We start from the raw sequence: 103,487 nt of genomic DNA, 5'->3' as shown, positions 1-103,487 counted from the left end.
GGAAGCCCCGCGGCACAGGCACGCCAAACTGGCGCAGGATCTCTTTGCCTTGGTATTCGTGGATCTTCATCGGGGGGCTCGCAAGGTGGTGGAGGCCGGACCGGGCGGCCCTGGGCAAACCCGGGCAATTTAGCATGCTGCGCCGCATCAACCGCCTAAGGCGAACGGCGGACTCGCCGTGTGACGCGCCGAAAAGTGGATCGCGCCAGGCGGGCGGGAGCCTCAGTCGTCGCCGGGCCCGGCGTCCTCGTCCGCCGAGGGGTCGCGTCTCAGCACCGCGCGCACGACCTCGGCAGAGAAGCCCCGGCCGGCAAGAAAGCGCACCTGCTTCGCGCGCGCGGAGGCGTCGGCCGGGCGCTCGGGGAACTTGCGTCGGCACACGTCGGTGGCCCGGGCGATTTCTGAGGCGTCGAGCGCGCGCCTGGTGTCGTCGTCGAGGCTCAGGCCATGCTGCTGCAGTTCTTGCCGGATGCGCAGGTTGCCGTAGCGCCGCTGGCGCGCGTGGACGCGGCTTTCGACAAAGCGCGCCTCCGACAGGTGCCCCTGGGCGCTGAGCCAGTCGAGCAAGGCATCGACACGCTGCTCAGCGTCGTCGTCGGGCAAGGCCTCGTCAGGCGGCTCGGCCGCGGCAGCCGCGGCCTGGCGACGGACCAAGTTCAGCAACTTGGTGCGCAATTCGCTGCGGCTGTGCTCACGCTGCGCCAGCCATTGCACCGCGCGGCCCTTCAACGAGGTGGGAGGTCGCTGCATCGAAGAGGTTCAGCCTGGCCGGGACGCTGCGGCGTGGGTCGCACCCGTCGGGGCCGACAGGACCGGCCGCCCATCAGGGGGCCCGCCCTCGGCCAGCGCCCACGGGACCGGCATTCAGCAGGCCTGCCCGCCAGCCTGGGGCCCGGCCCTTGCCGCCGATCAGTCGGCCGACTTGCCCGACTCGCCCAGTGGCGGCAGCAGCGGCACGCCGACGGACTCGCGCACCTTGTTCTCGATCTCGAACGCGAGGTCGGGGTTCTCGCGCAAGAACTCGCGCGCGTTGTCCTTGCCCTGGCCGATCTTCTCGCCGTTGTAGGCGTACCAGGCGCCTGACTTGTCGAGGACCTTGGCGGTGACGCCCATGTCGATGATCTCGCCGTGGCGGCTGGTGCCCTCACCGTAAAGGATGTCGAACTCGGCGGTCTTGAACGGGGGCGCGACCTTGTTCTTGACGACCTTGACCTTGGTTTCGTTGCCGATGACCTCTTCGCCGCGCTTGATGCTGCCGGTGCGGCGGATGTCCAGCCGCACCGAGGCGTAGAACTTGAGCGCATTGCCGCCGGTGGTGGTTTCGGGGTTGCCGAACATCACGCCGATCTTCATGCGGATCTGGTTGATGAAGACGACCATGGTGTTGGTCTTCTTGATGGTGCCGGTGAGCTTGCGCAGGGCCTGGCTCATCAGGCGGGCCTGAAGGCCGGGCAGCGAATCGCCCATTTCGCCTTCGATCTCGGCCTTGGGGGTGAGCGCCGCCACAGAGTCGATGACGACCAGGTCGACCGAGCCCGAGCGCACCAGCGCGTCAACGATCTCGAGCGCCTGTTCGCCGGTGTCGGGCTGGCTGATCAGCAGTTCTTGAAGGTTGACGCCCAGCTTCTGCGCATAGCCGGTGTCGAGTGCGTGCTCGGCGTCGATGAAGGCGCAGGTGCCGCCGAGCTTCTGCATCTCGGCCACCACCTGCAGCGTGAGGGTGGTCTTGCCGGAGGATTCAGGGCCATAGATCTCGACCACGCGGCCACGGGGCAGGCCGCCCACGCCGAGCGCGATGTCCAGGCCCAGCGAGCCGGTGGACACGACCTCGATGGCCTCCACCACTTCGCCGTCGCCCAGGCGCATGATCGAGCCCTTGCCGAACTGCTTCTCGATCTGGGCCAGCGCGGCCTGCAGGGCCTTGGCTTTTTCGGTGTTCAGTGCTTTCACGGGTGCGTCCATGGCGATCTCCTTCGATGGGCGCGATTATGTCAGAGACTGGATGTTTGTACAGTGGATTTGCGGCCATTCAGCGCTTGACTTCTGTCAAGGGCGGTAGGGCCTGGGGCATGCCTAAAATCAATCCACGGTGACGGCCCCGGCGCGAGGCCGCGCACCGCGAGGAGACAACGATGCGGATACTGATCGCAGAAGACGACCAGGTGCTTGCCGACGGCTTGCTGCGTTCACTGCGGGCGTCGGGTTATGCCGTCGACCAGGTGGGCAGCGGCACCGAGGCCGACGCGGCACTCGCCTCGCACGAGTTCGACCTGCTCATCCTCGACCTGGGGCTGCCCAAGATGCATGGCTTCGACGTGCTGCGCAAGATGCGGGCGCGCGGGTCGTCGGTGCCGGTGCTCATCCTCACGGCGGCCGACAGCGTGGAGCAGCGTGTCAAGGGCCTCGACCTGGGCGCCGACGACTACATGGCCAAGCCCTTTTCGCTGCAAGAGCTGGAGGCGCGGGTGCGTGCCCTCACCCGCCGAGGCCTGGGCACCGCGTCCAGTGTCATCAAGCATGGGCCGCTCACTTTCGATGCCACGGGCCGCGTGGCCTACATCAGCGACCAGATGATCGAGCTGTCGGCGCGCGAGCTGAGCCTGCTCGAGGTGCTTCTGCAGCGCGCCGGGCGCCTGGTCAGCAAGGACCAGCTGGTCGAGCGACTGTGCGAGTGGGGCGAAGAAGTGAGCAACAACGCGATCGAGGTGTACATCCACCGCCTGCGCAAGAAGATCGAGCAGGGCCCCATCCGCATCGCCACCGTGCGAGGCCTGGGCTATTGCCTGGAGAAGATCCCGAACTGATGCCGCGTCGCCACAGTGGCGGCCGGTGCCGCCGCGCGCGCGTCCCCAATGCAACCGGAAACCACGCGCGAGCAACGCTCCCTGTTCGGCGAGATCCTCGATTGGATGCTCGCCCCGCTGCTGCTGCTGTGGCCGATGAGCGTGGCGCTGACGTGGCTGGTGGCGCAGGGCATCGCCAACCGGCCGTACGACCGGGATCTGGCCGAGATGGCCCGCACGATCGCTCGGCAGGTGGTGGTGGAGCCGGGTGTCGGCAAGACGGCCACCCGCGTCGGGCTGCGCCTGCCAGAGGTGGCGGCCGAAGTGCTGCGCTCCGACGACACCGACCGGGTGTTCTTCCAGGTGCTCGGTGCGCGCGGCGAGTACGTGGCCGGCGACCGCGAGATCCCGGTGCCCGAGGAGGCGCCGTCGCTGCCGCAGGAGCTGCACTACCGCGACGACAGCGTCGTGGCCGAGGCCGTGCGCGTGGCCTACCTGTGGCTGCCGGGCACCGGCGTGCCGGGCGAGATGCCGCCATTGATCCAGGTGGCCGAGACGCTGGACAAGCGCTCGCGCCTGGCCACCGAGATCATCAAGGGCGTGATCGTGCCGCAGTTCGTGGTGCTGCCGCTGGCCGTGCTGCTGGTGTGGCTGGCGCTGGCGCGTGGCATCCGCCCGCTCAACGAACTGCAGCAGCGCATCCGCCGCCGCGAAAGCCATGACCTGAGCCCGCTGGCCGAGCGCGACGTGCCCGAGGAGGTGGCGCCGCTGGTGGGCGCGATCAACGACCTGCTGTACCGGCTGGACAGCACGATGCGCACGCAGAAGCAGTTCCTGGCCGATGCGGCGCACCAGCTCAAGACGCCGCTGGCCGGCCTGCGCATGCAGGCCGAGCTGGCTCAACGCGAGATCGACGCCGGCCAGCAGGATGCCAAGTCGCTGAAGAGTTCGCTGCAGCACATCGCCCACAGCAGCCAACGCGCGGCGCACATGGTCAATCAGCTGCTGTCGATGGCCCGAGCCGAAGACCAGGAAAGCGCGCGCCGCCAGCAGGAGGTGAACCTGGCCCGGCTGGCCCGCGAGACGGTGCGCGACTTCGTGCCCAAGGCCATGGACAAGCGCATCGACCTGGGTTACGAAGGCCCCGAGGAGGGCCAGGCCTTGCATGGCCGCCTGCTCGGGCAGCCGTTGCTGCTGCGCGAGTTGATCCGCAACCTCACCGACAACGCGCTGCAGTACACCCCGGCGGGTGGCTCGGTGACGGTGCGGCTGATGGACGACCCGTTCGGCCAGGTCGTGGTGCTGCAGGTGGAGGACACCGGCCCGGGCATCGCCGAGGCCGAGCGCGAACTGGTGTTCCAGGCCTTCTACCGTTCGCTCGGCACCGATGTCGATGGCAGCGGCCTGGGCCTGGCCATCGTGCACCAGATCGTGCAGCAGCACGGCGCCGAGATCACCATCGCCGATGCCCGGCCGCGCACCAGCGCAGCGGCGGCCGACCAGGGCCCCGGCGCGCTGTTCACGGTGCGCTTTCCGTTGCAGCCGATCACGCCACCGGTGCCGACCCCGCCCGACGAATCAGCCTGATCAGGTGTGAATCGTCGGCGTCGGCCAGGCCGTCGTCGCACGCGGCCGCGAACAGCGCCGCGGCCTGTGCCCCCAGGGCCGGGCGAGCACCCTGCGCGTCGGCCATCGCCAGCGCCAGCGCCGAATCCTTGGCCAGCAGGCCCATGCGGGCCAGCACGCGCTCGTCGCCGGCGAGCAGGCGCGGCAGCCGATCGCCGCCGATCCAGCTCTGGCCGCTGGACTGTTCGATGACCGCCAGCGTGGCCGCCCCGTCCAGGCCGATGCGCTCAGCCAGCGCCAGGGCCTCGCAGGCCGCGGCCAGGATCGTCGCCGCCAGCAGGTTGTTGACGAGCTTGGTGCGGGCGCCATCGCCGCAGCGCGGCCCGATTCGGAACAGCCGCGACGAGAGGTGCTGTAACAGCGGCCGATGGCGCTCGAACAGCGCGTCCTCGCCGGCCACCATCAGGCTCATCGTGCCGTCGCGGGCCCGGGCCGGGCCGCCGGACATCGGCGCGTCGAGGCAGCCCAGGCTCAGGCCGGCCAGGCGCGAAGCGATGCGTTCGACATCGGCGGGCCCGATCGTCGGGCACAGCAGCACGCAGGCCCCGGGCCTCAGCGTCGCGGCGGCACCGCCGGTGCCGAACAGCACGTCCTCGGTCTGGGCGGCATCAACGACGCAGACGATGAGCACGTCGCCGGCGGCGCCCACGGCGGCCGGGTCGGGCACCACGACCGCGCCCGCCGCCGCGGCCAGCGCCTCGCGCGTGGGGTCGATGTCGCACACGACGACCCGGCGGCCGCCGTCGCGCAGCCGCAGGGCCATGCCCAGCCCCATCTGCCCGATGCCGACGACACCGACCGTGTCGAGGGTGCTGTTCATCGCTGCATCATTCCGCGGCTGCGCGCGATCGACATCAGCATGCCCAGCGCAAAGCCCAGGGTGACCATCGCGGTGCCGCCATAGCTGATGAAGGGCAGCGGGATGCCGACCACCGGCAGGATGCCGCTGACCATGCCCATGTTGACGAAGGCGTAGGTGAAGAAGCTCAGCGTGATGGCGCCGGCCAGCAGGCGCGAGAACACCGTGGGCGCCTGCGCGGCGATGACCAGGCCGCGGCCGATCAACCCGGTGAAGGCCAGCAGCAGGGCCACGGCGCCGAACAGCCCGAACTCCTCGGCGAAGGCGGCGAAGATGAAGTCGGTGGTGCGCTCGGGGATGAACTCCAGGTGCGTCTGGGTGCCGCTCATGAAGCCCTTGCCGCCGAGGCCGCCGGAGCCGATGGCGATCATGCCCTGGATGATGTGGAAGCCCTTGCCCAACGGATCGGTCGTGGGATCGAGCAGCGTGCACACGCGCTGCTTCTGGTAGTCGCGCAGCACCGGCCAGGCCTTGCCGGGCTCGCAGATGGTGTCGGCGCTGACCACGATGGCGGTGATGCCGACGGCCGCCAGCAGCAGCACCGGCGCGATCAGGCGCCAGGACAGCCCGGCAAAGAACATCACGTAGAGCCCGCCCGACAGGATGAGGATCGACGTGCCCAGGTCGGGCTGCTTGGCCACCAGCCCCACCGGCACCAGCAGCAGCAGCCCCGCCACCGCAAAGTCGAGCGCGCGCAACTGGCCTTCGCGGCGCTGGAACCACCAGGCCAGCATCAGCGGCATCGCCAGCTTGAGCACCTCGCTGGGCTGGATCACGACGCCCACGTTGAGCCAGCGCGTGGCGCCCTTCTTGGTGATGCCGAAGATGGCGGTGGCCACCAGCAAGGCCACGCCCACCGCGTACAGCGGCACGGCCAGGGCCATCAGCCGCTGCGGCGGGACCTGGCCCACCACCAGCATCAGCGCCGCGGCGATGAGCATGTTGCGGCCGTGGTCGACGAAGCGGGTGCCGTGGTCGAAGCCAGCCGAGTACATCGTGAGCAGGCCCATCCCCGACAAGACCAGCACCATCACCAGCAGCATGGTGTCGTAGCCGCTGACCAGCGGCCGCACCCGTTGCCACCACGAGGGTTGATCGTAGACGCTGCGGGTCACTGGACCACCCTGCGCGCTGCGCGCTTCGGGATTCGGGGTTGCGAGCGGCCCGGCGCGATCACTGGCGCAGCATGCGGCCTTCGGCCGATCCCGCCGGGCGGGAACGAGCCCTCGGCAAGGCCTGTGGGCCGTCTCATGGCGCGGCCTTGATCTCGGCCGGGGGCGCGCTGGCCGCCAGGCCGGCGATCGGCACCTCCGCCGCACGCAGCGGCGTGCCCATCGGCGCCACGCTCTGGCCCTGCCGGGTGGCGGCCATGTCCTGCTCATTGGGCCATTGCCCCAGCAGCAGGTAGTCGAACACGCGGCGGGCGATCGGCGCGGCGGCGGTCGCGCCGAAGCCCGCGTTCTCGACCACCACGGCCAGCGCGATGCTGGGCGCCTCCACGGGCGCGAAGGCGATGTACAGCGAGTGGTCGCGCTGACGCTCCTCCATCCGCGCGGCGTTGTAGCGCTCGCCCTTGCCGATGGACACCGCCTGGGCCGTGCCGGTCTTGCCGCCGGTGGCATAAGGCGCCCCCATGAAGATGCGCGTCGAGGTGCCCTCGCGCGTGACGCCGTGCATGGCCTGGTTGATCAGCGCCACGTGCGAGGCTTGCAGCGGCAGCGGGTCGAGCGCCTTGCGTGGCACCACCGGCTGCTCGTTCGTGACCACGTCACGGATCTCGCGCACCAGCCGCGGCTCGAAGCGCAAGCCGCCCGACACCAGCGTGGACGTGGCGGTCGCCAGCTGGAGCATCGTGAAGTTGTTGTAGCCCTGGCCGATGCCCAGCGAGATGGTCTCGCCGGCATACCAGCGCTGCTGTTCGGGCTTCTTGTAGGCACGGCGCTTCCATTCGGTGGAGGGCAGCACGCCGGTGAGCTCGCCATCGAGGTCGATGCCGGTGCGCCGGCCGAAGCCGAAGGGCTCGAGCTGCGCGTGCATCAGGTCGACGCCCATCTCGTTGGCCAGCGAGTAGTAGTAGACGTTGCTCGACTTGACGATCGAGCGCGTCATGTCCACCGGCCCCAGGCCATGGTCGCCGTGGCTGCGGAAGACATGGTTGCCGAAGGCGTAGGAGCCGGCGTCGTTGACGATGGTGCCGGCCGAGCGCTTGCCGGTGGTCAGCGCGGCGATGGCCATGAAGGGCTTGAACGTGGAGCCTGGCGGGTAGGTGCCGCGCAGCGCCCGGTTGAGCAGCGGCTTGTCGACCGATTCGTTCAACTCGCGCCAGTTCTCGACGTCGATGCCATCGACGAACAGGTTGGGGTCGAAGGTGGGCTTGCTGACGAAGGCCAGCACCTCGCCATTGCGCGGGTCGATGGCCACCAGCGCGCCGCGCCGGTCACCGAACATCTGCTCCACCAGCGCCTGCAGCCGGATGTCGATCGACAGCACCAGGGTGTTGCCGGGCGTGGCCGGGTGGCTGCCGAGCCGGCGCACGGCGCGGCCGCCTGCGCTGGTTTCGAGCTCTTCGAAGCCGGTGGCGCCATGCAGTTCGCGCTCGTAGCGCTGTTCGAGGCCCAGCTTTCCGATGTGTTCGGTGCCGCGGTAGTTGGCCTGCAGCTCGTCGTCCCAGTCTTCCATGGCCTTCTTCTCGGCCTGGTTGATGCGGCCGATGTAGCCGATCAGGTGGCTGCCCACCTCGCCCATCGGGTACTGGCGGAACAACCGCGCCCGCACCTCGACGCCGGGGAAGCGGAAGCGCTGCGCGGTGAAGCGGGCCACCTCCTCGTCGGTGAGCTTGGTGCGGATCGGCACCGACTCGAAGCGCTTGCCTTCGTCGGCCAGGCGCTTGAAGCGGCGCCGGTCGCGCGTCTGGATGTCGACCACCTGCGCCAGATCGTCGATCACCGACTCGATCTCGCCGGACACCCGCGCGGGCGTGATCTCGAGTGTGTAGGCCGAGTAATTGGTGGCCAGCACGACGCCGTTGCGGTCGAGGATGAGGCCGCGGTTGGGCACGATGGGCACCACCGCGATGCGGTTGTCCTCGGCCTGCTGGGCCAGGTCTTCGTGGCGCACCACCTGCAGCCACACCAGCCGTGCGGCCAGCAGGCCGAAGCACAGCAGCACGAACAAGGCCGCAGCCACCAAGCGGCCGCGGAAGCGGTCGAGCTCGTGTTCGAGGTTCTTCAGCTCGGTCATGCCTGGCCCCTGCGGCGACCTACAGCGGCCGATTCTCGTCGGGATCGGGCGCGCGGCGCTGCGGCGCGAGCAGCAGCAGCGCCACCAGCGGCCACAGCAGCGCCTCGCCCACCGGCGCCAGCAGCAGCGACCAGCCGGGGAACATACCCCCCACCAGCAAACGGGCGGCCAGGGCGACGAGGTGCCCCACCAGGAACAGCGGCAGGATCTGCAGCGCCTGGTTGGGCAACGAGAACCACAGCAGGCGGCGGTGCGCCGCGATGCCCAGGAAGCTCATCAGCGTGTAGGCCAGCGCATGCTGGCCGAGCACCGCGCCCTGGTGGACGTCGATCACCAGCCCCAGCGCGAAGCCCAGGCCCACGCTCACCCGCAGCGGCTGGTGCACGTTCCAGAAGACCAGCACCAGCGCCAGCAGGTCGGGCGATGCCGCATGCCGGCCGACGGGCAGCATCTCGAGTCCCAGCGCCACCAGCAGCGAGAAGGCGATGAACAGGGGATTGACCGGCAGCAGCAGCTGGTCGGTCCCGCGCGGCATGATCATGGCGCGCTCCTCGGGGTCTGCGGCCGGCTCATCGCTTCGGCGCCTTGGTCTTGGCCGGCTTGTCAGGCGGCAGATCGGGCTCGGGCCGCGGCGGCAACTGGGCGCCAAGTGGCTCGAGCACCAGCAGGTATCGCACGTCGTCGATCACCGCCGACGGCGCGACCAGGATGCGCGCGAAGCCGGAGTCGGCGCGCCGGTCCACCCTCGTGATGCGCCCGACCGTCAGGCCCGGCGGGTAGATGCCGTCGACGCCGCTGGTGGTCAGCGTGTCGCCCACCTGCACGTCGGCATTGCCGGCGATGAAGCGCAGTTCCATGCCGCCCTCGATGCCGCCGAAGGCGGCGCTGCGCTGCTGAGTGCGGGTGTTGAGCACGGGGATCGCGGCGTCGCGGTCGGTCAGCAGTGTCACCACCGCCGACAACGGATACAGGCGCGTCACCTGGCCCAGCACGCCCGCCTCGTTGATCACCGGCGACCCGAGCACCAGGCCGTTGGCCGCGCCGCGGTCGATGAACAGCTTGCGCGAGAACGGGTCGGCGGCCTCGTACATGACCTGGGCCGAGATCGACTTGACCTGCAGCGCCGGTCGCAGGTCGAGCAGTGCACGCAGGCGGTTGTTCTCTTCGGTGAGGCGTTCGACCTGCGCCGCACGCAGGGCCTGGCGGGCCAGTTCGGCGCGGGCGGCGTTCTCGGCGGCCAGCGCCGCGCGCAAGCCTTGCAGGTAATCGCCGCCATTGGCGGCCAGGTCCACCGGCACCTGCAGCGCCCGCTGCACCGGCAGCAGTGCCGTGGCCAGCGCCGCGCGCAGGGGTTGCGTCACCGCGAAGCGCGTGTCGGCCGCCATCAGGAACACCGCCAGCGCAGAGAACAGCGCGAGCTTGGTCAGCGCCGAGGGACCTTGGCGAAAGAAGGGCGGCGGGGTGCGATCCAGGGTGCCGAGGGGCATGGCAGGTCACCACCACAGCGTTGCCGGGCCACCGGGCCCGGCTTCGCGGGCCTTATTCCGACGTGAAGATCGAACCCAGGCGCTCCATGCGCTCGAGGGCCATGCCACAGCCCCGCACGACGCAGGTCAGCGGGTCTTCGGCCACCAGCACCGGCAGGCCGGTTTCCTCGGCCAGCAGGCGGTCGAGGTCGCGCAGCAGCGCGCCGCCGCCGGTGAGCATCATGCCGCGCTCGGCGATGTCGGCGCCCAGTTCGGGCGGTGTCTGCTCGAGCGCGTTCTTGACCGCCGAGACGATCTGGTTGAGCGGGTCGGTCAGCGCTTCGAGGATCTCGTTGGACGAGATGGTGAAGCTGCGCGGCACGCCTTCGGACAGGTTGCGGCCCTTGACCTCGATCTCCTTGACCTCGGAGCCGGGGAAGGCCGAGCCGATGTTCTTCTTGATCATCTCGGCCGTGGGCTCGCCGATCAGCATGCCGTAGTTGCGCCGGATGTAGCTGATGATGGCCTCGTCGAACTTGTCGCCGCCGACGCGCACCGAGCCCTTGTAGACCATGCCGCCGAGGGAGATCACGCCCACCTCGGTGGTGCCGCCGCCGATGTCGACGACCATCGAGCCCGAGGCCTCGGACACCGGCAGGCCGGCGCCGATGGCCGCGGCCATCGGTTCCTCGATCAGGTAGACCTCGCTGGCGCCGGCGCCCAGCGCCGACTCGCGGATGGCGCGGCGTTCGACCTGGGTGCTGCCGCAGGGCACGCAGATGATGATCCGCGGGCTGGGGCGCAGCACCGACCGCGGATGGACCATCTTGATGAACTGCTTGAGCATCTGCTCGGTGACGGTGAAGTCGGCGATGACGCCGTCCTTCATCGGCCGGATGGCCTCGATGTTGCCGGGCACCTTGCCCAGCATGGCCTTGGCCTCGGCGCCCACGGCCTGGATGGTCTTCTTGCCGTTGGGGCCGCCTTCATGGCGGATGGACACGACCGAAGGCTCGTCGAGCACGATGCCCTTGCCACGCACATAGATCAGCGTGTTGGCGGTGCCGAGGTCGATGGCCAGGTCGGTGGAGAAGTAGCGGCGCAGGGATCCGAACATGGGATGGGTCGCAGTGGGGGGGCTGTCAGGGCACCGCGCGGAAGGTGCCCGGCGGGGCCATCTTGGTGGCCATCGAGGCGGGCGCGAATCGCATGGTGGACAGCTGGGTAGGGGCTCGCTGAGGTGTGCGCACGGCTGGATTAGGGGCCGCCGCAGGCCTCTGGGAGAGTGTGTCGGTGCCAGCCCATTTGCCGCCTGTCGAGCCCGTAGACGCTGCCGTGGTGCAACCAAGGCAAGAACGGGCCGTTTTGTCCTCGACGAAGCCTGCAAATGGGTGATGGATAACCGGCGATAATAACCCATCACCCTGCTGTTTCTGCCCGAGCCACCTCGCTGCAGGACGTAACTCCCGATGGCCCTGACACCCCAGGACGTGAGCCGGATCGCCCATCTGGCCCGTCTCGAACTTTCCCCTGCCGAAGAGCCCGTGATGCTGGCCCAGCTCAACGGCTTCTTCTCGATCGTCGAGCAGATGAGTGCGGTCGACACCACCGGCGTCGAACCTCTGTACACACCGCTTTCGGCGGTGCAACAGGTGCCGCTGCGCCTGCGCGAGGACCTCGTCACCGAGACCGACCGTCGCGAGGCCAACCAGCGCAGCGCCCCGGCCGTCGAGGACGGGCTGTTCCTGGTGCCGAAGGTGATCGAATGAGCGGGGACCTTCACGACCTCGGCGTGGCCGAACTGGGCCGCGCGCTGGCGGCGCGCCAGTGTTCCAGCGAAGAACTCGTCGGCCACCTGCTGTCGCGGGTCGACCGCCTGGGCTCGCTCGGCGCGTTCCTGCATGTCGACGGCGACGGCGCGCGCGCGGCCGCCCGTGCGGCCGACGCCCGACGCGCCGCGGGCGTCGCCTCGCCGCTGCTGGGCGTGCCGATCGCGCACAAGGACATCTTCGTCACCGCCGACGCGCCCACCACCGCCGGCTCCAAGATCCTGGCCGGCTACCGCAGCCCCTTCGATGCCACCGTGGTCGCGCGGCTGGCGTCGGCCGGCACCGTGAGCCTGGGCAAGCTCAATTGCGACGAGTTCGCGATGGGTTCGGCCAACGAGAATTCGGCCTTCGGCCCGGTGCGCAACCCCTGGGACACGTCGCGCGTGCCCGGCGGCTCGTCGGGCGGTTCGGCCGCGGCCGTGGCGGCGCGCCTGCTGCCCGCGGCCACCGGCACCGACACCGGCGGCTCGATCCGCCAGCCGGCCGCGTTCTCGGGCGTCACCGGCATCAAGCCCACCTATGGCGTGTGCTCGCGCTACGGCATGATCGCCTTCGCGTCCAGCCTCGACCAGGCCGGCCCGCTGGCCCGTTCGGCCGAAGACTGCGCGCTGCTGTTGTCGGCGATGAGCGGCTTCGACGAGCGCGATGCCACCAGCGCGCAGCGCCCGCCGCAGGACTTCCACGCGCAGATGCTGGCGCCACGCGACGGGGCCACGGCGGCCACCAAGCCGCTGGCCGGCCTGCGCATCGGCCTGCCGAAGGAGTTCTTCCCCGCGGGCCTGTCGGCCGACGTGGCCGCCGTGGTGCGCGCCGCGCTGGCCGAGCTGCAGGCGCTGGGCGCCACGCTGGTGGACGTGAGCCTGCCGCGCACCGAGTTGTCGATCCCGGTGTACTACATCATCGCGCCGGCCGAGGCCAGTTCGAACCTGTCGCGCTTCGACGGCGTCAAGTTCGGCCACCGCGCCGAGCAGTACACCGACCTGCTCGACATGTACAAGAAGACGCGCGCCGAGGGCTTCGGGCCCGAGGTCAAGCGCCGCATCATGATCGGCGCCTACGTGCTGTCGCACGGCTACTACGACGCCTACTACCTGCAGGCGCAGAAGCTGCGCCGCATGATCGCCGACGACTTCCAGCGCTGCTTTGCCGAATGCGACGTGATCGCCGGGCCGGTGGCGCCCAGCGTGGCCTGGAAGCTGGGCGAGCAGGGCGACGACCCGGTCAAGGCCTACCTGGCCGACATCTTCACCCTGCCTGCCAGCCTGGCCGGCCTGCCCGGCATGAGCGTGCCTGCGGGCTTTGCTCCATCCGACAACCCGCACGGCATGCCGGTCGGCCTGCAGCTGATCGGCAACTACTTCGCCGAGGGCCGGTTGCTGCACACCGCCCATGCCCTGCAGCAGGCCACCGACTGGCACCGTCGCGCGCCGGCGGGTCTCTGAATCGCGATCACACCATGAGCAGCCCAGCCCTCATCCGTGGCCACGAGGTCGTCATCGGCCTCGAAACCCACGCCCAGCTGTCCACGCAAAGCAAGATCTTCTCCGGTGCCTCCACCGCCTTCGGCGCAGCGCCCAACACGCAGGCCTGCGCGGTGGACCTGGCGCTGCCCGGCACGCTGCCGGTGATGAACCGCGCCGCCGTCGACCGGGCCATCCGCCTGGGCCTGGCGGTGGGCGCCAGGATCGCGCCGCAGTCGATCTTCGCGCGCAAGAACTATTTCTACCCCGACCTGCCCAAGGGCTACCAGATCAGCCAGTACGAGATCCCGGTGGTGCAGGGCGGCAGCGTCTCGTTCGTGCTGGCCGGCGAGCGCAAGACCGTGCGCCTGACGCGGGCGCACCTCGAAGAGGATGCCGGCAAGAGCCTGCACGAGGACTACCACGGCCAGACCGGCATCGACCTCAACCGTGCCGGCACGCCGTTGCTCGAGATCGTCACCGAGCCCGACATGCGTTCGGCGGCCGAGGCGGTGGAGTACGCCAAGGCCCTGCACGCGCTGGTGATGTGGCTGGGCATCTGCGACGGCAACATGCAGGAAGGCAGCTTCCGCTGCGACGCCAACGTGTCGGTGCGCCGGCCCGGCGCGCCCTTCGGCACGCGGCGCGAGATCAAGAACCTCAACTCCTTCCGCTTCATGCAGCAGGCGATCGAGTTCGAGGTGAACTGGCAGATCGACCGCCTCGAAGACGGCCTGGCCATCGAGCAGGCCACCGTGCTGTTCGACCCCGACACCGGCGAGACGCGGGCCATGCGCAGCAAGGAAGACGCGCACGATTACCGTTACTTTCCAGACCCAGACCTGCCTCCGCTGGTGATCGGCCCCGAATGGGTGGAGGCCGTGCGCGCCACCCTGCCCGAGCTGCCGGCGGCGATGGCCACGCGCTTCGTGCAGCACGACGGCCTGCCCGCCGACGACGCGGCGATGATGACGCAGAGCCTGGCCTTCGCCCGCTTCTACGAGGCGGCGCGCGAGGCGTGCGGCCAGCCCAAGCTGGTGGCCAACTGGCTGATGGGCGAGGTCTCGCGCCGGCTCAATGCCGAGGGCCGCTCGATCGAGGCCAGCCCGGTGTCGGCGGCCACGCTGGCCGCGCTGATCGGCCGCATCGTCGACAACACCGTCTCCAACAACGCCGCGCGCCAGGTGTTCGACGCCCTGTGGGCCGGCGACGGCACCGACGTGGATGCGGTCATCGAGGCCCGCGGCCTGCGCCAGATGAACGACACCGGCGCGCTCGACAAGATCGTCGACGAGGTGCTGGCGGCGAACCCGAAGTCGGTGGAAGAGTACCGCGCCGGCAAGGACAAGGCCTTCAATGCACTGGTCGGCCAGGTCATGAAGGCCAGCCGCGGCAAGGCCAACCCGGCGCAGGTCAACGAGGTGCTGAAGCGGCGGCTGGCTTGAGCGCCGTGCTGGCGGTGGCCGGGCCGATGGTGCCCGGCTGCGCGCCGGCCCACAGGCGGCGCAGGCGCTCGAGTTCGGCGTCGTAGAGCCGGTTGATGCGCGCCAGTTCCTGCGTCTGGTTCTGGGCCAACGACTTCTGCGCGTCCACCGCGGCGTCGTTCGCGTCGATCTGCTGCTTCAGCCGCAGCGGCAGCGTGCGGCCCTTGTAGAACTCGGCTTCGAGTTCCAGCGGTTGGCGCTCGGCGGTCAGCTCGGCCTGGCGCACCTCGGTGGTCTTGATCGCCGCCCGCACCGTGTCCAGTGCCGACTCGCGGGCCTTGCGGTGGTCGGCCTCGTTGCCGAAGCGGGCCAGCAGGTTGCGGTCGCGGCGCACCGCATCGGCCTGCGCGGCCTTCTGGACGGCCGCCTGCCGTTCGGCGGCTTCCTTCTCGGCGCGCTCGTCGGCAGTCAGCGGAGGCGGCTTCACGGCGCGCAGCGACCCATCCTTGTTCAGCACGCGCTGCTCGCGCGCGTTGCAGTCGGGGATGGGCCGGTCGGACGTGAGCCGGCGGCCTTGGGCGTCGACGCAGGTGTAGATACCCTGGGTGGTGTCCGGCGGTGCCGCAAGGCTGGACCCACCGGCCACCGTCAGCCCGGCGCCCAGGCCGAACACCAGCCTGCAGGCCAGGCCGAGGCGGTTGACGGTGGAGCGGGCACTCTCGGGCATTCAGACTCCGTAGCGGTCCCGGTAGGCTGACACGGCGGGGCGGTGCTCGGCCAGCGAAGGATCGCTCTGCGACGAAAGAAACTGCAACAAGTCGCGCAGGGTGGCGATGGCCACGACCTCCAGTTGAAGCTGGTCGCGCACGTACTGAACGGCCGACCAGGGCTTCTCCTGCCCACCTTCGGCCGCCTTCTCCTGCCGGTCGAGGGCGATGGCGACGCCACAGGGCGTGGCGCCGGCGTCCCGGATCATGGCAATCGATTCGCGCACGGAGGTGCCTGCAGACATCACATCATCGACGATGAGAACGCGCCCGGCCACCGGTGCGCCGACCAGCGAACCGCCCTCGCCGTGATCTTTCGCCTCTTTGCGGTTGTAGGCGAACGGCACGTTGCGGCCCAGCCGGGCCAGCTCGATGGCCACCGCGGCGGCCAGCGTGATGCCCTTGTAGGCGGGGCCGAAGAGCATGTCGAAGGGCAGGCCCGAATCGATCAGGCGGCGTGCATAGAATCCGGCCAGTCGGCCCAGCTTGGCGCCGTCGTCGAACAGGCCGGCGTTGAAGAAGTAGGGCGACAGCCGCCCGGCCTTGGTCTTGAATTCTCCGAAGCGCAGCACGCCGGACTCGACCGAGAAGCGGACGAAATCCTGCGCCAGCGCGTCGGAGCGGTCGCTTTCGGCATTCATGGGGTCACCTTGGCTTTCAGGCTCGTCACACTCAACTTGAACGGCATCCGCTCGGCGGCCAGCAAGGGCTTCGTCGAATGGGCGGACAAGGTGGGCGCCGATTGTATGGGGGTGCAGGAGATCAAGGCCCAGGCGGCCGACGTGGCCGGCCGCTTCGACACCGTGGCCGGCATGGGCGGGCATTTCCACTTCGCCGACAAGAAGGGCTACTCGGGCGTGGGCCTGTACACCCGCAAGACGCCCAGCGACGTGATCGTCGGCCTGGGCGACGCCGATTTCGACGCCGAGGGCCGCTATGTCGAGGCGCGCTTCGACAACGCCCGGCGCAAGCTCAGCATCATCAGCTGCTACTTTCCCAGCGGGTCGTCCAGTGAGGACCGCCAGCAGGCCAAGTTCGTCTTCCTCGACACGATCTACCCGCGCCTGCTGCGCCTGAAGGAAGAGCGCGAGTTCATCCTGGTGGGCGACGTCAACATCGCGCACAAGGAGATCGACCTCAAGAACTGGAAGAGCAACCAGAAGAACTCGGGCTTCCTGCCCGAGGAACGCAACTGGATGACCCGCCTGCTCGACGAGGCCGGCCTGGTGGACGTGTTCCGCAGGCTCAACCCCCACGCCGAGCAATACACCTGGTGGAGCAACCGGGGCCAGGCCTGGGCCAAGAACGTGGGCTGGCGGCTCGACTACCACCTGGCCACGCCGGCGCTGGCGGCCCAGGCCAAGGCCGAACACATCTACCTGGCGCAGCGCTTCAGCGACCATGCACCGCTGACGATCGACTACGACTTCACCCTGTGATGGCCGGACGCGCCGCCGCGGCCGTCAGCCCCGCACCGCGTCGACCACCGCGCGGAACAGCGCATTCGACGCGCGGCCGCTGGCCGGCTGGTTGTAGCGGCCGGCGGTGATGGCCACCACCAGGTCCAGCGACGGCACCACGAACAGGCGCTGACCCCCGTTGCCGAAGCCGGCGATCCAGTCGATGCCCGACCCGGAGCCGTGCTGGAAGCGTCCGTGCCACCACTGGCGGCCGTAGAAGAAGCCGTCGGCGGCGGGCATGCGCGGTATCAGCGCATCGGCCACCCAGTCGGCCGGCACCAGCGGCTGGCCCTTCCAGCGTCCGCCGTCGAGCATCAGGCGGCCGACGCTGGCCAGGGCGCGAGGGGTCAGGCGCAGGCCCGAGAAGGCCAGGTGCTTGTCGCGCCAGCCGGTGCGCCAGGTGACGTTGCCGATGCCCATCGGTTCGAACATGGTCTGCTGGGCCAGGGCCAGCAGGGTCTGGCCGGTCACCCGCTCGACGATCTCGCCCAGCAGCGCCGTGGCGCCGCCACAGTAGGTCCAGGTGCTGCCGGGCGGGTGGGCCAGCGGCAGGTCCAGCAGGTGGCGGTCGCGGTTCAGCGCCAGCGCCATGCGGGTCTCGCTGTTGGCCAGTTGGCCATAGGGCACGTTCCACTCGTCCCATGCCCACCCGGTGGTCATGTCCAGAAGGTGCGCCAGCGTGATGGCGCGGCGCTCGGGCGTGGCCAGGTCGGCGTGCTCGGGGAAGAAGTCGAACACCGGCTTGTCCAGCCCGCCGAGCAGGCCGCGGCCGTGCGCGATGCCCGCCAGCAGGCCCGTGATGCTCTTGCTGATTGAGCGCAGATCGTGCGGTGTGTCGGGCCCGAAACTCACCTCGCGTTCGAACCAGGCGCCACCGGGCCTGTCGCGACCGGTGAAGTAGGCCTCGGCCAGCGTGCGGCCGGCGCGTTCCACCACCACACCATGGGTGTTGCTGCCGTCGCTGCCGGCCGCGGCGAGCAGGCGGCACAGGGCGTCGTGGCCGCAGCCATCCTGCCCCGCCGAGGGCGCCGACACGGCCCATGCCGCCACGCCTGCGGCCAGGCATGTGCGGCGCCGAAGCCCCGGGGTACTGCGCATGGTGGGCGATCCTATACTGGGCCATCGGTCCCTCGGGCAGCCCTCGTTCTCGACATCGCCACCATGCAACCCGTGCTGCACAGCCTGCTGGAGACTGACCTCTACAAGTTCACGATGTGGCAGGCCATGCTGCATCGGCACCCGCAGACGCAGGCAGAGTACGTCTTCATCTGCCGCAACGCGCGCGACTACCCGCTGACGCACCTGATCGCCGAGGTCAACGAGCAACTCGACCACCTCTGCAGCCTGCGCTTCACGCACGACGAACTGGCCTATCTGGGCGGCCTTCGCTTCATCAAGAGCGACTTCGTCGACTTCCTGCGCATCTTCCAGTTCCAGCGCGATTTCATCACCGTGCGCGACAACGCCGGCACGCTCGAGATCGTCGCCCGCGGACCGCAGGTGCACGTGATGGCCTTCGAGATCCACGTGCTGGCCATCGTCAACGAGCTGTACTTCCGCCGCTTCGACCAGGCCACGGCGCTGGCGGAAGGGCGCAGGCGCCTGGCCGCGAAGGTAGAGATGTTGCGCGAGTTCGGCCGCGGGCCGGCGCGCCGCCATCCCTTCGAGCTGTTTGACTTCGGCGTGCGCCGGCGCTTCTCGGCCGAATGGCACCGCGAGGTGGTGGCCACGCTGGCGCGCGAGGTGCCCGAGTACTTCAAGGGCACGTCGTGCGTGCTGCTGGCGCGCGACCTCAACCTGGTGCCCATCGGCACCATGGCGCACGAGTTCATGCAGACCTACCAGGCGCTGGGCGTGCGGCTGCGCGATTTCCAGAAGGCCGCGCTCGAGGCCTGGGTGCAGGAGTACCGCGGCGACCTGGGCGTGGCGCTCACCGACGTGGTGGGCATGGACGCCTTCCTGGCCGACTTCGACCTGTACTTCGCCAAGCTCTTCGATGGCCTGCGCCACGATTCGGGCGACCCTTTCGTGTGGGGCGAGAAGGCCCTGGCGCACTATGCCAAGCTGCGCATCGACGCCAACACCAAGCGCCTGGTGTTCAGCGACGGGCTCGACCTGCACAAGGCCTTCGCGCTGTACAACCACTTTGCCGACCGCACCCAGATGGGCTTCGGCATCGGCACCCACCTGACCAACGACGTCGGCCTGCACACGCTGCACATCGTGATGAAGCTCACTCAGTGTAACGGCCAGCCGGTGGCCAAGCTGTCCGACAGCCCGGGCAAGATCCTTTGCGACGACCAGACCTTCCTGGCCTACCTGCGCCAGGTGTTCAACGTGCCGACGCCGGCGCCATGACGATCCTCGGCACCGACGCCCGCCCGGTGGGCGCCAGCGGCCTGAAGGCCTCGCCGCTGTGGCTGGGCGCGATGATGTTCGGCGACCAGACCGACGAGGCCGAGTCGGCGCGCATCGTGGCCGCCACCCGCGAGGCCGGCCTCAACGCCATCGACACGGCCGACGCCTATGCCAACGGCGAGTCTGAGCGCATCGTCGGCCGCCTGATCGCCGCCGACCGCTCGCGCTGGGTGCTGGCCAGCAAGGTGGCCAACCCGATGGGCAGCGAGCCCAACGACCGCGGCCTGTCGCGCCGGTGGCTCGGCCACGCGCTGGACGCCAGCCTGCAGCGCCTGGGCACCGACTGGATCGACCTCTGGTACCTGCACCGCGACGACGAGACCACGCCGGTGGAAGAAACCGTGCAGGCGATCGGCCGCTTCATCGCCCAGGGCAAGATCCTGTACTGGGGCGTGTCCAACTTCCGCGCCTGGCGCGTGGCGCGCATCGTCGACTGCGCGCGGCGCCTGGGCGTGCCGCCGCCGATCGCCTGCCAGCCGCCCTACAACGCGATGACCCGCGGCATCGAGACCGAGTTGCTGCCGGCCTGCGCCCACTATGGCCTGGGCGCCATCTGCTACAGCCCGCTGGCCCGCGGCGTGCTGTCCGGCAAATACGCGCCCGATGCAGCGCCCGAGGCCGGCACGCGCGCTGCCCGCGCCGACAAGCGCCTGATGCAGACCGAATGGCGGCCCGAATCGCTGGCGCTGGCGCAGACGTTCAAGGCCCACGCGCAGTCGCGCGGCCTCACGCCGGGGCAACTGGCCACCGCGTGGGTGTTGAACAACCGGCTGGTCACGGGCGCCATCGGTGGCCCGCGCACGCTGGCGCAGTGGCAGGATTACCTCGGCGCACTGGCGGTCGATTTCACCGCCGAGGACGAACGCATCGTCAGCGCTCTGGTGCCTGCTGGCCACGCGTCGACCTACGCCTTCACCGACCCGATCTACCCGGTGACGGGGCGGCAGCCGCGCTGAATCGGCCGGCCGGTTGGTTGGCGCTCTCGGCGCCGCACGGCGGCCAGGCCCAGCAGGGCCATGCCGGCCAGCGCCATCGACGTCGGCTCGGGCGCGTGGAATCTGCGCATGGCGAAGTCGATCGGCTGCGTGCTCGCATCAACGGTCACGACCACCTGGATCGCTCCGAGATGGTCATTGTCGAAAATCGAAGGGTCGTACGGCTGTCCGAGGCGGTAATACGGGAGGAATGCCGCGGCATATCCGTCGGCGACATATCCACTGCCATCGAAGGTCGAGAAATCGACCTGCTCGATCCTGCCGTTGATGTCTTTCAACGTCAACGAGACCATCGGGTTTCCCAACTGGCCGCTGTTCGAGTAGAAGTAGGACCAGTATTGCATCCACGGCGAGCCCCCGATGTGTTGGTCCCCGTCGGGGCTTACAGAACCGAAGTTGCCGCTTTCGGTGTCGCCGTCCCAGGTGAGGATGAATCGGACGATGTCGCCAGCGGCAACATGGGCCGTGAACTCATAGTTCGGGCCGATGATCGGCGTGTGCGGGTTGTAGACGACCGAGGCCGTTGTGACGTGACTCGCCCCCGAGTTGTCGATCACGATGTCGCGATAGCACGCCGTGATGTACCAACACGAGGTTGTGCCATTGCCGACCGTCTGGCCGCCCACGGCACCGGCCTCGACGGAGACGTGCTGCAGCACGTTGAAATCGTCGATCACGATGTTGGCTTGGGCGGCCGACACGCCCAAAGCCGCGAAGGCTGCCAAGACGAGTTTGGTGAACCTGACCATGACTTTTCCTTTCGAGAGCTGGCCCTGACGCCGTCCAGAGCAATAGAACCTCAACCCGTGCGAGCGCCGTGCCACTGCGCCGCGTCAACGCCGGTCGATCGCTCAAGCGCTGCCGCGGTGCCTGCGGCGGCGCACGGCGGCCATTCCCAGCAATGCCAGACCGGTCAGCGCCATCGAGGATGGTTCGGGTGCCTTCAGTCGGCGCATCGCGAAGTCGACCGGCTGGGTGGTCGCATCGATGGTCACGACCGCCTGGATGGCGAGCGCTTTGCCGAGCGGCAATTCCCAGTTGTCGTAGTCGATGGTCGTCCAGGGAATGTGCAATGAAGGGGCCGCGTATCCGTCGGGACGATAGCCGCCGGCAGTGAAGTCCGAGAACTCAGCCGACAGCAGATTGCCGTCCATGTCCTTCATCGTCAGCGTGACCTTGGTGTGTCCCGTCTGGCCGCTGTTCGAATAGATGTAGGGCTGGAAGCTTGGGAAATACGTGACGGGGATGCCGCCTTCCACAGCGCCGAAGTTGCCGCTGACGGTGTCGCCATCCCAGGTGATGATGAAGGTCACCGAGTCGCCCGCAGCCACATGGGCCGTGAACTCGTAGTTGGGGCCGATGGTCGGCGTGGTCGCGTTGTACTGCACCGAGGCGGTGGTGGCGTGACCGGCCGCCGAGTTGTCGATCACGATGTCGCGGTAGCAGCCGACCATGTACCAGCACGAGGTCGTGCCATCGCCGACTGTGTTGCCGCCGATGGCACCGGCACCGACCGTGACCGACTGCAGCACGTTGAACTGTTCGATGACGAAGGTGGCGTGGGCGGCCGACACCGTCAATGCTGCGACGGCTGCCGCGGCGAGCTTTGAGAACCTGACCATGATGCGTCCCTTCGAGAGCTGGCTCGGGCGGAACCCTGAGCACTTTGACCTTAGTCCTTGCGAATGCAAGGCCCACTGAGCCGCGTCAACGCCAGGTCGATGTGTGGCGTGAAGCCGGGTTGCGGTCGGCCCGAGACCCTGTGCCCTCGCCGGTGAGGAGGAGGTCGGCTGTCGGCCTCGAACGTCGGCGACGCGTCGACGTGGGACGCCACCGGCCCCAATCGACTTGACTCCCCGCCGCGCCGACAAACCTCGTGTTCGTGCAAAGCGGCAACGCAGGCTGCCATTGCGACAGCCAATGCAGCACTGTGCGGCAACCTGCTGGCTTCGTTCTGCCGTGAGCCCTGGGGACACTGGGCTCCATCGCCGCCACGCAGTTGATTCGGAGACCCCTTGCCCACCGCCCAAGACCTGTCTACCCTGTACCTGAGCGCGGCCGACGTCGCCCGCCTCGTCGACCGCCTCGGCCTGCCGGCCTGCCTGCACGGTGTCGCGCAACGCCTGGAGCACGACTTCGGCCGCTGGACCGATTTCGACAAGACGGCCCGCGTGGCGAGCCACTCGCCCGACGGCGTGATCGAACTGATGCCGGTGTCGGACGAGTCGCTCTACGCCTTCAAGTACGTCAACGGCCACCCGAAGAACACGCAGTCGGGCCTGGCCACCGTGATGGCCTTCGGCGTGCTGGCCGACGTGGCCACCGGCGCGCCGCGGCTGCTGGCCTCGCTGACGCTGGCCACCGCCATCCGCACCGCGGCGATGTCGGCGCTGGCCGCCCGCGTGCTGGCGCGCCCGGGCAGCCGCACGATGGCGCTGATCGGCAACGGCGCGCAGAGCGAGTTCCAGGCCCTGGCCTTCCGCGAGTTGCTGGGCATCGACACGCTGCGCGTCTTCGACACCGATCCGCGCGCCACCGCCAAGCTGTTGCGCAACCTGCATGGCCAGGGCCTGCGCCTCGTGGTCTGCGGCAGCACGGCCGAGGCCGTGCGCGGCGCCGACATCGTCACCACCGTCACCGCCGACAAGGCGCTGGTCACCATCGTCACGGCCGACATGGTCGAGCCCGGCATGCACCTCAACGCCGTCGGCGGCGATTGCCCGGGCAAGACCGAGTTGTCTGCCGACGTGCTGCAGGCCGCCTCGGTGTTCGTCGAGTACGAGCCGCAGACCCGCATCGAGGGCGACATCCAGCAGATGCCGACCGATTTTGCGGTGACCGAGTTCTGGCAGGTGCTGGCCGGCCGGCGGCCCGGGCGCACCAGCGACACGCAGGTGACGGTGTTCGACTCGGTCGGCTTCGCGCTTGAGGACCACTCGGCGCTGTGCTTCCTGGAAGAGGCCGCGCGACACCTGGGCCTCGGCGATCGGCTCTCGCTGGTGCCCGATGCGGCCGACCCGAAGGACCTGTTCGGCTCGCTGGCGCGGCCGGCGGCCACCCATGCCGTCCGGCCCGAGGCGCTCGCGGCCTGACGTCCCAGGCCAGGGCTCAGTGCCCCTCGAAATCCACCAGCGTGAACAGCGGCAGCCCCGACTCGCGCAGCCGGGCCGAGCCGCCCAGCTCGGGCAGGTCGACGATGGCCGCGCCCTCGATCACGGTGGCGCCCAGCTTCTCGAGCAGGCGCTTGCCCGCCATCATCGTGCCGCCGGTGGCGATGAGGTCGTCAATCAGCACCACGCGGTCGCCGGCCTTCACCGCGTCGGTGTGCATCTCCACCGTGGCCGAACCGTACTCGAGCTCGTAGCTTTCCTCCACCGTGGTGTAGGGCAGCTTGCCCTTCTTGCGGATGGGCACGAAGCCGACGTTGAGCTCGTAGGCCACCACCGCGCCGATGATGAAGCCGCGCGCGTCCAGGCCCGCGATGCAGTCGGGCCGCACGTCGAAGTAGCGGTGCACGAACTCGTCGATCAGCACGCGGAACACACGCGGGTTGGACAGCAGTGGCGTGATGTCGCGGAACTGCACGCCCGGCGCCGGCCAGTCGGGCACGGTGCGGATGTGGCGCTTGATGTAGTCGGCGTGCAGCGCGTGCGCCGGCATCTCGATGGGGTGGTCGCTCATTTTGCAGTTTGGGTGTCGGTGGCCACTCGGCCGAGGGTGATGACGCGTGGGCGGCCGTCGACGTCGCGTTCGCCGCGCAGCAGCACGGCCTCGCCCAGGCCCAGCGATTCGCCGCTGAGCGCGGCGATGTTGACCATGTGCGTCACCCACACCGCCACCTCGCCGGCGGGCTGCGCCACCAGCGCCTGGCGAAGCTCGGCCGACTGGGCCGGCTCGCGCTCGCGGGCGTCGAAGAACGAGTCGAGCGCCTGCCAAGGCGTGGCTTGGCCGAAGGCCAGCGTGGCGGTGTCCAGGCAGCGGCACCAGCGGCTGGACCGCACCTGCGTGGGCACCAGGCCCTGGGCGGCCAGCGCCGGGCCGATGCGCTGCGACTGCGCGCGCCCGTCGGCGCTGAGCTGGCGCTGGCTGCGGCAGTCGGCCAGCGAATAGCCGGGTGGATCGCCGACGCCCGGCTCGGTGCGGGCGTGGCGCAGCATCACCACCACGCCGTGGCGCGACAGGTCGACGCCCAGGCGTTTCAGTGCGGGGTGCGTGGGCCGCGTACCGGTGGGCGCCGCGCGTGGCACGCACCATGGGCCGGCCGCGGCGGTGGCGGCCAGGGCCACCAGCCAGCAGCGGCGGACCCGTGTGGTGGTGTCGATCGTCATGTCGTCGTCATCCCCTCAGCAGCTTGGCCTCGGCCAGCGACAACGCCTCGGGCAGGCCCGACAGCACCAGCGTGTCGCCACCGGACAGGATCAGCGAATCGTTGGCTTCGACCACACGCCCGCCGGCCTGACGCACCGACACCACCTGCACGCCGATGGCGTGCAGCGCCTGGTCGATCAGTGGCCGTCCGATGCAGGCCGCGGCCGTGGGCAGCGACACGCTGGCCAGCCGCGCATGCTGCAGTTCCTCGACCGTGTCGTCGTCGGCGCCGTGGAAGTAGCCACGCAGCAGGCTGTAGCGGGCATCGCGCGCATCGCGGGTGATGCGCACCACGCGGCGCATCGGCACGCCCACCAGCACCAGGGCCTGGGCGGCCAGCATCAGCGAGCCCTCGATGGCCTCGGGCACCACCTCGGTGGCACCGGCGTCGCGCAGCCTCTCGAGGTCGCTGTCGTCGATGGTGCGCACGATCACCGGCACGGCCGGCGCGTGCTCGCGCACCAGGTGCAGGATCTTCAGGGCCGACGGCGTGTCGGGGTAGCTCACCACCACGGCGCTGGCGCGCGCCAGGCCGGCGGCCATCAGGCTGGGCAGCCGCGCCGCGTCGCCGAAGACCACGCTCTGGCCGGCCGCGGCGGCGCGGCGAACACGATCGGGGTCCAGGTCGAGCGCCATGTAGGGGATGCCTTCCTGCGACAGCAGCCGGGCCAGGTTCTGGCCGCTTCGGCCGTAGCCGGCGATGATGACGTGCGCTTCGGTCTTGATCGACTTCTTGGCGATGGTGGTCAGCTGCAGCGATTGCAGCATCCACTCGCTCGACGACAGCCGCATCACGACCTGGCTGCTGGCCATCACGATGAAGGGCGTGGCCAGCATCGACAACACCATGCTGGCCAGCACCGGGCTCATCCACTGCTGCGCCACCAGGCCTTGCTCGGCGCCCAGCGTCAACAGCACGAAGCCGAACTCGCCGGCCTGCGCCAGGTACAGACCGGTGCGGATGGCCACGCCCGGCGTGGCATGGAACAGCCGCGCCAGCAGGGCCACCAGCACCGCCTTGGCCAGCACCGGGCCGCAGGTCAGCAACAGCACCAGACCCCACTGGTCGATCACCGGCCGCCAGTCGAGCTTCATGCCGATGGTGATGAAGAACAGGCCCAGCAGCACGTCGTGGAAAGGTCGGATGTCGGTCTCGACCTGGTGCTTGAACTCGGTCTCGGCGATCAACATGCCGGCGACGAAGGCGCCCAGGGCCAGCGACAGCCCGGCGTGCTCGGTCAGCCAGGCCAGGCCCAGCGTGACGAGCAGCAGGTTCAGCACGAACAACTCCTCGCTCTTGCGCCGCGCCACCAGCGTGAGCCACCAGCGCATCACGCGCTGGCCGCCCACCAGCAGCACGGTCAGCAGCACCACCGCCTTCAGCAGGGCGAAGGCCAGCGTGCGCGCCATGGTCTCGCCGCTGTCGCCCAGCGCCGGGATCAGCACCAGCAGCGGCACCACGGCCAGATCCTGGAACAGCAGGACGCCCATCACGCGCTTGCCGTGCTCGGACTCCAGTTCCAGCCGCTCGGCCATCAGCTTGACGACGATGGCGGTGGACGACATGGCCATGGCCGCGCCCAGCGTGATCGCGCCCTGCCAGTTGAGCTGCCACTGCACGCCCACCCAGGCAAAGGCCATGGCCAGCAGCACGTTGCCCATGGCGGCGCCCAGCGTGGTCAGCACCACCTGCGACATGCCCAGACCGAAGACCAGCGTGCGCATACTGCGCAGCTTGGGCAGGTTGAACTCCAGCCCGATGACGAACATCAGGAACACGACGCCGAACTCGGCCAGGTACTTGACGCCCGCCGAGTCGCGGGCCAGCGCCAGCGCGTTCGGGCCGATGAGCACGCCGACGACCAGGTAGCCCAGCATCGGCGGCAGCTTCAACATGCGGCAGGCCACGACGCCCAGCACGGCGGCGATGAGGTACAGCAGCGCGAGTTCGAGGGTGGTGGCCATGCGTGCGGCGGGGTCAGGTGGCGGCAGAACAGGCGAAGGGCCCGCACCTAGAATGAGTGATCGTAAGCGACCCTCGGCAGCGAGCCTGGGTCGCACATCAAGCATCCCTCATGCCCAGACCTTTCGATCCGCAACGCGCGCTGCGCCTGGCCGCAGAGACCTTCGAGATCGAGGCCCGGGCGCTGCTGGGTCTGGCCGCCAGGCAGGGCGAGGGCTTTCCCCGCGCGGTGTCGGCCATGCTGGCCTGCCGCGGCCGCGTGGTCGTGATGGGCATGGGCAAGAGCGGCCACGTCGGCCGCAAGATCGCCGCCACGCTGGCCTCCACCGGCACGCCGGCGTTCTTCGTGCACCCGGCCGAGGCCAGCCACGGCGACCTGGGCATGGTCACCGCCGCCGACGTGGTGCTGGCCATCTCCAACAGCGGCGAAAGCGACGAGCTCGCGGCCATCCTGCCGCCGATGCGGCGCCTGGGCGTCACCCTGGTGGCCATGACCGGCCGCGCCGATTCCACGCTGGCCGCGCATGCCGACATGGTGCTGTCGTCGGCCGTCGACCAGGAGGCCTGCCCGCTCAACCTGGCGCCCACCGCCAGCACCACCGCGCAGATGGCGCTGGGCGATGCGCTGGCCGTGGCGCTGCTCGATGCGCGTGGCTTCCGCGAAGAGGATTTCGCCCGGTCGCACCCCGGTGGCTCGCTGGGCCGCAAGCTGCTGGTGCACGTGGGCGACCTGATGGTGTCCGGCGACGCGCTGCCCTGCGTGGCGCCCGGCACCAGTTGCATCGACATGATGCGCGAGATGTCGGCCAAGGGCCTGGGCGCGGCCGTGGTCGTCGACGCCGAGCGCCGCGTGCTGGGCATCTTCACCGACGGCGACCTGCGCCGCCAGGTCGAGCGCGGCGCCGACCTGCGCGCGCTCATCGCCGGCGATGTGATGCACGCCGGCCCGCGCACCATCCGCGACGACGCGCTGGCGGTGGCCGCGGCCGAGTTGATGGAGGCGCACCGCATCACCTCGGTGCTGGTGGTCGACGCGCAGCAAGTGCTGGTGGGCATGCTCACCATCGGCCACCTGCTGCGCGCCAAGGTGGTCTGAGTGCCCGACACCCCGGCGCTGAGCTTTCCGCCCGAACTGTTGCTGCGCGCACAGGGTCGCGGCCTGGGCATGAAGCTGGCGCTGTTCGACGTCGACGGCGTGCTCACCGACGGGCGGCTGTTCATCGGCGAGCAGGGCGAGGTGTTCAAGGCCTTCCACGCGCTCGACGGGCATGGCCTGAAGCTGCTGGCGCGCGCCGGCATCGAACCGGTGATCATCACGGGGCGCGATTCCGCTGCCGTGCGGCGCCGCGTGGCCGACCTGGGCCTGGACCGGCAGGCCCACTTCGGCGTCGCCGACAAGCTCGCGCTGGCCGAGCAGGTGCTGGCCGCTGCGGGCGTCGACTGGGCCGACGTGGCCGCCATCGGCGACGACTGGCCCGACCTGCCGCTGCTCACCCGCGCCGGCTTCGCCTGCGCACCGCCCAATGCCCACGCCGAGGTGCGCGCCGTGGCCGACCACGTCACGGCCGCACCGGGCGGCGCCGGCGCCGCGCGCGAGTTCTGCGACTTGCTGTTGATGGCCTGCGGTCGTTATGCCGATCTGCTGGCCGCCGACGGCCTGCAGTCGGGCCGCACGCTCGATGCGCACTGACGCCCGATGGCACGCCTCAGCCGCGACGCATGACCGCCAGCGCCTCGCCACCGCCCGAACTGCACCTGCCCGACCTGCCCGAGGTGCCCGTCACGCTGGGCCCGGTCGTGCATGGCGGAGACTCCGCCCCGGTGCGGGTGCCCCTGGGTCTGCGGGTGCGCGATGCGGTGTCGACCTACCTGCCGCTGCTGCTGATGGCGCTGCTGGCCAGCGGCACCTGGTGGCTGGTCAAGCACACGCCCATGCTCGACGCGCCCGCCGCGGCCCGGGCGGTGCGCCACGACCCCGACTACACCATGAAGGGCTTCAACGTCGTTCGCTTCGCGCCCGATGGCCGCTTCGCGATGCGGCTCCAGGGCGACGAACTGCGCCACTACCCCGACACCGATCGGCTCGAAATCGACGGTGTGCGCATCGAGGCCGTCGCCCCGGACGGCCGCACCACCCGCGCCAGCGCACGTCGGGCGCTGGCCAACGGCGATGTCAGCGAGGTGCAGCTGATCGGCGGCGCCCGGGTGGTGGCCGATCTCGGTGGCGGCGACGCCCTCGAGATCGACGGCGAGTTCCTGCATGCCTTCTTGCGCTTCGAGCGCCTGCGCTCGCACCAGCCGGTGGAGGTGCGCCGCGGCGGCGGTGTCACGCGGGCGGGTGGGCTCGACTACGACCACCTGGCGCGTGAACTGCGCCTGGAGGGCCCGGTGCGCAGCCGACTGCCGCCGACGGCGGCGCGACCGCCGACATCGGCATCGGCCGCTGCCGGTGTCGACCCGGCGCCGGCTGCTCCCGCAACCCCCACACCCGCGGCAACACCCGCCTCGAAGGCTGCGCCATGAACCAGGCCCCTCTCGCCTTCATCACCGGGGCCTCCAGCGGCATCGGCCAGGCCCTGGCGCTGCGCTACCACCGTGCCGGCTGGCGGCTGGCACTGGTGGCGCGGCGAGGCCACGAGATCGAGCAGTGGGCGCGCGAGCAGGGGCTGGACGCCGAACGTGTGGTGGTGTTCTCGGCGGACGTGCGCGACACCGAGGCCATCACCGCCGCCGGTCGCGACTGTCTGCAGCGGCTGGGTGTGCCGGACGCGGTCATCGCCAATGCCGGCATCAGCGTGGGCGTGGACACCGCCGACGCGGCCGACCTCGAGGTCATCCGCGCCACCTACGAGACCAACAACATCGGCCTGGCGGCCACCTTCCAGCCCTTCGTCGCCCCGATGTGCCAGCGCCGCAGTGGCCGGCTCGTGGGCATCGCCAGCGTGGCCGGCATCCGCGGCCTGCCGGGGCACGGCGCCTACTGCGCCAGCAAGGCCGCGGTCATCAGCTACTGCGAAAGCCTGCGCGGCGAATGCCGTCCGCATGGCGTGGCGGTGGTGACCATCTCGCCCGGCTACATCGATACGCCGCTGACCCGTGGCAACCGCTACGGCATGCCCTTCCTGATGTCGGCCGACGACTTCGCGGACCGGGCCTTCCGCACCGTCGAGGCCGGCACCAGTTATCGGGTGATCCCATGGCAGATGGGCGTGGTGGCCAAGCTGCTGCGCGCATTGCCCAATCCCTTGTTCGATCGGCTGCTGGCCGGCCGCGCCCGCAAGCGACGCCGCAGCGAATGACCGGTGGACCCGCCGCGGGCCTTCGCGGCGGCAGGCGCTGACGCGCCGCCCGGCAGCGCGGCCCGGCGCACCATGACAAAGGGCGCCCGAGGGCGCCCTTGCATGGGTCTGGCCAGAATTCGAGCAGGGCGTGGCAATCGCTGCAGCCCGCCTGCCCGTCGGTCCGGCACCCTGACCGGCGCGTGCGCCGGTCATGCCATTCGATCAGTAGCCTTGGCTGCCGCCGCCGTAGCCGCCGCCGCCACCGCCGCGGGGACCGCGACCGGTGCCGTAGGGGCTGCGACCACCGCCGCCGCCGCCGAAGCCGCCCGGGCGCTCTTCACGCGGGCGAGCTTCGTTGACGACGATCGCGCGCCCTTCGAGGGGCTGACCGTTCATGCCATTCATGGCCGCTTGGGCCTCGGCCGACGACGACATCTCGACAAAGCCGAAACCCTTGGAACGACCGGTTTCGCGGTCCATCATCACCTTGGCAGAGGTGACGGCGCCGAATTGAGAGAACGCGGCCTGAAGGGATTCATCCCGCACCGAGTAGGCGAGGTTGCCGACGTAAAGCTTGTTTCCCATGAGGGGAAGCTCCTTGCTATGAAAAGAAAACCATGTGGAGCTTCTACCCAGCGTGAACCACTCAAGCTAAAGGCACCGTCTCCAGACACGGGCCGGGGGACCATGGCACCCCTCCTTGGCATTATGGGCGGAAATTTGCGAATGGGGCCACTGTGCAGCGGCAAGGACTAACCCGCACGTATGATGATGTTGTGACACGGGAACAACACAAGGCCCGCCGGAGCCCTGTGTCGCCTCGCTCCGCCGCGTGATCGACACGCCCCCCATGGACCTGCTCAAGCCCTTGATCGCCTTGCTGGCCATCGTCAACCCGGTGGGTGCGGTGCCGTTCTTCCTGGCCTTCACGCAGGGCCTCTCGCGTGAGCAGCGGCTGCGCACCTTGCGGGTGAGTTCGTTCTCGGCGTTCTGCGTCATCGCCATCAGCGGGGTCGCGGGCCCGCAGATCATTGCCTTCTTCGGCATCTCGATCGCGTCGTTCCAGGCCGGCGGCGGCATGCTGCTGCTGATGTCGTCGCTGCACATGCTCAATGCCAAGCCGGCCGAGAGCGGCAAGGACGATGTCGACGAAGGCCAGGCCAAGGCCGACGCCGGCGACAGCGTGGCGGTGGTGCCCTTGACCATCCCGCTGCTCACCGGCCCGGCCACCATCTCCACGATGGTGATCTATGCCGAGCGCACGCGCACCTTCATGGAGCACGCGGTGCTGGTGGGTTACGGCGTGGTCATCGGCCTGGCCACCTACGCCGCGTTCGCCGCCAGCGGCCGCATCGCCAAGGTGCTGGGCCGCACCGGCATCAACGTGATGACGCGGCTGATGGGGCTGATCCTCGCGGCCATGGCCGTCGAGCTGCTGGCCGACGGATTGACCAAGCTGTTCCCGGCCCTGGCCGGCGGCGCACACCGGTGACTTCATGGACGCCACCTTCGACATCGTCATCGTCGGCGCCGGCACGGCCGGTTGCCTGCTCGCCAACCGCCTGAGCGCCGACCCGGCCTGCCGCGTGCTGCTGCTCGAAGCGGGCGGCAGCGATGACTACGTGTGGGTCCACATCCCGGTGGGCTACCTCTACTGCATCGGCAACCCGCGCACCGACTGGCTGTACTTCACCGAGCCCGACCCGGGCCTGAACGGCCGCAAGCTGCGCTACCCGCGCGGCAAGGTGCTGGGTGGCTGCTCCAGCATCAACGGCATGATCTACATGCGCGGCCAGCGGCGCGATTACGACGGCTGGGCCGAGGCCTGCGGCGATGCACGGTGGCGCTGGGACGACTGCCTGCCCTTCTTCCGCCAGCACGAGGACCACTGGCGCGGCACCGCCGACGCGGCGCACGCCGCCGCGCACGGCGCCGGTGGTGAATGGCGCGTCGAGCGGCAGCGCCTGTCGTGGGAGGTGCTCGACGCCTTTGCGGCGGCCGCGCAGCAGGCCGGCATCCCGGCCACCGACGACTTCAACCGCGGCGACAACGAGGGCGTCGGCTACTTCGAGGTCAACCAGCGGCGCGGCGTGCGCTGGAATGCCACCAAGGCCTTCCTGCGCCCGGTGGAGCGGCGCCCCAACCTCACCGTGTGGACCGGCGCACAGGTGACCCGCGTGCTGGTCGAGCGCGGCCCGGCCGGCCCCCGCGTCGGCGGCGTCGAACTGCGCCGGCAGGGGCAGTTGGTGCGCGTCGAGGCCACCGCCGAGGTGGTGATGGCCGCGGGCGCCATCGGCACGCCGCAGATCCTGCAGTTGTCGGGCATCGGCCCGGCACCGCTGCTGCAGCAGCACGGCATCGCCGTGCAGCACGAGCTGCCCGGCGTCGGCGAGAACCTGCAGGACCACCTGCAGATCCGCGCGGTGTTCGAGGTCGAGGGCGTGAAGACGCTCAACACCCAGGCCAACTCGCTGTGGGGTAAGGCCGCCATCGGCCTGGAGTACCTGCTGAGGCGCAGCGGGCCGATGAGCATGTCGCCGTCGCAGCTGGGCTGCTTCACGCGCTCGTCGGCCGAGCACCGCTGGGCCAACGTCGAATACCACGTGCAGCCGCTGTCGCTCGACGCCTTCGGCGAGCCGCTGCACCGCTTCAACGCCTTCACCGCCAGCGTGTGCAATCTCAACCCGGGCTCGCGCGGCCATGTGCGCATCCGCTCGCCGCGGCCCGAGGACGCGCCGGCCATCATGGCCAACTACCTGTCCACCGATGACGACCGGCGTGTGGCCGCCGATTCCTTGCGGCTGACGCGACGCATCGCCGCGCAAGCCGCGCTGGCAAAGTACCGGCCGCGCGAGGTGAAGCCGGGTGTGCAGTTCCAGAGCGACGACGACCTGGCGCGCCTGGCCGGCGACATCGGCACGACCATCTTCCACCCGGTGGGCACCTGCCGCATGGGCCGTGCCGACGATCCGCTGGCGGTGGTCGACCCTGAGTTGCGGCTGCGCGGCGTGGCCGGCCTGCGCATCGCCGATGCCAGCATCATGCCCACCATCACCAGCGGCAACACCAATTCGCCGACCCTGATGATCGCCGAGCGCGCCGCCCAATGGATCTCCGGGTCGAGGCGTGGCGGGGGTGCCGAATTCCGGGTTAACCCGGGCTGACGGCGCGGGCGCCGGTGCCTACATTCCGCGCACTCGACGCGATTGGTGTGGCTTTGGTCACATCCGAAAGCGTCCGGGGGACTGAGGAGACGACAACGCGGCACCAGGCAGTCGATGCCCAGCGTGCCCCACAGTGCCACTCGCTTGGCGCAGGAAACGACGGCAAATCGGCCAGGCGCCGGACCCACCAGGTCCGGCGCTTTTTTCTTTCCCGATCCCCGATGACGCAGCGCCACCCTTCCCGCCCATGCTCGAACTGATCGCCGTGCTGGCGGCCTCGGCCCTGGCCGGTTTCGTCGATGCGGTGGTGGGCGGCGGTGGCCTGGTGCTGGTGCCGGCGCTGTTCAGTGCCTATCCGGGTGCCGCACCGGCCACGCTGTTCGGCACCAACAAGGCCGCCGCCGTCTGGGGCACCGCCTGGTCGTGCGCCCAGTACTTCAAGCGCATCCAGCTGAGCGTGCGGTCCCTGCTGCCGGCGGTGGCGATGGCCGGGGCCGGCTCCTGGGTGGGCGCCGGCCTGGTGTCGCGGGTGGACGCCACCGACCTGCGCCGCGCGTTGCCGCTGGTGCTGGTCGGCCTGCTGGCCTACACGCTGACGCGTAAGGACCTCGGGTCCCAGCACGCGCCGCGCTGGCGCGGCGGCCGCCAGGCGATGGCGGCGGCGGCGATCGGGCTGGTCATCGGCGTCTACGACGGCTTCTTCGGGCCCGGCACCGGCAGCTTCTTGGTCTTCCTGTTCGTGCGCGTGCTGGGCTACGACTTCCTGCACGCGTCGGCGGCGGCCAAGCTGCTGAACACCGCCACCAACAGTGCTGCACTGGTGCGCTTCTCGATCGCCGGCCAGGTGTGGTGGGAGATCGGCCTGATGCTGGCGGTGGCCAACGTGGCCGGCAGCCTGATCGGCACCCGCCTGGCGCTGCGACACGGCTCGGGTTTCGTGCGCGGCATGTTCGTCGTGGTGGTCAGCGCGCTGATCCTGAAGACCGGCTACGACGGCTACCTTCGCTGAGAGGGTGTCGACGCGTGGCGGCCGGAACAGCCCGCCGATGTCGGCGCTGTTCGCGGCACCGGCCCGGGCCCGTCCGGCTAATCTGCCGCCATGCCCGTCGATCCCGAACTCCGCTCCCTCGACATCGACATCCCGGCCAAGCCGGATGCCCTGGTGCGTCTGTCGCTGCTGCTGGCCGACGACGAGGTGAACCTCGACGCGGTGGGCGAGCTGATCGAGTCCGACATGGCGCTGGCCTCGGCGGTGATGAAGGCGGTGAACTCGTCGCTGTACGGTCTGTCCGGCCGGGTGCAGAGCGTGCACCAGGCCGTCACCTACCTGGGCACGCGCGAGGTGGCTGGCATCACCTTCGAGATGGGCCTGCGCGCCGCCTTCCCGCCGGCGGCGGACCTGGAGCCCATCTGGGACCGTGCCGGCCAGCGCGGCTTCCTGATGGGGCGGCTGGGCCAGACGCTGGGCGTGGACGCCTGGGCCGCCCACTCGGCCGGCTTGTTCGAGGAGTGCGGCAAGGCCGTGCTCTACCGCCACGCGCCCGAGCACTACCCGGCCATGCTGCGTGCGTCCGACAGCGACGCCGAGCTGTGCCAGATCGAGGCCACCGGCTTCGGCGTCAGCCACGACAAGCTGGGCGCGGCGCTGTGCGAAAGCTGGGGGCTGGGGCCGGCGGCGGTGGCCAGCGTGCGCCACCATGTCGACGCGCAGGCCACGCTGCAGCTGGTGGGCCCACCCGCCCGCCGCGCGGTGCTGGCCTTGTCGGTCATCGTGCAGGCGATGCTGTCGGACTCCGATTCGCTCGACGACGTCGTGGCCGAGGTCGCGCCGCAGGCGGCGCTGGACACCACGCTGGTGCTGCGCGCCGCCCGCAAGCTTGAAGAACAGCTGGCCGAGGCCGCGTCGCACGGGCGCTGACAGCGTCGACGGCCTGCCACCCGCGCGGGCCGACCCGGCCAGGCCGCGCCTGTGGCCGCAGGGATTGGGGTGGGCACCCCACACCAACCCGAGGGCAGGAAAGCCCGATGGGCTGGCCGCGCCGTCGCGGCTACCCTTGCGCACGGCCGATCCCCCGGCCGCCCGAAAGGCCCGCACCATGCCCCAGAAGACCCCCATTGCCCCCGAGAAGCTGGCGCTGCAGCGCTTGTACCACTTCGAGAAGTCGGCCCCCGACCGGGTGATCTTCACCCAGCCCATGGGCGGCGGAGCGGTGAAGACCTTCACCTGGGCGCAGGCCATGGACCAGACGCGGCGCATGGCCGCGCACCTGAAGGGCCTGGGCCTGCAGCCCGGTGACCGCGTCGCGCTGATGTCGAAGAACACCGCCTGGTGGATGATGGCCGACTGGGCCATCTGGATGGCCGGCGGCGTGTCGGTGCCGCTGTACCCCACGCTGGCCGCCGACACCATCCGCCAGATCCTCGAGCACAGCGAGGCCAAGCTGCTGTTCATCGGCAAGCTCGACGGCTGGGACGGCATGAAGGCCGGCGTGCCGGCCACGATGCGCTGCATCTCGCTGCCACTGGCGCCGGCCTGCGGCTGCCCCAAGTGGGACGACCTGGTCGGCAAGACATCGCCGATGACCGAGTCGCCGGTGCGCGACGGCGACGAGATGTCGACCATCATGTACACCTCGGGCACCACCGGCATGCCCAAGGGCGTGATGCACAGCTTCGCCACCTTCGCCTGGTCGATCGAGTCGGGCCTGAAGCGCATCACCGTCAATGCCGACACGCGCATGCTGAGCTACCTGCCGCTGTCGCACGTGGCCGAGCGCGCGCTGGTCGAGCACGGGCTGCTGGCCTCGGGCATGCAGGTGTTCTTCGCCGAGAGCCTCGAGACCTTCACGCAGGACCTGCAGCGCGCGCGGCCCACCGCCTTCTTCTCGGTGCCGCGGCTGTGGGTGAAGTTCCAGCAGGGTGTGTCGGCCAAGATGCCGCCGGCCAAGCTCGACCGGCTGCTGAAGATCCCGATCGTGCGCGGCCTGGTGCGCAAGAAGATCCTCGGCGCGCTGGGCCTCGACCAGTGCCAGTTCGCCGCCGGTGGCGCCGCGCCGATGCCGCCGCAGCTGCTCGACTGGTACGCCAGGCTCGGCCTGCCGATCGTCGAGGTCTACGGCATGACCGAGAACTGCGGCGTCTCGCACGCCACGCTGCCTGGCGTGCAGCGGCCCGGCACCGTCGGCCAGCCCTACGACGGTGTCGAGCAGCGCATCGACCCGGCCAACGGCGAGATCCAGGTGAAGAGCCCCGGCCTGATGCTCGGCTACTACAAGGAGCCCGAGCTCACCCGGGACGCCTTCACGCCCGACGGCTGGCTGCACACCGGCGACAAGGGCACGATCGATGCCGAGGGCAACCTCAAGATCACCGGCCGGGTGAAAGACCTGTTCAAGACCAGCAAGGGCAAGTACGTGGCGCCTGCCCCCATCGAGGACCGCCTGGTGATGCACACCTCGGTGGAGGCGTGCTGCGTCACCGGCGCCAACCTGGGTCAGCCGCTGGGCATCGTGATGCTCAACGTCGAGGCCATCGCGCGTGTGCGCGACCCGGCCGGCCGCAGCGCGCTGGAAGCCTCGCTGGCCGAGCACCTGAAGACCGTCAATACCGGCCTCGACCCGCACGAACAACTCGATGCACTGGTCGTCGTCACCGAGCCGTGGTCGGTGGACAACGGCTTCATCACGCCGACCTTCAAGGTCAAGCGCAACCGCATCGAGGAGGTCTACGCCGCGCATTACGACGGCTGGGTGGCTGCGCGGCGCAAGGTGATCTGGATGGGCTGACCGGGCCTTCGCCCGAGCCGGTCGATGCGGCCAGCTGCAGATGCAGCTTGACGCTGCTGGGGGTTTTCGCGGATCGTCGGGGCGTCAGCAGTCAACCGGGAGCGCCGCTTCGTTGACTCGGGAGGACACGCGACCCCATGAACCTGGCCTGTGCCGCCTGCAGATCGTCCATCGGGCCGGGCCACCGCTTCTGCGCCGCCTGCGGTGCGCCGGTCGCGGCGCCGGGCGAGTCGGCCGACCGCTTCGAGTCGCCGCTGAGCTACACGCCGCCGCACCTGGTGCAGCGCATCCTCACGTCGCGCAGCGCGCTCGAAGGCGAACGCAAGCGCGTCAGCGTGCTGTTCTGCGACATCGCCGATTCGACGGTCCTGGCCGAACGGCTGGGCGAGGAGCGGATGCATGAACTGCTGAACCGCTACTTCGAGATCGCACTGGACGAGGTCCATCGCTACGAGGGCAGCGTCAACCAGTTCCTGGGCGACGGCTTCATGGCCCTGTTCGGCGCACCGTTGGCGCTCGAGCACCATGAACGGCACGCGATCCTGGCCGGGCTGGGCGTGCGCCAGAGGCTGGCGAGCGAGTTCACCGACGCCGCGCAGGCCGCCGGAATGCCGTTCCGGGTGCGCATCGGCATCAACACCGGCACGGTGGTGGTCGGCAAGATCGGCGACAACCTGCGCATGGACTACACCGCCGTCGGCGACACCACCCATGTCGCGGCGCGGCTGCAGTCGATGGCGGTGCCGGGCGAGATGCTGATCGCCAAGGCCACGCAGGAGCGGGCCGGACCCTGGATCGACACCGTCGGCCTGGGGCCCTTGCCGATCAAGGGCAAGAGCCTGCCGCTCGAAGTGCACCGGGTGGTCGGCCTGCGATCGGCCGCGGCCGCGACCCAGGCGCTCAGCGGCCGGCGCCTCAGCCGCTTCGTCGGCCGCGAGGACGAGCTGGCGATGCTCCTGGACAGTCTCGACCAGGCGGCGTCGGGGCAGGGCCGGGCCATCGGCATCGTCAGCGAACCCGGCATGGGCAAGACCCGCCTGCTGTGGGAGTTTCGGCAGCGCATCGAGCCGCGCGGGGTCGCCTTCCTCGAAGGGCAATGCCTGTCCCACGGCCGCAGCATGCCGTACCTGCCGATCCTCGACATCCTGCGCGCGGCCTGCCGCATCGCCGACATCGACGTGCCCGAGGTGCAGCGCGACAAGGTGCATGCGGCCCTGCGGGCCGTCGGCATGGACGCCGACGCCGACACGCCGCACCTGCTGCACGTGATGGGCCTGCCGCAAGAGCCGTCCACGCGCGCCACCATGACGCCCGAGGGCCAGCAGGCCCGCACCTTCGAGACGCTGCGGCAGTTGCTGGTGATGGCCAGCCGGCGGCAACCCCTGGTGCTGCTGATCGAAGACCTGCACTGGGCCGACCGCAGTTCGCAGGCCTTCATCGCCTCGATGGTCGCCAGCCTGGCCGACGCCGCGGTGCTGTTCATCGCCACCTACCGGCCCGGCAGCCCGCCGGCCTGGGCCCAGGCACCCTTTGCCCGCCAGTTCGAGTTGCAGCCGCTGCCGCCGAGTCTCGGCCTGGAGATCGCCCGTGGCGTGCTGGTCAGCCTGTCGGGCACGGAGGCCCTGCCCGCAGCGGCCGCCGGCATCGTCGAACGGGCCGAGGGCAACCCGCTGTTCCTGGAGGAACTGGCGCGCGCCGCCGGCGAGCGCCCCGAGGCCGCCGACGGCGTGCCGGACACCTTGCTCGGCGTGCTGGCGGCCCGGCTGGACCGGCTGCCCGATGCCGCGAAGCACCTGCTGCAGATCGCCTCGGTCATCGGGCGCGAGTTCTCCAGCACGCTGCTGGCCCGGCTGTGGGACGAGGCCACGCCGATCGACGTCGAGCTCGACCGGTTGACGCGGCTGGAGTTCATCCATTGCCGCACCCCGGCCGATGCCGCCACCTTTGCGTTCAAGCACGGGTTGTCGCGCGAGGTCGCCTACGCCAGCCTGCTGGCCAGCCGGCGCCGCGCCTGCCATGGACAGGTGGGCCTGGCGCTGGAACAGGTGCACGCCGACCGCCTGGACGAGGCCACCGAGATGCTGGCCCACCAGTTCGGCCACAGCGCCTTCGACGACAAGGCCGTGGACTATGCGGTCCGCGCCGCCGGGCGGGCGCAGCGCCGCTGGGCCAATCCCGAAGCGCTGGCCTTCTTCGAACTAGCCCAGCAGCGCCTGGCGGGCATGCCGGCATCGGCCGACCACCGGGCGCGCACGATCGATGTCGTCCTCGGGCAGGCCGAGGTCAGGTTCGCCCTGGGCCAGCATGCGGCGCAGCTGGAGGCGCTGCGCCAGATCGGGCCGCAGATCGCCAGCACCGACGATCCGGCACGCCGCGCGGCCTGGCACTACTGGATGGGGTTCCTCACCAGCTTCACCGGCGGGCCCGCGGCCACCTCGATCGACCACTGCGGGCAGGCGTCGGCCATCGCGTCCGAGGCCGCGCTCGAAGACCTGCAGGCCTCGTCCGACGCCTGCCTGGCCCAGGTGCACCTGATCGCCGGCGACCTGCAACCGGCCCTGGACATCGGCGAGCGCGCCCTGGAAGTCTTCGAGCGCCAGGGCAACCGCTGGTGGGCCTGCCGGACGCTGTCGCAACTGATCCCGGCCGCCAACGCGCTGGGCCTGTGGTCGCGCGGGCTGACCTACTGCGATCGCGCGATGGCCCACGGCATCGCGATGGACGACTTGCGCTTGAAGGCGTCGGCGCTCATCCGACTGGCCTCGACCCAGATCCAGCGCGGCGATTGGCAGGCCGGGCTGCAATGCTGCGAGCAGGCCCAGGCGCTGGCACCGGTGCAGTACGACGCCGCGGCACTGCGCGCGGTGCGCGGCTATGGCCTCATCAAGGCCGGCCGCCCGGACGAGGGCCGTGCCGAGCTGGAAGCCGCCCTGACCTGGTACGACCGTGCCCACCTGCGCTTCACCCAGACGCTGTTCTCCACCTGGCTGGCCGAAGGCTGGATGCGCTCGCGGGCCGTCGACCAGGCGCTGCCCCTGCTGCAGGGCCTGCATGCCACCTGCGCCGAATTCGGCTACCGATTCCTGCTCGGCGTCACCCACCGGATGCTGGCCGAGTGCCTGCAGTCCATCGACGGCGACGCGGCCACAGCACATCTGCGGCAGGCTGTCATCCTCTTCGAAGCCATTGACGCGCGAAATGAATTGGCGAAGACTTGGTTGGTCGCAACATCGTTTCCGAATGGGCTGGTCGAACCCGGTCGCAATGCAAGCCTGCGAGCGGACGCACGGGCAGAGTTGCAGCGCCTGGGGACATTGGACTGACCCGATGCGTCGCCCCGGTCCGCATCGCTCGGGGCAGTCGATGCAGCGCGGGAGAGCCATTGCACAACCAATGCCCCTGTGCCACTTGCCAGCCGCGCGCATGGCGATCCAGAGCGCGCAGAGTCCAGTCCCCGCCGCGGACCAGTTCCGCCTTTGTCTCAACCTCAAATCGAATCAAGGAGCAAGCCATGGCGTCACTGGTCTACATTCCGCCCGAGGCCACGGAGCTGGGGCAGCTGATATTCGCTGCCAATCCCTACCTGGCCGGCATGCCGCCGAAAAACACGTGGGCCAATCCGCCGCTCACGGTCGTGCTGGTCACCACGGGGGGCGATCCGCCCTATTACATCGACCCCAAGGGCACCGAGCTGGCCGAGAGCCCAGGCCATTGGGAATTCAAGTACGCGCAGCACTACGTTGCCCGCGCGATCCGGGTGCCCTACATGTACTACAAGCGCTCCGATGCCGATCCTCTCGTCGGGCTGCTGGTGCGCGACTACTTCCTGATCGGCTTCGAGGGCGGCGCCGTCTACAAGCGGGCCAACGCCTGACGGTGTCTCGGCGGCCACGACCCCGGCCCCGCGGCCGACGTCAATGCCGCCGCCGCGCCGATCCCGTGGCCCGCCGCGCTGCGGGCCAGGCTTGGCCTTCGGCACCGGGCTCGCCGCCTGCCATGCCGGCGCCGTCGACCTCGACCGGCCAGGTGGCAGCGCAGCGCACCACGTCGCCGATCACCAGCAGCGCCGGTGCGGCCACGCCCGCTTCGGCCACCGTGGCTGCCAGCGTGCCCAGCGTGCACAGCAGGTGGTGTTGGTCGGGCGTGTGCGCGGCGCCCACCACCGCCGCGGGCGTGTCGGGCGACAGGCCGCCGGCCTGCAGCGCCTGGGTGATGGCCGCCACCCGCGCCACGCCCATGTAGACCACCAGCGTCAGGCCCGAGCGCGCCAGCGCCGCCCAGTCGGGCTCGGCACCGCCGGGCGCCGCATGGCCGGTGACCAGCGCCACGCCCTGGGCATGGCGGCGGTCGGTGACCGGGATGCCGAAGGCCGCCGGTCCGGCGATGCCAGCGGTCAGGCCGCTGACCACGCGGACGTCGACGCCGGCCTCGCGCAGCGCTTCGCACTCCTCGCCGCCGCGGCCGAACACGAACGGGTCGCCGCCCTTCACCCGCACCACGCGCTCGCCGCGCCGCGCCTCGGCCACCATCAGCCGGTGGATGAAGGCCTGCGGCGTGCTCGCGCAGCCGCCGCGCTTGCCCACGTGCACCACGCGCGCCGAGCGGCGCAGCCAGCGCAGCACGCCCGGCTGCACCAGGTCGTCGACCAGGGCCACGGTGGCCTGTCGCAGCGCCTTGATGGCCTGCACGGTGAGCAGGTCGGGGTCGCCGGGGCCGGCACCGACCAGCGTGACGACCGGGCGGTCTTCGGGACGGGTCATGTCGAGGCCTCCAGTGGGTGGTGGCGCCGCACCAGGGCCTTCACGGCCGGCAGGCAGGAGCCGCATTCGGTGCCGCACTTCAGGCGCGACTGCAGCGCGGCGAGCGAGGCGCCCTCGTCGCCGGGGCAGTGCGGCAGCGTCGCGAGGATGCGGTCTTCGCTGACGTCGTGGCAGGCGCACACCTGCCGGCTGCGCAGGGCCACAGGCTGCGGCGGCGCGGCGCTGGCGGCCAGCAGCGCGCGGCCGAAGCCGGCGGCCGGCGCGCCCTGTTGCAGCAGGTCGAGCACCCAACGCTGCGCCGCACCGTCGCCCGACAGCAGAAAGGCCTGCAGCGTGCCGTCCGGCCGCAGCCGCATCGCGCGGTGCTGGCCGGCGCGGGCATCGGCGTAGCGCAACACAGGGCCGTCGGTCAGGTCGAAGGCCGCCTCCAGCGCCGACAGCAGCGCGGTGTCGGGCGCGTCGATGCGGGCGCTTCGCCACAGCAGGCCGACGCGGTCGCCCGGCTCGCGGCCGAAGGGCAGGCAGGCGGCATAGGCCCACTGCGCCATCAGCGGCCGCAGCCGCTCGCGCGTGGCCAGCCAGGCCTCGGCCGGCAGCCAGGCGGCGGCCACCAGCCCCCAGGGCAGCTCGGCGCGCTCCAGGCGCACCGCCGTGTGCTTCAGCTCGGGTTGCTTCGACTGCGGGCAGAAGGCGCCGGTGGTCAGCGCGTTGACGCCCTGGCTGCCGTCGCCGCCCAGCACCTCGTCGCCCCAGTGCATGGCGATGAAGGCCTGCGCCGGCGGCACCGTGTCGCTGGCCTGCACCGGCAGCACCAGGCTGCCGCGGCGCGACTGCACGCGCACCAGGTCGCCGGCGCGCCACTGGCGGCGGTCGAGCTCCTGTGGATGCAGCTCGATCGCGGGCTCGCCGCCATGCGAGAACAGCCGGCCCAGCGTGCCGGTGCGGCTCATGCCGTGCCACTGGTCGCGCAGGCGCCCGGTGGTCAGCGAGACGGGGTAGCGTGCGTCGCGCACTTCGGCTGTTGGGCGAAAGGCCGGCGCGACGAAGCGCGCGCGGCCGTCGGGCGTGGCGAAGCGGCCGTCGGTGTACAGGCGTGCGGTGCCGGCCGCGGCGCCTTGCGGGCAGGGCCACTGCTGCGGCACGTCGAGCGCGGCGTAGCTCAGGCCGGTGATGTCGAGGTCGCGGCCGCGGGTGCTCTCGCGGTGCTCGTTCCACACCGCCTCGGGGCCGTCCCAGCCGAACATCGTCTCGCCGACGAAGCCCGGCACGCGGCGCGAGGGCAGGCGCCGCTCCAGCCGGCGCGCCACGTCCACCGCGATGGCCCAGTCGTCGCGCGCCTGCCCGGGCGCCGGCACGGCGGCGCGCACGCGGCTGATGCGGCGCTCGCTGTTGGTCACCGTGCCGCTCTTCTCGCCCCAGCTGCTGGCCGGCAGCACCAGGTCGGCCCAGGCGGTGGTGGCGGTGTGGGCATAGGCCTCCTGCACGACGACGAAGTCGCAGCGCTCCAGCGCCCGCCGCACGTTGGCCTGGTCGGGCATCGACTGAGCGGGGTTGGTGCAGACGATCCACAGCGCGCGGATCGCGCCGTCGGCCGCGGCCTGGAACATCTCCACCGCGCTCTTGCCCGGCGTGGCCGGCACGTCCGTCACACCCCACAGCGCGGCCACCTCGGCGCGGTGTTCGGGGTTGGCCAGGTCGCGGTGGGCGCTGAGCAGGTTGGACAGCCCACCGACCTCGCGCCCGCCCATCGCATTGGGCTGGCCGGTGAGCGAGAAGGGCCCGGCGCCGGGCTTGCCGATCTGGCCCGTGGCCAGGTGCAGGTTGATCAGCGCGCTGTTTTTGTCGGTGCCGCTGCTGCTCTGGTTGAGGCCCTGGCAGTACAGCGACAGCGTGGGCCAGCGCCCGCCGGGCGCCTCTGGCGCCAGCGTGCCGAACCAGCGCGCCGCCTGCACGATGTCGTCTTCCTTCAGCCCGCACAGGCGCGCCGCGTGGGCCGGCGTGAACTCGCGCACGCGGTCGCGCAGCGCGGCAAAGCCGCTGGTGTGGGCCTCGATGAAGGCGGGGTCGGTGAGGCCTTCCCACAGCAGCACATGCAGCATCGCGTGGTACAGCGCCACGTCGGTGCCGGGCAGCAGCGGCAGGTGCAGGTCGGCCTCGGCCGCCGTTTCGGTGCGGCGCGGGTCGGCGACGATGACCTTCAGGTCCGGGTGGGCGCGGCGCGCGTCCTCGAGCCGGCGGTACAGCACCGGGTGCGCCCAGGCCATGTTCGAGCCGGTGATGAACACCGTGCGCGCCAGGGCCAGGTCGTCATAGCACGCCGGTGGCGCGTCCGACCCCAGGCTGGCCTTGTAGCCGGCCACCGCGCTGCTCATGCACAGGCGCGAGTTGGTGTCGACGTTGTTGGTGCCCAGCAGCCCCTTGGCCAGCTTGTTGAAGACGTAGTAGTCCTCGGTGAGCAACTGGCCCGACAGGTACAGGCCCACCGCATCGGGCCCGTGCTGCCGCACGGTGTCGGCGAAGCGGTCGGCCACCTCGTCGAGCGCGGCGTCCCAGGTCACCGGCGCCAGTGCACCGCCGCGCGTGGCGCGCCGCATCGGCACCTGCGCCCGCGCCTGGGCCTGCAGCAGGGGCGCCGCGGTGAGGTGCAGCGTGCTGCCCTTGGTGCACAGCCGGCCGAAGTTGGCCGGATGCTCCGGGTCGCCGCGCACGCCGGTGATCTGCGCGCCGTCGTGCTCGATGACCACGCCGCAGCCGACGCCGCAGTAGGGGCAGGTGGAGCGGGTCTCGCGCATGGGGCGGCGGGCGGTGGCGGGGTCAGGCCGCGCAGGCGGTGCGCGGCCCGGCCACCGGCAGCGGCAGGTCGAGCGCGCGGGTGGCCAGTTCCTCGGCGTCGAGGTACACCTGCCCGGCCTCGACGCGGCAGGCGAAGGTGGGCGTGCTGCCTTCGTCCGGCGCGCGGGCGCAGCCGTCGGACAGGCCGATGGTCCAGTTGTGCAGCGGGCAGGCCACGGCATCGCCGAAGACGATGCCCTGCGACAACGGTCCGCCGCGGTGCGGGCAGCGGTCGAGCAGCGCGTAGATGCGGTTCTCGGCGGTGCGGAAGATCGCCACCGCCGGCGCCTTCAGGCGCGACACGCGCCGCGCGCCGAGCACCGGGATGTCGTCGACGCGGCAGATGGCCGTCCATTGGTTCATGCTGTCTCCTTGTGTGCGCTGGGCGTGCCCACCACGGCCACCGGTTGAAATTGCCGCAGGTCGACCTTGGCCGCCTCGTGCTCGAACCACGGGTCGGGCTCGCCGTCCAGGCTGAACTGCAGCCGCTCCCAAAGCGCCACGCGGCCGACCGCGTCGTCGAGCACCCGGCGCTTGACATGGTCGAGGCCGACGCGGGCGATGTAGTGCACCGTGCGTTCGAGGTACCAGCCTTCTTCGCGGTACAGCTGCAGGAAGGCGCCGCTGACCTCCAGCACCTCGGCGGCGGTCTTCAGCTTGACCAGAAACTGAGCGACCTCGGTCTTGATGCCGCCGTTGCCGCCGACATAGATTTCCCAGCCCGAATCGACGCCGATCACGCCGACGTCCTTGATGCCGCTCTCGGCGCAGTTGCGCGGGCAGCCGCTGACGGCCAGCTTCACCTTGTGCGGCGCGACCATGCGCCACAGCGCGCGTTCGAGGTCCTTGCCCATCTGCGTGCTGTCCTGGGTGCCGAAGCGGCACCACTCGCTGCCCACGCAGGTTTTCACCGTGCGCAGTGCCTTGGCATAGGCGTGGCCGCTGGGCATGCCGATGTCCTTCCAGACACCGACCAGGTCTTCCTTCCTCACGCCCAGCAGGTCGATGCGCTGGCCGCCGGTGACCTTGACGGTGGGGATCTTGTACTTGTCCACCGCGTCGGCGATGCGGCGCAGTTCGTCGGCCGTGGTCTCGCCGCCCCACATGCGCGGGATCACGCTGTAGGTGCCGTCCTTCTGGATGTTGGCGTGGCTGCGCTCGTTGATGTAGCGGCTTTGCGGGTCGTCCTGCGCTTCCTTCGGCCAGGTGCTGAGCAGGTAGTAGTTCAGCGCCGGCCGACAGCTGGCGCAGCCGTTGGGGGTGCGCCAGCCCAGCGTGGCCTGCACGTCGGCGATGCTCAGCAGGTGCTGCTGGCGGATCGCGTCGCGCACGGCCTGGTGGCCGAGGTCTGTGCAGCCGCACATCGCCTTCATCTTCGGCGCCGCGCTGTAGTCGCCGCCGGCGGTGAACATGAGCAGTTGCTCCACCAGCCCCGTGCACGAGCCGCAGCTGGCGCTGGCCTTGGTGTGCTTGCGCACCTCGTCCAGCGTGAACAGGCCCTTGTCCTTGATGGCCTTGCAGATGGTGCCCTTGTTGACGCCGTTGCAGCCGCAGACCTCGTCGCTGTCGGCCATGGCCGCGGCGCGGGTGTTGCCCTCGTGGCCGGTGTCGCCGATGTTGCACTCGCCGAACATCAGCTTGTCGCGGATGTCGCTGACGGTGCGGCCCTCGCGCAGCAGCTTGAAGTACCAGCTGCCGTCCACCGTGTCGCCGTAGAGGCAGGCGCCGATCAGCTTGTCGTCCCGGATGACCAGCTTCTTGTAGACGCCGCCGTAGGGATCGCTCATCACGATCTCTTCGCAGCCCTCGCCGCCGGTGAAGTTGCCGGCCGAGAACAGGTCGATGCCGGTGACCTTCAGCTTGGTGCTGGTCTGGCTGCCGGTGTAGCGGCCGATGCCGAACTCGGCCAGGTGCGTGGCGCACACCTTGCCCTGCTCGAACAGCGGCGCCACCAGGCCGTAGGCGATGCCGCGGTGCGCGGCGCATTCGCCCACCGCGTAGATGCGCGCGTCGGTGGTGGTCTGCAGCGTGTCGTTGACGACGATGCCCCGTTGGCAGTGCAGGCCCATCGATTCGGCCAGCGCGGTGTTGGGGCGGATGCCGGCGGCCATCACCACCAGATCGGCCGGGATCTCGGTGCCGTCCTTGAACTGCACCGCCATCACACGACCGCCTTTGCCGCCGTCCTGGTCGCCGATCAGCGCCTGGGTTTGCGCGCCGAGCATGAACTTCAGGCCGCGGTCCTCCAGCGACTTCTGCAGCAGCCGGCCCGCGGTGTCGTCGAGCTGGCGCTCCATCAGCCACGGCATGAGGTGCACCACCGTGACCTGCATGCCGCGGCGCATCAGGCCGTTGGCAGCCTCCAGGCCGAGCAGGCCGCCGCCGATGACCACCGCATGCTTGTACTTGGTGGCCGCGTCGATCATGGCCTCGGTGTCGGCGATGTCGCGGTAGGCGATGACACCGGCCAGGTCCTTGCCCGGCACCGGCAGCATGAAGGGCGTGGAGCCGGTGGCCAGCAGCAGCCGGTCGTAGGGCGCGCTCACGGTGCTGCCGTCGGCGCCCTGCGCATGCACCACGCGCTTGACGCGGTCGACCTTCGTCACCGTCTGGCCGGTGTGCAGCGTGATGCCATGCTCGGCATACCAGTCCAGCGGGTTGAGGATGATCTCGTCGATGGTCTGCTCGCCCGCCAGCACCGGCGACAGCAGGATGCGGTTGTAGTTGGGGTGGGGCTCGGCGCCGAAGATGGTGATGTCGTACAGCGCGGGCGCGAGCTTCAGCAGCTCTTCGACCGCGCGCACGCCCGCCATGCCGTTGCCGACGACGACGAGCTTCTGGCGCAGCAGGGGGATGGTGTCGTTCTTCATCGCGGCTCCCGGATCACGCGGCCTGCGCTTCGACATGCGCCTGCTTGCGGTACAGGAACTCCAGCACCGATTCGCGCGCCGCCAGGTAGCCGCTGTCGTGGGCCATCTCCAGGCGGTGGCGCAGCGTCTCGCGCACCGGCGGCAGCGGCACCTGCAGCACCTCGCCGATGGTGGCGGCCGGGCCGTTGGTGAGCATCACGATGCGGTCGGACAGCAGCACCGCCTCGTCGACGTCGTGGGTGACCATCATCACCGTCGAGCCGGTGGCCGCGACGATCTTCATCAGCTCGTCCTGCAGCCGCGCGCGGGTGAGGGCGTCCAGCGCGCCGAAGGGCTCGTCCATCAGCAGCATCTTGGGCTTCATGGCCAGCGCACGGGCGATGCCCACGCGCTGCTTCATGCCGCCGGAGATCTCGCCGGGCAGCTTGTCCCTGGCATGCATCAGGCCCACCAGTTCCAGCGCCTCGAGCGAGCGCTCGCGCAGCTGGGCGCGGCCCTCCTTGTCGCCGAACACGCGCTCGACGGCCAGGTGCACGTTGTCGGCGCAGCTCAGCCAGGGCAGCAGCGAGTGGTTCTGGAAGACCACGCCGCGGTCGGGTCCCGGTCCCTTGAGCTCGCGGTCGTCCAGCAGCAGCACGCCGCTGGTGGGCGTGGTCAGGCCGGCCACCAGGTTCAGCAGCGTGGACTTGCCGCAGCCCGAATGGCCGATCAGCGTGACGAACTCACCGCGCTCCACGTCGAGGTGGATGTCGCGCAGGGCGACGAAGGGGCCGCGCTTGGTGGCGAAGCTCATGCCGACGTCGCTGAGATGAAGCATTGGTTTCATGGGCAGTCCCTGGCGGAAAGGTGTGTGGGGCCGAGGTCCAGCGGACGCCACGGAACCGGCTTTGCCGGGCCGTTGGCGGCGCCCCCTTGAGGGGGAAGCGGCCGAAGGCCGCTCCGGGGGTGGGTCATGAAAATTCGAAGCGCTTGGCCACCGCCATCAGCATCCACTCGAGCAGCAGCCCGACGATGCCGATCACGAAGATGGCGATGATGATGTGGGCGACGTTGAGGTTGTTCCACTCGTCCCACACCCAGAAGCCGATGCCCACGCCGCCGGTCAGCATCTCGGCGGCCACGATCACCAGCCAGGCCGTGCCCACGCTCAGGCGCACGCCGGTCAGCAGGTAGGGCATCACCGCGGGCAGCAGGATGCGCGTGGCGATCTTCCATTCGCTGAGGTTCAGCACGCGGGCCACGTTGAGATAGTCCTGCGGCACGCGCTGCACGCCCACCGCGGTGTTGATGACCATCGGCCAGATCGAGCAGATGAAGATGGTCCAGATCGCCGCCGGGTTGGCCGACTTGAACACCAGCAGGCCGATCGGCAGCCAGGCCAGCGGCGACACCGGCTTGAGCAGGCTGATCAGCGGCGACACCATGCGATTGAGCAGCGCGAAGCGGCCGATCAGGAAGCCCAGCGGGATGCCCACCACCGCCGCCAGGCCGAAGCCCACGCCGACGCGTTCGAGCGAGAACAGGATGTTCCAGCCGATGCCCTGGTCGTTGGGGCCGTTGCGGTAGAACGGGTTCGAGAACAGCTTGACCGCCGCCTCGAAGGTGGCCGCCGGCGTCGGGAACGATCCGCCCTTCTGCGTCAGCAGGGCCCAGATGCCGACGAGCAGCGCCATGCCGGCCAGCGGCGGCAGCACGCGGCCGAAGAGGGCGCGCCAGTCGAAGGCCTCGCGCGGCGCCTTCGGTGCGGCCGTGGACGCGTGCTTGACGAGTTGCTTGGGCGCTGCGGCCGACCGCGGCGCGGCGGTCTTGTCGGCGGCGATCGCCTCGGAAGGGGAATGGAACACGGCACTGACCATGGGGGGCTCCTCGTGCATTCGGTGAAAAGGCGGGGCGGCCGGATCGGGTGACCGATCAGGCGGCGGGATCAGGCTGGAGAAGTCAGGCCGGCGTGATCAGGCCGGTGAGGTGGCCCGCACCTTGAAGCTGTCGGCGTACTTGGCCGGGTCCTTGCCGTCCCAGACCACGCCGTCGATGAACTTCGACGAGCGCATGTCGCTCTTCGGCACGCTGGCCTTCACTTGCGCCGCGGCCTGCTTGTAGAGCTCGGTCTGGTTCACCGCCTTGGCCACGGCCAGGTAGTCGGGGTGGTCCTTCAGCAGGCCCCAGCGCTTGTGCTGGGTGAGGAACCACATGCCGTCGCTCAGGTACGGGTAGTTGACCAGCCCGTCGTTGAAGAACTTCATGTGGTTGGGGTCGTCCCAGGTCTTGCCCATGCCGTTCTGGTAGCGGCCGAGGATGCGCTGGTTGATCGCGTCGACGCTGGTGTTGACGTAGGACTTCTCGGCGATGATCTCGGCCATCTTCATCTTGTTGGACAGGCTGGCGTCGATCCAGCGGCCGGCTTCGAGCACGGCCATGACCACGGCGCGCGCGGTGTTGGGGTACTTCTTGACGAAGTCGCCCGTGGTGCCCAGCACCTTCTCGGGGTGGTCCTTCCACACGTCCTGTGTGGTGGCGGCCGTGACGCCGATGCCGTCGATGATGGCGCGGTGGTTCCAGGGCTCGCCGACGCAGTAGCCGTCCATGTTGCCCACGCGCATGTTGGCCACCATCTGCGGCGGCGGCACGGTGATGACCTTGGCGTCCTTCATCGGATTGATGCCGCCCGAGGCCAGCCAGTAGTACAGCCACATCGCGTGCGTGCCGGTGGGGAAGGTCTGCGCGAAGGTGTACTCGCGCTTCTCGGCGGCCATGGCCTTGGCCAGCGACGCCACGTCCACCGCGCCCTTGTCGGCCAGCTTCTTCGACAGCGTGATGGCCTGGCCGTTGTGGTTCAGGTTCATCAGCACGGCCATGTCCTTCTTGGGCCCGCCCACGCCCAGGTGCACGCCGTAGACCAGGCCGTACAGCACGTGCGCCATGTCGAGCTCGCCGTTGACCAGCTTGTCGCGCACGCCGGCCCAGGAGGCCTCCTTGGTCGGGATGATCTTGATGCCGTACTTCTCGTCGAACTTCATCACCGAGGCCATCACCACGCTGGCGCAGTCGGTCAGCGGGATGAAGCCGATGCGCACTTCCTTCTTCTCGGGCGCGTCCGAGCCGGCGGCCCAGGCCCCGGCCCCGACGCTGGCCCCGGCGGCCATCGCGGCCGAACCCTTGATGAATTGCCTGCGTTCTTCGCTCATCAAACCCCCGCGTGTGACCATGGAAATGCTCCTGAATCGACCGAACCAAAACAAAAAGGCGTCTCGACCGCAGGGCCACGCTGTCAACACCAGCGAAGCCTGCAAGTCGGACGCCTTTGCCCGAATCTCTGTGCACCCCACACGCCGTTGTGCGTGGTGCTCACGTCTTCTTTAGCACGCGACGTGCCAGGCTTTATCGGGCCGTTTCGCCTCGATTTGCACCACAACGGTTGATCGCGCGCCTCGCGTTGGTGCGGCGCAGCATGTGCCGGTGCCCGGCGCGGCGCGCGGGTGTCAGCCTGGCGGGCGCAGCAGGTCGCGCGCTTCCACGATGCGCTCGGCCACCTGCGCCAGGCGCTGGCCGCGGTCCATCGCCAGCTTGCGCAGCTGCTTGAAGGCCTGCTCCTCGGTCAGGCCCACCTCGTCCATCAGGATGCCCTTGGCGCGCTCGATCAGCTTGCGGTCGGACAGCTGCGACTGCGCCTCGTCGAGCTGATCGCGCAGCGCACGGTCTTGCTCGAAGCGGGCGATCGCCACCTGCAGCACCGGCACCAGGCGCTGCGGCTGCAGGCCGGCGATCACGTAGGCGCTGACGCCGGCACGCAGCGCCTCGCGCATGGTCTGGTGGCTCGGGTCCTCGCTGAACACCACCACCGGGCGCGGGCTCGACGTCGACACCGTGGCCAGGTGCTCCAGCGTGTCGCGCGACGGCGATTCGCTGTCCACGATCACCACGTCGGGCTGCAGGCGCAGCACGCAATCGTGGATCAGCACCGCCGAGTCGACCACGCCCACCACCAGGTGGCCCTGCCGTGTCAGCTCGTCGCGGATCAGGCTGACACGGTGCGCGCCATCGTCGATCAGCAGCACGCGCAGGGCCTGGGCCTCGAACGGCGTGCCGGGGGTGTCGGGGGGGCGCTTCACACCGTCGTTGACGCAAGATGGATGCCGGCCCGAGGTCCTTGCACCCGCCAAGGGCGCGCCGCCCGTCCTGCCGCAGGCTTGTCCACGGTCAAGCCTGCGCCACGGCGCCAGGCCCAGAATGGACGCCGAAGTCGAACCTCGGCCCCGAGCCCGGCACCTCGCCGAACCTGGGCGTCACGTGGTGCGCCATGCACCACTCAGGTAGCAGGGCCGAGCGTCCTGCCGGCCCTTCGGCCGCGCAGTCTCTGTCGACACGCTCACCGGACCCCCCTCATGATCCCCTACCTGCAGCTGGCGCTGATCGTCGCCTGCCTGTTCTATGGCGCCCGCAAGGGCGGCGTCGCCCTCGGCCTGCTCGGCGGCATCGGCATGGTCATCCTCGTCTTCGTGTTCCGCCTGCCGCCGGGCAAGCCGCCGGTGGACGTGATGCTCACCATCGTGGCGGTGGTGGCCGCGTCGGCCACGCTGCAGGCCAGCGGCGGGCTGGACGTGCTGCTGCAGCTGGCCGAGAAGGTGCTGCGCCGCAACCCGCGCTACGTGTCGATCCTGGCGCCGTTCACCACCTGCATCCTGACCATGCTGTGCGGCACCGGGCACGTGGTCTACACCATGCTGCCGATCATCTACGACGTGGCCATCCGCAACGGCATCCGCCCCGAGCGCCCGATGGCCGCCTCGTCCATCGCCAGCCAGATGGGCATCATCGCCAGCCCGGTGTCGGTGGCGGTGGTGTCGCTGGTGGCCTTCCTGGCCAAGGCGCCGGCCGGTGCGCCCATCATCGATTTCGTCACACTGCTGTCGGTGACCATCCCGTCCACGCTGGTCGGCGTGCTGATGATCGGCATCTTCAGCTGGTTCCGCGGCAAGGACCTCGACAAGGACGAGGACTTCCAGAAGCTCGTCTCCACGCCGGAAGGCCGCCAGTCGGTGTACGGCGGATCCAGCACCACGCTCGACCAGCGGCTCACGTCGCAGCAGTGGACCGCGATGTGGATCTTCGCCGGCGCCATCGCCGTGGTGGCCCTGCTGGGCGCCTTCGAATCGGCGCGTCCGCTGGTGGCCAACAAGCCGCTGTCGATGGTGCTGGTGATCCAGATGTTCATGCTGATGGCCGGCGCGCTGATCGTGGTGTTCACCAGAACCAATCCGGCGCTGATCGGCAAGACCGAGGTCTTCCGCGCCGGCATGATCGCCGTGGTGGCGGTGTTCGGCGTGGCCTGGATGGCCGACACGGTGTTCGAGGCCAACCTGCCGGTCATCAAGGCCGCGCTGGCCGACGTGGTGAAGGCCCACCCCTGGACCTTCGCGCTGGCGCTGCTGCTGGTGTCCAAGCTGGTCAACTCGCAGGCCGCGGCCATCAGCGCCATGGTGCCGGTGGGCCTGGCCATCGGCGTGCCGCCGGGCTACGTGGTGGCCTTCGCGGCCGCGTGCTATGGCTACTACATCCTGCCCACCTACCCCAGCGACCTGGCCACCCTGCAGTTCGACCGCTCGGGAACCACCCACATCGGCAAGTACGTGATCAACCACAGCTTCATCGCGCCGGGCCTGATCGGCGTGTCCAGCTCCTGCGTGGCGGGCTACCTGATCGCCGCGGCGCGCGGGATGGTGTGAGCCCCCGGGCCTCGGCCGAGGTTCGGTACCGACCCAAAGCTGTCATCGCCCAAGCCAAGGTTCGATTGACCTTGGGCTTCGCGCGGCCCCCAGCCGCGCGCTGTGCCGCGTGCTCAAGCGCCGTTCCAGGGCAACGGCAAGGACCAGAACACCAGCAGGCCGATCAGGGCGTAGACCGCCACTCCGCCCGCCACATCTGCGCTGGCACTGACAGCTGGCAAGAGCGCAAGCCCGACGCCGGCCAGGCTCATCGCGGCCCATCGGGCGCGATGCACCCAGTCGGCCAAGGGCGTGCGCCGGCGTCGAGGCTGGGGCGGCAAGGCGGCCAGCACGCGCGCGCTGAAGCCGTTGTCGGCCGGCTCGGGTGCGCTGCTCAAGTGGCGCAGCAGGGCGGCATCCAGAGGGTCGTCCATGAGAATCTCCTGCGGGTGGATGGGGATGGTGTTCAAGGGGGCCGCTCCCAGGCCTGCAACTGCGCACGAAGCCGCGCCTTGGCGCGCAGTACTTGCGTCTTCAACGTGCCCAACGGCCAACCCAGCACCTGTGCAGCTTCGCTGTGGCTGAGGTCGGAACCATAGGTCAGCAGCAGGGCATGGCGCTGCGCCTCGGGCAGTTCGGCCATCGCCCGCTCCAGATCCAAGCGCCAGTCCGCGCCGGGCGCGAAGTCGCTGTGCATGCCCAACTCTGGCGGCGCCTCGTCCAGCGCCGGCAAGCCGGGCCGCTCCGCCGCCAGCGACGAGTAGGCCAGGCGCGTGAGCCAGGTGCGAAACCGTGCTTCGCCGCGAAAGCCAGGCAGCGCGCGCCAGGCGCGCACGAAGGCGTCCTGCGCCAGGTCGTCGGCACGGGCCTGGTCGCCACGGCACACACGGCCCAGCAACTTGCGCAAGTAGCCCTGGTGGCGCCGCACCAACTCGGCAAAGGCGCGGCTGTCGCCCGCAGCCGCGCGGGCCACCAACGGCGCCTCGTCGGGCGGTCGCTCCGCTTTGGCCGTTGGGGTCACAGCCCGGTCTGCTGCCTGCGTGCAACGGCCCACAACGCCAGCAAGCCCAGCCCCAGGCCCAGCGGCACGAATCCAATGGCCCACAGCCACGACCCCGGGCTGACCACCGTGAACAGGCCCATCAGCCCCAGGCCCAGGCCCACGTTGACGGCAGCGGAAAGTAGGACGCGGCTGGGAAGGTTGCGCTCACTGGCGTTGCGAAGGTCGCCTTCGGTCGGCCCCTCGGCCAGCAGTTCCGGCGGCACCGGCTGCCCAGCACGCGCAAACTCGCGGATGCTCAGGTGGCGCTGTCGTTCGCCATAGGCCTTGGCGGCGTAGTGCGCCACGATGGCCACGATGGGGATCAGCAGGCCCAGGATCGGGATGATCAGGTGGCCCAGCGTCAGCGTGGATTCGGAACTCATGGGGTGGATCTCCAGGTCTGCAGCACCGAGTGGACTACAAGCTGCAGTGGCTAGCGCGTGATGAAGCGCCCGCGGGCTGGGGGCTGCGCACGCAGCACCCAGTCGGCGGTGGTGTCGAACAGGCTTGCCGCGTAGGTGAAGCCGGAACCGTCGGCAGCAGGTTCGATGAGGCCGTGGTCGGCTCGCTCGAATATCACCACGTCGATGGGCCGCCCCAGGGCCTGCAACTGCCGCAGGATGGATTGCGTGCCGACGTTCGGGGCCTGACGGTCACGCCCACCCAGCAGCCACAGCTGGCGCGACCGGATGGCCTGGATCACCGGCCTTGGCTCATGGGTGAAGTCCAGGCCCTGCGCCATGGCCGGGCCGTGGGCGCGGATGTCGGCGGCAGTGAACTGGAGGAACAGCCCCGTGTAGGAACGCGGCTGGATGGCCTTCAGCCAGGGCGCCCCAGCCCAGCGGGTCTTGAAGGCGTCCATCTCGTCCAGTCCTTCGCGCAGGTCCGTGCGCACAGCCTTCTCGGTCAGGGCGGTCAGCTCCCGGGCAGGGCCTTGCGCGGCATCGTCGAACCCGGCTTCGTGCAATTGCTGCGCTACCAGCGCCTGGTCCTGGGCGATCGGCCCTTCGGCCAGGGCAAACGCGGCGACGACGAAGTCCAGGCGTACCTGAGTGGCCACCAATGGCGCCACCCAGCCGCCTTGGCTGCCGCCGATCACCCCCACCCGGCGGATGCCCGGCGCGAGACGGCGGGCTTCGCGCACCGCCGCTGCGGTATCGCTGGCGCGGGCCTGGAAGTTCGAAGTCATGGCGCCACCGGATGCCCCGGTGCCGCGCTTGTCGTACACGAACACGGCCACGCCACGGCGCGCCAGCTCGTAGGGCCACACACAGTCATCGGTGCTGGGGTTGTTGTTCGAGCCCTCGACCCAAACGGCCAGCACACGCGCATGGCCGCCTGGCGGCAGCACGAGCTTGCCGTGCAACGTGATGCCGTCGCTGGTGAAGCGGGTTTCCTGCTGCTTCAGAGCCAGGCGCGTGGCTCTGAAGCGCTCTGCGCCTTCCGGGGTGCCCAGCCACAACGTGCCTGCGGCGCAGGGTTCGAAGCGGATGGTGACGGCCCCACCCGCGAAGCTGCCGTCAGGCTGCTCCAGCAGCGGCCCGAATCGCCCGTCCGACAAGGTGTAGTGCAGACCACGGGGCTGCCCGTCGTGGCCGGTGATCGCCATCGTTCGCTGCCCGGGCAGGCCGTAGACGCCGAGCTGGCAGCGCAGATCATCGGCCAGCCGGGTGGTCACTGAGGCATCCAGCGCTGCGCGGCCGGTGGGCTGCGCAGCGAGCAAGGCCAGGCCGATCAGCAGGGGCCAGAGGTTCAGTCGGCGCATGGCGGTTCTCCAGGTGAGGGTTGTGATGACCCTTCCTTGGAGCGCTGGACAGCAGGCTTTGGATTCAAGCCAGGCGAAAAAGTCTTGTCGCCCGCCTGGTGGCGCATGACCAGTTCTTGCGCCGTCAAGAAGATCGGTCTCTTTTCGCGCCGAGATGCGATGAAGCTGCCATGCGTCGATGGCTGGTCCTGGCCGGGACGACCCGTTGGCGGCACCCGGCTGTGCCTGGCGCTGCCGCGGGCAGCTTGACCTGCGCTGAAGTCGCGGGCCGGCCCGGGGCAGGTCGCGGCGCTTGTTACGCTCCAGGCCTGCTCAAGCCGGAGACGCCGTGGCCCGACTCTTCTCCAACCGGGATCGTCCCTTTGATCTTGGCATGTTGCCGACGGAACTGCTGCCGCGTGAAGCAGCGGAGCCCATCGCCGGGGTGCGCCAGCCGACCGATGCGGTTCGCGCAGGCGCCGATGCGGTGCTGGGCGCGTTGCCCGAGTACCGCACGCTCTTCGACGAACACCTCGATGGCGTGATGGCGCCCGCACGCGCGCCGGTGCCCGACGATCTGGTCGCGCGCGCCCGCAACCTCAAGGCCTCGGCCTACTTCCTGGACGCCACGCTGGCCGGCGTCTGCGAGTTGCAGCCGCAGGACTGGCTGGACGCCGATCATCCGCCCCACAGCCACGCGTTCGTCTTTCTCGTGGAGTTCAGCCGTGAACCGCAGCCCGGCGAACCCGGCGCCGAATGGATCCGCGGCACCCACGCCGAGCGCACCGACCTGCGCTGTGCCGAGGTGGCGGTGGTGCTGGCGGCGTACGTCCGCGCGCTGGGCTGGTCGGCGCGTGGGCATGTGGCCAACAGCACCGCGGGTGATGGGGCCGGCCGGACGCGGGTCGACCTGGCCGCCCTGGCCCAGCGCGCGGGCGTGGCCAAGGCCGTCGATGGCGTGCTCGCCATGCCCTTTTCCGCGCGCGGCTTCCGCGTTGCCGCCGTCACCACCGACTACCCGCTGGCCACCGACCTGCCGATCGCGGCAACGGCATCGCTGGACTGGCCCGACGCGGCCACCTACATGGGCGCACCCGGCACCCGGCCCGGCTTCGAAGACGATGAACTGGCGCGGCGTCCTTTGCACTTGGGGCGTTACGCGATGGAGCGCATCCGGCGCGTCGATGCGCCGACCACGCTGGTGCTGCGCGACGAGATCCAGCGCGTGCCGAAGCGCGCCGACCTGTTCACCCGGGCGTTGGCGGGCGACCTGGGCGAGAAGGCCAGGACCGAGCGCACGCGCTTTGCCGTCAAGCACCCGCTGGCCTTTGCGATGACGCCGCTGATCCGCGGCCTGGTGCCGATGCAGGGCACGCGTGAGCCGCTGCAGCCCACTGGCTTTGGCGGCGACCTGTCGGACCCGCAGCGCAATGCCAACGCGGTCAAGGCCCTGGCCCATGTGATGGGCGCGGACCTGGTGGGCATCTGCGAGGCCGAGCCCTGGATGTACTACTCGCACGACGAGGTCGAGGGCCGGCCGATCGCGCCCTACCACCGGTACGCGGTGGTGATGTTGATCGACCAGGGGTTCGAGACGATGGAGGGGGCCTCGGGCGACGACTGGATCTCGGGTGCGCAGTCGATGCGGGCCTACCTGCGCGGCGCCACCATCGCCGGCGTGATGGCCGCGCATGTGCGGCGCATGGGGTATTCGGCACGCGCCCACTCGAATGCGCATTCCGAACTGCTGCACCTGCCGGCGGTGCTGATGGCCGGCCTGGGCGAGCTGTCGCGCATCGGCGAGCTGATCCTCAACCCCTTCATCGGCCCACGATCGAAGTCGGTGCTGTTCACGACCGACCTGCCGCTGGCCGTGGACAAGCCCATTGACTTCGGCCTGCAGGCCGTGTGCAACGCGTGCTTGAAATGCGCACGCGAGTGCCCCTGCAACGCCATCCCCTTCGGCCCCAAGGTGATGTTCAACGGCTACGAGATCTGGAAGCCCGACGTCGAGAAATGCGGCAAGTACCGGCTGACCAACATGAAGGGCTCGGCCTGCGGCCGCTGCATGAAGACCTGCCCCTACAACCGCGAGGACCTGGTCGAAGCCGAACGGCTTCTGTGGCTGTCCATCGACGTGCCGGCCTCGCGCCGCCAGCTCATCGACTACGACGACCGCACCGGCGGCGGCCAGCGCAACGCGGTCAAGCGCTGGTGGTTCGATCTGGAGATCGTGGACGGCGTGGCGGCGAAGCCGCCGGCCGGCGTCAACGAGCGCGACCTCGACCTCACGCGCACCGCCAAGCTGGCCGCGGCGCAGAAGCTGGCGTTCTTTCCGCCGGCGCTGCAGCCCGCTGGCGGCACGACGCTGAAGGAGGTTCTGCCCATCGACCGACCGGCTGGCCTGGCGGCGTACGCGGCGGCTGAGTCGCCTCTTGCCGCACGCCGGCGCCGCGCCAAAGGCAAGGCCGGGCCTTGAGCCGCTGCGGTGTCGACGGGCTCTCAGGCGCGAGGGGCCGTGCGCGCCGACGCCCCCACCAGCACGACCTGGCCGCCGTCCAGCAAGACCGCCAGCGCTGCGGCGTCGGGCACCGCGGCGGTCAGGATGGCGCGCCCTGGCAGCGCCACCGCCTTCAACTCGGTCCAGTCCGCCGCCGGGTTCATCAGCCGCAGTCGGCGGCCGTCCTGGCTGGGCAGTATCAGCAGCCCTTGCACCCAGGCCGCCAGGTCGACCTCGCGCATGCCGATGCGGTGGGTGCTGACATCGGCGTACAGGCGTTGCCGGGTCAGTCGCTCGCCTTCGGGCCGATAGACGTGCAGCACACCGCCGATGTGTGGCGTGTGCACGGCCGCCAGTTGCCCGCCGTCGGGGCCCGAGCGCACCGTCAGCAGGCCGCGCCCAGGCTGCGCGCCGGGCAGTACCACGGGCCGGGGCGCGATGTCTTCGAAGACGTGCGGTGCCGGCAGATTCAGCTCGCGCAGTGCATCCAGCCCGTGGCGTTCAAGCCAGAGCACCCGCGTCGCCTCGGTGGCATCGCCCAGGACGCCATGGTCATGGCGTCTTCCGCCTGCAGTGCCTGGTGCTGGACGGCGTGTACCGGCGTCGCACCGACGGGGCGCCGGAAATGGTCGAAGTACCCGCGCCAACCGATGCGGCGCTGCATGGGGTGTTGCACCAGATCATCACCCGACTGATGAAGTTGCTCACCCGTGGGCGGTGTTGATGGAAGAGGAGGGTTCGACCTGCCTGGCCGAAGACGACGGCGATTCGGACAAGGACCCGCGACGCGGACGGGCGATCTCCTGCGCAGTCTCAGGAACGGCGGGACCGCGAGGACTCGCGCGCCACTTCGATGAACTCCGCCACGACCGGCTTGAGCGCCAGCCCGCGCCGCCACACCAGACCGACGTCGACCGTGGGCAGTTCGTCGCGCAGCGGGCGAACGTCGACATGCTCGGCGTCCAGCGTCCAGCGGCGGTACAGGAAGTCGGGCAGCACGCTCACGCCGGCACCGGCGCCGACCAGCGAGCGCACCGCCTCCAGCGACGAGGTGCGCAGCAGCGCACGCGGCTTGAGCTGGTGGCGGGTCCAGGCAGCGCGCATCAGGTCGTCGATGCGGTCGGCCTCGAGCACCACCTGGTCGTGCGCGGCGCAGTCGGCCAGGCTCACCTCGTCGCGCACGGCCAACGGGTGGTCGGAGGCCATCCACACGCGGCTGGGGCTGCGCGTCAAGGTCTCGACCATCAGCGCCTGCGGATCGCCCAGCGCGTTGCACACCATGATGGCCACGTCGAGTTCGCCGTTGATCAGCAGGTGCTCCAGGAAGGTCGGGCTGTCCTCCACCACCTGCACGCTGACGCCGGGGCACAGGCGACGGTAACGCGACAGGCGTTCGCTGAGGTAGTAGCCGGCCACCAGGCTGGTCACGCCGATGGCCAGGTGGCCGACGATGCCGTCGGCCTCTTCGCCCTGGCGCAGCCGCGTGGCCTCGGCCACGGCGCCGATCACCCGGTGCGCACCGGCCAAAAAGCGGTGCCCCTGCACCGTCAGCGTGATGCCCCGGGGGCTGCGCTCGAACAGCCGCTGGCCCAGTTCGTCCTCCAGTTCCTGCATGCTCTTGGTGACGGCGCTTTGCGCGATGTTGAGCATGCGCGACGCCGCCACGACCGAGCCGCTCTCGGCCACGGCGATGAAATAGCGGAACTGCCGAAGGGTCACGTGGGACAGGGCCATGTGCCGACATTCTCGTGCTGCGCCGAGGCGTTCGGGCGCCAGGGCTGCGGGTTTCTCTCGATATCTCCAATGTCGATGGCCTGACCCCGCTCGATTGAATTTCACCACGCCGCAGGCCCGGCCCTATCGTGTGCTCACCTGTCGATTCAACCGACCCCAGGAGGCTCCATGTCCCGCAGCACATTCATCCTCGCGGCCGTGGCCGCGGTCACGCTGGCCGCCCATGGCCTCGTGTCGGCGCAGAAGGCGCCGTTGGCCAAGATCGGCAAGGGCGAAGGCCAGGTCGACATCGTGGCCTGGGCCGGCTACATCGAGCGCGGTGCCACCGACAAGAATTTCGACTGGGTGACCGACTTCGAGAAGAAGACCGGCTGCAAGGTCAACGTCAAGACCGCCGGCACCTCCGACGAGATGGTGGCGCTGATGAACGAGGGCGGCTTCGACCTCGTCACCGCCTCGGGCGATGCCAGCACGCGGCTGATCCGCGGCAAGAAGGTGCAGCCGATCAATGTCGGCCTGATCCCCAGCTACAAGAACATCGACCCACGGCTGCAGAAGGCGCCCTGGCACTTCGAGGGCAACACCCACTATGGCGTGCCCTACCAGTGGGGCTGGAACGTGCTGATGTTCAACACCAAGGTCTTTGCCGACAAGCCGCCCACCAGCTGGAGCGTGGTGTTCGAAGAGACCACGCTGCCCGATGGCAAGAGCAACAAGGGGCGGGTGCAGGCCTTCGACGGCGCGATCTACATCGCCGACGCGGCGCTGTACCTGATGAAGAAGAACCCGGGCCTGGGCATCAAGGACCCCTACGAGCTCAACGAGACCCAGTACAAGGCGGCGCTCGACCTGCTGCGCGGCCAGCGCAAGCTGGTGGGCAAGTACTGGCACGACGCGTTCGTGCAGATCGACGACTTCACCAATGAAGGGGTGGTCGCTTCGGGCAGCTGGCAGTTCCAGGCCAACATCCTGAAGAGCAAGAAGGCCCCGGTGGCCAGCGTGGTGCCGGTCGAGGGGGCCACCGGCTGGGCCGACAGCACCATGCTGCACGCCGAAGCCAAGCACCCGAACTGCGCGTACATGTGGCTGGAGCATTCGCTCAACCCCAAGCTGCAAGGTGACCTGTCGGCCTGGTTCGGCTCGGTGCCAGCGGTGCCGGCCGCCTGCAAGGGCAACAAGCTCCTGGGCGACGACGGCTGCGCGCGCCAGGGCTACAACGACTTCGAGAAGATCAGCTTCTGGCGCACCCCCGTGGCACAGTGCAAGAGCCAGAACAACGCCTGCGTGCCGTACCACAAGTGGGCGTCGGACTACATCGCAGTCCTGGGCGGCCGTTGAGCTGATCCGATGACGGCAGCGGTCCAGCTCGAAGACGTCGAATGCGTCTTCGGCAGCGGAGACACGGCCGTGCGCGCCGTGGATCGCGTCAACCTGACCATCGAGGCCGGCGAGTTCTTCACCCTGCTCGGGCCATCGGGCTCGGGCAAGACGAGCTGCCTGCGCATGATCGGGGGCTTCACGCTGCCGTCGGCCGGTCGCATTCGCATCGGTGGTGCCGACGTGACCTCGCGGCCGCCGTACCTGCGCCCGGTCAACACCGTGTTCCAGGACTACGCGCTGTTCCCGCACATGAGCATCCGCGACAACGTGGCCTACCCGCTGATGGTGCGTGGCGTGGCCAAGGCCGCACGGGCGCAGAAGGCGGACGAACTTCTGGCCCTGGTGCAGCTGCCGGGCGTGGGTGAGCGCCGGCCGGCCCAACTGTCGGGCGGCCAGCGCCAGCGGGTGGCACTGGCGCGCGCGCTGGTCGGCCAGCCCCAGGTGCTGCTGCTGGACGAACCACTGGGCGCGCTGGACCTGAAGCTGCGTGAGCAGATGCAGAGCGAGCTGAAGGCGCTGCAGCGCCGCTTGGGCATCACCTTCCTGTTCATCACGCACGACCAGCACGAGGCGCTGTCGATGAGCGACCGCATCGGCGTGTTCAATGCCGGGCGGCTGGAACAGGTGGGCACGCCGGCCCAGGTGTACGACACCCCGGCCACGCGCTTCGTGGCGCAGTTCGTCGGCGCGGCCAACGTGTTGGAAGGCCAGGCGGCGCAGCGCCTGACCGGCCATGCCGGCGCGATGCTGCGCCCCGAACGCATCCGTCTGGGTGACGCTGCCGGTGCGCGCGCCAGCGGCACGGTGTGCGAGGTGCAGTACTTCGGCGCCTTCACCCGGCTGAGGGTCGACGCCGGCGGCGCGCTGCTGCAGGCCGACCTGGCCGCCGAGGCCGGCAGCGCGCCTCCCGAACCCGGTCGCCCGGTTCACCTGCACTGGGACGAACGCGCGGTGCACCCGCTGCGGCCATGACGGCGCTCGCGCTGCAGGCCCTGCCGGCGCCCACGCTGCGGCGCCGGCTGTCCGACCTGCTGTACCACCGCCGCGGGCTCCTGCTGCTGGCCCTACTGGGCCCGCCGCTGCTGTGGTTCGGCGTCATCTACCTGGGCAGCCTGTTCGCGCTGCTGGCCAATGCCTTGTTCCGCCTGGACGACTTCACCGGCCAGGTGGTTCGAGAGGTCGGCATCTCGAACTTCATCGCGCTGCTGGACGGCGCCAACCTCGACGCCGCACGCCGCTCGATCGGCATGGCGGTGGCGGTCACGCTGGCCTGCACCGTGCTGGCCTTCCCGGTGGCGCTGGTGATGGCGCGCACCGGCGGCGCCACCAAGGCCGTGCTGTACATCGCGGTGATGCTGCCGCTGTGGAGCAGCTACCTGGTGCGGCTGTACGCCTGGAAGCTGCTGCTGGCCAAGGAGGGCGCCATCCACTGGGTCACGCAGCAGCTGCACCTCACCTGGGTGGTCGACGCGCTGCTGGCCACCCCTTTGATCGGCGGGCCCAGCCTGAGCTTCTCGACCTTCGGCACATTCGTCGTGTTCGTGTACATGTGGCTGCCGTTCATGATCCTGCCGCTGGTGGCCGCCATCGAGCGCATCCCGGCCAGCACGCTGGAAGCCTCGGCCGACCTCGGCGCCCACCCTGCCACCACCTTTCGCCGCGTGGTGCTGCCGCTGGCGATGCCGGGCGTGGCTGCGGGCTCGATCTTCACCTTCAGCCTGACGCTGGGCGACTACATCATCCCGCAGGTCATCGGCGACTCCACGCTCTTCATCGGGCAGGTCATCTACCGCCAGCAGGGCGTGGCCGGCAACATCCCCTTCGCGGCCGCCTTCTCGCTGGTACCGATCGTCGCCATCGGGCTGTACCTCTGGTTCGCGAAACGCCAAGGAGCGTTCGATGCGCTCTAGGCTGCTGACCCCATCGGCCTGGGCTGTGGTGATGTTCCTGCACATCCCGCTGGCGCTGATCGTGCTGTATGCCTTCAGCGCGGAAGACAAGAGTTATGTCTTTCCGCCGCCGGCGCTGACCACGCGCTGGTTCGGCGTGGCCTGGGAGCGCGACGATGTCTGGGCCGCCATCCGGCTGAGCTTCGAAGTCGCCGCCTGGAGCACCGCCGCCGCACTGGTGCTGGGCACGCTGGCCGCCGGTGCGCTGGCGCGGGCGCGGTTCTTCGGCCGCGATGCGATCTCGCTGCTGTTCATCCTGCCCATCGCGCTGCCGGGCGTCATCACCGGCATCGCCTTGCGCAGTGCATTCCACACGATGGAGATCCCGTTCTCGTTCTGGACCATCGTGATCGGCCACGCCACCTTCTGCGTGGTGGTGGTGTTCAACAACGCCGTGGCGCGGTTGCGGCGCCTGAACCCCAACCTCATCGAGGCCAGCATGGACCTGGGCGCCGACGGCTTCCAGACCCTGCGCTACATCGTGATGCCGCAGCTCGGTTCGGCGCTGCTGGCCGGCGCGCTGCTGGCCTTTGCGCTGAGCTTCGACGAGGTGATCGTCACCACCTTCACCGCCGGCCAGCAGACCACGCTGCCGATCTGGATGCTGCAGGAGCTGATCCGCCCGCGCCAGCGCCCGGTCACCAACGTCGTCGCGGTGGTGATCATCGGACTGACCTTTGTGCCCATCCTGCTGGCCTACACCCTGACCCGGGCCGACGAACCTGCCCACCGTTGAACCCCCTGCCGAGGAGCCCCACCATGGCCGACCTGACCCTGCCCACCCAGCTGTTCATCGATGGCGCATTCGTCGCCGGCGAGGGCGAAGCCGAACGTGTGCTGAATCCCGCCACCGGCGCGCTGCTGGTCGAGGTGCCCGAAGCCTCGGTCGAGCAGGTGCACAAGGCCGTGTCGGCTGCGCACCGCGCCTTCGATGGCTGGCGCGACACCACGCCGATGGAGCGCTCGCGCGCGCTGCTGAAGCTGGCTGATGCCATCGAGGCCGAGGCCGAGACCTTCGCCCGGCTGGAGTCGCTGAACTGCGGCAAGCCCTATGCCCGCGCACTGGGCGACGAAATCCCGGCGGTGGCCGATGTGTTCCGCTTCTTCGCCGGCGCCTGCCGCACCCTGACCGGGCCTCTGGCCGGCGAGTACCTGGCCGGCCACACCAGCCTGATCCGGCGCGACCCGCTGGGTGTGGTGGGCTCGATTGCGCCGTGGAACTACCCGCTGATGATGGCCGCCTGGAAGACTGCGCCGGCACTGGCGGCGGGCAACACCGTGGTGCTCAAGCCCAGCGAGCAGACGCCGCTGACCGCCTTGTGGCTGGCCCGCGTGGCGGCCGACATTTTTCCCAAGGGCGTGCTGAACATCGTCACCGGGCGCGGCACCTCGGTGGGGCAGCCTCTGGTAGAGCACCCCAAGGTGGCGATGGTCAGCGTGACGGGCGACGTGTCCACCGGGCGCAAGATCCTGCAGGCCGCCAGCGGCACCCTCAAGCGCACCCACCTCGAACTGGGCGGCAAGGCGCCGGTGATCGTGTTCGACGACGCCGACCTCGCCGCCGTGGTCGAAGGCCTGCGCACCTTCGGCTACTACAACGCAGGGCAGGACTGCACGGCCGCGTGCCGCGTGTACGCCGGAGCCAAGATCCACGACAAGCTGGTGGCCGACCTCAGCAGCGCGGTGCGCAGCATCAAGATGGGCACCCAGGACGAGGACGGCGTGGAAATCGGCCCGCTGATCAGCGAGCGCCAGCGCAACCGCGTCGCCAGCTTCGTCGAGCGGGCGCAGATGACCGGCCACATGGAAGTCACCGCAGGCGGCAAGACGCGGGCCGGCAGCGGCTTCTTCTACGAGCCCACGGTCGTGGCCGGCGCGCGGCAGGAGGACGAGATCGTCAAGCGCGAGGTCTTCGGCCCGGTGGTCAGCGTCACGCGCTTCACCGACCCCGAGCAGGCGATCGACTGGGCCAACGACTCGGACTACGGACTGGCCAGCAGCGTGTGGACGCAGGACGTGGGCCGCGCGATGCGCGTGGCGCGTTCGCTGCAGTACGGCTGCACCTGGATCAACACCCACTTCATGCTGGTCAACGAAATGCCGCATGGTGGCCTGAAGAGCAGCGGCTACGGCAAGGACATGAGCCTGTTTGCGCTGGAGGACTACACCGTGGCGCGGCACGTGATGGTCAAGCTGTAGCTTCAAGTCGTCTTGATTCGATCCTTGGCATCCGTCGGTGCACTGGCCTCAGTCGGGCCGGGTGTAGGCCGCGCGAAGTTGCCAGTCGGGAGCAGAAACTGGCTGAGTCGAGCCAACGAAGGCTTCAGACTCGTCGACTGAAACCTGTCGTTCGGGAACTCGCAGCGGCCAGGCTTGCGTGCGCTGGGCGACCGGCCGCTGTGGGTCGGTACCGAACCTCGGCCGAGCACGGAACGGAAGCTGTCTCTGGCCAGTTCCAACATGAGCGAGGGCCAAGTTGCCGCCGGGCTGCCGTCTTCCGGCAGGTACCGAGGGCGACGCAAGGCACGGGCTTTGTGTCGCCATCGAGAGCCGTCGCTGGTCCAGGCCCGCCGCATCAACTCGTGAAGCCCAGATTGCGCACCCCCGTGTTGAAGTTGGCCAGACTCGGAAACACCTCCAGCGCCTGGCTGTCCGACAGGCCGAACCAGCGCCCGAGCGTGGCGCCGAGCTGGTCGACCGACGTGGTGGGCAGCAGGGCACCGTTGCGCACCTGATCGGGGCTGTCGAACTCGCCCGTGCTGGAGTTTCTGGCAACCAACTTGGGGAAGCTGCCGTACAGGTCGCCGCCGCGCACCGCCCCGCCCATCACGAACTGGTGGGCGCCCCAGCCGTGGTCGGTGCCGTCGCCGTTGCTGGTGAAGGTGCGGCCGAAGTCGCTGGCGGTGAAGGTGGTGACGTTGTTGCGCGCGTTGATGGCGCCCAGCGCGGTGTCGAAGTACGCCATGGCGTGCGCTACGCGCGCCATCAGGTCGGTGTGCTGCGGGTTCTGGTTGCTGTGCGTGTCGAAGCCCCCCAGGCTGACGAAGAACACCTGGCGCCGCACGCCCGTGGCGCCCGACACGCCCGCCTGCACGAGGCGCGCCACCATCTGCAGTTGCTGCGCCAGCGGGCTGAACACGGGGTTGCCGTTGGTCGGGCTGAGGACCTGGAGCTTGGGGTCGGCGCTGGGGTTGTAGCTGCCACCGCCGGCCGGCGGTGTGCCGAAGGCCGGGTCGCTGGCCGGGCGCAGCGCGCCGCGCAAGATGCTTTCGGAATCGATCGAGCGGGCGGCCGTCGCGGCCACGTCGGCCTCGAACACATGGCTGCCTTGGGCGCTTCGGGCGATGTTGGCCAAGGCATTGGCCACGGTGGCGGAACCATAGACGAGGTTGTTGGTGTCGGCCCCCAGGCGCAAGGCGCCGGCCCCGCTGACCTGGTACTGGCGCACGCTTTGCCCGGACAGCCACACTGCGCTGCCCGAGGCCGAGATCGCGGTGAACACGGCCCTGGCATTGCCGCCCACCACCATGTCGGCGATGCGGCCGCCCCAGCCCTGGGTGGCCCCCTCGGGCATCATGGTTTGCCAGATGCTTTGCTGGTCGTTGTGCGAGAACAGGCGCGGTGGCCGCGGGTGGGCGGGTGTGTTGTATTGCGCCTTGGTCGTGGGGGCGACCAGCGGGCCGATGTTGGCGACGATGGCCAGGCGCCGATCGGTGTCGAACATCGACTGCAGCCGGGTCATCAGCGGGTGCAGCGCGTACGTGCGGCCCTGCGGGTTGGTGGGCACGATCGGCAGCACACCGCCCATTCGCGCCGCCGAGCCCGCGCTGGCGCCCGGATTCGGCGGTGTGCCGGGTGGCAGCAGCGCGATCGACGAGCGCATCGCGGTATAGGCCGCCCAGGTGGCGCTGTCGGTGGGCAGCACCATGTTGAAGGCGTCGTTGCCGCCGAACATGAACAGGCAGACGATCGCGCGGTAGTCGCCCACACCCTGCGCCGCGGCCGAACCGGCCGCCAGCAGGTTCAAGGCCAGCGGCGCGCCCGCACCGGCCGCCAGCGACAGCGCGCCGGCCTGGCGCATGAACAGGCGCCGCGACGCCTGGTGGTGAACCGCGGGCGCGCCCGGGATGATCTTGGGGTGTGTCATGGTTGTCGACTCCTGGTTACTTGAGCACCACGAACTCGGGAGCGGCCACCGTCAACAGGATGGCGGTGTTGATCCGCTGCCGCCTGGCTGCGTTGATCTGGCTCTGCGAGCTGCCGCTGCCGGGGATGGCGATGCTGTTGACCGCGTTGATGATCTCGGTGCGGCGCGTCGCGCTCATCGCGCCATAGGTCAGGCGCGTCGTCACCCGGTCGACCAGGGCCGGCACGTCGGTGGCCAGCGCCAACTCGGCGTTGTAGTCGCCTTGCAGATCGCGCCCGTTCAGGCTCGAGCCCGATGAACGGCCGACGCCGGCGCTGATGCTGTCGCGCATGTAGTTCACGTAGCCTGCGACGCTGGTCTCGTTGAGGATCTGCAACTCGGGTGCCACCAGGTTGCGCGCCGCGCTCAGCGTGCCTGGGGCCACGTAGCCGGGCCGGTAGAAATTGAACACCGAAGGTGAATGCAGCGGCGCCTGGGCCAATGCCGTGCCCGGGTTGAGGGTGACCTCCATGTCGAACTTGCCCGAGACGCTGCGGTGCGGGAAGGCGCGCATGAAGGCCGCGAGTCGCAGCACCGGCTCGCGCACCTTGCCCGACGTGTCGCTCACCATGCGGGCCTCGGGGTGCAACAGCACCGCCTTGAGCACCGCCTTGAAGTCGCCCCGCACACCCGCACCGTTGTTGTTGAACGCGCCCGCCACGGCGCTCACGTAGGCTGGGCTCGGGTTGCTGGTGGTGAAGCGCTGGATCAGCTGCCGGCCGATGAAAGGCCCGACATTGGGATGCGCGGCCAGGCGATCGAGCGCGATGCGCAGGCTCTCGGCCGCGCTGGTTCCGGCCGGGATGGTCGTGCCGAGGAAGGACTTGGCTTCGACGCTGTGGTAGTCCGGGTAGGCGACCATCGGCCGCAGGTCACGGTCTGCATAGTCCCGGTTGCCGTTGTTGGATTCGCCCCGCAGGAAGCAGCCCCGGTCGGAAGGGACCGGGCATGCCCAGCTCCAGCCGGTGAACACCTTGGCAAGCTCCGACACATCGGCCGGGGTGTAGGTCTCCAGCGCTGCGCCGTGGCTGCCGGTGCGCGGGCGGCCGTCGGGGTTGAGCTCCACCAGGCCGATGCTGAACAGTTGCATCACCTCGCGCGCATAGTTCTCGTCGGGCACGCGGCCGGTGGTGGCATCGGCCTTCTGGTTGGCGATGTGCGTCAGGTAGATGCCCATCATGGGGTTGACCGACACGCTCTGAAGCAAGTCGCGGTAGTTGCCGAAGCTGTGCGTGTTCAGCATGTCGTGCCAGGCGGCGACCGCGCGGTCGTGGTTGTCCACGTCGCCGTCTTCGAGGGAGATCACGAAGATCTGCGACAGCGCATAGGCCATGCGCAGGCGCAGCTGGTCCTTGCCCGTCAGCGCGTTCTTCCAGAAGGCCGCCACCACCTCCTTGTCGTCGCCGTCGTTCAGGGTCTCGAAGAACGCCTGGTGCGTGCCGCTGCGTGGCATCGTGAACTGTTCGTCGATCCAGGCCGAGTACCCGACGGCCATCAGGCGGTCCAGGTCGGCATCCACGGGCCCGAAGGTGGCTTGCGCAAGGAAGCGCGCGGCCTCGTTTCGGTTGGCGGGCTTGTCGGTGCCCACCGGCGGTGGCGGAGGAGGAGGCGGCGGAGGAGGAGGAGGCGTCACGGCGCCAATCACCGTCAAGGTCAGCGTGGCCGTGGCACCTGCGGGGCCGCTCCCGCCGCTGCCTGCGTGGGGTTTGGCGTTGATGACGTAGGTGCCGACCGCCGGCGACCACTTAGCGTAGAGCGGGCCGCTGTTGCCCTTGTAGGCATAGGGCGCGGTGTTCTCGGTGCGGGAGCTGCTGCCGTCGGTGAACACCACGCTCTTGACGTTGCTGGCATTCGCGCGCAGGTTGATGCGCGGCGTGCTGGCCATCGAGACCGTGCCGCTGGAGACGAACGTGGCGATGTCGGCGCCGGTGTCGGCGTTGACGACGGTAAAGCTGCTGACCGTCTGCGATGCCGCCCACTGGGGCAGCCACAACATGGCGGCACTCAAGGTGGCAGCACGAACACGCGATGGCTTCATCTGGAGACTCCTTGTGACGGGGCTCGCGACACGAGCTCTGGCAAACAGTCTCTGGGGCCATGCGTTTCACAAGCGCTTCAGCGCAGCCTTGCGAACAGATCACACAAGCCGCTTGCACGCCTCACGTTTGGATGCACGCCGTCGGCGCATGCGTCAACGCAGGGGCTGCAGATAAACGGCTTGCTGGTCGCTGTCCAGGAGCAGGCGGTTCACCACCACGTGGCGTGTGAAGCCTTCTTCGGCGCCCGGCGGCAGGTGCTCAAGCGCGTGGCGCACCCAGCGCTGCGCCACATGCACCAGGGCATCGGCCTCGCGCGCATCGCGACGCCGGATCAACCGTGCGCAGCGCACAAGTCCCTCGGGAAGATAAAGCATGGCGTTGGTACAGCCGCGCCGCAGCAGCCGGGCGGATTCGGCCGCGGCGGCGGCCCACTGCGGGGCTTCGGCTTCCGCGCAGACCTCCGCGATCTCGAGCAAGGGCTTTGCCAGCTTGTAGCCGCCGACGTTGTGGCGCCGCAGTTGTGCCAGCAAGGCGTTGGCGCCAGCCAGCCGCTCGGCCAGGGGCTGGGTGCGCAGGGTGATCTCCCACGCCAACAGCTCCAGGTTGACGCCACTCACCCCGAATTCCCGCGCCCGTTCCAATTGCTGCCGCAGGCTCGGCAAGGGGTCGCTTCCTTCGAGCTGGTCGAGCTCCGCGCGCGCGTGCCCATGGACGACCTGGGTGGCGAAATGTTCGCGCAGCGCCTCGGGGCTGACCTGGCCGAGCTGCGCCTGGGCTTGTCGCAGGTTGCCCATGCGCAGGTGGAGCAGCGCCAGATAGATCAAGCGCTGCAGGCGCGCAACCTGGCCGTCAACGGACATCAGCAGTTGATGCGACAGCGCGTAGTGCCCGGCACTCAATGCAATCTTGCCGACCAGCAGCGGATCCGGGAAGGCCTGCGTGTCTTCGCCGCCCGCCGATCGCACCCGCGCCGCCCGGCCGTAGTGATTCATGGATCGCGTGACATTGCCTAGGAACGCTTGCAGGCGGCCGATGAGTGCGGACGCGTCGGCCACGGTGGCCATGTCATGTCGCTGCCGCGCGAATCGCCAGCGGGCGGCCTGGGCCTTGATCCCCTCGACCGGGTTGTCATAGATGCCGAACTGATGATCGTTCTGCATGCGCACGCGCTTGACCGACGGCACATCGGGCAGCCCTGCCAGCGCATGACGGGCGCGGCGCAGGTGCGCGTGGGGCATGCCGGTCAGGCTGACCGCGTGCGCGGCCAGCTCGTGTTCCACGAATGCGCGCTCGATGCCGCGATCCGGCATCCGTGCGGCGGCCGGCTCCAGGACGTCGTAGGCGGCCTTGGGGGACAAGTCGATGACCCTGCGACTGCGTGCGGTCTCGAAGGCGATCCAGGCCGCGGCGTCGGCTCGCCCTGGCAGACGCTCCACGCGCTCCCGCAATGCACGAACACGGCGCCAGATCTCGTCGGGCACGAACTCGCCCACGCTGACGCCGATCTCGGCCATACACCAAAGGTGGGCCAACAGCACCTCGTCGCTGGCGCGTTCGAGCAGACTGAGCATCGCCAGCTCTTGCTGCGCGGTGGGCAGCCCGGCGGCGCTGACGCTGTAGAGCTGGTGTATCGCATGCGGCAGCGCGCGATCGGCAGCGTCTGCAGCCAACCAGTGCCTGAGCACCGAAGCGCCCTGCATGCCCTGGCCTTCGAGGTACTGGGCCACCTGCCCATGCAGCACCCGCAGGATCGGCTGTGGCAGTGCCGCCAGCACAGCGTCCTGGATCAGGTCATGGGCCAGCCCTTGGCCAGCGAACAGCCCGCGTTGTTCCAGTTCGCGCCATGCGGGCATCAGCGCCAGCGCCGTGTGCTGCGACACCGCCGCGGCCAGCTCGACCGTGAAGTGCTCGAGCGCCACGGCAGCCACCGCGGCCAGCTGTTGCGCGGCCTCGCTGCAGCGCTGGAGCCTGGCGGCCAGCAGGGCCTGCAGGTCGGCTGTGCCGGAGGCTTCGCCCTGCTCCAGCGCTTGTCGCGCCAGCTCGATCACGAACAGCGGGTTGCCGCCCGTGCGCTTGTGCAGATGCTGCGCCAACACACCGGCCTGGTCCGTGCGCGGCGCCGCATCCATCGCCGCCAGCAGCGCCTGCACGCCCGACAGCGACAGCCGGGGCAGCTCCATGCGCTGTGCCCTGTGCTGCGCTTGTGCCTGCGTCACCGCGTCATCCAGCACCGCCTGGACCTCCCCGCTGCGGTGCGCCATCAACAGGGCCGGCGCGCGCTCGCCGGCAACGGCCGCGCTTTCCAGCAAGGACGAAAACGCCGCCTGCGACGCCGCATCGGCGTACTGCACATCGTCCAGCACCAGCACCCGCACCCCCGCATCGCCCAGGCACCGGAACCAGTGCCGCAACGCCGCGTGCAGCCGTGGCGCCGACAGCGCCGCGTCGCTCGGCTTGACCTCTGCAAAGGCCAACGGCGCCAGGCGGGCCAGTTCGACCTGCTCGGCCAAGCCGACGCGGGGCCTGCGCCGCGGCTGGACCTCTTGCAGCAGTTGCGCCAGCGCCGCATACGGCTCCTGTCCGAGTGCGGCATGCAGTGCCACATGCTCCGACTGACCTTCCGTCATTGCCGACAGCCGACGCAACAGCCGCGTCTTGCCCACCCCAGGCTCACCCTGCACCACCACATGCACGCCTTGCCCGAGCGCCGCCCGCGCCTGGGCCAACACCGCTTCACGTTCGACGAGTGGGTGGCGCGCTGCAGCGGATGGTGTCGTGGGCTCGTCGGCATCTGCGCCCGGCAACGGCTGCCCCCCTTGCGTGGCGTGCAAGGCCTGCTGCTGGAGGATGTGCAACTGCACCATGCGCGTCCGCTCGCCGGGCAGCACGCCGAGGTGCTGCTTGAACAGCGATTTGCAGTCCTCGTACGCGGCCAGTGCTGCCGCGCGGTCGCCTGCGCGCGCCAGCACCTCCATCAGCCGCCGATGCCCATGCTCGCTCAACGGATCGAGCTGCACGCAGGCTCTGGCCAGTGCGATGGCTCGTGTGTGTCGCGCGAGGGCGAACGCTTCGGTCAATGCCTCGCCCAGTTGTGCAAGTTGCGCTTGCTTCAGCCGCTTGCGCGCGCTCCCCAACCAGGCCAGCAGGTCCTCGCCCGCGTGGGCCTCCACGCCGGCTTCGGCCAGCAGTTCGCAGCGTGCGGCTCCGCCTGCCGCCAATGCGGCCAGCACCGCATCGGCGTCGTGCAACTCGACGTGCGCCCGCGACCTGTCGAGTTCCAGGTGCTCTGTTCCCACCAGCAGCTCGCCGCCGAATCGCTGGTTGATGCGGTGCGTCAACACCCTCAGGTTGCTGCGCGCCTGCGCGGGGTCGGACTCTGGCCACAGCAGCGCCGACATCCGCCGCCGATCCGCACGGCCTTCCAGCACGACCCAGGCCAGCACCACCGCCGCACTGCCCCTCAACTCATAACCACTTCCATCGGCGCTCACCACGGCGACCGAAGACCCAATGCGAAGGCGGGAAGCTCCACCCACCCCCGATGCATCAAGCCCTGCTGCGTTCACCCAAGAGACCTCATCGGTACTGCATCTCCGCTTGAAACATTCTCGGATGCGAAAGCAGCGCAGACGGCGGTCAAACTTGCATCACTGGTAAGTGTTTCCCATGGACTTGATGCACGTTCCCGCTCGCGCTGCAACTTGGCGGCTTCACGTGAGGCCGACCGGCGAGCTGAATGACCGGAGGCAGTTTCGCCTGAGTCGGCTGGGCGCATCTTGGGCGGCCCTCATCTCGATGGGGAGACCATCATGGGATCCGCAGCAAACGCTCCTCATCGCGAGCCATGGAACAAGGGCAAGATCGTCGGTCAAAAAGGCACCGTTCAAGACCAAGGACTTTTGGGCGCTCCGTGTGCGTCTCCAGATGGAGAACCGGATTCGCGAACTCGCACTGTTCAACCTGGGCCTCGACAGCAAGCTCCGCGGTTGTGATCTCGCCGCCCTGAAGGTCAGGGACATCTGCCATGGCGACCAGGTCGCTGCCCGCGCCCTGGTGATGCAGCACAAGACCCAACGCCCGGTGCAGTTCGAGATCACCCCGGCCACCCGCGATGCGGTGCAGAAGTGGATCCATCATGCCGGGCTGAAGTCCGACGACTTCGTGTTTCCGAGCCGCATCCACGACTCGCCACATCTGGGGACGCGGCAGTACGCTCGGATCCTCGAAGACCTGCGCGCGGTGCAGTTGCTGCTTGGCCATTCGATCGATTGGAATCGACGGTCAGGTACCTTGGCATCGAGGTGGACGACGCACTGGAAATCTCGGAACAGACAGAGATCTGATCAAGGCGCACTGCGGGCGCTGCGCCGGACGATCAGGACGCTGGGCGGTGCGCGCGAAGCTGGCGACCCGGTGGCCGCGTGGCGGCCTTGCGTCAGGGGCGCGCAGCCATCAAGATAGGTCCTACCGCACACCGCTCCTGCCGTTGATCCTTGGCCGCATCACCTGAGTTGCCTGCCGACCCTGGCGTCGTCGACTTCGACTCGCTGCAGGAAGACCCTGCGCGCTGGATCGGCGTGGTCGCCGCGCTCGGCGCCCGCTACTCCAGCGCGCCAGCGGTGCCGGCCGGCGAGGGCACGGTGCTGGTGGCGCTTCTGGGTCGCGAGCTGGTGCTGAAGCTCTACCCGCCTTTTCTGCGCGACCACTTCGAGTTCGAGCGCGCGATGCTCGGGCACCTTCAGGGCCGGCTTTCGGTGCCTACGCCACACCTGGTGGACAGTGCCGAGCACGCTGGCTGGCCCTACATCGTGATGACGCAACTGCAGGGCACGCCGCTCGATCGTGTCTGGCCCAACTTGGAGCAGCACGAACGCTGTGCGGTGCTGCGCGCGATTGGCCGCCTGGCTGCCGAGGTGCATGCGCTGCCGCTGGGTCCGATGCCGGCGCTGGCGCCGCGCTGGACCGACTTCCTGCAGGGCCAGCGTGAGCGCTGCCACGCTCGCCAGCAGCGCACCGGCCTGCCTGCGCATCTGCTGGCGCAACTGGAATCCTTCCTGCTCAGCCCAGTGCCCGAGGGCCCGGACGTGATCCTCACTGGCGAGTACACGCCCTTCAACCTGTTGCACCAAGGCAGCGGACTGTCGGCCATGTTCGACTTCGGCGACGGCCTCGTTGGCCCCCGCGAGTACGACTGGCTGGGGCCGCTCTGTTTCCTGGCCGCGGGTGACGCGTCGCGCGTCGACGCGCTCTTCGACGGCTACCACGGCCGCCCGTTCGATCGTGGCCAGCGAGAAGCCTTGCTGCGGCTGATGCTGCTGCACCGCTACAGCAACCTGCGGGCGCAGATTGCCGTGCCCGGCTGGCAGGCCGCGCCCGACTTCGCCACGCTGGCCGCTCAGATTTGGCCCTGACACGATGCTGCGGCAACTCGAATCTGTGGTGCTCTTTGTGAGTGACATCGACGCGGCCGCCGCCTGGTATGCCAGCGCTGCTGGGCCTGCCGGTGGAGCACGAGAACCCGCGCTGCGCGTTCGTGCGCACGTCGCGCGGTGTGATCACCGACTTCCAACCGGCCGACGGCAAGAACCCCGGCGGCGTGGCCGTCACCACGCCCTATTGCGAGGTGGCCAACTTCGATTCCGCACGGGCCAATTTTGCTGGCGCGTGGCGCCACACTGCATCGCGGCCCCGCCGTCACAGACTTCGGCGCGCGCGTGGCGCTGCTGATCGATCCCTTCGGCAACACGCTGGGGTTGAACCAGGCGAAATGGTGAATCCGCCAGGCGAAGGGATCTCCTGCGGGGCGGGCGTGGCAGATGTGCGCCGGCGTTGCCACTGATGGCTGACCGACCTCGGCAGCCCGGTCTCGTGCGCCGAGAGGCCGCTTCCTGGCGCCGCCTCGTACTCACACTGGCGGCCAGGAGCAGCCGATCGAACCAAGCACCATCACATCGAGCTTATGAAGCGCTTGCCAAGTCACGCTGCGAGAACACCGCCGTCTGCTGATGCGGCACAAAGCCATGGCTGAGATACAGGTCTCGGGCTGCTTGGTTCTCGGGGCTGTAGCAGAGCTTGATGCGCTGTGCGCCGGCGTGCGCGAGACGACTCATGCCCGCAGCAAGCAGATGGTGGGCGAGCCCTCGTCGCTGATGTGCGCTCTCGGTTCGCATGGGTTCGACGAGGCCGGTGGCGGTTTGCGGATCGAACCAGAACAGGCCATAGGCTGCGACTTGGTCGTGCTGATCCAGTATCAGCAGATCGAGGTCGGATCGGTAAAGTGAGGTTTGCCGAAGCCGTTCTCCGACATCTTGCCCGCTTCGACCGGCCATGTGATGCGGGAACTGTTCGGTTTCGAGCCGGCTACACAACCGATACCCGTCGTGCAGCGGGCTGCCCATGTGTCCAGTGTGGGCGGCCCGCCAAGAGCAGACGACCTCAAGACTCGCGCCCGGCGTCATCGCGAAGCCGCGGCTTGTCAGCAGCCTACACAAGAGATCATCAGTGCGGTCAACCGCGATTTCGATGGCCTTGAACCCGGATTCGCCAGCATAGGCAAGCCCGCGCTCGATCACGTGAGTGATCCAGGCGGGCTTTGCATCGGGCAAGACGATCGGATCAAGCGCAACACCATCGCCCCAGTCAGTGGCAATCAGCGCGGCTTCCGGTTGACCTCGGTCATCGAACCAGAAGAGCTGCGGAAACACGTCGGTCGGCCGCGAGGCGCGCCACCACCACTGCAGGTCGGCAGCCTCCAACAACCCGGCAGTGGGATGAGCGCAGCGAGCCCGTCGCAGAAGCGCCGTCGCTGCGCCCAAGTAGTCAAGCCCAACTCGATACTCTTCTCGCATCGTGCGCCCCTCCTTGTTGGCGAAAGCGCCGCTGGCCGCTCCAAGAATCTGCTACCACGGGACTGCCGGGCGAAGTCTACTGGTTTGCTTTGGGTCGGCAGTGACCCCTCGAGCCGAGGAGGAGCAGTCGTTGGACCTGATCGGGACGAAGTTCGCCCCCTGGTCATGCGGCGTGTTCGTCGTACCGCGACCACTGTCTTCAGCAACGTCCGCAGTACCTTGATACCTGCCTCTGGCGGTGATGCCGCGCGCTCGCCCGAGCGACTGCAATGTGGCCCCCACCGTGAGCTCGGCGTCCAGCGGCGACCGACCGCAGACGCTGCATTCCGAACGCTCGGCGCGGTGCGGCGAACGTCAGCGGCGGATCGCTTGCCGCCGTCCCCCAGCGCGTTGAAGGCCGGGCCCCCAGGCGGCCAAGGGGGCCGGCGGTGGGCGCAGATTTGAACCGCCCACCCCACTAGACTGCAGGTCCCGGGGTCAGCCCCCGGCCAGGGAGCCCGCGATGCACCGCACTGCCCACACCACCCGGCAAGACGACCCACCCGCGCCGCTGCGCGACATCGCCAGCCTGCCCGGCCCGCGCGGCGTGCCCGTGGTGGGCAACGGGCTGCAGATCGACCTGCCGCGCTTCCACCGCCAGCTCGAGGGTTGGGCGCACGAGTTCGGTACCTCGTACCGGCTGCGCCTGCGCGGCAGCGACATCCTGGTGATCGCCGACCACGCGCAGGTGGCGCAGGTGCTGCGCGACCGGCCCGACGGCTTCCGGCGCACGTCGCGGCTCGAGGAGATCGGCCGCGAGATGGGGCTCAAGCCCGGCGTCTTCGGCGTCAACGGCGAGGCCTGGCGGCGGCAGCGGCGCATGGTGATGGCTGGCTTCGATCCGGCGCACGTGCGCTCGTACTTCCCGTCGCTGCTGCGCGTCACCCAGCGCCTGGGGCAGCGCTGGCAGCAGGCCGCGCGCGACGGCCTGGCCATCGACCTGCAGGCCGACCTGATGCGCTACACGGTGGACGCCATCGCCGGCCTGGCCTTCGGCGCCGAGGTCGACACGCTGTCGTCCGACGAGGACGTGATCCAGCGCCACCTCGACAAGATCTTCCCGGCGCTGTTCAGCCGCGCCTTTGCGGCCTTCCCGGTGTGGCGCTGGGTCAAGCGCCCGGCCGACCGCGAGCTCGAGCGCAGCATGGCCGAAGTCAATGCCGCAGTGGCCGGCTTCATCGCGCAGGCGCGTGCGCGCCTGCAGGCCGACCCGGCGCTGCGCGAGCGGCCGAACAACCTGCTCGAGGCCATGGTGGTGGCCGCCGACCAGCCCGACAGCGGCCTGGGCGACGACGAGGTGGCCGGCAACGTGATGACCATGCTGCTGGCCGGCGAGGACACCACCGCCAACACACTGGCCTGGATGATCCACCTGCTGGTGCGCCACCCCGATGCCCTGGCGCGCGCCACCGACGAGGTGCGCCGTCTGGCGCCCGAACCTGCCGCGCTGACGATGGAGCAGATGGCCGGGCTCGACTGGGTGGAGGCCTGCGCGCACGAGACCATGCGCCTGAAGCCCGTGGCCCCGATGCTGACGCTGCAGGCCCTGCACGACACCGCGCTGGGCGACGTGCGCGTGCCCGCCGGCGGTGTGGTGCTGTGCCTGTTCCGCCACGACAGCGTGAGCGAGCAGCATGTCGAGCAGGCGACGACGTTCGATCCGGCGCGCTGGATGGCCGATGGCGGCCCGGCGCAGCAGGCCAGCTCGGCCCGCCGCATCTCGATGCCCTTCGGCGCCGGCCCGCGCATCTGCCCCGGCCGCTACCTCGCGCTGCTGGAGATCAAGATGGCCATCGCGCTGCTGCTGGGCCGCTTCGAGATCCTGTCGGTCGACACGCCCGATGGGCTCGAGCCGCCGGAGCGGCTGTCGTTCACCATGGCGCCGGTGGGGTTGAAGATGAGACTGCGCGAGCGGGGGTGAGTGTCGGGCCTTGGCCCGCGTCGGTCTGGTCCCCGGCGTGCTGCTCGGCTCGTGCCTGCCCAATGCGGCGGCGTTGCCTGGCGCCTGTCCCGTCGCCATGTCGGCTGACGCAGCGCACGGCAGATCCGCCGCCGGATGCGGAACGCGCAGCTGACACTGTAGGCATCGACCCCGGATGACCCCACAATCCGCCGGTCCTCGGCCTCGGCCTCGACCACCCATCGACCCATCCTTTGAAAGGTGCAACCATGGCTTTCAGCTACGCCATCAGCGGAGTCCCCGACATCGATCAGCGTTGGGACGCGTTGCCGCAGAACGGTGACAACTACTGCGTGCCGACCTCGGTGCTGAACTGGATGTACTTCTACGCCGAGCACGGCAGGCCCCAGGCCCTGACCTAGGGCACCAACTTCTCGCAGCACCGGGTGTTCAATCTGCTCGCCATGGGCGACACCATGGACACCGATGCCGAGGACGGCACCAATTCCAGCGATGCCTTCGACGGCCTGGTCGACTGGCTGGACGACCACGGCATCCCGGCCTTCGTCTACGCACGCCGGGCGCGCGACAACCAGAACGTGTCGTACAAGAGCATCCGCAACATGCTGAAGGCCGGCGGAAACATGACGGTGTCGTACGGTCGGTATACGCTGAGCGACGGCGAGTTCGAGCGCGGCACCGGCCATGCGATCACCCTGGTGGGGCTGCAACGCAGTTCGGCCGGCGTGCTGACCCTGCAGGCGCACGACCCCATCCAGGGCGGCGGCAGCCTGAACACGCAGTCGGCCACGCAGGTGCGCGAGGTGCACCCGGTGGAGGAAACCCGCAACATCGAGGGCGATGTGGTCAAGGTGCTGCGCTGGGGCACGGGGACGGATCCCTACGTCTTCATCGATGGCTGGATGGCCATCCTGCCGCTGATGGCCTTGACCAACCTCACGGCCGGCGCCGTGGCGCTCTACACGGCAGGCGTGGCGACCGGACAGGTCACGACCGCGAAGATCAAGCTGCCCTTCAAGGCGCCGCTGGCCGACATCGCCATGCACCACAGCGCGCCGTTTGCCACGGTGCTGGCCGAAGGCAGTGGCGAGGTCTGGACGCTCAACCTGGGCGACAGGACCTGGACCCGCCTGCAGGGCGTGACCGGTGCACGCTTCATCGCCCATGGCGGGCGACATGCACGCTTGTTCGTGGTGCAGGGCTCGCAGATCCTGGCCTTTGACGCAGACGACCTCGACGAGCGTACAGGCGACGCACCACTGGCCCGGTTCGACGCGCGAGCCAGCGTCGACGCGCTGTCCTACGACCATCGCAAGGACCGCCTGATCGTGGCCTGCAAGGGCGGCAAGCGCCTGCTGTCGCTGTCGCCGGCGCTGAGCCTGCACGCCGAGATCGCCACGCCGGGACTCACTGGCAGCAGCCGGCTGACGATGTCGGTGAACGGCCGCGACTCGACCCTGCTGCTGTCACGCGCCGGCTCGCCCGATGTGGCCACGCTGCGCTGGCTGGACACCGGCGCGGTGGCCAGTGGCCGATTCCGCCTGCTGGCGAAGGGTGAGACGGCGGCCAACCATGTCGATTCAAAGGGACGACTGTTCGTCAATGAAGGCGGCAAGATCGCCAGCTTCGACATGGATGGCAATCGCATCAAGGGATCGCCCTTCGACGGCCTGCGCGTCGGGCCGCTGCTGAAGGTCTCGCGCAGCACCAATGTGCTGGACCCGGTGCTGTCGGCTCGCAAGGCCTGGAAGAACTGAGTCCGACGGGCCGCCCGGCCTGCGCCTGCTGGACTGCGCGCCGCCGACCAGCCGTCGCCCCACGCGGTACAGAGCCACGTCGCTCAGCGCCTGCATCAGCGCTTCTGGGACGACGAAGCAATGAATGCTGAGCGTCCATCAGGTCGAGCGCGCCACGGTGTTCGATCCGGCGCGCTGGATGGCCGATGGCGGCCCGGCGCAGCAGGCCAGCTCGGCCCGCCGCATCTCGATGCGCTGCTGGAGATCAAGATGGCCATCGCGCTGCTGCTGGGCCGCTTCGAGATCCAGTCGGTCGACACGCCCGATGGGCTCGATCCGCCCGAGCGGCTGTCGTTCACGATGGCGCCGGTGGGCTTGAGGATGAGGGTGCGCGAGCGGGGTTGATCGCCTGCCATGGCCGCGTCACGGGGATGGCGTGGGGTCGGCCCCCAGTGGTCGCAGCGCCCGTTCCGCCAGCCGCTGGTGCAGTTGCAGGGCGGTCGCATGGAGTTCGGCGTCGAAGCCCTGGGACAGCAGCAGATCGATGCCATTCGTCTCGACCAGCACGCCAGGCAGCAACTCGAGCCCCGAGGACGTGGCGCTGAGCAGCAGCGGACGTGTCGTGCCATCCACCAGCGGTGCCAGATCGACGTGGTGCGATGACACCACCACGGTGGCCTGCCGTCCCAGCCGACGGATCACCGCGCCCGCGGCGCTGACCGACTCCATGTGGTTGGTCCCGCGGAAGATCTCGTCGAAAAGGGTCAGGCAGGCCGCGGCACCGTTGGCCCGTTCGAGCATGCTCGCCGCGCGCAACAGTTCGGCGACGTAGAGACTGCGTCCGAGCAGCAGCGAGTCCTCGATCCGGATGCTCGTCTGCACCAGGGCACGGGGCACCGATGCGGCGTCGGCCATGCAGAAGCCCAGGGTCCGCGCCAGCACGGTGTTCATGCCCAGCGAGCGCAGCAGCGTGCTCTTGCCGCTGCCGTTCTTGCCCGTGAGGAAGATGCCGCGGTCACCGAACGCCAGGTCGATCGGCGTACTCCTGGACAGCATGGGATTTCGCATGCCAGTCAGCGACGCGCCGGCAAAGCCGTTCCTGGCATCGTTCCAGCAAAAACCTTCGCTGCTGCGAAGATGGCACGCCAGCCAGGCGTTGGCTTCGCGCTGACCCATGGCGAGGTAAACCGCCTGCAATGCCTGGCGGTGCCGTCCGAGGTTCTGGAGGTCAATGGCCAGGCGCCGGTACTGGGACAGCAGGATCAGGTCGGCGTACTCGGCCAGGCCAGCCAGTCGTTCCAGCCAGGTGGGGCCAAATGCGGCCCACAGCGGCTTCAGCTCGGGAAGCCGCGCTGCGTGCGAATGCCCTTCGGCGGCTTGCTCGGTCGACCGCCCGCGGCGATGCGGCGAGTCCAGCTCGGCCATCTGCAAGGCGCACGACACGAGCTGGCCGATCGCACGCTTCTGCTTCCGCCATGTGGCCGATGGTCCATACAGGCGAATCTGCACTGCACCCGATGCGGCCAGGGTGGCGAGTATCAACAGCGCACCAGGCCCCCGCAGGCCGGCGACGATCAGTGCGAGCGCGAGGCAGAAGCACACGGGCACCAGCCAGAGCAGCGACACCCAGGTCGGCAGCACAGTGGGTGACGGCGCGAACAGCGTGCCCGCCACCTCGGCGTCGGCGCAACGCATGGCCGCCGTGGCGTCGATCCATGAGCGCGCCAATCCAGGGTCGTCGACCAGCGCCCGGAGCTGTGACACCTGGATCGGGTCGGAGCGGTCCGTCAGGTCGCAAGCTCGCAGCCGGGCACACAGCCATTGCCGGCCGAACACGCTGCAGTCGCCCGCCGCCTGTTCGATGTAGGTGTCGAGGTCGAGATCGCGCCAGGTCTGGTCGTCCAGGCCGTCTGGCGACACCGAGCCCGCCGCATGCAACCTGGCGATCTCGTCCCGGGTGAACCACCCCCGGGGCATGGGCTGCTGCCGCCCTGAGGACATCAGCGACCAGGCCTGGCGCAGCTTGCGCGACAGCGCGTCCGTCATGGCGCCGAAAGACACAAATGGTCGCACAGACCGGACGGCGGGAACAGATCGCAGGTCGTCGTTCGGCATGTCAGTTCATTCATCCGTCAGGTCGAACACCGGCGAGGCATCGAAGGTGCCTCCCGTGCACCAGACGAGCACGCAGCTGTGTGCAGCATCGCGGTGCTGATCGGGTGTCATCTGCTCCAACGCTCGCTCGATGTCCTCCAACTGACGTGACATTCCGGTGGCTGTCCCATAGAGGCGGTAGGTCAGCATGTCATGAAGCGAGGCGTGGTCGCGCAGTCGCAGTCGGGCTTGCTGCGCCAGTGCATCGATGTGATCGTTGGTCAGATCGATCATCGCGCTTTGCAGGCTCATGCGGGTCAAGAGACCTTTCATTGCCGCGAACGAGGCCACCCGATATCCCATCAGACTCAGCACCCACAGATGCGGATCGAGGAACACCTTGGCCTCGTAGGCCAGTCCCAGGGGTCTGACGGCATTCTCGGTCCAGTGCGCATCCAGTACCGGCACCAAGAGCGACACCGTCGCCATCAAGGCGATGTTGCGCGTATCGATCGCCGCATTGGCCACGAAGACATTCTGCTCACCGGCGATCCATGGACGGTGCCGACCGAGGCCGCGGCCCGGCTGCAGGCCATCCGACACAGGGCGACGGGGCCAGCCATCGGAGACCCGCGCGCGAAAGCCATGGGCGATGGTCTTCGCATCGACACCACTGGCCATGCAGAACGCAAAGCGTGGCGCCGAGCGCAGGAACTCAAAGGCCTCGGCTGCAATGCCGATGGCTGTGGGATCAGAGACGGCCAGCCTCTCGAGCAGGCTCAGTTGCCGCGGCCCCGCCCACCCGGTGGCAAGCGTGGCCGCCTCGCTTGGCGGCGCCGCAGCCGAATAGGCCATGCTCGAGGCATCAATGCGAAGACGAGCGCCCTGATCCGTTGCGACCTGTTCGTACCCCGTCGCACGCCAGCCGTCTCCATCGGTCCATTTTGTCCATTCCCGGATGAGGTCGTCGCAAACCGATGGAGACGCGGGGGATTCGTCGCGCAGTCGAATCGCCACGACGGCACAGCACCGACCCGCCGAGTCCTGCACGAACAGTCCTGTTCGGAGCAGCACGGAATTCCCGTGCGCGCATTTTTCGAAGCAGCCCAGCAGGAAGGGCAGTGCCTCCAGCGAATTCGCCGCCAACTCGCTCACGTTCACGAGCAGGTGGCCTACGCTGAATTCGCATGTCAAGACCGCGACTTCCATCGACGGCCGCGCAGCCGGCCGAAGCCAGTCACGCCTCCGCAGCGATGGCCTGTCGGCAGGCGACGTCGGCGCCTGCGATGCCTGCCGTGAAGCCGCCTGGCTCAACTCCGTCCACCGACTCATCCTGGCCTGGTTCCCGTCGATCTGCGATGACTGGACTACGCGGCTCTCATGACCAGTGGTCAGCACGGAATCGAGGAAGCGTACGACGCCACCTGCCTGGCGGAGCTCATCGATGTGGAGGTGAACATTGCGCTCGATGTCCTGCAGGGCGGCTCCGGGACTGGCCAACTCGAACTGCAAGAGCGCAAGGGGTGCCTGCCGACGCAGGAGTGTCCTGTCGAGCGTGTACTGGTCGTGAATCCGGTGCGCGGCCTCGACCAGCCACGAAGCGCGGAAGACCTGCGCGGCATGCTTGGAAAGCAATGTGTCGCAAAGCATCTGCAGACGCTGCGCCTGCGAGGGGTCGGCGTCACCGATGCCGGACATGGCGACGATCCAATGGAGGTCTGAGCTCATCCAGCACGGGCCAGACAGACTCGGCAGGAATGACAGGCCCTCGCGCTCCCCGAAGGCATTGAACACGGGCGCGAACTCTTGGGTCAGCGGAGCCAACCATTGCGCCATGACGAGTGCGTTAGCATCAACCATTGTGCCCAGGCGCCTCGAATAGTGCAGTACGCGCCCGGACGAGTACACCGGCGGCGGCGCGGCAGTCACTTCAAGCGGGTCCGTGGGTCCGGCAGTGACGGGCTCGCGGCGAGGCTGGCTGCTGCACAACTCTGCCGTTCGACGGGCGACCTCCGGAGAGCCCCATGACATGACCAGGCAGTTCTCTGCGATCAGGTGCCGGTCGCGGAAGCGTCGTATCGCCGCATCATCCAGCCGCGCCACCTGCAGCGGATCGCCGCCGGGATCGAACGCGAAGCTGGTTCCTGCGCAGAGGCGGCTCGCCAGGGCGTTCCGCGCCTGCCGATCGGTTCCGAAGAAGCTGCCCCACATCTCCAAGAACACCGCGCCTCGTGGCAGGGGACGCTGCTCCAGCAGCGCCGCCAGCGGCGATGAATCGAAGCATTCACGGCGAAACGTATCGTCGCTGAACTCGCCACGAAGGGTCTGTGCCAGCACTGCGTCAAGCGTCGACACGTACCGCGCCGGATCCTCGCATTCGAAATAGAAGGCAATGTGGTCGCACTCCGTCCGCGCGTTGAACCACACACCACTCCCGGGAACCGCCAGGTCGCGCAGCGGAGGTGCGTATGCATCCTGTCCGCACACGATATGTTCCAGTGCGTGGGCGATTCCCGAGTTGTCTCTGAGCTCGATCGGAAAGCAGACGATCGCGCCATGGCTTCCCTCGGACGGGAGGTGGATGCACTTTGCCGCTGGCGCAGACGGCTCCCGAAGCTCGGACATCCGTCAGGTCGTCTGTGCTGGAGATTCGCTCGCCACGAGATGGTGCCTCACGAGTGCCGGCTCGTCGGGTCCGAGCGAGGCGCACACACTGTCGTGGACTTCCGGAGCGCTGTCCTGCAGCGCGCGCAAGGCGTTGTACCGGGTGCGCCGACAGTCATGACGGGTGGCAAACTCCACCAGCAGGTCGGTCACGTTGTCATCGCGCAATTGGCTCACGAGCTCGAGCAGTTGTCGTCGCGCGTCGATGGCGGTGTAGGCGTAGTTGGAGAGTCTGGCCCGATTCGGATCTGTTGCGTCGATGTCGAAGAAGTACTGGTCCAGGAGGCCGTGCTGATTGAATGTCGGGATCACATTCAGCGTGACGGACAGGTTGGTGGGCGGCTGCTGAATGTGAATATCCTGATTGCAGCGGTACATGATGGTGTCGCCACAGGCATGTCTGAATGTCCCAAGCGGGCGGACTCGAACTTCTTCACCGACAAAGCCTGCGACGGCCGCGTAGTCGTATTCGAAGACGTCAGTTTCATAGCCTGTTCCGCAATAGGCATACGAAAGCAGATCGAAATTGTGATCATGCGCCTGGTGGTAGGCGAACAGGAGACTCTCGGCCTGGGTCATTTCTGCCGCAGGCAGCCAGAAGTTGGCCCGAAGGTAGAAGTGCTTCCGCCTGGCAAGTACAACAGACTGTGAAATGATCTCCGCCAAGGGGTCGCGGGCCCGATTCGCCTTGATGTAGCTGCACATGAAATCGGACAGAAAGCGGCGATTGTTTCCCAGCATGGACAACTGCTCTCCCAGCCGGAACAGCTTGTCCGGCGCGCCCTCGATGACATGCGCATCGGCATAGTCGAGGAACTCGTCGAGAGCGATCTGCTCCGTCGTGGAGTGTCTGTGCTTGCAAAGCCTGGTCATCGTGCTTCCTTTGCCTGGATGGCCACGACAGTGCGGGTGGCCGCGTTGCGCAGCAATGCGTTGGGCGCGAGCGAGAGCTTCGCGAACGCCGCTGCTCCGTGGGTCGGGTCGATCTTCAGCATGGCCTCTGCTGCGTGCCACTTAACGGTATCGCTCTCGTGTTCGGTCAGGGAATCAAGAGCAGCCAAGCTGCTTTCGTCGCCATAGGTGCCCAGCGTCTTGGTCATCAACTCGAGGATGGTGGTGCTTGGAAAGTTGTTGAAGTGTCCTGCCGGAGCACCGTCGGCTCGGCGAAACCGCCAGGTGAACAGGCTGTTTCGCCTGTTGTTCAGCGTGAGTGCCAATGTGGGTGAATCGCTTGAGAGTACGATGGTCTGCCGTGCCGATTCAATGGCCGTGACACGGCCCTTGGGCAGGTTTCCGGAGTGCGCCAGACTGGCCCTTGAGTGGAGGGAATAGTCGGCGTTTGAGTAATCGAGGAGATCCCAGGTCTCGAACGCCAATGGGCCCAAGGGACAGAACACAACATCCGACGGCAACGTGAGCAGCTCGGCCGAACGGCTTGCTGGCGTGACGAGGATGAGGTTGATCGTGAACCAACTCCCGGAAGCCAGATTGAGCGTCGATGCGCTGACCAACCGCGATATGTGTCTGTGGTTGACGAGGCAAGCCCGCAGGTCCGTCGCGATCAGCGAGAAGATGTTGAGATCGGAGCAGAACTCTCGGAACGCGATGGCTTCAGCGGTGACGCTGTGCTCGCCCGACTGCTCCAGATGGGCAATGAATGCTTCAGCTTGCATGGTCGTCCAATCCGGGGAGAGGGCGAGGAGCCCTGAGCCCCTCGCCGCGAACAGGGTCTCAGCGTGTCATCCGAAGCCCCGCGACGCCTGATGTCGTGCGCCGGTGCACGCCGCAGCGTGCCACCGTGCTGTCACAGACTGAACAGAAAGAACATGCCCACAAGCGCGGGGACCAGTTGCTGGCCGCGCTCGGAGCCGGCTGCCTCACTCTTCGATTCCAGCGGGACTGCGTTCACCGGCGGTGTGTTCACTTCAGTAGTCTTCATTGGATACCTTTCAAAGTGTTGGGCACCGGGCGGCATGCCCGGCGCCAATGTTTTATAGCATGACGCGTCAATATCATGCTAAAAAAGCGTAACCGTCAGGAACGACCATCTCCGACAAGACGTTGAAGCCAGGCGTCGCTGTTCATGCATCGGCGTTGGCGGATTCTTCGGCGTTCATGCCGGGAGGTTGCGCGGGCGTGCGGCCCTGGCAGCCGTGGAGGCATTCGCCCTTGCTGCAATGGTGGGAGCCGGACGACGACACCCGGCGGTCTTCGGCCGCGTCGCATCGCAGGTGTCCGCAGCTCGAAGCCGGGGTGCCGTATCGCAGGCCTGGCGCGCGAGGGCGCACGGCGTTGCGCCTCGCCGATGGCCCTGCCCCCCACCGGGCGTGGTCAACCTGCCGTGGTGGCCGACGCCAGGAAGGCGTCGTAGGCGGCGTCGGACTCGGCGCCCACCTCGAAGTACGGCAGCGCCCCGGTCTGGAACACCGTGAAGCGCCAGTTCGGCCGATGCGCCAGGAAAGCCTTGCCGCGGTAGTCGGTGAAGTCGCCGCGCACGCCGTGGCTCATCCACACCGGCACCGTCAGCGCCTCGTACACCGCATGGATGTCGGCACTGAACAGGCCGCCCGACAGGAAGCACAGCGGTGCGTGCTCGGCGCCGGGCTCCTGCGCGGTGCGCACGGCATAGGCCCACATCGTGTCGTCGATGTCGCGGCCGCCCCAGGTCTTGCGCAGGAAGTGGCGGATCACGCCGGGCCGGGTGAGGGTGCGGAACAGCCCGCCACCCCAGCCTGTGCCCGGACCGCGCAGCGCGGCGCGCAGCCAGGGCATGGCGCGGGTGCTGCCCGGCGCGCCGCGGCCGGCCTGTCCGCCGCGCAGGTCGGTGGGGCTGACCAGGGCCAGGCTGCGGAAGGCGCCCGGCGCCTCCATCGCGGCGCGTGCCAGGAACTCGCAGCCCAGCGACACCGCCAGCGCATCCACCGGCACCGGGCCGCAGCGTGCGCGGATCTGCGCCACCGCGCCGTGCAGCGCGTCCACCATCAGCCGCGGCGTGTAGTCGCGGTCGCTGCGGTCGGAAGAGCCGTAGCCCGGCAGGTCGATCGCGAACACGCGGCGGCTGGCGCGGTAGTGCTCAAACAGCGGGCGCACCTCGGACGCGGCCGCCGCGGCGTTGACGCTGTGCACCAGCAGCAGCGGCGGGCCGGCCCCCTCACCCGCGGCATACAGGCCGATGCGGCCGGCCGAGGGGTGGGTGAAGTCGAAGCGTTCGCCGGGCAGCGCGGCGGGCAGGGTCATGGTGGGTTTGGTGGCCGTCTGCCGCGAAGGATACGCGCACGGCGCGCGACGCCGCCCCTCACTGCGCGGCCGCCCAGCCGCCCCCCAGCACCCGGTACAGCGTCACGCCGTTCTGCGCCTTCTGGGCCTGCACCTGCACCAGCGCCTGCTGGGCGGCGAACAGCGAGCGCTGCGCATCGAGCAGGTCGAGGAAGCTGCTGGCGCCGTTGCGGTAGCGCAGGTCGGCCAGGCGCACCCGGTCCTGTTCGGCGGCCACCTGGGCCTGCTGCGCGCTGAGCTGGTCGCCCAGCGTGGCCCGGCCGGCCAGCGCATCGGCCACCTCGCGGAAGGCCGACTGGATGGCGCGCTCGTACTGCGCCACGGCCTGCTCGCGGGCCACCTCGGCCAGCTTCAGCCCGGCTCGGTTGCGGCCGGCATCGAACAGGGGCTGCAGCAACTGCGGCGCGAAGCTCCAGGCCAGGTTGCCGCCCTGGAACAGGCCGGAGAGCTCGCCGCTGGCCAGCCCCAGGCTGCCGGTGAGGGTGATGCGCGGGAAGAAGGCCGCCCGCGCGGCGCCGATGTTGGCGTCGGCCGCGATCAGCTGCTGCTCGGCCTGGCGCACGTCGGGCCGGCGCGTCAGCACCTCGGACGGCACGCCCACCGGCAGCTCGGGCAGCGCCTGCGCGGTCACGGGCAGCCCCGGCGGCAGGTCGGCCGGCAGCGGCTGGCCCAGCAGCAGCACCAGCGCGTTCTCGTCCAGCGCGCGTTGCCGCGTGCCCTGCGCCAGCGCGGCGCGCGCCGCTTCCTGCAGCGATTCGGCCTGCCGCAGGTCCAGCTGCGAGCTGGCGCCGTTGTCGAAGCGCAGCTTGATGAGCCGCAGCGATTCGGTGCGCGTGTCCAGCGTCTGCCGCGTCACGCGCAGCAGCTCGTCGTCCGCCTGCATCGCGAGGTAGGCATTGGCCACGGTGGCCACCAGGCCGATGTGCACGGCCCGGCGCGCCTCCTCGGTGGCCAGCAGCTGGGCCGCGGCCACGTCCGACAGGCTGCGCACGCGGCCGAACAGGTCGACCTCGTAGGCGGTGACCTGCACGCCCGCGGTGTAGGCGCTGGCGATGGTGCCGTCGGTGCGCGGCGTGCGCGACGCGGCCAGCCCGGCGTTCACCGTGGGCCAGGCGTCGGCTTGCCGGACGGCGAGTTGGGCGCGGGCCTGCTCGATGGCCAGCACGGCCAGGCGCAGGTCGCGGTTGCCGTCCAGCGCCAGCCCGATCAGGCGCTTCAGCCGGGCATCGGCAAAGAACTGCTGCCACGCCAGGTCAGCGGCCACCGGCCCGGCGGCGGCGCCGGCCGGCGCCATCGGGAAGGCGGCGGCCACCGGTGCCGCGGGCACCTCGTGCCGCGTGGCCGGCACGCTGCAGGCGACCATCAGCGCCGCCAGGCTGGCGGCGCCGGCGGCGTGGGCAAGGCGCCGCGTCATGACCGGCCCTCCGGCGGCGCGGGGGGCGCCCCCGGCGGCGACGCCGGCGTGGCCCAGATGTCGGGCAGCGGCGGCTCGGCCTCGTGCGCAAAGCGACGGCGCTGCCGTTCGCTGCCCTTGAAGAAGCGGCGCACCACCACATAGAACAGCGGCACGAAGAACACCGACAGCGTGGTCGCCGACAGCATGCCGCCCAGCACCCCGGTGCCGATGGCGTGCTGGCTGGCCGAGCCCGCGCCCGAAGACACCACCAGCGGCACCACGCCCAGGATGAAGGCCATCGAGGTCATCAGGATGGGCCGGAAGCGCAGGTGTGCGGCCTCGAGCACCGCGTCGATGGCGCTGCGGCCCTGCGCCTGCAGGTCTTTCGCGAACTCGATGATCAGCACCGCGTTCTTGGCCGACAGGCCGATGATGGTGATCAGGCCGACCTTGAAGTACACGTCGTTCTCCAGGCCGCGCAGGTGCGTGGCCACGGTGACGCCGAGCACCCCCAGCGGCACCACCAGGATCACCGAGAACGGGATCGACCAGCTCTCGTACAGTGCGGCCAGGCACAGGAACACCGCCAGCAGCGAGAACGCGAACAGGATCAGCGCGGTCGAGCCCGACAGCTTCTCTTCGCGCGACAGGCCGGTCCACTCGTAGGCAAAGCCCGGCGGCAGCTGCGCGGCCAGCCGTTCCATCTCCTCGAGCGCGGCGCCGCTGCTGGTGCCGGGCGCCGGCTCGCCGGCGATGCGCATGGTCGGGTAGCCGTTGTAGCGCACGGTCTGCATCGGGCCGGTGATCCACTTCGTCGTCGCAAAGGCCGACAGCGGCACCGGCTGGCCCGCGCTGCTCAGCGCGTTCAGCCGCAGCAGGTCATCGGGCTGCATGCGCGCCGGCGCATCGGCCTGCACCACCACGCGCTGCACCCGGCCGGCGTTCGGGAAGTCGTTGACGTAGGACGAGCCCAGCGCGGTGGAGATGGCCACGTTGATGGCGGTGAAGCTCACGCCCAGCGCGGCGGCCTTGTCGCGGTCGATGTCCAGCTGCAGTTGCGACGCGTCTTCCAGGCCGTCGGGGCGCACCGCCGTCAGCAGCTTGCTCTGCGCGGCCATGCCCAGCAGCTGGTTGCGTGCGGCCAGCAGCGCATCGTGGCCGTTGCCGCCGCGGTCCTGCAGGCGCAGCGCAAAGCCGTTGGCGCGGCCCAGTTCGGGGATGGGCGGCGGGCTCACCGGGAAGATGAAGGCATCGCGGATGCCCGCCAGCGCGCCGAAGGCCCGGCCCACCAGCGCCTGCGCCGATTGGCCAGCGCCCTCGCGCAGGTCCCAGTCCTTCAGCGTGATGAAGCCCAGCGCGGCGTTCTGGCCGGTGCCGGCGAAGCTGAAGCCGAGCACGCTGACCATGCTCTGCACCTCGGGCTGCTTCAGGATGAAGCCCTCGACGCTGGTCATCACCTCGCGCGTGCGGTTGACGGTGGCGCCGGGTGGCAACTGCACGTTGACGAGCATGTTGCCCTGGTCTTCGTTGGGCAGGAAGGACGTGGGCAGGCGCTGCAGCATCAGCACCACCGCGGCGATGATGACGCCGTACAGCACGACGAAGCGCCCGGTGCGCTTGAGCAGCGCCGCCACCCAGCCCTCGTAGCCCTTGGCCGTGCGGGTGAAGCCGCGGTTGAACCACCCGAAGAAGCCGGCCTTGGCATGGTGGTGGCCGGCCTCCACGGGCTTGAGCAGCGTGGCGCACAGCGCCGGCGTCAGCGACAGCGCCATGAAGGCCGAGAACAGGATCGAGCTGAGCATCACCACAGAGAACTGGCGGTAGATGTTGCCCACCGAGCCGGCGAAGAAGGCCAGCGGCACGAACACCGACACCAGCACCACGGTGACGCCGATGATGGCGCCCGAGATCTGGCCCATGGCCTTGCGCGTGGCCGCCAGCGGCGACAGGCCCTCGCTGCTCATGATGCGCTCGACGTTCTCGACCACCACGATGGCGTCGTCGACGACGATGCCGATCACCAGCACCATGCCGAACATGGTGAGCACGTTGATCGAGAAGCCCATCGCCAGCAGCACGGCGAAGGTGCCCATCAGCGCGATCGGCACCACCAGCGTCGGGATCAGCGTGTAGCGGATGTCCTGCAGGAACAGGTACATCACCAGGAACACCAGCAGCACCGCCTCGAGCAGCGTCACCACCACCTGGCGGATCGAGATCTCGACGAACTTCGAGCTGTCGTAGGGGATGGTGGCCTTGACGCCCGGCGGGAAGTAGCGCGACAGCTCGTCCAGCCGCACCTTGATGGCCTTGGCCGTGGCCAGCGCGTTGCCGGTGGGCGAGAGCTGCACGCCGATGCCGGTGGAGGGCTGGCCATTCAGCCGCGCCTGCGGGCTGTACGACTGCGCGCCCAGCTCGACGCGGGCCACGTCCTTCAGGCGCACGGTGGAGCCGTCGGGGTTGGCGCGCAGCACCACCTCGCCGAACTGCGCGGCCGAGGTGAGCTGGCCGCGCACCACCACCGTGGCGAAGATCGACTGGCCCGGCAGGTTGGGCAGATCACCGATCGTGCCCGAGGCCACCTGCGCGTTCTGCGACGCGATGGCCGCGGTGACGTCGGCCGACGACAGCCGGTAGCCCACCAGCTTGGCCGGGTCGATCCAGATGCGCATGGCGCGCTCGGTGCCGAAGAGCTGCGCCTGGCCAACGCCGGGCACGCGCTGCAACTCTGGCAGCACGTTGCGCGCGGCGTAGTCGCCCAGCGCCACCGGGTCGAACTCGGGCCGGTCGGACGACAGGATGGTGAACAGCAGGAAGTTGCTGCGCGCCTTGTCCACCCGCACGCCCTGCTGCGCCACCGCCTGCGGCAGCCGCGGCGTGGCGCGGCTCAGGCGGTTCTGCACGTCCACCTGGGCCAGGTCGGGGTTGGTGCCGGGCTGGAAGCTCAGCGTGATCGAGCCCGAGCCGTCGGCCTGGGCCACCGATTCCACGTAGATCAGGCCCGGCGAGCCGTTCATCTCGCGCTCGATGACGCTGAGCACGCTGTCTTCGAGTGTTTGCGCCGATGCGCCGGGGTAGGCCGCCGAGACGATGATCGACGGCGGCGCCACCGACGGGTACTGGGCCACCGGCAGCTGCGTGATGGCCACGCCGCCCAGCACCAGGATGAACAGCGCGATCACCCACGCGAAGATGGGGCGGTCGATGAAGAACTGGGCCATGCCGGGGCCCTCAGCGCGAGGCCGCCGAGGCGGCGGTGGCCGCCGTGGCCACCGCCGTCCCTGGTGACGAGGCCGGGGCCGAGGCGGGCCGTGCGCCGGGCGGCGACCACGGCACCGGCTTCACCGGCGACGGGCCGCGCAGCTTCTGGAAGCCGTCCACCATCACCTGCTCGCCGGGCTTCAGGCCGTCGGTCACGACCCACTGGCCGTCCTTGCCGGCGCCCACCTTCACCTGGCGCGGGGCGACCTTGCCGTCCGCGCCCACCACCATCACGCTGTCGCCCTGCGACGAGCGCTGCAGCGCCTGCTGCGGCACCAGCATGCCGCCGCCGACGGTGGCCAGCTCGAGCCGGGCGCGCACGTACATGCCCGGCAGCAGCATGCCCTTGGGGTTGGGCACCTCGGCGCGCAGCACGATCTGGCCCGAGCCCGGGTCGACCGACAGGTCGGAGAACAGCAGCTTGCCGGGCTGCGGGTAGGTGCTGCCGTCCTCCAGCACCAGGCGCACCGCGGCCGAGGCCGGCCCGCCGGCGCTCTTGAGCCGGCCGTCGGCGATGGCCGCGCGCAGGCGCAGCACGTCGCCCACCGGCTGGCTGATGTTGACGAACATCGGGTCGACCTGCTGCACCAGCGCCAGCGGCGTGGCCTCGCCTTGGCCCACCAGCGCACCCTCGGTGACCAGCGCACGGCCGATGCGGCCCGAGATCGGTGCGGTGACGGTGGCGAAGCCCAGGTTGATCTGCGCCGTCTGCACCGCGGCCTTGCCGGCGGCCACGTCGGCCTCGGCCTGCTTTTGCAGGGCCACGGCGCTGACGAGTTCCTGCTGGCTGATGGCCTGGGCCTCGGCCAGTGGTTGGTAGCGCGTGGCCTGGGCCTTGGCCGCCACCAGGTTGGCCTCGGCCCGGGCGAGCGACGCCTGGGCGCTGGCCAGCGTGGCCCGGTAGGGCGCCGAGTCGATCTGGAACAGCACCTGGCCGGCCTTCACGTCGCTGCCTTCGCGGAAGCTGCGCTGAAGCAGGATGCCGGCGGCGCGCGCCCGCACCTGCGCCACGCGCGAGGCCTCGGTGCGCCCGGGCAGCTCGGTGAACAGGCCCACCTCGGCAGGCGCCACCGTGACCACGCCCACCTCGGGCGGCGGTGGCGCGGCCGGCGGCGCCGCCGGCGCGTTGCCGCCCTTGCCACAGGCGCCCAGCAAGACCACCGACACCGCGGCGACCAGCGCCGCTGGGGCGACACCAGCGCCCCACATCGAGCCCACGCGGGCCCTCGACCACAAAGACATGCCAGGAACCTTTCGAGACGGGTGGCCGAGGTCGTGCGCCCGGCGGCACGCGGGCACGCTCGATCCGCCTGCGTGCCCCTTCGTCGGGCTGTCACGCCGACGCTCGCGCAGGGGTGCAGCGAGGCGGCTCACGGCGCCGACTGTACAGACCCGCGGGGAAACCCGTGCGCTGGACGGTTTGCCGTGCCCCCGACCTGGCGCCGGGACCCGTCCGCCGCGCCGGTCGGCGCGTGTGCCTTCAGCCGCCCGGCTTGACCATCGGCCAGCCGCGCCGCGCCCACTCGCTCATGCCGCCTTGCACGAAGCGCACGTGGCCGTAGCCGCGTTCGCGCAGCGCCCGCAGCGTGGCGCTGCTGCGGTTCTGCGTGTTGCAGATCAGCAGCACCGGGCGGCTGGGGTCGGTGGGGATCTCGCTGACGCGGCGGCCCAGCTGGCGCATCGGCAGCAGCTTGGCGCCCGCGGCCACGCCGGTGGCGTGTTCTTCGGGCTCGCGGATGTCGATCAGGATGGCGCGCTTCGATTCATGCTGCGCGCGCGCTTCGTCCAGGCTCACCGCATCGGCGTCGGCGGCGTGCAGCGGGCCGGCGGCGGTCAGCACCAGCACGGCCAGCGTGCCGAGGGCGGCGCGCCGCGCACGATCGGGCGACACGCACGGTGAAGGGCAGGGGCGGAGGGGCGTGTGGGCGTGGTCCAAGGTCGGCTCGATTCGAAAGGGCAGGTCACAAGGGGCGATGCCGGTGGGGCCATGTCCCCGGGAGGACGGCTGGCCCGGCTAAAATATCGCCAGTGGCTTATATTTTAGGCCGATCCGCAGCCCACCGAAAGGCAGGCCCCGCATGTCCTACCTAGACGACCCCCGCGTGCTGTTCGCGGCCGAGCGCACGCTGCTGGCCTGGCAGCGCACGGCGCTGGCGCTGATGGGCTTCGGCTTCGTCGTCGAGCGCTTCGGCCTGTTCCTGCGCATGGTCGGCAACCAGCCGCTGTCGCCGTCGCAGCGGGGCTTCTCGCTGTGGCTGGGCGTGGGCCTGCTGCTGATGGGGGCTGCGGTGGCGGTGATCTCGGCGCTGCAGTTCCGCACCGTGGTGCGTGGCCTGGGCGAGCAGGAGATCCCGCGCGGCTACTGGACGAACTTCGGCGTCTGGCTCAACTTCGTGCTCGGGGCCGTCGCACTGGCGCTGGCCCTGCATTTCGTCACCAGCTCGTGAAGCCGCCCGCGGCCCGCTGCCGCCCTACCTAATGCCACCGGACGCCATGACCACCGCCCCCGCCTCACCCTTCGCCGACCCCGCCGGCACCTGGAACCGCCGCTTCGCCGAAGACGGCTACCTGTTCGGCACCGAGCCCAACGCCTGGCTGCGCGAGCACGCCGGCGTCTGGGCGCCCGGCGACCGCGTGCTGTGCGTGGCCGACGGCGAGGGCCGCAACAGCGTGTGGCTGGCCGGCCGCGGCCTGGTGGTCGACGCCTTCGACATCGCCGACGTGGGCGTGGCCAAGGCCCGGAATCTGGCGGCGCAGCAGGGGGTGGCCGTGAACTTCACCGTGGCCGACTGCGACGCCTACGACTGGCCCGTGGCCGCCCTCGACGGCGTGGCAGCGATCTTCGTGCAGTTTGCCGACCCGGCGCTGCGCGCGCGGCTGTTCGCAGCCATCGTGCGCAGCCTGAAGCCCGGCGGCACGCTGGTGCTGCAGGGCTACACGCCCAAGCAGCTGGACTACCGCACCGGCGGGCCGCCGGTGGCCTCGCACCTTTACACCGAGCCGATGCTGCGCGAGGCTTTCGCCGACCTCGACATCGTCACGCTGCGCGAGTACGAGGCCGACGTGGCCGAAGGCAGCGGCCACCTGGGCCGCTCGGCGCTGATCGGCCTGGTGGCGCGGCGGCGTTGACGGGGCAGGCCGTGGCGTCCGATCCTGGCCCGCAAGAGCCGCAGCACCCGGCCCCGAACGAGGGCCTGGGCCGCACGCTGGTGGTGCTGCAGTTCGCACTGATCGGTGGGCTGGCGCTGCTGGCGGCACCGGCCATCCTGGGCGGGCGGGCACCGTCCGGCGCATGGTGGCTGGCCGCGGCGGGCGCGGCCGTCGGCGCCTGGGCGCTGGCGGCCAACCGGCCGGGCAACTTCAACATCCGCCCCACGCCGCGGGCCGGCGGGCAGCTGGTCGACCAGGGCCCGTACCGCTGGATCCGCCACCCGATGTACACCAGCGTGGGCGCGCTGGCGGCGGCCTGCGTGGGGGCCGCGCCGTCGGCGTGGTCCGCAGGGGCCGCGCTGGCGCTGGCCGCGGTGCTGGGCACCAAGGCCCTGCTGGAAGAGCGCTGGATGGCCGCTGCACATCCGGGTTACGCAGGCTACCGCGCGCGCACCCGGCGCTTCCTGCCGGGGCTCTTCTAGGCCGGGCGCCGGGCCCGGCTCAATCGACCTTGGCGCCCGAGGCCTTCACCACCTTGGCCCACTTGGCGGTCTCGTCGGCGATGAACTTGGCGAACTCGGCGCTGGTGATGCCGCTGGGGATGGCGCCCTGCGCCTGCAGCCGTTCCTTCAGCGCGGCGCTGCCCAGCGCCTTGGCGGTTTCCTGCTGCACGCGGTTGACCGCGTCCATCGGCGTGCCGGCCGGGGCCACCAGGCCGAACCACGAGCTGGCCTCGTAGCCCTTCAGCGCCGGGCCGCCGGCCTCCTCGATGGTCGGCACGTCGGGCAGCGCGGCCGAGCGCTTGGCGCTGGTCACGGCCAGCGCCTTGAGCTTGCCGCTCTTGATGTGCGGCAGCGCCGAGGGCAGGTTGTCGAACATCACGTCCATGCTGCCGCCCATCAGGTCGATCAGCGCCGGGCCCGATCCGCGGTAGGGGATGTGCAGCATGAAGGTGCCGGTCATGCTCTTGAACAGCTCGCCCGACAGGTGGATGGAGGTGCCGTTGCCCGAGCTGGCCATGTTGAACTTGCCCGGGTTGGCCTTGGCGGCCTTGACGAAATCGGCCACCGAGTTGATGCCGTACTTCTGCGCCATCGCCGGGTTCACCACCAGCACGTTGGGCACGCCGGCCACCAGGGTGACGGGCACGAAGTCCTTCACGTGGTCGTAGGGCATCTTGGGGTACAGCGCAGGGTTGATGGCGTGGGTGCCCACCGTGCCCATCAGCATCGTGTAGCCGTCGGCGGGCGACTTGGCCACTTCGGCACCGGCGGTGTTGCCACCCGCGCCGGGCTTGTTGTCGACGACGAAGGGCTGGCCGAAGGCCTTCTGCAACTCGGGCGCCATCGCCCGGGCCAGGATGTCGGTGGTGCCGCCGGCCGCGAAGGGCACGACGATGCGCACTGCCTTGGTCGGCCACGTCGCTTGCGCGGCAGCACAGAAGGGCACGGTCAGCAGGGCAACGAGTGCGATCTGGCGGCGTGTGAAGCTCATGTCGGGTCTCCTTGTGTTGTCGACGCAGTGTGCCGCGGGCCCGGGGCGCCGCGGCTGCGCGGGATCAGGCCGCCGGCTGCCAGCCGCGCGGCACGGCGCTGAGCAGGCGGCGGGTGTAGTCCTCGCGCGGCGCGGCCAGGATCTGCTCGGCGCTGGCCTGCTCGACCACCACGCCGTCCTTCATCACCAGCACCTCGTCGCTGATGAAGCGCACCACCGCCAGGTCGTGGCTGATGAAGACGTAGCTCAGGCCGAGCTCGTCCTGCAGGTCTTTCAGCAGGTTGAGTACCTGGGCCTGCACCGACACGTCGAGCGCGCTCACCGCCTCGTCGAGCACCAGCACCTCGGGGTCGAGCGTCAGCGCGCGGGCGATGGCGATGCGCTGGCGCTGGCCGCCCGAAAACTCGTGCGGGTACCTGCCGAAGGCGCGGTCGTCCAGCCCCACCTTGCCCAGCAGCACGCGGGCGCGCTGCTCGCGCTCGGCCAGGTCTTTGCCGATGCCGTGGATGACCATCGGCTCGACCAGTGTCTGGCCGATGGTGAAGCGCGGGTTCAGGCTGGCATAGGGGTTCTGGAAGACGATCTGGATGCGCCGGCGCATGGCCTGGCGCTCGCGGTCGGTCAGCGTGAGCAGGTTGCGGCCGTCGAAGATGACCTCGCCGCCGGTGGGCTCGTGCAGGCGCAGCAGCGTCAGGCCCATCGTCGTCTTGCCCGAGCCCGATTCGCCCACCACGCCCAGCGTGTGGCCGCGCCGCAGCTGGAAGTTGACGTTCTGCACCGCCTTGAACTCGCGCTTGCCGAACAGGCCCTTGGGCAGCCAGAAGCTCTTGGCCAGCGAGCGCACCTCGAGCACCACCGGCGCGCTGGCGTCCTTGGCCTGCGCCTGGCGCACCGTGGCGGCCGCGGTGCCGTTGCGCACGGCAGTCTGCGCGGCGATGTGGTCGTCGATCACCATCAGACGCGCCGGGTTGCCGGTCAGGCTGGGGCGGCAGGCCAGCAGCGCGCGGGTGTAATCATCTTGCGGCGCCGAGAAGATGCGCGCCACCGGGCCCTGCTCGCGCACCTGGCCGTGGCGCATCACCACCACCTGGTCGGCGATCTCGCCCACCACGCCGAGGTCGTGGCTGATGAACAGCACGCTCATGCGGTGCTTTTCTTTCAGCCCCGCGATCAGCTCGAGCACCTGGCGCTGGATGGTCACGTCCAGTGCGGTGGTGGGCTCGTCGGCGATCAAGAGCTTGGGCTCGCAGGCCAGGGCCATCGCGATCATCACGCGCTGCTGCTGGCCGCCCGACAGCTCGAAGGGGTAGGCGCCCAGGCGGCGCTTGGGCTCGGGGATGCCCACCTCGTGCAGCAGCGCCTCGGCCTTGTCCATCGCCGCGCGACCGGCCAGACCCAGGTGGCGGCGCAGCGGCTCGACCAGCTGCGCGCCGATGGTGAACACCGGGTTCAGCGAGGTCATCGGGTCCTGGAAGACACAGGCGATCTCGCGGCCGCGCAGCGCCTGCAGCTCGGACAGCGGCGCCTGCAGCAGGTCGCGGCCCTGCCACAGGATGCGGCCGCTGCGCTCGGCGTTGTCGGGCAGCAGGTTGAGGATGGACATCGCGGTGACGCTCTTGCCCGAGCCCGACTCGCCCACCAGCGCCACGGTGCTGTTCTCGGGGATATCGAAGCTGACGCCCGCGCCGTCGCGGCCCACCGCGTGCGCGTACTGCGCTACGCCGCCCGACTTGCCCATGCGGAAGCGGACGTTCAGGTCCTGGATCGACAGCAGCATGAGGGTGTCCTATTCGAGGCCGCGGAGCTTGGGGTCGAGCGCGTCGCGCAGCGCATCGGCCATCAGCGAGAAGGCGGTGACGAAGACGCACATGAAGCCGGTGGCCGCCACCAGCTGCCACCAGTGGCCCAGGATCAGCTCGGACTGTGCCTCCGACAGCATGGTGCCCCAGCTGACCTGGTCGATCGACACGCCCAGGCCCAGGTACGACAGGATCACCTCGGCCTTGATGAAGCCCACCACCAGCAGGGACATGCGCACCAGCACGACGTGGCTGATGTTGGGCAGGATGTGGCGGAACATGCGCGAGCCGATCGACGCGCCGATGGCCTCGGCCGAGCGCACGTACTCGCGGCTGCGGTGCTTCATGAACTCGGCGCGCACCTGGCGGTACAGGCCGGTCCAGCCGGTGAGGCCGAGGATCAGCACCACGGTGCCGATGCCGCGGCCGAACACCGCCGCGAAGGCGAAGATCAGCAGGATGCCGGGGATGGCTTCGAAGACGTTGTACAGCCATTCCAGCAGGTCGCCCACCTTGCCGCCGAAGAAGCCGCCGGCCGCCCCCAGCAGCGTGCCGATCAGCGTGGCCACCAGGGCGGCCATCACGCCCACGAACACCGAGATCTCGGTGCCCTTGATGGCCTTGCTCAGCACGTCGCGGCCCAGCCTGTCGCCGCCGAACGGCAGCGTGGCCGCCTTGGCCGTCTCGGTGGTGCCCAGCAGCTTGGCGCGCTCGGCCCACTCGACGTAGCGCGGCGCCAGCGGGTCGATCGCCGACAGGTCGACGTTGGGGCCCTTGGGCGCCTCGATCACCGCGGCCGCGGCTTCCTTGGCCGGGCCCATGAAGGTGGGCGGTGCGTTGGGCACGCCCACTTCCTTCTGCCAGCCGCCGGCCACCAGGCCCAGCGCTGCCAGCGCGATCAACGCCAGGAAGGCCAGCACGATGACCAGCGACACCACGCCCACGCGGTCGGTCTTGAAGCGCCGCCAGGCGGCGTGCCACACGCCTTCGGAGCGCTCCAGCACCACGGGTGCCGCCGTGCCGGGTTGGAGGATGGCGCTCATTTCAGGACGACCCGTGGATCGACCAGCTTGAACAGCAGGTCGGTGATGAGGTTGATCGACATGCTCAGCACGGCCAGGTACACGGTGACGGCCTGGATCACGGGGTAGTCACTGCGGTTGACCGCCAGCAGCACCTCGCGGCCGAGGCCGGGGATGGAGAAGAAGGTCTCGATCAGGAACGAGCCGACGAATACGCCGGGCAACTGCAGGCTGATGTTCGTGAGGATCGGGATCATCGCGTTGCGCAGCACGTGCTTGAACAGCACCGTGCCCTCGGTCATGCCCTTGGCGCGCGCGGTGCGCACGTAGTCCTGGCCCAGCTCGTCGAGGAAGAAGCTGCGGTACAGCCGCGTCTGCGGCGCCAGCCCCACCATCACCGCCAGCAGCACCGGCAGCGGCACGTAGGTGACGAGGTTGGTCCACAGGCTGTCGCCCCAGCCCTGCACCGGGAACCAGCCCAGCTGGAAGCCGAACACGTACTGGCCGACGATGACGTAGACCAGGAAGCTGATCGACAGCGCCACGGTGGTGATGACCATGATGCTGCGGTCGGTGAGCGAGCCTCGCTTGTAGGCCACCCACATCGCGAAGGGCAGGGCCAGCAGCACGTCGAGGATGAGGATGGGCACCATCACCGTCAGCGTGGCGGGCAGGCGGGTGGCGAACAGGTTGCCCACCGACTCTTGCGTGGCCCAGCTCTTGCCCCAGTCGAAGGTCAGGATGCCTTTGACGAAGATCCAGAGCTGCACCCACAGCGGCTCGTTCAGGCCGAGCTGCTGGCGGATGGCGTCCACCTGCTCGGCGGTGGCGTTCAGGCCGCCCAGGATTTCGGCCGGGTCGCCGCCGAACAGCTTGAACAGCAGGAACACCAGCAGCACCACCCCGGCCAGGGTCGGGATCATCTGCCACAGGCGCCGGATCAGGTAGGCCACCATCGAACGTCGCTCCAGGCGGGGCGTCGCTCGTGACGACAGACCCCTGTTTTTCGAGATGGGCGAGTGTAGGGGAGCGGCCCTCGCAGCCCGATGCGCATTTGCCCTGCGTCGGGATGGGGTTCCACCCCCTCGGTGTGCGGGGAAATGGCGAGCCGCCGGGCCGCGCCGCGCCGCTAGACTCGCCGCTTTCCGACGCTTTGCCGTCGCCTGCGGCGCCACCCCTGCCGACGGCCGCGGCGCGAGAGGCTGAAAGGCCACCCCATGATCCGAAGAACCCTGCTGGCACTCGTCACGAGTGGGCTGCTGGCGAGCGCCCTGCCGGGCCTGGCGCAGGCGCCCGCAGCGGCGGCCGCACCGGCGCAGGTTCCAGCCACGACCCCCACGACCGCGGGGGCCAAGGTGCTGCGCTATGCCTTCCCGATCGCCGAGACCGGCCTCGACCCGGCGCAGATCTCGGACACTTATTCGCGCGTCATCGCGGCCAACCTGTTCGAGGCGCCGCTCACCTACGACGCGCTGGCCCGGCCGGCGCGCGTGGTGCCGCAGACGGCCGCCGCGATGCCCGAAGTCAGCGACGACTTCAAGACCTTCACCTTCCGCCTGCAGCCCGGCATCTACTTTGCCGACGACCCGGCCTTCAAGGGCCGGCGGCGCGAGCTGGTGGCGCAGGACTACGTCTACTCGTTCAAGCGGCACTACGACCCGCAGCACAAGAGCCCCAGCCTGTACCAGCTCGAGAACGCCAAGGTGCTGGGCCTGTCCGAGGTGCGCCAGCGCGCGCTCGACAGCAAGCAGCCCTTCGACTACGACGCCGAGGTCGACGGCCTGCGCGCACTCGACCGCTACACCTTCCAGGTGCGTCTGGCCGAGCCGTCGCCGCGCTTCCACTACGTGCTCGCCGACGGCGCGGTGATGGGCGCCGTGGCCCGCGAGGTGATCGAGGCCTACCCCGGCCGCGCGATGGAACACCCGGTGGGCACCGGGCCCTTCCGGCTGGCCGCCTGGAAGCGCTCGTCGAAGATCGTGCTCGAGCGCAACCCCGGCTACCGCGAGGTGTACTACGACGCGCAGCCCCCGGCCGACGACCCCGGCGCGCAGGCCATCGCCGCCGCATTGAAGGGCCGGCGCCTGCCGATGATCGACCGCGTCGAGGTGAGCATCGTCGAGGAGTCGCAGCCGCGCTGGCTGGCCTTCCTCAACGGCGAGCACGACATGCTCGAGCGCCTGCCCAACGAGTTCGCGCCGCTGGCCATCCCCAACGACCGGCTCGCGCCGAACCTGCAAAAGCGCGGCGTGCAGATGGTGCGCGTGCCGGCCGTCGATGCCACGCTCAGCTACTTCGGCATGGAGCACCCGGTGATCGGCGGCTACACGCCCGACAAGGTGGCGCTGCGCCGCGCCCTTGCGCTGGCCTACGATTCCAGCCTCGAGATCCGCCAGGTGCGCAAGGGCCAGGCGGTGCAGGCGCAGGCGGTGATCCCGCCGCTGCTCACCGGCCACGACCCCGCGCTGAAGACCGAGATGAGCGAGCACAGCGTGGCCCGCGCCAAGGCCCTGCTCGACCTGTACGGCTACACCGACCAGGACGGCGACGGTCTGCGCGACCTGCCCGACGGGTCGCCGCTGGTGCTCGAATATTCAAGCCAGCCCGACCAGCTGTCCAAGCAGCTGCAGGAGCTGTGGCGCAAGGCCATGGCGTCCATCAACGTGCGCATCGAGTTCAAGATCGCCAAGTGGCCCGAGCAGCTCAAGGCCAGCCGTGCCGGCAAGCTGATGATCTGGGGCGTGGCCTGGGTGGCCACCAGTCCCGACGGGGGCTACTTCCTCGAGCTGATGTACGGCCCGAACAAGGGCCAGGCCAACCATGCGCGCTTCGACCTGCCGGCCTTCAACGACGTGTACCGGCGCCTGCAGGTGATGCCCGACGGCCCCGGGCGCGATGCGCTGATGCGCGAGGCCAAGTTGCTGGGCGTGGCCTACATGCCGTACAAGGTGAACAGCCACCGCATCCTCACGGACCTGACCCAGGCCCATGTGTTCGGCTACCGCCGCCACCCCTTCATGCGCGATTTCTGGCGCTACATCGACATCCGGCCCGCCACGGGCCCCGGCACGAGACCGTCATGACACTGCACCACCTGCTCGCCGCGATCGGCCTTGCCCTGGTGGCGACGGCCGCGCCAGGTGGTCGTACTGGTACAGCGC

At 69.6% G+C, this 103,487-nt stretch carries 86 protein-coding genes and 1 pseudogene; 38 read left to right on the top strand and 49 right to left on the bottom strand.

The window, feature by feature from the left end:
* Positions 1-222: 222 nt before the first annotated feature.
* Together EOINJALH_RS13800 and recA are read right to left on the bottom strand one after the other, a co-directional pair.
* Positions 223-729 (bottom strand): regulatory protein RecX, encoded by a 507-nt coding sequence (locus EOINJALH_RS13800; RefSeq protein WP_404872761.1) that lies wholly within the window; start codon positions 727-729, stop codon positions 223-225.
* 180 nt (positions 730-909) lie between these two features.
* Positions 910-1,962, bottom strand: a complete 1,053-nt coding sequence (gene recA / locus EOINJALH_RS13795; protein WP_088280934.1) for a recombinase RecA — start codon at positions 1,960-1,962, stop codon at positions 910-912.
* Between the two features lie 170 nt (positions 1,963-2,132).
* On the opposite strand from recA, the gene EOINJALH_RS13790 reads away from it, so the two are divergent.
* Complete coding sequence (locus tag EOINJALH_RS13790) at positions 2,133-2,804, top strand: response regulator transcription factor (protein WP_088280933.1); 672 nt, start codon at positions 2,133-2,135, stop codon at positions 2,802-2,804.
* A 48-nt stretch (positions 2,805-2,852) separates the two neighbouring features.
* A complete protein-coding gene (locus EOINJALH_RS13785; protein ID WP_088280932.1) occupies positions 2,853-4,370 on the top strand; it encodes a sensor histidine kinase in 1,518 nt (505 codons plus the stop codon).
* On the opposite strand, the gene EOINJALH_RS13780 is transcribed toward EOINJALH_RS13785, so the two are convergent.
* The 6 genes from EOINJALH_RS13780 to EOINJALH_RS13755 form a co-directional block, all read right to left on the bottom strand.
* A complete protein-coding gene (locus EOINJALH_RS13780) occupies positions 4,330-5,229 on the bottom strand; it encodes an NAD(P)-dependent oxidoreductase (RefSeq protein WP_088280931.1) in 900 nt (299 codons plus the stop codon). The genes EOINJALH_RS13785 and EOINJALH_RS13780 overlap by 41 nt on opposite strands.
* Complete coding sequence (gene rodA / locus EOINJALH_RS13775; protein WP_234413833.1) at positions 5,226-6,383, bottom strand: rod shape-determining protein RodA; 1,158 nt, start codon at positions 6,381-6,383, stop codon at positions 5,226-5,228. The genes EOINJALH_RS13780 and rodA overlap by 4 nt, the downstream gene beginning before the upstream one ends.
* 133 nt (positions 6,384-6,516) lie before the next feature.
* On the bottom strand, positions 6,517-8,508 hold the full coding sequence (gene mrdA / locus EOINJALH_RS13770) for a penicillin-binding protein 2 (RefSeq protein ID WP_088280930.1): 1,992 nt from the start codon (positions 8,506-8,508) through the stop codon (positions 6,517-6,519).
* A gap of 19 nt (positions 8,509-8,527) precedes the next feature.
* Positions 8,528-9,049, bottom strand: a complete 522-nt coding sequence (gene mreD / locus EOINJALH_RS13765) for a rod shape-determining protein MreD (protein WP_088280929.1) — start codon at positions 9,047-9,049, stop codon at positions 8,528-8,530.
* 28 nt (positions 9,050-9,077) lie between these two features.
* Positions 9,078-9,995, bottom strand: coding sequence for a rod shape-determining protein MreC (gene mreC, locus EOINJALH_RS13760; RefSeq protein WP_088280928.1), 918 nt, complete (start codon positions 9,993-9,995; stop codon positions 9,078-9,080).
* A gap of 52 nt (positions 9,996-10,047) precedes the next feature.
* Complete coding sequence (locus EOINJALH_RS13755) at positions 10,048-11,091, bottom strand: rod shape-determining protein (RefSeq protein ID WP_088280927.1); 1,044 nt, start codon at positions 11,089-11,091, stop codon at positions 10,048-10,050.
* A 352-nt stretch (positions 11,092-11,443) separates the two neighbouring features.
* Here EOINJALH_RS13755 and gatC point away from each other — a divergent pair, with 352 nt between their 5' ends.
* The 3 genes from gatC to gatB are packed head-to-tail and all read left to right on the top strand — an operon-like array spanning position 11,444 to position 14,708.
* Positions 11,444-11,743: an Asp-tRNA(Asn)/Glu-tRNA(Gln) amidotransferase subunit GatC gene (gene gatC / locus EOINJALH_RS13750; protein WP_088280926.1), complete on the top strand. Its 300-nt coding sequence runs from the start codon at positions 11,444-11,446 to the stop codon at positions 11,741-11,743.
* Positions 11,740-13,245, top strand: a complete 1,506-nt coding sequence (gatA, locus tag EOINJALH_RS13745) for an Asp-tRNA(Asn)/Glu-tRNA(Gln) amidotransferase subunit GatA (protein ID WP_088280925.1) — start codon at positions 11,740-11,742, stop codon at positions 13,243-13,245. Before gatC ends, gatA begins: the two co-directional genes overlap by 4 nt.
* 14 nt (positions 13,246-13,259) lie before the next feature.
* Complete coding sequence (gatB, locus tag EOINJALH_RS13740) at positions 13,260-14,708, top strand: Asp-tRNA(Asn)/Glu-tRNA(Gln) amidotransferase subunit GatB (protein WP_088280924.1); 1,449 nt, start codon at positions 13,260-13,262, stop codon at positions 14,706-14,708.
* On the opposite strand, the gene EOINJALH_RS13735 is transcribed toward gatB, so the two are convergent.
* Both EOINJALH_RS13735 and pyrE read right to left on the bottom strand, forming a co-directional pair.
* Positions 14,677-15,414, bottom strand: a complete 738-nt coding sequence (locus EOINJALH_RS13735) for a DUF4124 domain-containing protein (protein ID WP_144290030.1) — start codon at positions 15,412-15,414, stop codon at positions 14,677-14,679. The two genes, gatB and EOINJALH_RS13735, sit on opposite strands and share 32 nt — an antisense overlap.
* Positions 15,415-16,095, bottom strand: coding sequence for an orotate phosphoribosyltransferase (gene pyrE / locus EOINJALH_RS13730; protein ID WP_088280923.1), 681 nt, complete (start codon positions 16,093-16,095; stop codon positions 15,415-15,417).
* 9 nt (positions 16,096-16,104) lie between these two features.
* On the opposite strand from pyrE, the gene EOINJALH_RS13725 reads away from it, so the two are divergent.
* Positions 16,105-16,893, top strand: coding sequence for an exodeoxyribonuclease III (locus tag EOINJALH_RS13725; RefSeq protein ID WP_088280922.1), 789 nt, complete (start codon positions 16,105-16,107; stop codon positions 16,891-16,893).
* A gap of 24 nt (positions 16,894-16,917) precedes the next feature.
* Here EOINJALH_RS13725 and EOINJALH_RS13720 read toward each other — a convergent pair whose 3' ends face one another.
* A complete protein-coding gene (locus EOINJALH_RS13720) occupies positions 16,918-18,012 on the bottom strand; it encodes a serine hydrolase (RefSeq protein ID WP_158219763.1) in 1,095 nt (364 codons plus the stop codon).
* Between the two features lie 63 nt (positions 18,013-18,075).
* On the opposite strand from EOINJALH_RS13720, the gene pncB reads away from it, so the two are divergent.
* Entirely contained in the window at positions 18,076-19,272 is a 1,197-nt protein-coding gene (gene pncB, locus EOINJALH_RS13715) for a nicotinate phosphoribosyltransferase (protein WP_088280921.1), read from the top strand.
* Positions 19,269-20,288: an aldo/keto reductase gene (locus EOINJALH_RS13710; RefSeq protein WP_088280920.1), complete on the top strand. Its 1,020-nt coding sequence runs from the start codon at positions 19,269-19,271 to the stop codon at positions 20,286-20,288. Before pncB ends, EOINJALH_RS13710 begins: the two co-directional genes overlap by 4 nt.
* On the opposite strand, the gene EOINJALH_RS13705 is transcribed toward EOINJALH_RS13710, so the two are convergent.
* Positions 20,258-21,076, bottom strand: a complete 819-nt coding sequence (locus tag EOINJALH_RS13705; protein ID WP_088280919.1) for a PEP-CTERM sorting domain-containing protein — start codon at positions 21,074-21,076, stop codon at positions 20,258-20,260. The genes EOINJALH_RS13710 and EOINJALH_RS13705 overlap by 31 nt on opposite strands.
* A 102-nt stretch (positions 21,077-21,178) precedes the next feature.
* On the bottom strand, positions 21,179-21,901 hold the full coding sequence (locus EOINJALH_RS13700; RefSeq protein WP_158219762.1) for a PEP-CTERM sorting domain-containing protein: 723 nt from the start codon (positions 21,899-21,901) through the stop codon (positions 21,179-21,181).
* Between the two features lie 441 nt (positions 21,902-22,342).
* Between EOINJALH_RS13700 and EOINJALH_RS13695 the strand changes: the two genes are divergently transcribed.
* A complete protein-coding gene (locus EOINJALH_RS13695; protein ID WP_088280917.1) occupies positions 22,343-23,419 on the top strand; it encodes an ornithine cyclodeaminase in 1,077 nt (358 codons plus the stop codon).
* 16 nt (positions 23,420-23,435) lie between these two features.
* Here EOINJALH_RS13695 and EOINJALH_RS13690 read toward each other — a convergent pair whose 3' ends face one another.
* The 3 genes from EOINJALH_RS13690 to EOINJALH_RS13680 are packed head-to-tail and all read right to left on the bottom strand — an operon-like array spanning position 23,436 to position 26,660.
* Complete coding sequence (locus EOINJALH_RS13690) at positions 23,436-23,987, bottom strand: adenine phosphoribosyltransferase (protein ID WP_088280942.1); 552 nt, start codon at positions 23,985-23,987, stop codon at positions 23,436-23,438.
* Between the two features lie 17 nt (positions 23,988-24,004).
* Entirely contained in the window at positions 24,005-24,655 is a 651-nt protein-coding gene (locus EOINJALH_RS13685) for a histidine phosphatase family protein (RefSeq protein WP_088280916.1), read from the bottom strand.
* A gap of 7 nt (positions 24,656-24,662) precedes the next feature.
* Positions 24,663-26,660, bottom strand: a complete 1,998-nt coding sequence (locus EOINJALH_RS13680) for a cation:proton antiporter (protein ID WP_088280915.1) — start codon at positions 26,658-26,660, stop codon at positions 24,663-24,665.
* Positions 26,661-26,770: 110 nt separating this feature from the next.
* On the opposite strand from EOINJALH_RS13680, the gene EOINJALH_RS13675 reads away from it, so the two are divergent.
* The 4 genes from EOINJALH_RS13675 (at position 26,771) to EOINJALH_RS13660 (ending at position 29,957) form a co-directional block, all read left to right on the top strand.
* Positions 26,771-27,754: an SIS domain-containing protein gene (locus EOINJALH_RS13675; protein WP_088280914.1), complete on the top strand. Its 984-nt coding sequence runs from the start codon at positions 26,771-26,773 to the stop codon at positions 27,752-27,754.
* A gap of 69 nt (positions 27,755-27,823) precedes the next feature.
* Positions 27,824-28,348 carry an HAD family hydrolase gene (locus EOINJALH_RS13670; RefSeq protein ID WP_088280941.1) on the top strand — a complete coding sequence of 175 codons (525 nt, stop codon included), beginning with the start codon at positions 27,824-27,826 and terminating at the stop codon, positions 28,346-28,348.
* A 29-nt stretch (positions 28,349-28,377) separates the two neighbouring features.
* A complete protein-coding gene (gene lptC / locus EOINJALH_RS13665) occupies positions 28,378-29,181 on the top strand; it encodes an LPS export ABC transporter periplasmic protein LptC (protein ID WP_199873373.1) in 804 nt (267 codons plus the stop codon).
* Complete coding sequence (locus EOINJALH_RS13660; protein ID WP_088280913.1) at positions 29,178-29,957, top strand: SDR family oxidoreductase; 780 nt, start codon at positions 29,178-29,180, stop codon at positions 29,955-29,957. The genes lptC and EOINJALH_RS13660 overlap by 4 nt, the downstream gene beginning before the upstream one ends.
* Positions 29,958-30,161: 204 nt before the next feature.
* Here EOINJALH_RS13660 and EOINJALH_RS13655 read toward each other — a convergent pair whose 3' ends face one another.
* Positions 30,162-30,524, bottom strand: a complete 363-nt coding sequence (locus EOINJALH_RS13655; RefSeq protein ID WP_088280912.1) for an RNA-binding protein — start codon at positions 30,522-30,524, stop codon at positions 30,162-30,164.
* 265 nt (positions 30,525-30,789) lie between these two features.
* Between EOINJALH_RS13655 and EOINJALH_RS13650 the strand changes: the two genes are divergently transcribed.
* From EOINJALH_RS13650 to EOINJALH_RS13620, 7 genes are all read left to right on the top strand, one after another.
* Positions 30,790-31,431: a MarC family protein gene (locus EOINJALH_RS13650; protein WP_088280911.1), complete on the top strand. Its 642-nt coding sequence runs from the start codon at positions 30,790-30,792 to the stop codon at positions 31,429-31,431.
* A 4-nt stretch (positions 31,432-31,435) separates the two neighbouring features.
* Positions 31,436-33,103: a GMC family oxidoreductase gene (locus tag EOINJALH_RS13645; protein WP_088280910.1), complete on the top strand. Its 1,668-nt coding sequence runs from the start codon at positions 31,436-31,438 to the stop codon at positions 33,101-33,103.
* Positions 33,104-33,350: 247 nt separating this feature from the next.
* Positions 33,351-34,112, top strand: a complete 762-nt coding sequence (locus tag EOINJALH_RS13640) for a TSUP family transporter (protein ID WP_088280909.1) — start codon at positions 33,351-33,353, stop codon at positions 34,110-34,112.
* 90 nt (positions 34,113-34,202) lie between these two features.
* Entirely contained in the window at positions 34,203-35,021 is an 819-nt protein-coding gene (locus EOINJALH_RS13635) for an HDOD domain-containing protein (RefSeq protein ID WP_088280908.1), read from the top strand.
* Positions 35,022-35,199: 178 nt separating this feature from the next.
* Positions 35,200-36,888, top strand: a complete 1,689-nt coding sequence (locus tag EOINJALH_RS13630) for an AMP-binding protein (protein WP_088280907.1) — start codon at positions 35,200-35,202, stop codon at positions 36,886-36,888.
* Positions 36,889-37,025: 137 nt separating this feature from the next.
* Positions 37,026-40,211: an AAA family ATPase gene (locus EOINJALH_RS13625; protein WP_088280906.1), complete on the top strand. Its 3,186-nt coding sequence runs from the start codon at positions 37,026-37,028 to the stop codon at positions 40,209-40,211.
* A 188-nt stretch (positions 40,212-40,399) separates the two neighbouring features.
* Positions 40,400-40,762 (top strand): hypothetical protein, encoded by a 363-nt coding sequence (locus EOINJALH_RS13620; RefSeq protein ID WP_088280905.1) that lies wholly within the window; start codon positions 40,400-40,402, stop codon positions 40,760-40,762.
* 40 nt (positions 40,763-40,802) lie between these two features.
* Here EOINJALH_RS13620 and cobA read toward each other — a convergent pair whose 3' ends face one another.
* The 8 genes from cobA to EOINJALH_RS13580 form a co-directional block, all read right to left on the bottom strand.
* Entirely contained in the window at positions 40,803-41,648 is an 846-nt protein-coding gene (cobA, locus tag EOINJALH_RS13615; RefSeq protein WP_088280904.1) for a uroporphyrinogen-III C-methyltransferase, read from the bottom strand.
* A complete protein-coding gene (locus EOINJALH_RS13610) occupies positions 41,645-44,440 on the bottom strand; it encodes a nitrate reductase (protein ID WP_088280903.1) in 2,796 nt (931 codons plus the stop codon). The genes cobA and EOINJALH_RS13610 overlap by 4 nt, the downstream gene beginning before the upstream one ends.
* A 22-nt stretch (positions 44,441-44,462) precedes the next feature.
* Complete coding sequence (nirD, locus tag EOINJALH_RS13605) at positions 44,463-44,843, bottom strand: nitrite reductase small subunit NirD (RefSeq protein ID WP_088280902.1); 381 nt, start codon at positions 44,841-44,843, stop codon at positions 44,463-44,465.
* Positions 44,840-47,350: a nitrite reductase large subunit NirB gene (gene nirB / locus EOINJALH_RS13600; protein ID WP_234413832.1), complete on the bottom strand. Its 2,511-nt coding sequence runs from the start codon at positions 47,348-47,350 to the stop codon at positions 44,840-44,842. The genes nirD and nirB overlap by 4 nt, the downstream gene beginning before the upstream one ends.
* A 13-nt stretch (positions 47,351-47,363) precedes the next feature.
* Entirely contained in the window at positions 47,364-48,176 is an 813-nt protein-coding gene (locus tag EOINJALH_RS13595; RefSeq protein ID WP_088280901.1) for an ABC transporter ATP-binding protein, read from the bottom strand.
* A gap of 124 nt (positions 48,177-48,300) precedes the next feature.
* The gene (ntrB, locus tag EOINJALH_RS13590) at positions 48,301-49,206 is read right to left on the bottom strand and encodes a nitrate ABC transporter permease (protein ID WP_088280900.1); all 906 of its coding nucleotides are present in this window, start codon (positions 49,204-49,206) and stop codon (positions 48,301-48,303) included.
* 96 nt (positions 49,207-49,302) lie between these two features.
* Positions 49,303-50,535, bottom strand: coding sequence for a CmpA/NrtA family ABC transporter substrate-binding protein (locus EOINJALH_RS13585; RefSeq protein ID WP_255407123.1), 1,233 nt, complete (start codon positions 50,533-50,535; stop codon positions 49,303-49,305).
* A 294-nt stretch (positions 50,536-50,829) separates the two neighbouring features.
* Positions 50,830-51,459 (bottom strand): ANTAR domain-containing response regulator, encoded by a 630-nt coding sequence (locus EOINJALH_RS13580; RefSeq protein WP_144290028.1) that lies wholly within the window; start codon positions 51,457-51,459, stop codon positions 50,830-50,832.
* 273 nt (positions 51,460-51,732) lie between these two features.
* Here EOINJALH_RS13580 and EOINJALH_RS13575 point away from each other — a divergent pair, with 273 nt between their 5' ends.
* Positions 51,733-53,073, top strand: a complete 1,341-nt coding sequence (locus EOINJALH_RS13575; RefSeq protein WP_088280897.1) for an anaerobic C4-dicarboxylate transporter — start codon at positions 51,733-51,735, stop codon at positions 53,071-53,073.
* 113 nt (positions 53,074-53,186) lie between these two features.
* Here the strand turns inward: EOINJALH_RS13575 and EOINJALH_RS13570 are convergent, their stop codons facing one another.
* Genes EOINJALH_RS13570 through EOINJALH_RS13555 form a run of 4 tightly spaced genes read right to left on the bottom strand, consistent with a single transcriptional unit; the run spans position 53,187 to position 55,703 of the window.
* Positions 53,187-53,522 carry a hypothetical protein gene (locus tag EOINJALH_RS13570; protein WP_144290027.1) on the bottom strand — a complete coding sequence of 112 codons (336 nt, stop codon included), beginning with the start codon at positions 53,520-53,522 and terminating at the stop codon, positions 53,187-53,189.
* A complete protein-coding gene (locus EOINJALH_RS13565) occupies positions 53,519-54,073 on the bottom strand; it encodes an RNA polymerase sigma factor (protein WP_158219761.1) in 555 nt (184 codons plus the stop codon). Before EOINJALH_RS13565 ends, EOINJALH_RS13570 begins: the two co-directional genes overlap by 4 nt.
* Positions 54,070-54,477 carry a DUF6249 domain-containing protein gene (locus EOINJALH_RS13560; protein ID WP_088280894.1) on the bottom strand — a complete coding sequence of 136 codons (408 nt, stop codon included), beginning with the start codon at positions 54,475-54,477 and terminating at the stop codon, positions 54,070-54,072. The genes EOINJALH_RS13565 and EOINJALH_RS13560 overlap by 4 nt, the downstream gene beginning before the upstream one ends.
* A 50-nt stretch (positions 54,478-54,527) precedes the next feature.
* On the bottom strand, positions 54,528-55,703 hold the full coding sequence (locus EOINJALH_RS13555) for a S9 family peptidase (protein WP_158219760.1): 1,176 nt from the start codon (positions 55,701-55,703) through the stop codon (positions 54,528-54,530).
* 529 nt (positions 55,704-56,232) lie between these two features.
* On the opposite strand from EOINJALH_RS13555, the gene EOINJALH_RS13550 reads away from it, so the two are divergent.
* Positions 56,233-58,317, top strand: a complete 2,085-nt coding sequence (locus EOINJALH_RS13550) for a reductive dehalogenase domain-containing protein (RefSeq protein WP_234413831.1) — start codon at positions 56,233-56,235, stop codon at positions 58,315-58,317.
* A gap of 23 nt (positions 58,318-58,340) precedes the next feature.
* Here EOINJALH_RS13550 and EOINJALH_RS13545 read toward each other — a convergent pair whose 3' ends face one another.
* Together EOINJALH_RS13545 and EOINJALH_RS13540 are read right to left on the bottom strand one after the other, a co-directional pair.
* The gene (locus EOINJALH_RS13545; RefSeq protein ID WP_234413830.1) at positions 58,341-58,853 is read right to left on the bottom strand and encodes a hypothetical protein; all 513 of its coding nucleotides are present in this window, start codon (positions 58,851-58,853) and stop codon (positions 58,341-58,343) included.
* Between the two features lie 298 nt (positions 58,854-59,151).
* Positions 59,152-60,072, bottom strand: coding sequence for a LysR family transcriptional regulator (locus EOINJALH_RS13540; protein WP_088280891.1), 921 nt, complete (start codon positions 60,070-60,072; stop codon positions 59,152-59,154).
* A gap of 168 nt (positions 60,073-60,240) precedes the next feature.
* On the opposite strand from EOINJALH_RS13540, the gene EOINJALH_RS13535 reads away from it, so the two are divergent.
* From EOINJALH_RS13535 to EOINJALH_RS13515, 5 genes are read left to right on the top strand one after another with little or no spacing between them, the layout of a single operon-like run.
* Entirely contained in the window at positions 60,241-61,410 is a 1,170-nt protein-coding gene (locus EOINJALH_RS13535; protein ID WP_088280890.1) for an ABC transporter substrate-binding protein, read from the top strand.
* A gap of 9 nt (positions 61,411-61,419) precedes the next feature.
* Entirely contained in the window at positions 61,420-62,424 is a 1,005-nt protein-coding gene (locus tag EOINJALH_RS13530) for an ABC transporter ATP-binding protein (RefSeq protein WP_088280889.1), read from the top strand.
* Positions 62,421-63,362 (top strand): ABC transporter permease, encoded by a 942-nt coding sequence (locus EOINJALH_RS13525; RefSeq protein ID WP_088280888.1) that lies wholly within the window; start codon positions 62,421-62,423, stop codon positions 63,360-63,362. The genes EOINJALH_RS13530 and EOINJALH_RS13525 overlap by 4 nt, the downstream gene beginning before the upstream one ends.
* The gene (locus EOINJALH_RS13520; RefSeq protein ID WP_088280887.1) at positions 63,352-64,137 is read left to right on the top strand and encodes an ABC transporter permease; all 786 of its coding nucleotides are present in this window, start codon (positions 63,352-63,354) and stop codon (positions 64,135-64,137) included. The genes EOINJALH_RS13525 and EOINJALH_RS13520 overlap by 11 nt, the downstream gene beginning before the upstream one ends.
* 23 nt (positions 64,138-64,160) lie before the next feature.
* Positions 64,161-65,600, top strand: a complete 1,440-nt coding sequence (locus EOINJALH_RS13515) for a gamma-aminobutyraldehyde dehydrogenase (protein WP_199873372.1) — start codon at positions 64,161-64,163, stop codon at positions 65,598-65,600.
* Positions 65,601-65,976: 376 nt separating this feature from the next.
* On the opposite strand, the gene EOINJALH_RS13510 is transcribed toward EOINJALH_RS13515, so the two are convergent.
* The 3 genes from EOINJALH_RS13510 to EOINJALH_RS13500 form a co-directional block, all read right to left on the bottom strand.
* The gene (locus EOINJALH_RS13510; RefSeq protein ID WP_088280886.1) at positions 65,977-67,548 is read right to left on the bottom strand and encodes a DUF1501 domain-containing protein; all 1,572 of its coding nucleotides are present in this window, start codon (positions 67,546-67,548) and stop codon (positions 65,977-65,979) included.
* Between the two features lie 16 nt (positions 67,549-67,564).
* Positions 67,565-69,583, bottom strand: a complete 2,019-nt coding sequence (locus tag EOINJALH_RS13505; RefSeq protein WP_234413829.1) for a DUF1800 family protein — start codon at positions 69,581-69,583, stop codon at positions 67,565-67,567.
* Positions 69,584-69,778: 195 nt separating this feature from the next.
* Positions 69,779-73,024, bottom strand: coding sequence for an AAA family ATPase (locus tag EOINJALH_RS13500; protein ID WP_158219759.1), 3,246 nt, complete (start codon positions 73,022-73,024; stop codon positions 69,779-69,781).
* 411 nt (positions 73,025-73,435) lie between these two features.
* On the opposite strand from EOINJALH_RS13500, the pseudogene EOINJALH_RS13495 reads away from it, so the two are divergent.
* The 3 genes and pseudogenes from EOINJALH_RS13495 to EOINJALH_RS13485 all read left to right on the top strand — a co-directional run bounded on the left by EOINJALH_RS13495 (position 73,436) and on the right by EOINJALH_RS13485 (position 75,465).
* Positions 73,436-73,969 (top strand): annotated as a pseudogene (locus EOINJALH_RS13495) (integrase).
* Between the two features lie 168 nt (positions 73,970-74,137).
* Positions 74,138-75,037, top strand: coding sequence for a phosphotransferase family protein (locus EOINJALH_RS13490; RefSeq protein ID WP_234413828.1), 900 nt, complete (start codon positions 74,138-74,140; stop codon positions 75,035-75,037).
* A gap of 68 nt (positions 75,038-75,105) precedes the next feature.
* Positions 75,106-75,465, top strand: a complete 360-nt coding sequence (locus tag EOINJALH_RS13485; protein WP_199873370.1) for a hypothetical protein — start codon at positions 75,106-75,108, stop codon at positions 75,463-75,465.
* A 118-nt stretch (positions 75,466-75,583) separates the two neighbouring features.
* Here the strand turns inward: EOINJALH_RS13485 and EOINJALH_RS13480 are convergent, their stop codons facing one another.
* Complete coding sequence (locus EOINJALH_RS13480; protein ID WP_158219758.1) at positions 75,584-76,381, bottom strand: N-acetyltransferase; 798 nt, start codon at positions 76,379-76,381, stop codon at positions 75,584-75,586.
* A 595-nt stretch (positions 76,382-76,976) separates the two neighbouring features.
* On the opposite strand from EOINJALH_RS13480, the gene EOINJALH_RS13475 reads away from it, so the two are divergent.
* The 4 genes from EOINJALH_RS13475 (at position 76,977) to EOINJALH_RS33170 (ending at position 80,575) form a co-directional block, all read left to right on the top strand.
* Positions 76,977-78,434, top strand: a complete 1,458-nt coding sequence (locus EOINJALH_RS13475) for a cytochrome P450 (protein ID WP_088280882.1) — start codon at positions 76,977-76,979, stop codon at positions 78,432-78,434.
* A gap of 248 nt (positions 78,435-78,682) precedes the next feature.
* Positions 78,683-78,835: a hypothetical protein gene (locus tag EOINJALH_RS31825; protein ID WP_158219757.1), complete on the top strand. Its 153-nt coding sequence runs from the start codon at positions 78,683-78,685 to the stop codon at positions 78,833-78,835.
* Between the two features lie 24 nt (positions 78,836-78,859).
* A complete protein-coding gene (locus EOINJALH_RS13470; RefSeq protein ID WP_144290026.1) occupies positions 78,860-80,191 on the top strand; it encodes a hypothetical protein in 1,332 nt (443 codons plus the stop codon).
* Between the two features lie 249 nt (positions 80,192-80,440).
* On the top strand, positions 80,441-80,575 hold the full coding sequence (locus EOINJALH_RS33170) for a hypothetical protein (RefSeq protein WP_255407122.1): 135 nt from the start codon (positions 80,441-80,443) through the stop codon (positions 80,573-80,575).
* 18 nt (positions 80,576-80,593) lie between these two features.
* On the opposite strand, the gene EOINJALH_RS13465 is transcribed toward EOINJALH_RS33170, so the two are convergent.
* The 10 genes from EOINJALH_RS13465 to EOINJALH_RS13425 form a co-directional block, all read right to left on the bottom strand.
* Positions 80,594-82,285, bottom strand: coding sequence for a MutS-related protein (locus EOINJALH_RS13465; RefSeq protein WP_088280880.1), 1,692 nt, complete (start codon positions 82,283-82,285; stop codon positions 80,594-80,596).
* Positions 82,286-82,291: 6 nt separating this feature from the next.
* Positions 82,292-84,889 carry a hypothetical protein gene (locus tag EOINJALH_RS13460; RefSeq protein WP_144290025.1) on the bottom strand — a complete coding sequence of 866 codons (2,598 nt, stop codon included), beginning with the start codon at positions 84,887-84,889 and terminating at the stop codon, positions 82,292-82,294.
* A gap of 3 nt (positions 84,890-84,892) precedes the next feature.
* A complete protein-coding gene (locus tag EOINJALH_RS13455; protein WP_088280878.1) occupies positions 84,893-85,801 on the bottom strand; it encodes a hypothetical protein in 909 nt (302 codons plus the stop codon).
* Complete coding sequence (locus EOINJALH_RS13450) at positions 85,798-86,601, bottom strand: hypothetical protein (protein WP_088280877.1); 804 nt, start codon at positions 86,599-86,601, stop codon at positions 85,798-85,800. The genes EOINJALH_RS13455 and EOINJALH_RS13450 overlap by 4 nt, the downstream gene beginning before the upstream one ends.
* A 131-nt stretch (positions 86,602-86,732) precedes the next feature.
* A complete protein-coding gene (locus tag EOINJALH_RS33165) occupies positions 86,733-86,867 on the bottom strand; it encodes a hypothetical protein (RefSeq protein WP_255407121.1) in 135 nt (44 codons plus the stop codon).
* Between the two features lie 392 nt (positions 86,868-87,259).
* Positions 87,260-88,165, bottom strand: coding sequence for an alpha/beta fold hydrolase (locus tag EOINJALH_RS13445; RefSeq protein ID WP_088280876.1), 906 nt, complete (start codon positions 88,163-88,165; stop codon positions 87,260-87,262).
* A gap of 58 nt (positions 88,166-88,223) precedes the next feature.
* Positions 88,224-89,618 carry an efflux transporter outer membrane subunit gene (locus tag EOINJALH_RS13440; protein ID WP_088280875.1) on the bottom strand — a complete coding sequence of 465 codons (1,395 nt, stop codon included), beginning with the start codon at positions 89,616-89,618 and terminating at the stop codon, positions 88,224-88,226.
* A complete protein-coding gene (locus EOINJALH_RS13435) occupies positions 89,615-92,821 on the bottom strand; it encodes an efflux RND transporter permease subunit (protein WP_088280874.1) in 3,207 nt (1,068 codons plus the stop codon). Before EOINJALH_RS13435 ends, EOINJALH_RS13440 begins: the two co-directional genes overlap by 4 nt.
* Positions 92,822-92,831: 10 nt before the next feature.
* The gene (locus EOINJALH_RS13430) at positions 92,832-94,103 is read right to left on the bottom strand and encodes an efflux RND transporter periplasmic adaptor subunit (RefSeq protein ID WP_404872760.1); all 1,272 of its coding nucleotides are present in this window, start codon (positions 94,101-94,103) and stop codon (positions 92,832-92,834) included.
* A gap of 238 nt (positions 94,104-94,341) precedes the next feature.
* On the bottom strand, positions 94,342-94,752 hold the full coding sequence (locus tag EOINJALH_RS13425) for a rhodanese-like domain-containing protein (protein ID WP_088280872.1): 411 nt from the start codon (positions 94,750-94,752) through the stop codon (positions 94,342-94,344).
* 187 nt (positions 94,753-94,939) lie between these two features.
* On the opposite strand from EOINJALH_RS13425, the gene EOINJALH_RS13420 reads away from it, so the two are divergent.
* The 3 genes from EOINJALH_RS13420 to EOINJALH_RS13410 are packed head-to-tail and all read left to right on the top strand — an operon-like array spanning position 94,940 to position 96,493.
* On the top strand, positions 94,940-95,308 hold the full coding sequence (locus EOINJALH_RS13420) for a YidH family protein (RefSeq protein WP_088280871.1): 369 nt from the start codon (positions 94,940-94,942) through the stop codon (positions 95,306-95,308).
* A 46-nt stretch (positions 95,309-95,354) separates the two neighbouring features.
* A complete protein-coding gene (locus EOINJALH_RS13415) occupies positions 95,355-95,990 on the top strand; it encodes a cyclopropane-fatty-acyl-phospholipid synthase family protein (protein ID WP_088280870.1) in 636 nt (211 codons plus the stop codon).
* A gap of 11 nt (positions 95,991-96,001) precedes the next feature.
* Entirely contained in the window at positions 96,002-96,493 is a 492-nt protein-coding gene (locus EOINJALH_RS13410; protein WP_234413827.1) for an isoprenylcysteine carboxylmethyltransferase family protein, read from the top strand.
* 19 nt (positions 96,494-96,512) lie between these two features.
* Here EOINJALH_RS13410 and EOINJALH_RS13405 read toward each other — a convergent pair whose 3' ends face one another.
* From EOINJALH_RS13405 to EOINJALH_RS13390, 4 genes are all read right to left on the bottom strand, one after another.
* Positions 96,513-97,505 (bottom strand): tripartite tricarboxylate transporter substrate binding protein, encoded by a 993-nt coding sequence (locus EOINJALH_RS13405; RefSeq protein WP_088280869.1) that lies wholly within the window; start codon positions 97,503-97,505, stop codon positions 96,513-96,515.
* 64 nt (positions 97,506-97,569) lie between these two features.
* Complete coding sequence (locus EOINJALH_RS13400) at positions 97,570-99,282, bottom strand: ABC transporter ATP-binding protein (protein WP_088280868.1); 1,713 nt, start codon at positions 99,280-99,282, stop codon at positions 97,570-97,572.
* A gap of 9 nt (positions 99,283-99,291) precedes the next feature.
* Positions 99,292-100,347 (bottom strand): ABC transporter permease, encoded by a 1,056-nt coding sequence (locus EOINJALH_RS13395; protein ID WP_088280867.1) that lies wholly within the window; start codon positions 100,345-100,347, stop codon positions 99,292-99,294.
* Positions 100,344-101,282 (bottom strand): ABC transporter permease, encoded by a 939-nt coding sequence (locus tag EOINJALH_RS13390; protein WP_088280866.1) that lies wholly within the window; start codon positions 101,280-101,282, stop codon positions 100,344-100,346. The genes EOINJALH_RS13395 and EOINJALH_RS13390 overlap by 4 nt, the downstream gene beginning before the upstream one ends.
* Positions 101,283-101,543: 261 nt before the next feature.
* Here EOINJALH_RS13390 and EOINJALH_RS13385 point away from each other — a divergent pair, with 261 nt between their 5' ends.
* Positions 101,544-103,409: an ABC transporter substrate-binding protein gene (locus tag EOINJALH_RS13385; protein WP_088280865.1), complete on the top strand. Its 1,866-nt coding sequence runs from the start codon at positions 101,544-101,546 to the stop codon at positions 103,407-103,409.
* Positions 103,410-103,487 lie beyond the last annotated feature (78 nt).

Source organism: Ideonella sp. A 288, assembly GCF_002198735.1.
In the GTDB taxonomy this organism is placed as follows: domain Bacteria; phylum Pseudomonadota; class Gammaproteobacteria; order Burkholderiales; family Burkholderiaceae_C; genus Pseudaquabacterium.
Note: the sequence above shows the minus strand (reverse complement) of the source record. Positions and strands in the feature narration are given on the sequence as shown.

What these genes read in the sequence shown, in the direction of transcription:
- recA (WP_088280934.1), bottom strand. Translation starts at nt 1,962, where the DNA reads ATGGACGCACCCGTGAAAGCACTGAACACCGAAAAAGCCAAGGCCCTG.
- EOINJALH_RS13790 (WP_088280933.1), top strand. Translation starts at nt 2,133, where the DNA reads ATGCGGATACTGATCGCAGAAGACGACCAGGTGCTTGCCGACGGCTTG.
- EOINJALH_RS13785 (WP_088280932.1), top strand. Translation starts at nt 2,853, where the DNA reads ATGCAACCGGAAACCACGCGCGAGCAACGCTCCCTGTTCGGCGAGATC.
- EOINJALH_RS13780 (WP_088280931.1), bottom strand. Translation starts at nt 5,229, where the DNA reads ATGAACAGCACCCTCGACACGGTCGGTGTCGTCGGCATCGGGCAGATG.
- mrdA (WP_088280930.1), bottom strand. Translation starts at nt 8,508, where the DNA reads ATGACCGAGCTGAAGAACCTCGAACACGAGCTCGACCGCTTCCGCGGC.
- mreD (WP_088280929.1), bottom strand. Translation starts at nt 9,049, where the DNA reads ATGATCATGCCGCGCGGGACCGACCAGCTGCTGCTGCCGGTCAATCCC.
- mreC (WP_088280928.1), bottom strand. Translation starts at nt 9,995, where the DNA reads ATGCCCCTCGGCACCCTGGATCGCACCCCGCCGCCCTTCTTTCGCCAA.
- EOINJALH_RS13755 (WP_088280927.1), bottom strand. Translation starts at nt 11,091, where the DNA reads ATGTTCGGATCCCTGCGCCGCTACTTCTCCACCGACCTGGCCATCGAC.
- gatC (WP_088280926.1), top strand. Translation starts at nt 11,444, where the DNA reads ATGGCCCTGACACCCCAGGACGTGAGCCGGATCGCCCATCTGGCCCGT.
- gatA (WP_088280925.1), top strand. Translation starts at nt 11,740, where the DNA reads ATGAGCGGGGACCTTCACGACCTCGGCGTGGCCGAACTGGGCCGCGCG.
- gatB (WP_088280924.1), top strand. Translation starts at nt 13,260, where the DNA reads ATGAGCAGCCCAGCCCTCATCCGTGGCCACGAGGTCGTCATCGGCCTC.
- EOINJALH_RS13735 (WP_144290030.1), bottom strand. Translation starts at nt 15,414, where the DNA reads ATGCCCGAGAGTGCCCGCTCCACCGTCAACCGCCTCGGCCTGGCCTGC.
- pyrE (WP_088280923.1), bottom strand. Translation starts at nt 16,095, where the DNA reads ATGAATGCCGAAAGCGACCGCTCCGACGCGCTGGCGCAGGATTTCGTC.
- EOINJALH_RS13720 (WP_158219763.1), bottom strand. Translation starts at nt 18,012, where the DNA reads ATGCGCAGTACCCCGGGGCTTCGGCGCCGCACATGCCTGGCCGCAGGC.
- pncB (WP_088280921.1), top strand. Translation starts at nt 18,076, where the DNA reads ATGCAACCCGTGCTGCACAGCCTGCTGGAGACTGACCTCTACAAGTTC.
- EOINJALH_RS13710 (WP_088280920.1), top strand. Translation starts at nt 19,269, where the DNA reads ATGACGATCCTCGGCACCGACGCCCGCCCGGTGGGCGCCAGCGGCCTG.
- EOINJALH_RS13705 (WP_088280919.1), bottom strand. Translation starts at nt 21,076, where the DNA reads ATGGTCAGGTTCACCAAACTCGTCTTGGCAGCCTTCGCGGCTTTGGGC.
- EOINJALH_RS13690 (WP_088280942.1), bottom strand. Translation starts at nt 23,987, where the DNA reads ATGCCGGCGCACGCGCTGCACGCCGACTACATCAAGCGCCACATCCGC.
- EOINJALH_RS13685 (WP_088280916.1), bottom strand. Translation starts at nt 24,655, where the DNA reads ATGACGATCGACACCACCACACGGGTCCGCCGCTGCTGGCTGGTGGCC.
- EOINJALH_RS13680 (WP_088280915.1), bottom strand. Translation starts at nt 26,660, where the DNA reads ATGGCCACCACCCTCGAACTCGCGCTGCTGTACCTCATCGCCGCCGTG.
- EOINJALH_RS13675 (WP_088280914.1), top strand. Translation starts at nt 26,771, where the DNA reads ATGCCCAGACCTTTCGATCCGCAACGCGCGCTGCGCCTGGCCGCAGAG.
- EOINJALH_RS13670 (WP_088280941.1), top strand. Translation starts at nt 27,824, where the DNA reads ATGAAGCTGGCGCTGTTCGACGTCGACGGCGTGCTCACCGACGGGCGG.
- lptC (WP_199873373.1), top strand. Translation starts at nt 28,378, where the DNA reads ATGACCGCCAGCGCCTCGCCACCGCCCGAACTGCACCTGCCCGACCTG.
- EOINJALH_RS13660 (WP_088280913.1), top strand. Translation starts at nt 29,178, where the DNA reads ATGAACCAGGCCCCTCTCGCCTTCATCACCGGGGCCTCCAGCGGCATC.
- EOINJALH_RS13655 (WP_088280912.1), bottom strand. Translation starts at nt 30,524, where the DNA reads ATGGGAAACAAGCTTTACGTCGGCAACCTCGCCTACTCGGTGCGGGAT.
- EOINJALH_RS13650 (WP_088280911.1), top strand. Translation starts at nt 30,790, where the DNA reads ATGGACCTGCTCAAGCCCTTGATCGCCTTGCTGGCCATCGTCAACCCG.
- EOINJALH_RS13645 (WP_088280910.1), top strand. Translation starts at nt 31,436, where the DNA reads ATGGACGCCACCTTCGACATCGTCATCGTCGGCGCCGGCACGGCCGGT.
- EOINJALH_RS13640 (WP_088280909.1), top strand. Translation starts at nt 33,351, where the DNA reads ATGCTCGAACTGATCGCCGTGCTGGCGGCCTCGGCCCTGGCCGGTTTC.
- EOINJALH_RS13635 (WP_088280908.1), top strand. Translation starts at nt 34,203, where the DNA reads ATGCCCGTCGATCCCGAACTCCGCTCCCTCGACATCGACATCCCGGCC.
- EOINJALH_RS13630 (WP_088280907.1), top strand. Translation starts at nt 35,200, where the DNA reads ATGCCCCAGAAGACCCCCATTGCCCCCGAGAAGCTGGCGCTGCAGCGC.
- EOINJALH_RS13625 (WP_088280906.1), top strand. Translation starts at nt 37,026, where the DNA reads ATGAACCTGGCCTGTGCCGCCTGCAGATCGTCCATCGGGCCGGGCCAC.
- EOINJALH_RS13620 (WP_088280905.1), top strand. Translation starts at nt 40,400, where the DNA reads ATGGCGTCACTGGTCTACATTCCGCCCGAGGCCACGGAGCTGGGGCAG.
- cobA (WP_088280904.1), bottom strand. Translation starts at nt 41,648, where the DNA reads ATGACCCGTCCCGAAGACCGCCCGGTCGTCACGCTGGTCGGTGCCGGC.
- EOINJALH_RS13610 (WP_088280903.1), bottom strand. Translation starts at nt 44,440, where the DNA reads ATGCGCGAGACCCGCTCCACCTGCCCCTACTGCGGCGTCGGCTGCGGC.
- nirD (WP_088280902.1), bottom strand. Translation starts at nt 44,843, where the DNA reads ATGAACCAATGGACGGCCATCTGCCGCGTCGACGACATCCCGGTGCTC.
- nirB (WP_234413832.1), bottom strand. Translation starts at nt 47,350, where the DNA reads ATGAAGAACGACACCATCCCCCTGCTGCGCCAGAAGCTCGTCGTCGTC.
- EOINJALH_RS13595 (WP_088280901.1), bottom strand. Translation starts at nt 48,176, where the DNA reads ATGAAACCAATGCTTCATCTCAGCGACGTCGGCATGAGCTTCGCCACC.
- ntrB (WP_088280900.1), bottom strand. Translation starts at nt 49,206, where the DNA reads ATGGTCAGTGCCGTGTTCCATTCCCCTTCCGAGGCGATCGCCGCCGAC.
- EOINJALH_RS13585 (WP_255407123.1), bottom strand. Translation starts at nt 50,535, where the DNA reads ATGAGCGAAGAACGCAGGCAATTCATCAAGGGTTCGGCCGCGATGGCC.
- EOINJALH_RS13575 (WP_088280897.1), top strand. Translation starts at nt 51,733, where the DNA reads ATGATCCCCTACCTGCAGCTGGCGCTGATCGTCGCCTGCCTGTTCTAT.
- EOINJALH_RS13560 (WP_088280894.1), bottom strand. Translation starts at nt 54,477, where the DNA reads ATGAGTTCCGAATCCACGCTGACGCTGGGCCACCTGATCATCCCGATC.
- EOINJALH_RS13555 (WP_158219760.1), bottom strand. Translation starts at nt 55,703, where the DNA reads ATGGCGATCACCGGCCACGACGGGCAGCCCCGTGGTCTGCACTACACC.
- EOINJALH_RS13550 (WP_234413831.1), top strand. Translation starts at nt 56,233, where the DNA reads ATGTTGCCGACGGAACTGCTGCCGCGTGAAGCAGCGGAGCCCATCGCC.
- EOINJALH_RS13540 (WP_088280891.1), bottom strand. Translation starts at nt 60,072, where the DNA reads ATGGCCCTGTCCCACGTGACCCTTCGGCAGTTCCGCTATTTCATCGCC.
- EOINJALH_RS13535 (WP_088280890.1), top strand. Translation starts at nt 60,241, where the DNA reads ATGTCCCGCAGCACATTCATCCTCGCGGCCGTGGCCGCGGTCACGCTG.
- EOINJALH_RS13530 (WP_088280889.1), top strand. Translation starts at nt 61,420, where the DNA reads ATGACGGCAGCGGTCCAGCTCGAAGACGTCGAATGCGTCTTCGGCAGC.
- EOINJALH_RS13525 (WP_088280888.1), top strand. Translation starts at nt 62,421, where the DNA reads ATGACGGCGCTCGCGCTGCAGGCCCTGCCGGCGCCCACGCTGCGGCGC.
- EOINJALH_RS13520 (WP_088280887.1), top strand. Translation starts at nt 63,352, where the DNA reads ATGCGCTCTAGGCTGCTGACCCCATCGGCCTGGGCTGTGGTGATGTTC.
- EOINJALH_RS13515 (WP_199873372.1), top strand. Translation starts at nt 64,161, where the DNA reads ATGGCCGACCTGACCCTGCCCACCCAGCTGTTCATCGATGGCGCATTC.
- EOINJALH_RS13510 (WP_088280886.1), bottom strand. Translation starts at nt 67,548, where the DNA reads ATGACACACCCCAAGATCATCCCGGGCGCGCCCGCGGTTCACCACCAG.
- EOINJALH_RS13505 (WP_234413829.1), bottom strand. Translation starts at nt 69,583, where the DNA reads ATGTTGTGGCTGCCCCAGTGGGCGGCATCGCAGACGGTCAGCAGCTTT.
- EOINJALH_RS13500 (WP_158219759.1), bottom strand. Translation starts at nt 73,024, where the DNA reads ATGTCGGCGCTGCTGTGGCCAGAGTCCGACCCCGCGCAGGCGCGCAGC.
- EOINJALH_RS13485 (WP_199873370.1), top strand. Translation starts at nt 75,106, where the DNA reads ATGCCAGCGCTGCTGGGCCTGCCGGTGGAGCACGAGAACCCGCGCTGC.
- EOINJALH_RS13475 (WP_088280882.1), top strand. Translation starts at nt 76,977, where the DNA reads ATGCACCGCACTGCCCACACCACCCGGCAAGACGACCCACCCGCGCCG.
- EOINJALH_RS31825 (WP_158219757.1), top strand. Translation starts at nt 78,683, where the DNA reads ATGGCTTTCAGCTACGCCATCAGCGGAGTCCCCGACATCGATCAGCGT.
- EOINJALH_RS33170 (WP_255407122.1), top strand. Translation starts at nt 80,441, where the DNA reads ATGGCCATCGCGCTGCTGCTGGGCCGCTTCGAGATCCAGTCGGTCGAC.
- EOINJALH_RS13465 (WP_088280880.1), bottom strand. Translation starts at nt 82,285, where the DNA reads ATGCCGAACGACGACCTGCGATCTGTTCCCGCCGTCCGGTCTGTGCGA.
- EOINJALH_RS13460 (WP_144290025.1), bottom strand. Translation starts at nt 84,889, where the DNA reads ATGTCCGAGCTTCGGGAGCCGTCTGCGCCAGCGGCAAAGTGCATCCAC.
- EOINJALH_RS13455 (WP_088280878.1), bottom strand. Translation starts at nt 85,801, where the DNA reads ATGACCAGGCTTTGCAAGCACAGACACTCCACGACGGAGCAGATCGCT.
- EOINJALH_RS13450 (WP_088280877.1), bottom strand. Translation starts at nt 86,601, where the DNA reads ATGCAAGCTGAAGCATTCATTGCCCATCTGGAGCAGTCGGGCGAGCAC.
- EOINJALH_RS33165 (WP_255407121.1), bottom strand. Translation starts at nt 86,867, where the DNA reads ATGAAGACTACTGAAGTGAACACACCGCCGGTGAACGCAGTCCCGCTG.
- EOINJALH_RS13445 (WP_088280876.1), bottom strand. Translation starts at nt 88,165, where the DNA reads ATGACCCTGCCCGCCGCGCTGCCCGGCGAACGCTTCGACTTCACCCAC.
- EOINJALH_RS13440 (WP_088280875.1), bottom strand. Translation starts at nt 89,618, where the DNA reads ATGACGCGGCGCCTTGCCCACGCCGCCGGCGCCGCCAGCCTGGCGGCG.
- EOINJALH_RS13435 (WP_088280874.1), bottom strand. Translation starts at nt 92,821, where the DNA reads ATGGCCCAGTTCTTCATCGACCGCCCCATCTTCGCGTGGGTGATCGCG.
- EOINJALH_RS13430 (WP_404872760.1), bottom strand. Translation starts at nt 94,103, where the DNA reads ATGTCTTTGTGGTCGAGGGCCCGCGTGGGCTCGATGTGGGGCGCTGGT.
- EOINJALH_RS13420 (WP_088280871.1), top strand. Translation starts at nt 94,940, where the DNA reads ATGTCCTACCTAGACGACCCCCGCGTGCTGTTCGCGGCCGAGCGCACG.
- EOINJALH_RS13415 (WP_088280870.1), top strand. Translation starts at nt 95,355, where the DNA reads ATGACCACCGCCCCCGCCTCACCCTTCGCCGACCCCGCCGGCACCTGG.
- EOINJALH_RS13405 (WP_088280869.1), bottom strand. Translation starts at nt 97,505, where the DNA reads ATGAGCTTCACACGCCGCCAGATCGCACTCGTTGCCCTGCTGACCGTG.
- EOINJALH_RS13400 (WP_088280868.1), bottom strand. Translation starts at nt 99,282, where the DNA reads ATGCTGCTGTCGATCCAGGACCTGAACGTCCGCTTCCGCATGGGCAAG.
- EOINJALH_RS13395 (WP_088280867.1), bottom strand. Translation starts at nt 100,347, where the DNA reads ATGAGCGCCATCCTCCAACCCGGCACGGCGGCACCCGTGGTGCTGGAG.
- EOINJALH_RS13390 (WP_088280866.1), bottom strand. Translation starts at nt 101,282, where the DNA reads ATGGTGGCCTACCTGATCCGGCGCCTGTGGCAGATGATCCCGACCCTG.
- EOINJALH_RS13385 (WP_088280865.1), top strand. Translation starts at nt 101,544, where the DNA reads ATGATCCGAAGAACCCTGCTGGCACTCGTCACGAGTGGGCTGCTGGCG.